The 114,645-nt window shown below is 54.9% G+C and carries 111 protein-coding genes and 7 tRNA genes (2 of these 118 only partly in view); 88 read left to right on the top strand and 30 right to left on the bottom strand.

Features of this window, described 5'->3' with window-relative positions:
• Together arsS and METLA_RS0111655 are read left to right on the top strand one after the other, a co-directional pair.
• Positions 1-47, top strand: partial view of an arsenosugar biosynthesis radical SAM (seleno)protein ArsS gene (gene arsS / locus METLA_RS0111660; protein WP_024298722.1) — the end only. It extends 919 nt beyond the left edge of the window; the window shows 47 of its 966 coding nt (coding positions 920-966); the start codon falls outside the window, past its left edge; it ends in the stop codon at positions 45-47.
• Between the two features lie 22 nt (positions 48-69).
• A complete protein-coding gene (locus METLA_RS0111655) occupies positions 70-1,194 on the top strand; it encodes a methyltransferase domain-containing protein (RefSeq protein ID WP_024298721.1) in 1,125 nt (374 codons plus the stop codon).
• Between the two features lie 75 nt (positions 1,195-1,269).
• Here METLA_RS0111655 and mscL read toward each other — a convergent pair whose 3' ends face one another.
• Complete coding sequence (gene mscL / locus METLA_RS0111650; RefSeq protein ID WP_024298720.1) at positions 1,270-1,677, bottom strand: large-conductance mechanosensitive channel protein MscL; 408 nt, start codon at positions 1,675-1,677, stop codon at positions 1,270-1,272.
• A 326-nt stretch (positions 1,678-2,003) separates the two neighbouring features.
• Here mscL and phoB point away from each other — a divergent pair, with 326 nt between their 5' ends.
• The 5 genes from phoB (at position 2,004) to METLA_RS0111620 (ending at position 5,549) form a co-directional block, all read left to right on the top strand.
• Positions 2,004-2,696 (top strand): phosphate regulon transcriptional regulator PhoB, encoded by a 693-nt coding sequence (phoB, locus tag METLA_RS0111640; RefSeq protein ID WP_024298719.1) that lies wholly within the window; start codon positions 2,004-2,006, stop codon positions 2,694-2,696.
• Between the two features lie 12 nt (positions 2,697-2,708).
• A complete protein-coding gene (phoR, locus tag METLA_RS0111635) occupies positions 2,709-3,986 on the top strand; it encodes a phosphate regulon sensor histidine kinase PhoR (protein WP_024298718.1) in 1,278 nt (425 codons plus the stop codon).
• A 156-nt stretch (positions 3,987-4,142) separates the two neighbouring features.
• Positions 4,143-4,736: a DUF502 domain-containing protein gene (locus METLA_RS0111630; protein WP_024298717.1), complete on the top strand. Its 594-nt coding sequence runs from the start codon at positions 4,143-4,145 to the stop codon at positions 4,734-4,736.
• Positions 4,737-4,758: 22 nt separating this feature from the next.
• Entirely contained in the window at positions 4,759-4,962 is a 204-nt protein-coding gene (locus METLA_RS22615) for a hypothetical protein (protein ID WP_152539425.1), read from the top strand.
• Positions 4,959-5,549, top strand: coding sequence for an NADPH-dependent FMN reductase (locus tag METLA_RS0111620; protein WP_245598785.1), 591 nt, complete (start codon positions 4,959-4,961; stop codon positions 5,547-5,549). Before METLA_RS22615 ends, METLA_RS0111620 begins: the two co-directional genes overlap by 4 nt.
• Before the next feature lie 13 nt (positions 5,550-5,562).
• On the opposite strand, the gene METLA_RS0111615 is transcribed toward METLA_RS0111620, so the two are convergent.
• Entirely contained in the window at positions 5,563-6,585 is a 1,023-nt protein-coding gene (locus tag METLA_RS0111615) for an SGNH/GDSL hydrolase family protein (RefSeq protein WP_024298715.1), read from the bottom strand.
• Positions 6,586-6,863: 278 nt separating this feature from the next.
• Here METLA_RS0111615 and METLA_RS0111605 point away from each other — a divergent pair, with 278 nt between their 5' ends.
• From METLA_RS0111605 to METLA_RS0111585, 5 genes are all read left to right on the top strand, one after another.
• Positions 6,864-7,802 carry an acetylxylan esterase gene (locus tag METLA_RS0111605; RefSeq protein ID WP_024298714.1) on the top strand — a complete coding sequence of 313 codons (939 nt, stop codon included), beginning with the start codon at positions 6,864-6,866 and terminating at the stop codon, positions 7,800-7,802.
• Positions 7,799-8,527, top strand: coding sequence for an esterase family protein (locus METLA_RS0111600; protein ID WP_024298713.1), 729 nt, complete (start codon positions 7,799-7,801; stop codon positions 8,525-8,527). Before METLA_RS0111605 ends, METLA_RS0111600 begins: the two co-directional genes overlap by 4 nt.
• 118 nt (positions 8,528-8,645) lie before the next feature.
• Positions 8,646-9,251, top strand: coding sequence for a nuclear transport factor 2 family protein (locus tag METLA_RS0111595; RefSeq protein WP_024298712.1), 606 nt, complete (start codon positions 8,646-8,648; stop codon positions 9,249-9,251).
• Positions 9,252-9,419: 168 nt separating this feature from the next.
• Positions 9,420-10,652, top strand: coding sequence for a hypothetical protein (locus tag METLA_RS0111590; RefSeq protein ID WP_152539424.1), 1,233 nt, complete (start codon positions 9,420-9,422; stop codon positions 10,650-10,652).
• Between the two features lie 477 nt (positions 10,653-11,129).
• Positions 11,130-12,065 carry a hypothetical protein gene (locus METLA_RS0111585; RefSeq protein ID WP_245598784.1) on the top strand — a complete coding sequence of 312 codons (936 nt, stop codon included), beginning with the start codon at positions 11,130-11,132 and terminating at the stop codon, positions 12,063-12,065.
• A gap of 21 nt (positions 12,066-12,086) precedes the next feature.
• Here METLA_RS0111585 and METLA_RS0111580 read toward each other — a convergent pair whose 3' ends face one another.
• The 9 genes from METLA_RS0111580 to METLA_RS0111540 all read right to left on the bottom strand — a co-directional run bounded on the left by METLA_RS0111580 (position 12,087) and on the right by METLA_RS0111540 (position 25,298).
• Complete coding sequence (locus METLA_RS0111580) at positions 12,087-12,725, bottom strand: hypothetical protein (protein ID WP_152539423.1); 639 nt, start codon at positions 12,723-12,725, stop codon at positions 12,087-12,089.
• A gap of 109 nt (positions 12,726-12,834) precedes the next feature.
• A complete protein-coding gene (locus METLA_RS0111575; protein WP_084480125.1) occupies positions 12,835-14,148 on the bottom strand; it encodes a TolC family protein in 1,314 nt (437 codons plus the stop codon).
• Positions 14,145-17,249 carry an efflux RND transporter permease subunit gene (locus METLA_RS0111570; protein WP_024298707.1) on the bottom strand — a complete coding sequence of 1,035 codons (3,105 nt, stop codon included), beginning with the start codon at positions 17,247-17,249 and terminating at the stop codon, positions 14,145-14,147. The genes METLA_RS0111575 and METLA_RS0111570 overlap by 4 nt, the downstream gene beginning before the upstream one ends.
• Positions 17,250-17,258: 9 nt before the next feature.
• Positions 17,259-18,443, bottom strand: coding sequence for an efflux RND transporter periplasmic adaptor subunit (locus METLA_RS0111565; RefSeq protein WP_029646617.1), 1,185 nt, complete (start codon positions 18,441-18,443; stop codon positions 17,259-17,261).
• A gap of 501 nt (positions 18,444-18,944) precedes the next feature.
• On the bottom strand, positions 18,945-19,250 hold the full coding sequence (locus tag METLA_RS0111560; protein WP_024298705.1) for a DUF3240 family protein: 306 nt from the start codon (positions 19,248-19,250) through the stop codon (positions 18,945-18,947).
• Entirely contained in the window at positions 19,247-22,306 is a 3,060-nt protein-coding gene (locus tag METLA_RS0111555; RefSeq protein ID WP_024298704.1) for an efflux RND transporter permease subunit, read from the bottom strand. The genes METLA_RS0111560 and METLA_RS0111555 overlap by 4 nt, the downstream gene beginning before the upstream one ends.
• The gene (locus METLA_RS0111550; protein WP_245598783.1) at positions 22,306-23,451 is read right to left on the bottom strand and encodes an efflux RND transporter periplasmic adaptor subunit; all 1,146 of its coding nucleotides are present in this window, start codon (positions 23,449-23,451) and stop codon (positions 22,306-22,308) included. Before METLA_RS0111550 ends, METLA_RS0111555 begins: the two co-directional genes overlap by 1 nt.
• An 8-nt stretch (positions 23,452-23,459) precedes the next feature.
• Positions 23,460-24,761 carry a TolC family protein gene (locus METLA_RS0111545; RefSeq protein ID WP_024298702.1) on the bottom strand — a complete coding sequence of 434 codons (1,302 nt, stop codon included), beginning with the start codon at positions 24,759-24,761 and terminating at the stop codon, positions 23,460-23,462.
• A gap of 135 nt (positions 24,762-24,896) precedes the next feature.
• Entirely contained in the window at positions 24,897-25,298 is a 402-nt protein-coding gene (locus METLA_RS0111540) for a hypothetical protein (protein WP_024298701.1), read from the bottom strand.
• Positions 25,299-25,401: 103 nt separating this feature from the next.
• Here METLA_RS0111540 and METLA_RS0111535 point away from each other — a divergent pair, with 103 nt between their 5' ends.
• Positions 25,402-25,596 carry a hypothetical protein gene (locus tag METLA_RS0111535; RefSeq protein ID WP_024298700.1) on the top strand — a complete coding sequence of 65 codons (195 nt, stop codon included), beginning with the start codon at positions 25,402-25,404 and terminating at the stop codon, positions 25,594-25,596.
• Here the strand turns inward: METLA_RS0111535 and METLA_RS0111530 are convergent.
• The gene (locus METLA_RS0111530; RefSeq protein WP_024298699.1) at positions 25,593-26,126 is read right to left on the bottom strand and encodes a Slp family lipoprotein; all 534 of its coding nucleotides are present in this window, start codon (positions 26,124-26,126) and stop codon (positions 25,593-25,595) included. The two genes, METLA_RS0111535 and METLA_RS0111530, sit on opposite strands and share 4 nt — an antisense overlap.
• A gap of 202 nt (positions 26,127-26,328) precedes the next feature.
• On the opposite strand from METLA_RS0111530, the gene lon reads away from it, so the two are divergent.
• The 5 genes from lon to METLA_RS0111505 all read left to right on the top strand — a co-directional run bounded on the left by lon (position 26,329) and on the right by METLA_RS0111505 (position 31,367).
• A complete protein-coding gene (gene lon / locus METLA_RS0111525) occupies positions 26,329-28,761 on the top strand; it encodes an endopeptidase La (RefSeq protein ID WP_024298698.1) in 2,433 nt (810 codons plus the stop codon).
• A 192-nt stretch (positions 28,762-28,953) separates the two neighbouring features.
• Positions 28,954-29,223 (top strand): HU family DNA-binding protein, encoded by a 270-nt coding sequence (locus METLA_RS0111520; protein ID WP_024298697.1) that lies wholly within the window; start codon positions 28,954-28,956, stop codon positions 29,221-29,223.
• A gap of 15 nt (positions 29,224-29,238) precedes the next feature.
• Positions 29,239-29,314: transfer RNA gene (locus tag METLA_RS0111515), tRNA-Val, on the top strand.
• A gap of 6 nt (positions 29,315-29,320) precedes the next feature.
• Positions 29,321-29,397, top strand: a tRNA-Asp gene (locus METLA_RS0111510).
• A gap of 89 nt (positions 29,398-29,486) precedes the next feature.
• Positions 29,487-31,367 (top strand): SurA N-terminal domain-containing protein, encoded by a 1,881-nt coding sequence (locus tag METLA_RS0111505; RefSeq protein ID WP_024298696.1) that lies wholly within the window; start codon positions 29,487-29,489, stop codon positions 31,365-31,367.
• Positions 31,368-31,466: 99 nt separating this feature from the next.
• On the opposite strand, the gene METLA_RS0111500 is transcribed toward METLA_RS0111505, so the two are convergent.
• Together METLA_RS0111500 and METLA_RS0111495 are read right to left on the bottom strand one after the other, a co-directional pair.
• The gene (locus METLA_RS0111500) at positions 31,467-31,949 is read right to left on the bottom strand and encodes a YajQ family cyclic di-GMP-binding protein (RefSeq protein ID WP_024298695.1); all 483 of its coding nucleotides are present in this window, start codon (positions 31,947-31,949) and stop codon (positions 31,467-31,469) included.
• A 106-nt stretch (positions 31,950-32,055) separates the two neighbouring features.
• Entirely contained in the window at positions 32,056-33,291 is a 1,236-nt protein-coding gene (locus tag METLA_RS0111495; RefSeq protein ID WP_024298694.1) for a multifunctional CCA addition/repair protein, read from the bottom strand.
• 93 nt (positions 33,292-33,384) lie between these two features.
• Between METLA_RS0111495 and METLA_RS0111490 the strand changes: the two genes are divergently transcribed.
• From METLA_RS0111490 to METLA_RS0111445, 7 genes are all read left to right on the top strand, one after another.
• Entirely contained in the window at positions 33,385-34,176 is a 792-nt protein-coding gene (locus METLA_RS0111490; protein WP_024298693.1) for a sulfite exporter TauE/SafE family protein, read from the top strand.
• Positions 34,167-34,331: a hypothetical protein gene (locus tag METLA_RS22955; protein ID WP_161635405.1), complete on the top strand. Its 165-nt coding sequence runs from the start codon at positions 34,167-34,169 to the stop codon at positions 34,329-34,331. Before METLA_RS0111490 ends, METLA_RS22955 begins: the two co-directional genes overlap by 10 nt.
• Positions 34,324-34,842: a disulfide bond formation protein B gene (locus tag METLA_RS0111480; RefSeq protein ID WP_029646613.1), complete on the top strand. Its 519-nt coding sequence runs from the start codon at positions 34,324-34,326 to the stop codon at positions 34,840-34,842. The genes METLA_RS22955 and METLA_RS0111480 overlap by 8 nt, the downstream gene beginning before the upstream one ends.
• A 346-nt stretch (positions 34,843-35,188) precedes the next feature.
• Positions 35,189-37,417: a primosomal protein N' gene (locus METLA_RS0111470; RefSeq protein ID WP_024298691.1), complete on the top strand. Its 2,229-nt coding sequence runs from the start codon at positions 35,189-35,191 to the stop codon at positions 37,415-37,417.
• An 864-nt stretch (positions 37,418-38,281) separates the two neighbouring features.
• On the top strand, positions 38,282-40,042 hold the full coding sequence (gene argS, locus METLA_RS0111460) for an arginine--tRNA ligase (RefSeq protein WP_024298689.1): 1,761 nt from the start codon (positions 38,282-38,284) through the stop codon (positions 40,040-40,042).
• Between the two features lies 1 nt (position 40,043).
• The gene (locus tag METLA_RS0111455; RefSeq protein ID WP_024298688.1) at positions 40,044-40,658 is read left to right on the top strand and encodes an SPOR domain-containing protein; all 615 of its coding nucleotides are present in this window, start codon (positions 40,044-40,046) and stop codon (positions 40,656-40,658) included.
• 373 nt (positions 40,659-41,031) lie between these two features.
• Positions 41,032-42,924: a PAS domain-containing protein gene (locus tag METLA_RS0111445; RefSeq protein ID WP_024298686.1), complete on the top strand. Its 1,893-nt coding sequence runs from the start codon at positions 41,032-41,034 to the stop codon at positions 42,922-42,924.
• A gap of 38 nt (positions 42,925-42,962) precedes the next feature.
• Here the strand turns inward: METLA_RS0111445 and METLA_RS0111440 are convergent, their stop codons facing one another.
• Positions 42,963-45,353, bottom strand: a complete 2,391-nt coding sequence (locus METLA_RS0111440) for a Lon protease family protein (protein ID WP_024298685.1) — start codon at positions 45,351-45,353, stop codon at positions 42,963-42,965.
• A 168-nt stretch (positions 45,354-45,521) separates the two neighbouring features.
• Here METLA_RS0111440 and nifJ point away from each other — a divergent pair, with 168 nt between their 5' ends.
• The 5 genes from nifJ to METLA_RS0111415 all read left to right on the top strand — a co-directional run bounded on the left by nifJ (position 45,522) and on the right by METLA_RS0111415 (position 53,193).
• A complete protein-coding gene (nifJ, locus tag METLA_RS0111435; RefSeq protein WP_024298684.1) occupies positions 45,522-49,145 on the top strand; it encodes a pyruvate:ferredoxin (flavodoxin) oxidoreductase in 3,624 nt (1,207 codons plus the stop codon).
• Entirely contained in the window at positions 49,142-50,161 is a 1,020-nt protein-coding gene (locus tag METLA_RS0111430; protein ID WP_029646612.1) for a dihydroorotate dehydrogenase-like protein, read from the top strand. The genes nifJ and METLA_RS0111430 overlap by 4 nt, the downstream gene beginning before the upstream one ends.
• A gap of 89 nt (positions 50,162-50,250) precedes the next feature.
• Positions 50,251-50,880, top strand: a complete 630-nt coding sequence (locus tag METLA_RS0111425) for a DUF6781 family protein (RefSeq protein ID WP_024298682.1) — start codon at positions 50,251-50,253, stop codon at positions 50,878-50,880.
• A 17-nt stretch (positions 50,881-50,897) separates the two neighbouring features.
• Positions 50,898-52,580 (top strand): ABC1 kinase family protein, encoded by a 1,683-nt coding sequence (locus METLA_RS0111420; RefSeq protein ID WP_024298681.1) that lies wholly within the window; start codon positions 50,898-50,900, stop codon positions 52,578-52,580.
• Positions 52,581-52,746: 166 nt separating this feature from the next.
• On the top strand, positions 52,747-53,193 hold the full coding sequence (locus tag METLA_RS0111415; protein WP_152539422.1) for a hypothetical protein: 447 nt from the start codon (positions 52,747-52,749) through the stop codon (positions 53,191-53,193).
• 24 nt (positions 53,194-53,217) lie between these two features.
• Here METLA_RS0111415 and METLA_RS0111410 read toward each other — a convergent pair whose 3' ends face one another.
• The 6 genes from METLA_RS0111410 to hemA all read right to left on the bottom strand — a co-directional run bounded on the left by METLA_RS0111410 (position 53,218) and on the right by hemA (position 59,200).
• Positions 53,218-53,646 (bottom strand): hypothetical protein, encoded by a 429-nt coding sequence (locus METLA_RS0111410; RefSeq protein ID WP_024298679.1) that lies wholly within the window; start codon positions 53,644-53,646, stop codon positions 53,218-53,220.
• A gap of 77 nt (positions 53,647-53,723) precedes the next feature.
• Complete coding sequence (locus tag METLA_RS23220) at positions 53,724-54,986, bottom strand: DNRLRE domain-containing protein (RefSeq protein WP_198408468.1); 1,263 nt, start codon at positions 54,984-54,986, stop codon at positions 53,724-53,726.
• A 528-nt stretch (positions 54,987-55,514) separates the two neighbouring features.
• Complete coding sequence (locus METLA_RS0111400) at positions 55,515-55,937, bottom strand: M67 family metallopeptidase (protein WP_024298677.1); 423 nt, start codon at positions 55,935-55,937, stop codon at positions 55,515-55,517.
• A gap of 55 nt (positions 55,938-55,992) precedes the next feature.
• Entirely contained in the window at positions 55,993-56,853 is an 861-nt protein-coding gene (prmC, locus tag METLA_RS0111395; RefSeq protein WP_024298676.1) for a peptide chain release factor N(5)-glutamine methyltransferase, read from the bottom strand.
• Positions 56,854-56,858: 5 nt separating this feature from the next.
• Entirely contained in the window at positions 56,859-57,944 is a 1,086-nt protein-coding gene (gene prfA / locus METLA_RS0111390; RefSeq protein ID WP_024298675.1) for a peptide chain release factor 1, read from the bottom strand.
• Positions 57,941-59,200 (bottom strand): glutamyl-tRNA reductase, encoded by a 1,260-nt coding sequence (hemA, locus tag METLA_RS0111385; RefSeq protein WP_024298674.1) that lies wholly within the window; start codon positions 59,198-59,200, stop codon positions 57,941-57,943. The genes prfA and hemA overlap by 4 nt, the downstream gene beginning before the upstream one ends.
• A 195-nt stretch (positions 59,201-59,395) precedes the next feature.
• Between hemA and METLA_RS0111380 the strand changes: the two genes are divergently transcribed.
• The 52 genes from METLA_RS0111380 (at position 59,396) to rplQ (ending at position 96,220) form a co-directional block, all read left to right on the top strand.
• Positions 59,396-61,114 (top strand): tetratricopeptide repeat protein, encoded by a 1,719-nt coding sequence (locus tag METLA_RS0111380; RefSeq protein WP_342665872.1) that lies wholly within the window; start codon positions 59,396-59,398, stop codon positions 61,112-61,114.
• A 22-nt stretch (positions 61,115-61,136) separates the two neighbouring features.
• Positions 61,137-61,760, top strand: coding sequence for a lipoprotein insertase outer membrane protein LolB (lolB, locus tag METLA_RS0111375; protein ID WP_051459829.1), 624 nt, complete (start codon positions 61,137-61,139; stop codon positions 61,758-61,760).
• Positions 61,741-62,622, top strand: a complete 882-nt coding sequence (gene ispE, locus METLA_RS0111370) for a 4-(cytidine 5'-diphospho)-2-C-methyl-D-erythritol kinase (protein WP_024298671.1) — start codon at positions 61,741-61,743, stop codon at positions 62,620-62,622. Before lolB ends, ispE begins: the two co-directional genes overlap by 20 nt.
• Positions 62,623-62,626: 4 nt before the next feature.
• A tRNA-Gln gene (locus tag METLA_RS0111365) sits at positions 62,627-62,701 on the top strand.
• Positions 62,702-62,741: 40 nt separating this feature from the next.
• Complete coding sequence (locus METLA_RS0111360) at positions 62,742-63,695, top strand: ribose-phosphate diphosphokinase (protein WP_024298670.1); 954 nt, start codon at positions 62,742-62,744, stop codon at positions 63,693-63,695.
• A 44-nt stretch (positions 63,696-63,739) separates the two neighbouring features.
• On the top strand, positions 63,740-64,342 hold the full coding sequence (locus tag METLA_RS0111355; protein ID WP_024298669.1) for a 50S ribosomal protein L25/general stress protein Ctc: 603 nt from the start codon (positions 63,740-63,742) through the stop codon (positions 64,340-64,342).
• Between the two features lie 8 nt (positions 64,343-64,350).
• Positions 64,351-64,917 (top strand): aminoacyl-tRNA hydrolase, encoded by a 567-nt coding sequence (gene pth, locus METLA_RS0111350; RefSeq protein WP_024298668.1) that lies wholly within the window; start codon positions 64,351-64,353, stop codon positions 64,915-64,917.
• Between the two features lie 86 nt (positions 64,918-65,003).
• Positions 65,004-65,088: transfer RNA gene (locus METLA_RS0111345), tRNA-Tyr, on the top strand.
• 17 nt (positions 65,089-65,105) lie between these two features.
• A tRNA-Gly gene (locus tag METLA_RS0111340) sits at positions 65,106-65,179 on the top strand.
• Between the two features lie 19 nt (positions 65,180-65,198).
• A tRNA-Thr gene (locus METLA_RS0111335) sits at positions 65,199-65,274 on the top strand.
• 31 nt (positions 65,275-65,305) lie between these two features.
• Positions 65,306-66,496, top strand: coding sequence for an elongation factor Tu (gene tuf, locus METLA_RS0111330; RefSeq protein ID WP_024298657.1), 1,191 nt, complete (start codon positions 65,306-65,308; stop codon positions 66,494-66,496).
• A 46-nt stretch (positions 66,497-66,542) separates the two neighbouring features.
• Positions 66,543-66,618 (top strand) — tRNA-Trp (locus METLA_RS0111325).
• A 42-nt stretch (positions 66,619-66,660) separates the two neighbouring features.
• Positions 66,661-67,041, top strand: a complete 381-nt coding sequence (gene secE, locus METLA_RS0111320; protein ID WP_024298667.1) for a preprotein translocase subunit SecE — start codon at positions 66,661-66,663, stop codon at positions 67,039-67,041.
• A gap of 4 nt (positions 67,042-67,045) precedes the next feature.
• Entirely contained in the window at positions 67,046-67,579 is a 534-nt protein-coding gene (gene nusG, locus METLA_RS0111315) for a transcription termination/antitermination protein NusG (protein ID WP_024298666.1), read from the top strand.
• Positions 67,580-67,679: 100 nt separating this feature from the next.
• Entirely contained in the window at positions 67,680-68,111 is a 432-nt protein-coding gene (gene rplK, locus METLA_RS0111310) for a 50S ribosomal protein L11 (protein ID WP_024298665.1), read from the top strand.
• Positions 68,111-68,806 (top strand): 50S ribosomal protein L1, encoded by a 696-nt coding sequence (rplA, locus tag METLA_RS0111305; RefSeq protein WP_024298664.1) that lies wholly within the window; start codon positions 68,111-68,113, stop codon positions 68,804-68,806. Before rplK ends, rplA begins: the two co-directional genes overlap by 1 nt.
• A gap of 192 nt (positions 68,807-68,998) precedes the next feature.
• Entirely contained in the window at positions 68,999-69,493 is a 495-nt protein-coding gene (rplJ, locus tag METLA_RS0111300; RefSeq protein ID WP_024298663.1) for a 50S ribosomal protein L10, read from the top strand.
• A 45-nt stretch (positions 69,494-69,538) separates the two neighbouring features.
• Entirely contained in the window at positions 69,539-69,907 is a 369-nt protein-coding gene (gene rplL, locus METLA_RS0111295; RefSeq protein ID WP_024298662.1) for a 50S ribosomal protein L7/L12, read from the top strand.
• A 126-nt stretch (positions 69,908-70,033) separates the two neighbouring features.
• Positions 70,034-74,110 carry a DNA-directed RNA polymerase subunit beta gene (rpoB, locus tag METLA_RS0111290; RefSeq protein WP_024298661.1) on the top strand — a complete coding sequence of 1,359 codons (4,077 nt, stop codon included), beginning with the start codon at positions 70,034-70,036 and terminating at the stop codon, positions 74,108-74,110.
• Between the two features lie 87 nt (positions 74,111-74,197).
• A complete protein-coding gene (gene rpoC, locus METLA_RS0111285) occupies positions 74,198-78,391 on the top strand; it encodes a DNA-directed RNA polymerase subunit beta' (RefSeq protein WP_024298660.1) in 4,194 nt (1,397 codons plus the stop codon).
• Between the two features lie 187 nt (positions 78,392-78,578).
• Entirely contained in the window at positions 78,579-78,956 is a 378-nt protein-coding gene (gene rpsL / locus METLA_RS0111280; RefSeq protein ID WP_005373976.1) for a 30S ribosomal protein S12, read from the top strand.
• Positions 78,957-78,970: 14 nt separating this feature from the next.
• The gene (gene rpsG / locus METLA_RS0111275) at positions 78,971-79,441 is read left to right on the top strand and encodes a 30S ribosomal protein S7 (protein WP_024298659.1); all 471 of its coding nucleotides are present in this window, start codon (positions 78,971-78,973) and stop codon (positions 79,439-79,441) included.
• A gap of 28 nt (positions 79,442-79,469) precedes the next feature.
• The gene (fusA, locus tag METLA_RS0111270) at positions 79,470-81,572 is read left to right on the top strand and encodes an elongation factor G (protein WP_024298658.1); all 2,103 of its coding nucleotides are present in this window, start codon (positions 79,470-79,472) and stop codon (positions 81,570-81,572) included.
• 26 nt (positions 81,573-81,598) lie between these two features.
• On the top strand, positions 81,599-82,789 hold the full coding sequence (tuf, locus tag METLA_RS0111265) for an elongation factor Tu (protein ID WP_024298657.1): 1,191 nt from the start codon (positions 81,599-81,601) through the stop codon (positions 82,787-82,789).
• Positions 82,790-82,795: 6 nt separating this feature from the next.
• Entirely contained in the window at positions 82,796-83,107 is a 312-nt protein-coding gene (gene rpsJ / locus METLA_RS0111260) for a 30S ribosomal protein S10 (RefSeq protein WP_006890490.1), read from the top strand.
• A 19-nt stretch (positions 83,108-83,126) separates the two neighbouring features.
• Positions 83,127-83,777, top strand: a complete 651-nt coding sequence (rplC, locus tag METLA_RS0111255) for a 50S ribosomal protein L3 (RefSeq protein WP_024298656.1) — start codon at positions 83,127-83,129, stop codon at positions 83,775-83,777.
• A gap of 3 nt (positions 83,778-83,780) precedes the next feature.
• Positions 83,781-84,401: a 50S ribosomal protein L4 gene (gene rplD / locus METLA_RS0111250; RefSeq protein WP_024298655.1), complete on the top strand. Its 621-nt coding sequence runs from the start codon at positions 83,781-83,783 to the stop codon at positions 84,399-84,401.
• A gap of 2 nt (positions 84,402-84,403) precedes the next feature.
• Positions 84,404-84,697 (top strand): 50S ribosomal protein L23, encoded by a 294-nt coding sequence (gene rplW / locus METLA_RS0111245; protein ID WP_425411760.1) that lies wholly within the window; start codon positions 84,404-84,406, stop codon positions 84,695-84,697.
• Positions 84,698-84,737: 40 nt separating this feature from the next.
• On the top strand, positions 84,738-85,565 hold the full coding sequence (rplB, locus tag METLA_RS0111240; RefSeq protein ID WP_024298653.1) for a 50S ribosomal protein L2: 828 nt from the start codon (positions 84,738-84,740) through the stop codon (positions 85,563-85,565).
• A 12-nt stretch (positions 85,566-85,577) separates the two neighbouring features.
• Entirely contained in the window at positions 85,578-85,850 is a 273-nt protein-coding gene (gene rpsS / locus METLA_RS22010) for a 30S ribosomal protein S19 (RefSeq protein WP_084480124.1), read from the top strand.
• Between the two features lie 7 nt (positions 85,851-85,857).
• Positions 85,858-86,193 carry a 50S ribosomal protein L22 gene (gene rplV, locus METLA_RS0111235; protein ID WP_024298652.1) on the top strand — a complete coding sequence of 112 codons (336 nt, stop codon included), beginning with the start codon at positions 85,858-85,860 and terminating at the stop codon, positions 86,191-86,193.
• A gap of 9 nt (positions 86,194-86,202) precedes the next feature.
• Complete coding sequence (gene rpsC, locus METLA_RS0111230; protein WP_029646609.1) at positions 86,203-86,874, top strand: 30S ribosomal protein S3; 672 nt, start codon at positions 86,203-86,205, stop codon at positions 86,872-86,874.
• Positions 86,875-86,893: 19 nt separating this feature from the next.
• Positions 86,894-87,307 carry a 50S ribosomal protein L16 gene (gene rplP / locus METLA_RS0111225; protein ID WP_024298650.1) on the top strand — a complete coding sequence of 138 codons (414 nt, stop codon included), beginning with the start codon at positions 86,894-86,896 and terminating at the stop codon, positions 87,305-87,307.
• A complete protein-coding gene (gene rpmC / locus METLA_RS0111220; RefSeq protein WP_024298649.1) occupies positions 87,307-87,498 on the top strand; it encodes a 50S ribosomal protein L29 in 192 nt (63 codons plus the stop codon). Before rplP ends, rpmC begins: the two co-directional genes overlap by 1 nt.
• Positions 87,499-87,500: 2 nt before the next feature.
• Complete coding sequence (rpsQ, locus tag METLA_RS0111215; RefSeq protein WP_024298648.1) at positions 87,501-87,764, top strand: 30S ribosomal protein S17; 264 nt, start codon at positions 87,501-87,503, stop codon at positions 87,762-87,764.
• Between the two features lie 38 nt (positions 87,765-87,802).
• Entirely contained in the window at positions 87,803-88,171 is a 369-nt protein-coding gene (gene rplN, locus METLA_RS0111210; protein ID WP_024298647.1) for a 50S ribosomal protein L14, read from the top strand.
• Positions 88,172-88,185: 14 nt separating this feature from the next.
• Positions 88,186-88,503 carry a 50S ribosomal protein L24 gene (gene rplX / locus METLA_RS0111205; RefSeq protein ID WP_024298646.1) on the top strand — a complete coding sequence of 106 codons (318 nt, stop codon included), beginning with the start codon at positions 88,186-88,188 and terminating at the stop codon, positions 88,501-88,503.
• Between the two features lie 11 nt (positions 88,504-88,514).
• Positions 88,515-89,054, top strand: a complete 540-nt coding sequence (gene rplE, locus METLA_RS0111200; protein WP_024298645.1) for a 50S ribosomal protein L5 — start codon at positions 88,515-88,517, stop codon at positions 89,052-89,054.
• 12 nt (positions 89,055-89,066) lie between these two features.
• Positions 89,067-89,372, top strand: a complete 306-nt coding sequence (rpsN, locus tag METLA_RS0111195) for a 30S ribosomal protein S14 (protein WP_024298644.1) — start codon at positions 89,067-89,069, stop codon at positions 89,370-89,372.
• 28 nt (positions 89,373-89,400) lie between these two features.
• The gene (gene rpsH / locus METLA_RS0111190; protein WP_024298643.1) at positions 89,401-89,796 is read left to right on the top strand and encodes a 30S ribosomal protein S8; all 396 of its coding nucleotides are present in this window, start codon (positions 89,401-89,403) and stop codon (positions 89,794-89,796) included.
• Between the two features lie 12 nt (positions 89,797-89,808).
• On the top strand, positions 89,809-90,342 hold the full coding sequence (rplF, locus tag METLA_RS0111185; RefSeq protein WP_024298642.1) for a 50S ribosomal protein L6: 534 nt from the start codon (positions 89,809-89,811) through the stop codon (positions 90,340-90,342).
• 9 nt (positions 90,343-90,351) lie between these two features.
• Entirely contained in the window at positions 90,352-90,708 is a 357-nt protein-coding gene (rplR, locus tag METLA_RS0111180; protein ID WP_024298641.1) for a 50S ribosomal protein L18, read from the top strand.
• Positions 90,709-90,717: 9 nt separating this feature from the next.
• Positions 90,718-91,227 carry a 30S ribosomal protein S5 gene (gene rpsE / locus METLA_RS0111175; protein WP_024298640.1) on the top strand — a complete coding sequence of 170 codons (510 nt, stop codon included), beginning with the start codon at positions 90,718-90,720 and terminating at the stop codon, positions 91,225-91,227.
• Between the two features lie 2 nt (positions 91,228-91,229).
• Positions 91,230-91,415 carry a 50S ribosomal protein L30 gene (gene rpmD / locus METLA_RS0111170; protein WP_024298639.1) on the top strand — a complete coding sequence of 62 codons (186 nt, stop codon included), beginning with the start codon at positions 91,230-91,232 and terminating at the stop codon, positions 91,413-91,415.
• Positions 91,415-91,849 carry a 50S ribosomal protein L15 gene (gene rplO, locus METLA_RS0111165; RefSeq protein ID WP_024298638.1) on the top strand — a complete coding sequence of 145 codons (435 nt, stop codon included), beginning with the start codon at positions 91,415-91,417 and terminating at the stop codon, positions 91,847-91,849. The genes rpmD and rplO overlap by 1 nt, the downstream gene beginning before the upstream one ends.
• 6 nt (positions 91,850-91,855) lie before the next feature.
• Positions 91,856-93,172: a preprotein translocase subunit SecY gene (gene secY, locus METLA_RS0111160; protein WP_024298637.1), complete on the top strand. Its 1,317-nt coding sequence runs from the start codon at positions 91,856-91,858 to the stop codon at positions 93,170-93,172.
• 33 nt (positions 93,173-93,205) lie between these two features.
• Positions 93,206-93,319 carry a 50S ribosomal protein L36 gene (gene rpmJ / locus METLA_RS22005; RefSeq protein ID WP_084480123.1) on the top strand — a complete coding sequence of 38 codons (114 nt, stop codon included), beginning with the start codon at positions 93,206-93,208 and terminating at the stop codon, positions 93,317-93,319.
• A 77-nt stretch (positions 93,320-93,396) separates the two neighbouring features.
• The gene (gene rpsM, locus METLA_RS0111155) at positions 93,397-93,753 is read left to right on the top strand and encodes a 30S ribosomal protein S13 (RefSeq protein WP_024298636.1); all 357 of its coding nucleotides are present in this window, start codon (positions 93,397-93,399) and stop codon (positions 93,751-93,753) included.
• Between the two features lie 21 nt (positions 93,754-93,774).
• Positions 93,775-94,161, top strand: coding sequence for a 30S ribosomal protein S11 (gene rpsK / locus METLA_RS0111150; protein WP_024298635.1), 387 nt, complete (start codon positions 93,775-93,777; stop codon positions 94,159-94,161).
• A gap of 18 nt (positions 94,162-94,179) precedes the next feature.
• On the top strand, positions 94,180-94,800 hold the full coding sequence (rpsD, locus tag METLA_RS0111145; RefSeq protein ID WP_024298634.1) for a 30S ribosomal protein S4: 621 nt from the start codon (positions 94,180-94,182) through the stop codon (positions 94,798-94,800).
• A gap of 21 nt (positions 94,801-94,821) precedes the next feature.
• Positions 94,822-95,832 carry a DNA-directed RNA polymerase subunit alpha gene (locus METLA_RS0111140; RefSeq protein ID WP_024298633.1) on the top strand — a complete coding sequence of 337 codons (1,011 nt, stop codon included), beginning with the start codon at positions 94,822-94,824 and terminating at the stop codon, positions 95,830-95,832.
• 25 nt (positions 95,833-95,857) lie between these two features.
• Positions 95,858-96,220 (top strand): 50S ribosomal protein L17, encoded by a 363-nt coding sequence (gene rplQ / locus METLA_RS0111135; protein WP_024298632.1) that lies wholly within the window; start codon positions 95,858-95,860, stop codon positions 96,218-96,220.
• Between the two features lie 101 nt (positions 96,221-96,321).
• On the opposite strand, the gene fdxA is transcribed toward rplQ, so the two are convergent.
• The 3 genes from fdxA to METLA_RS0111120 all read right to left on the bottom strand — a co-directional run bounded on the left by fdxA (position 96,322) and on the right by METLA_RS0111120 (position 98,134).
• On the bottom strand, positions 96,322-96,645 hold the full coding sequence (fdxA, locus tag METLA_RS0111130; protein ID WP_024298631.1) for a ferredoxin FdxA: 324 nt from the start codon (positions 96,643-96,645) through the stop codon (positions 96,322-96,324).
• Between the two features lie 143 nt (positions 96,646-96,788).
• A complete protein-coding gene (locus METLA_RS0111125) occupies positions 96,789-97,475 on the bottom strand; it encodes a tetratricopeptide repeat protein (RefSeq protein ID WP_024298630.1) in 687 nt (228 codons plus the stop codon).
• 182 nt (positions 97,476-97,657) lie between these two features.
• On the bottom strand, positions 97,658-98,134 hold the full coding sequence (locus tag METLA_RS0111120) for a CYTH domain-containing protein (protein ID WP_024298629.1): 477 nt from the start codon (positions 98,132-98,134) through the stop codon (positions 97,658-97,660).
• 247 nt (positions 98,135-98,381) lie between these two features.
• Between METLA_RS0111120 and sodB the strand changes: the two genes are divergently transcribed.
• The gene (gene sodB, locus METLA_RS0111115) at positions 98,382-98,963 is read left to right on the top strand and encodes a superoxide dismutase [Fe] (RefSeq protein WP_024298628.1); all 582 of its coding nucleotides are present in this window, start codon (positions 98,382-98,384) and stop codon (positions 98,961-98,963) included.
• Positions 98,964-99,218: 255 nt separating this feature from the next.
• Complete coding sequence (locus METLA_RS0111110) at positions 99,219-99,890, top strand: Bax inhibitor-1/YccA family protein (protein ID WP_024298627.1); 672 nt, start codon at positions 99,219-99,221, stop codon at positions 99,888-99,890.
• Positions 99,891-99,975: 85 nt separating this feature from the next.
• Here the strand turns inward: METLA_RS0111110 and METLA_RS0111105 are convergent, their stop codons facing one another.
• Together METLA_RS0111105 and METLA_RS0111100 are read right to left on the bottom strand one after the other, a co-directional pair.
• Positions 99,976-103,437 (bottom strand): translocation/assembly module TamB domain-containing protein, encoded by a 3,462-nt coding sequence (locus tag METLA_RS0111105; RefSeq protein WP_024298626.1) that lies wholly within the window; start codon positions 103,435-103,437, stop codon positions 99,976-99,978.
• Positions 103,434-105,245 (bottom strand): autotransporter assembly complex protein TamA, encoded by a 1,812-nt coding sequence (locus tag METLA_RS0111100; protein ID WP_024298625.1) that lies wholly within the window; start codon positions 105,243-105,245, stop codon positions 103,434-103,436. The genes METLA_RS0111105 and METLA_RS0111100 overlap by 4 nt, the downstream gene beginning before the upstream one ends.
• 315 nt (positions 105,246-105,560) lie before the next feature.
• Between METLA_RS0111100 and METLA_RS0111095 the strand changes: the two genes are divergently transcribed.
• The 3 genes from METLA_RS0111095 to METLA_RS0111085 all read left to right on the top strand — a co-directional run bounded on the left by METLA_RS0111095 (position 105,561) and on the right by METLA_RS0111085 (position 109,220).
• Complete coding sequence (locus METLA_RS0111095; protein ID WP_024298624.1) at positions 105,561-106,895, top strand: YihY/virulence factor BrkB family protein; 1,335 nt, start codon at positions 105,561-105,563, stop codon at positions 106,893-106,895.
• A gap of 128 nt (positions 106,896-107,023) precedes the next feature.
• Positions 107,024-108,580, top strand: coding sequence for an apolipoprotein N-acyltransferase (lnt, locus tag METLA_RS0111090; RefSeq protein WP_024298623.1), 1,557 nt, complete (start codon positions 107,024-107,026; stop codon positions 108,578-108,580).
• Between the two features lie 115 nt (positions 108,581-108,695).
• Complete coding sequence (locus METLA_RS0111085; protein ID WP_245598782.1) at positions 108,696-109,220, top strand: septal ring lytic transglycosylase RlpA family protein; 525 nt, start codon at positions 108,696-108,698, stop codon at positions 109,218-109,220.
• Positions 109,221-109,260: 40 nt separating this feature from the next.
• Here the strand turns inward: METLA_RS0111085 and lspA are convergent, their stop codons facing one another.
• The 4 genes from lspA to METLA_RS0111065 all read right to left on the bottom strand — a co-directional run bounded on the left by lspA (position 109,261) and on the right by METLA_RS0111065 (position 114,036).
• Positions 109,261-109,740 (bottom strand): signal peptidase II, encoded by a 480-nt coding sequence (gene lspA, locus METLA_RS0111080; RefSeq protein WP_024298621.1) that lies wholly within the window; start codon positions 109,738-109,740, stop codon positions 109,261-109,263.
• Between the two features lie 8 nt (positions 109,741-109,748).
• Positions 109,749-112,574 (bottom strand): isoleucine--tRNA ligase, encoded by a 2,826-nt coding sequence (ileS, locus tag METLA_RS0111075; RefSeq protein ID WP_024298620.1) that lies wholly within the window; start codon positions 112,572-112,574, stop codon positions 109,749-109,751.
• Positions 112,558-113,511, bottom strand: a complete 954-nt coding sequence (gene ribF, locus METLA_RS0111070; RefSeq protein WP_024298619.1) for a bifunctional riboflavin kinase/FAD synthetase — start codon at positions 113,509-113,511, stop codon at positions 112,558-112,560. The genes ileS and ribF overlap by 17 nt, the downstream gene beginning before the upstream one ends.
• Before the next feature lie 222 nt (positions 113,512-113,733).
• On the bottom strand, positions 113,734-114,036 hold the full coding sequence (locus METLA_RS0111065) for a hypothetical protein (RefSeq protein WP_024298618.1): 303 nt from the start codon (positions 114,034-114,036) through the stop codon (positions 113,734-113,736).
• A 366-nt stretch (positions 114,037-114,402) separates the two neighbouring features.
• On the opposite strand from METLA_RS0111065, the gene METLA_RS0111060 reads away from it, so the two are divergent.
• Positions 114,403-114,645, top strand: partial view of an SPFH domain-containing protein gene (locus METLA_RS0111060; RefSeq protein WP_024298617.1) — the start only. Its footprint extends 684 nt past the window's final position; 243 of the gene's 927 nt are visible here — the first part of the coding sequence; the start codon lies at positions 114,403-114,405; the stop codon falls past the right edge of the window.

The following is a 114,645-nucleotide window of genomic DNA, read 5'->3' as shown; positions in this document are numbered from 1 at the left end:
GCTGCACGGCCGGGCAAGGCAGCAGTTGCGGCGGCGCGTTAATCTGATAAACGATAGGAAGGAGAGAAAATGACCGTAGAAGCGAGTGTGTTGGCGCGTTATTCCGAAGGCGCGGCGGTAAGGCAGGAAGCTTTGTGCTGTCCTGTCGACTATGACCGGGAATTGCTGGCGATCCTGCCGCAGGAAATTATCGACAAGGATTACGGCTGCGGCGATCCGTCCCGCTATGTACAGCCAGGCGATACCGTGCTCGATCTGGGCTCAGGTTCAGGCAAAATCTGTTACATGGCCGCGCAACTGGTCGGCGACGAAGGCAAGGTAATCGGCGTCGATATGAACGACGACATGCTCGCGCTGGCGCGGAAATACCAGCCGGAAATGGCCGAAAAAATCGGCTCGAACCGGGTTGAATTCGTGAAGGGGCAGATTCAGGATTTGGCGCTCGATCTGGCCGCGATGGATGCGCAGCTGGCGCAGCATCCGGTCAAGAGTTCGCACGATCTGATCGCGCTGCGCGCCTGGCAGGACAGGCTGCGGCAACAGTCGCCGCTGATCGCCGACAACTCGGTCGACCTGGTCATTTCGAACTGCGTGCTGAATCTGGTGCATGACAGCGACAAGGCGCAATTGATCCGCGAGATTTTCCGCGTCGTAAAACCGGGCGGGCGGGTCGCGATTTCGGACATCGTCTCGGACGAGACGGTGCCCGAGCATCTGAAACAGGACCCCGAGCTGTGGAGCGGCTGCATCTCGGGCGCGTTGCAGGAATACGATTTCTTGCAGGCTTTCATCGATGCCGGCTTCATCGCGGTCGGCTATGACAAGTGGGAAAACAGCCCCTGGCAGGTCGTCGAAGGGTTAGAATTCCGTTCGGTCACGATCACCGCAATCAAGCCGCTGAATGAGCCCTGTCTCGACAAAGGCCATGCGGTGATTTACCGCGGCCCTTTTTCGAAGGTCTATGACGATGAAGGCCATGTATTTTACCGGGGCCAGCGCATGGCGGTCTGCGAGCGCAGCTGCAAGGTCCTGACCGGGCCGGCTTACGGCGACAATTTCATCGGCATCGCGCCGCTGCATGACAATCCTGGCGTGCCCTGGTGCGCGCCGTCCGGCACCGTGCGTCCGGTCAGCGAAACGAAAGGGGCCTTGCATCATCAGGATCAATGCGCGGGCGGCGGGGGATGCTGTTAGGCAAGCGGGGAAAGGGGAGCGATGACGATAAATTGTGGAATCGCTCCCTTGGATTCGCTCCGGCCGGAGCGGTTGCTAGGGTTTTCTTTCCTTCAGCAGGTCGCGGATTTCGGTCAGCAACAGTTCTTCCTTTGTCGGTTCGGGAGCCGGCGCTGGAGCTTCGACTTGTTTCTTCTTCAGCTGGTTGATCAATTTGATCACCAGAAAAATCGCAAAGGCTATGATCGTAAAATCGACGACGGCTTGCAGGAAGCTGCCGTATTTCAACATCACCGCCGGCGCATCGCCCGATGCCTCCTTGATTGTGATCGCGAGGTTGGTAAAGTCGACGCCGCCGACCAGGACGCCGATCGGCGGCATGACCACATCGGCGACTAGCGACGACACGATCTTGCCGAAAGCCGCGCCGATGACGATGCCGACCGACATGTCGACCGCGTTGCCTTTGATTGCAAATTCTTTGAATTCTTGTAATACACTCATGAGGACTCTCCTGTTTAGCGAAACGTGATTTACCGCGTCCTCTAAGACGCTTCGTTAGGCTAAAAATTCAACCGGGCCGGGGTAATTCTAATATAATTCGCCGTTATGAATCATGAACATTTCATGTGGCGAGCGATCAAATGAGCGGGTATCGGCGGCGTTCTCGAAGCCGAATGCACTGCCTGATTCGCGGCGGCACAAAAAGGGCGTTTTGCGGGCAGTTCCGTATAGCGAGGCCTTGATCGATGTGTGTTTAAGCGCGGTCTTGTCATCAAACTGTCATTAACTCGGGATTACAATCCGGGCTTTTATTTTTCTTTCCTATCATGACCAAACTCACTATTCTCGTGGTTGAAGATGAAGACTCGATCCGCGCGATGCTGCTCTTAGTGCTCGAGCAAGCCGGTTTTATCGCGCATGCGGCGAGCGACGCCAAGGCCGCGCAAGCGATTCTCGATCAGACGCCAGTGGATCTGATCCTGCTGGACTGGATGCTGCCCGGCATCAGCGGCGCGGAATGGGCGCGGCGTTTGCGTAAAGAAAGCGCTTATCAGGAGTTGCCGGTCATTTTATTGACCGCGAGAGGGGAAGAGGAAGACAAAGTGCGCGGTTTCGATGTCGGTGTCGACGATTACATGACCAAGCCGTTTTCTCCGAAGGAATTGATCGCCAGAATTCGCGCGGTGCTGCGCCGAAGCGGCAAGCTACAAGGCGGTGGGCAAATCGTGCTCGGCGACATGGCGCTCGATGCGGAACAGCACCGCCTAAGCATCGGCGAACGCCAGCTTGAAGTCAGTCCGACCGAATTCCGCCTGATGCAGTTTTTCATGACCCATCCGGACAAAGTCTATACGCGCACGCAATTGCTCGATCAGGTCTGGGGGCGCAGTGTGTATATCGAAGAGCGCACGGTCGATGTGCATATCCGCCGGCTCAGAAAGATTCTCTCCGAGTATGGCCGCGAGGAGCTTTTGCAAACGGTGCGCGGCTTCGGTTATCGATTCTCGTTGGTACAATAGACCTTAGAATTTATGGGAGTTTGGAAAAGGGAAATTACAATTGTATTGCTATCGCTATTCGCGATAGTCATTGTCGGCTTTCTGACAGGCGCTCTGCTGCCTTTACTGCTGGCGGCAACCTTGATCTTTCTGTTGCGGCAGCTTCAGCAAATCAGCCGCTTCGAACGCTGGATCAGCCGGGGGGGTAAAGTCGATTATCCTAATACCAAAGGGATCTGGGAAGATATTTACTACCATGTTTATCGGCTCAGAAAGGCCGAAAAACGCCGTAAAAAGAAGCTCCGGAAACTGCTCGAACAGTTTCGGGATTTCACCGGGGCCTTGCCCGATGCCGCGGTCATTTTGGGCGAGGACGATGTGATCGAGTGGGCCAACAAGGCGGCGCTGAAAGTATTGGGCTTGCAGCCGGCGGACAAGGGTCAACGCATTCCGAATCTGATCCGCTATCCCGAGTTTATCCGCTATCTCAAATTGCAGAATTATCAGGACGCGATCATTTTGCCTTCGCCGGTGAACAATCAGATTACCTTGGCGGTCAGGATCGTCAATTACGGTTCAGGCCTTAGGCTGTTGCTGGCGCAGGATGTCACGCAAGTGAAGAAGATGGAAAGGATGCGCAAGGATTTTGTCGCGAACGTTTCGCACGAACTCAGAACACCGTTGACGGTGCTGAAGGGCTATCTTGAAACCTTGCAGGATATGGACGACGGCGGTTCCGCCTTATTGACCGGTTCGCTGGAACAGATGCGCGGGCAGACCGAGCGCATGCAGCATCTGGTCGATGACTTGTTGATGCTGACCCGGCTCGAGACACAGCAAAGGCGCACGATTTGCGTCGATGTGCCGGCATTGCTGAAGCAAATTTGCAATGAGCGCGGCGTGGTCGAAAATTCGGCGAGGCGCATCGAATTGTCTCTGGCATCGGACGCCAATATTCATGGCGACGAGCAGGAACTCCGCAGCGCGTTTACCAACCTGGTCGGCAACGCGCTGAAATATTCACCGGCCGATTCGGTGGTGAAGGTGCGCTGGTTTGAGGACGGCGATACGGTCGTGCTCGAGGTCGAGGACCGCGGTTTCGGCATCGCGCCGGAGGATATTCCGCGCGTCACCGAGCGTTTTTACCGCGCAGAATCCAATCACGCCCGGAAAACTCCCGGCACCGGCCTCGGCCTTGCAATCGTGAAGCACGTGCTGATGCGCCATGACGCCCGCCTGCATATCATCAGCGAACTCGGCAGGGGGAGCTGTTTCAGCTGTCATTTCCCGTTGCATCGCCTGTGCGATTGATCGGTAAGTTGCTTAATTTCGCTTATAATGAGTTGCCGGCCCATCCTGCCTTGACCGAAAAAACCGATCGGACAATTAGGTAACGGCGTTCAATAATAACAACTTTATAAAGTAACGGCCGCGGCGAAAAGTCGCTGTTAACGAGGAGGCGCGATAATGAACCCACTGGTAAAACAAGTTTTAAATTATTTTTTGATCGGCGTGTTGGCGGTGATCCCGATCGTGATTACATTGCAGATCATGATCTTCGTGAAAGACCGCGTGTCCGATCTGATCGGCACCGTTTATGCCGTCTCGGACAATTATTTTTACACGTTGTTGGTGTTCGGCGTCAGTACCGCGATTCTGGTCTGGATCGGGCGTAAACTCGTCAAGGACGGACGCTACTGGGTCATCGCGACCTTCGACCGCGTTATCGATAAAATTCCTTTTCTGAATACCATTTACCGGGTCCTTAAAAAAGTCAGCAATATGATTTCCGGCCATGACAAGACGGTTGCGAAAGAGGTCGTTTATGTCGAGTATCCGAAGGAAGGCGTCTGGATGGCGGCCTATGTGACCAACCGCTTCGACGATAAATATGTGTTGTTCATACCGACTTCGCCGAATCCGACCTCCGGTTATACCGCGATCGTGGACAAGTCGAAAGTCATCAAATCGGCGATGAATATCGAGGAAGCGAGCAGCCTGATCATCAGCGTCGGCGTCGACTTCAACAAAATATCCGAGACTACCGGCTTGCCTAAGTAGGCGGCTCATTTACCTGGCGCCTATGAAGAATTCAATTAAAGGGTTATTGCTGTTCGGATGTGGATTGCTTTCCGCCTGTGGTCAAGAAACATCCGCTCCTGAAGCCAAACAAACGGTACTACAACCGCAAATGGATGCGCTGGCCAAGGCTAAGGCAGTGGATCAAGCGGTGCAGGATGCCGCCATGCAGCGCCAGCAAGCTTTGGAAGCGGCGGAGCAAAAATGAATACGGCATTTTCCATGCCCAAAATCCTCGCCTTTTCCGGCAGCGCCCGGAAAAACTCCTTCAACCAGCGCTTGGTCAAAATCGCGGCGCAAGGCGCTGAACAGGCCGGCGCCGAGGTGACGGTGATTAATCTGGCCGATTTTCCGATGCCGATCTTCAATCAGGACGACGAGGCAGAGCACGGCATTCCCGATGCCGCGCGCGCATTCAAAAACTTGCTGATCGAGCATGACGGCTTTTTGATCGCCTCGCCCGAATACAACAGCGCCTTCAGTCCTTTGCTGAAAAACGCGATCGATTGGGCGTCCCGGCGCGAAGGCGATGAAGCGCCGCTCTTGGCTTACCGCGGCAAGGTTGCGGCGATCATGGCCGCATCGCCGGGCGCGTTGGGAGGGCTGAGGGGCTTGGTTTTTTTAAGGTTGCTGCTCAGCAATATCGGCGTGACCGTGCTGCCCGAGCAGCAGGCGATCGTGCAAGCCGACAAAGCGCTGCATCCTGACGGCTACCTGAACGATGCGCAGTTGCAAGCTGCCGTGCTCAATTTGGGGGCGAGGCTGGCCGACGCGACGCGAAAATTGCAGGGTTAATTTTCTACGCCGCTCAAAAGCTCAGCGTTGTCGCGGCTTCTTTGGCGATCGTTTGATGAATGGCCGTGGTGGGATGGATGCCGTCCCAAAATAGATAGGTATCCGGTTTTTTGCAGGCGAACGGCGGAATTTTAGGGGTGACGCAGGCGTGTTGGGTATCGCTGATGCCGTAGGATTTCGGGTGAGCCAGGATATCGTGGAGCAGGTCAAAGATATTCAAGATACGGGCATTCATGCCGGCAGGAATCAGCGTATAGGCGACTTCATTGGCTAAAGCACCATTAAATTGCGCCGATAAGTAAGTTGCCAAGGCGGCTATGCCCTTGTATTCGGGTATGGCATCTAATGCCTTGACTGCCGGTGTTTGCCCGATGTCCGGAACATTGACCAGCAAAATGTTCTGCGCGTTATGATGCGTATGTAGATATTCCACTGTAGCCGAAATGTTATCCACGATGCGTTCAATTGCGGGTCTTATTAACTGCACATCGAATAAGGCTAGCAGCAGTGCGTCACGCACATCGTTGCCCCCGATTTCCAAGATAAACAAGGTCTGGTCGGTTGTTTGGAGTCCGTCTTTGCTGAAGGCGTCGATCTGATCCGGCAGATTGAACCGGCACGGATAGGCTTCGGTTCGCGCGCCGCCGACGGCATAATTGCTGGCGACATGGCGTCCCGGTTTCAACGCCGGATGGGTATCTTTGGACATTTTGAGTGTGCCCGCGAGGTATTCAACCCAAGTGTCGCCGTTGGTAAAATGATGTCCGCCTTTGGCGTAGGGCGCTTCCGGGATTGTCAATTCATCCAGTTGATCATAGGGGGGAACGCTTAATGATCGGGCTCCGCAGGGCTCATGGGTTTCTGGATCGACCAACGAAGTCAGCAAGAAAAAGCCGTTGCCGGGATCGGTCAAACTGGCGCCGAAAGTCACGATTCTGTCGTAAGACGTTTGCGCCGTTGCCAGGGCGGGAGTTGTCAGCGCGAGCCACAAGCCAGCCAGTGCCAGTTTATTTCCGAATAATTTGCCTGTGTTCATCGTATTGTCTCTTGTTTGAATGGAAATCCGCCCGGCCATGCCGTTTTAGCGGGAGCAGGACTGTGATTAAATCGGGCGATTTCTTAGCAGACGCAGAAAGCGCGGTCGTTCTAGCTGTCATCATGCTTATTTAAGCAAATCTAAACAATTGGTAGTTTTACTAATTGACGAACTTTTTCTGCATTATTTTGTCTCGCTGGCGCATGCAGGCCTTAAAATAAGGCAACAGTGAGTCCCTCTTTCCCTGGACTTTACGAATTTTGACATAACCGACACCCATGCCGACTTTCGACCCCGCCTACGGCTATGCCCTGGACCAATTGCGGAGTATCACGCCGCCGCTGCCGCCGGATGACTTTGTTCCCTTCTGGCAGGCGCGCTATCAGCGGGCGCTGGCATTGGACCCGCGCCAGCGCATCACGTACTGCGCGTGGTCGCATCCCGATTTCGAGTGTTACGATCTGAATTACCGCTCGACCGATGCCTTCGAGATCGGGGGCTGGGCGCTGATTCCTAAGCATGCGCCGGTGACGCGCGGGGTGATCGTCGGCCACGGTTATGGCGGACGCGAGGGCCCCGATTTTCATCTGCCGATACCGAATGCGGTTTATTTGTTTCCGTGTTTTCGCGGCCTGTCCCGCAGCCGGCGCTGGCCGATTTCGGATAACCCGGCCTATCACGTCCTGCACGACATCGACAATAAAGACCGCTACATCCTGGGCGGCTGCGTGGAAGACCTCTGGGTCGCGGTGTCTGCCTTGCTGGCCATGTTTCCCGCCGTAGCCGGCCATGTCGGCTATCTCGGCATCAGCTTTGGCGGCGGCATCGGCGCGCTGGCGCTGCCCTGGGACAGACGCATTCAGCGCGCCCATCTGAATGTGCCGAGTTTCGGCGATCACCCGCGGCGCCTGAAACTGCCGACCTGGGGCAGCGCGGCGGCGCTGCAAAACTACCAGCGCGAGCACGGTCATATTCTCGACACGTTGCGCTATTATGATGCAGCCATCGCGGCGCGGTACATCGAGGCGCCCGTGCATGTGGCGGCGGCGCTGGCCGATCCGGTGGTGACTCCGCCCGGCCAGTTCAGCATTTACAACGCACTGCCCCGGGAAAAACGATTGTTTGTCTTTGACATGGGGCATGCGGACTATCCCCGCAAGGCGGAGCAGGAAAACGCATTAATAGAGGAATTACGGGAGTTTTTCGACTGCTTATGAATCGGGAATATCATTGTTGGCACAGCCCTGATCTGGGACGCGACATGGAACTGTTGGTGTTCGGCCATGACGGGGCGAAAGTCCTGATGTTTCCGACCCGCGACGGGCGTTTTTACGAATACGAAGATATCGGCATCGTCGAGGTGCTGGCCGACAAAATCGACGCCGGCCTCCTGCAATTGTATTGCGTGGACAGCATCGTCAACGAGAGTTTTTATTGCAATTGGTGTCATCCGTCCGGGCGCATTCAGCGTCACATCCAGTACGAGAACTACATCCTGAACGATATCTTGCCGTTCATGGCGAGTCAGAATCCGAACCCCTGCACGATCGCCTACGGTTGCAGCCTGGGCGCATACAAAGCCGCTACCATCGCCTTCCGCCATCCCGATCGATTTCAAAAATTGTGCGCATTTTCAGGCCGATATGATTTGACGTTGTCGGTCGAACACTTTCACAACCTGTTCGACGGCTACTACGACGACAATATCTATTTCCATACGCCGACGCATTTTCTGCCCCAGCTCGACTGCGAAATGCGCCTGCAACACTTGCGGCAGATGGACATGGTGTTCGTGATCGGCAAGGAAGACCCGTTTCTCGACAATAACCGTCATCTCAGCCAGATATGTTGGTCCAAAGGCGTGCCGCATGCGTTGCACGAATGGAACGGGCGCGCGCATCGAGGCCGATATTGGCGGCAGATGACAAGGCTCTATGTGTGATGCCGGAGCTAAATGCAATGGCAGCGGTAACAATCGGCCTCATGTGTTGTCCCAAATGAAAAAAGGGCGGCGTTTCAATTGCGCTTGATTTGACTGACACATCGAGGAGATTCCGAACATGACAAACCCAATCGCTGCGCCGATTTTTCCCCGCTTTCCGAGCATCAAATGCGCGGTCAGAGGGTTATGGCTTTTGTTCATGCTGAGCGGCTGCCAAACCGTCTCGACGCCGGAGCAAGTCACCCAGGCATTCTGGGAGGCGATGGCGGATGGCGATCTCGAAACCGCCAGAAGCCATACGCTTAGGGATGGCCTGCATCTGGTGGCCCGGCAGCAAAATCTCGAAGATGCGTCTTTGGAGACCGGCAAGGTCTTGATCGAAGGCGGCAATGCGCGGGTCGCCACCGTGTTGACGCTGCAAAAGCCCGAAAACAACAGGGTCCTGACTTTCGATACCGTGCTGTCGAAGGAAGATAATCGCTGGAAGGTGGATTATCAGCAAACGCTGAACAACCTGTTAAACCAGCCCTTCGGCGAAATCTTTAAAAGCCTCGGTAAAATTGGCGAAGCGATCAACAAGGAACTCGAACAACAGATCCCGCTGTTTGAAAGGCAATTCAAGTCTTTCAGTGATGAATTGCTGCGGCAGATGGAAGAGTTCCGCCGGCAATTGGAAAAGTCGATCCCGCCTGAAAACCAGCCGCCGCATTCGGGTACGATTTGACGGGGGAATTGATCCGGAATCGGGATCAGGCCAGCGCAATCTGCCGAAGCGTTTACCTTTCCGCCCGCCGACATTGACATTCAAACTAATTCGCCATACGCTAACGAAAATAATCGTTCTATCGAAAGCGTCGGAATATTCCAGGCTGAATTTGGCGGAGAAAACCCAATGAGTGAAAAAGAAACCGGTGATCCTATGCAAGAACCATCCGGTCCTTCCTTATTGCCGGAAGCAACAAACGAGCCTACAGGTGGGATGGCAAGCGAGGATATAGAGAAAATCCGGCGCGCGAGGGACACTGTCGGGCGCATGCTGCGCTATGCGGTCGCCAATCCCACGATTACAGTTCCTGATGAATTGATCGCTAATGGCGTCGATATTTTGCGCATGAAGTCCGACACCTGTCAGCACAGCGATGAAGTTAAGTTGTGGCAAACTTATTCGCAACTGGCGAAACTGATTCATCCGGCCTCCGACATCAGCATTCAAATTGTCGACGGCATCAAGGACGCGGTGATGGCGCCGCAAGCGAAACACGATGGCTCGGCGGGCTCCAAGCTGCTGCACTGGTTCGGTTTGAATTCCGGCATGAACAAGCTCGTTTCCCGGTGCTATAAGGATTTAACGCAGATTACTCTGTACCTGCTGGCGTTCGTCGGCCTTTATGTGGTCGTGCAATGTTATAGCGTACTGGTGGCCGACACTTTGGCGAGCTCTTCAAGATTGGTCGTCGGCATCGAAAACCAGCAGTCCGCCGAGCGTCTGGTCAACGATAAGACTCCGGTCGAGCAGAAAGCGCAAGTGGAGAGCGCTTCCTACATGCTGGGAACGCAGTTGAACGCCTCCTCGCAAGCGCTGGTCGATTTAACCAAGCCGCTTAAAAATATCCCGTTTTTCAGACTCAGTGATTCGACCGTCGATGCATTGAACGGTTGCGCCCAAAATAAAGATTTTCACATTACCATCAAGGAAAGCCGCAATTTTCTGTTCGGCTGCCTGGCGCTGGAGCGCGAATACGCGCTCTCGGCGCATACGGTGATGTCGCGCTATGTGCTGCCGCTATTGCTCGGCTTCATCGGCGCCACCGCCTATGTGACACGCCATACGCTGTACCGCTTATCCTCGAACAGCTATGTGCCTTCCCCGCGCGGCATGTTGACCATGCGTCTGTGTTTGGGCGGTTTGCTGGGGTCTATCAGCGGTATTTTTATCACCTCCGACGTCAAAGAAGCGGAAGGCTTCAATATCAGCCTGACATTGACCGCACTGGTGATGGGCTATAGCGTCGAAGTCGCTTTTTCGCTTTTCGACAGCGCGATCGAACGCGTCAAAGCGTGGACTCGGGGACTGCGCCAAAGCGAAGCGCAGGGAGCCGAAGCCGTTGAGCAGCCAAAACAATGAGGCTTTGACTGCCCCGGAAACCCGAGTTTCAGGCCTGAATCGTCGACGGCGTTTTATTCCGTTAAGCACCATAGCGAAGCCTAGCGCACACGGCCGATTGCGCGCCGCCACGGCTGTTCCCAGGCCTCAGGCGCTTGCCGCCGGCTGCAAAAAATCAGCACAGACCCTTCAAATCACGTCTTGTCTTTCGGTGCACGGGATAGAGTTTCCTTACTTTAATTAAGGTAGTATTAAGCAACAGGGGGTATGCTTAAGAAACTATTAAAAAATAAGAGTGCAATTTTCCTTCTTTGGCCGAACACGGCAGTTCGCTACGCTTAAACACATCAAGTGTTGTGAATAAAATCACAATACACGTCAGACTCAATTACCCTTTCGCTGAACCTTTCAGCCGCCATTCCTTCGAATCGGAATTGGTCATTTTGGAGAAAAACTATGCGATCGACAAATCAAACAGCTTATGCGGCTGTCCCTTTTGTGATCTTCGGCATTATCTTACTCACCGCCTTTTTCTTAAAGTACTTCGAGCCCATGCTGCCCGAGGTCCTACGCAATTGGGCCGACCACATTTCAATTGCATTGATCGTTGCCGTGGTCATCGGGCTGACTTACGAGTACACCTCGCATCTATTTCGCGAAGAAATTCTGAAAAACCTTCTGCATGAGAGCCAGGATCAGGTTTATGAAGCGCTGAAAGCCTACAACGTGCTCACGCCGGATGAGGTTTTCCGTTTATTAAAGGAAATCGCCAGCCAGATCAATCAGACGCCTACGCTGTTTTATCCGGCGCGGCCGGAAAGCAACGAATATACGTTTACCGAAAGCATGGATTTTTTCGACACGCTGGTCAAAATGCGGCCCAAAGAAATCGTCAAAATCCTCAGTACCTGGATAGAGCCCAAGAGCCATAAGAATCTGAAGTACCTGGCCAGCGATTTTATCGGGAAATATCAGCTGACTGAAATCGCCGAGGAGCTTCGCCGCCAGGCGGAGCCGATTTTACACTTGGGCCTGCTGACCGAAGAGGATAGGGGATGGGTCTTAAACTACATCTGGGCCTATTCCCGTTGCGAGAAACCCATGTACAAATTTTTGGGGGATATGATGCGCACCACTTCAGACCCTGCCGTTGAAAAGTGGATTCTTTTCCTGCCGTTACAAATGCCGTCCCTTGAGTATGCGAATATGATCAACGACTATCTGGAACGGGACGCGCCAATTGATGAGGATAATTTGCTGCTGGTGATTCAATCGATTGCCTATTTGCATCGCGCGCAAGTGCTCGACGGGGTGGCGCTGCTGAAGAAATTTCCAAACCGCTTTGGACCTCATCACCAGGAAAACGTTGAACGTATTTGGCGAAACTACACGCTTGCGCCTGATGAGTTGAAAGGCATTTTTTTGCAGCCATGATTCTTAGCATTCCCGGCGCGGCTAGCGCCAGTTATAGGCAATGCCCACATTACCCGCAAATTCACCGCCCGTATGCGGCGCCGGCATGTTTACGCCTAAATAGGTTTGCCAGTTTGCGGCAGGGTAATAAAAAAGATTGACGATATTGCCTGAAATGTTGGATGTGCCCGAGAAATAATCGGCCTGCAAATGCAGCACTTTGGGCAGCATGCGAATTTCAAAACCGGCCATCGCCCCGTAAGGCTGGTGAATCGTCGCCAGCGCATCATTCACGTAGAAAGCGCCCAGATGAAAATTCAGCCGTTCGCCCGGAGTAAACTGATTGTCGAGAAAGCTAAAATGATGCCATCTGTGCGCAGGGGCATGGGTCAGCACCCTGCCGTTTTGTGCGCCTACTGCCAGCGACCAGGCGTCGTTGATGGTGAAAGTCTTGGACAGTATCAAGTAGCCGTCATTTTGAAAGGTTTGGGCGCCGTCGCCCGCGACCGGAACATTGAGAAGCTGCATACCGAAGACCCAGCCGTCACGCGTGGCATAATCGATCACGATATTGGCATAGGCCGCGCCACGATAGATATTGAACTCCTGAGTCAACGTCAAGCCGCCCGACTCTTCAGTGGCCGGATTGACTTTGATTCGTTTGGGGGCTTTTTCGTGCACCTTTCCCTTCGGAAAGGCTACAAGTGGACACCCAACCCACAGCAGACTCAACAGATAAATGATCAGCCTTGCGCTTTTCATTATGAGCGGCCTCATCTGCTTGAGGCGATCAATCGGGAGTGGCGTTCAGATAACTTAACAGTTGGCCGGATGCCCTCAGCGCATCCAGTTCCGCTTCCGTTTCGGCTTGTATCAGATCGACTTCGGTCAAGCGCATTTCGGTTCGGGACCGGTAGGAATCCAGCAGTTCTAAAATGGTTCCCTTGCCGAAACGGTAAGCGGACTCGCCCATCGATTTAAGGCTGTTCAGCTTGGACAGCACATCTTTTTCGAATTTGACTCGAGTTTCCTGCCTGCGCACGAGCAGATTGACCGCGCGATCAATCGCCACGCGGGTACGGGAAGTCGCAAAGTCATGTTCCAGCATGGCCGCATGTTTCGCGGCTTCGGCCTTTGCCATCCCACCTTGGTTGCGGTCGAATATCGGCACTTCGACCGAAACGCCGCCGAACGTCGTGTTACTGTAGGGACTGTCGGTATAAACCGTACCCACCTGAACAGAAACGGCCGGCCAGCGTTCGCGGCGCGCTTTTTCCAAACCGGCATCGGCGGCGGATTCGCTGCGCTGCGCCGCTACAATGTCGGGATTCGAAACTTCCGCTTCAGACAGCAGTTTTTGCGCATCGGCCGGCACACCTAAAACCGCCAATTTTCCTACCGCTGCCGGCTTCCAGTCAGGCATGCCTAAGAGCAGGCCCAAATCTCCCACGGTTTCGGCCAGATCGTTGCGCGCGGTTTCGAGCTTTGTCTCTATGCCGCTGGCTTCGACACCGATACGCAGCTCATCGAAAGAGCTGGCATTACCTGCATCCTTGCGGCCGGTAACGATCGCCGCCAAATGCTGCATGTCGCGCGCGGTTTCTTCAAAAATGGCGACGCGTTCCTGTTCTGCCAAAAGTTTTACGAATAACCGTCGCGTTTCATGAACCAACGCCGCATATTCGGCCTCGACATCCGCTTCGGCTGCGGTGACGCCCTTTTCCGCGGCTTCGATACGGGCGCCGCGTTGGCCCGCAATCAACAGCGGTACTTCCAAGGTGACCTGTTCCTGAGCATTGCCATCGAACATGTGATTCGCGCCCCCCCCAACAAAATCATATCGGCCGTAACTGATGGTCGGATTAGGCAGAACGCCGGCGGCGACCACTTCGGCCCTGGCCGTTTCGATGCGTTGCAGTATGACCGCAAAGCGAGGACTTTTTTCGCGCACGATTTTGAGCAAGTCGCCGATCGTCACCGAGACCGGCACGGTTTCGGTAGATGCCAGCGCCGGCTCGGCGAGCAAGCTTAACAGTAATAAACCCAATGCCGCCAAGGATGCTGGCGAGCGCCGACGTAGTGTGGAGGGGGCTAGCAATGTCATAATGCCTCCTGAATTTCGTCGGCTTCCTCAGGGGTAATCAGCCGCTTCGGAGTGATATAGGAATAGATGACCGGCAACACGAACATCGCCACGAAAAAGGTGGTCAACATCCCGCCGACGATCACGATCGCGAAAGGCTGTTGGGTCTCGCTGCCGATGCCGGTCGATACCGCCATCGGTAACAGGCCCAGCAGCGCCAACAATGAAGCCATCAGGACCGGACGCAAGCGATCGGTCGCGCCGTTCAATATCGCATCGCGTAAGTCTTGGCCGTTGCGCCGGTTTTGTTCGGTGGCGCTCAACACCAGCAGCCCCATCAACGACACCTGGCCCAGCAGCGCGATAAAGCCTATTGTCGCGCTGACCGACAAGGCGATGCCGGACATCAGTAATACGAAGACACCCCCGGTCATCGCAAAAGGCACGGACAGCAGAATGGCGATCGCGCTGCGGGCCGATTGCAGCGCGCTATACAGCAAACCCAGCACGATCAGCACCGCGATCGGAATGATCACCGCAAGCCGCCCCATCGCGCGTTGCTGGTTCTCGAATTCGCCGCCCCAAACCAAAAAATGGCCTTCGGGAACTTTGACTTTTGCCTCTATTAGCGCCATCGCTTCGTGAACCACGGTGCCGAGGTCACGTCCTTCAACATTGAATTTGAGCGCCAGAAAGCGGCGGTTGGCTTCGCGTTCGATTGAAGTCCGGCCGCGTTCGATATGTAAGTCGGCGACCTCTCGCACCGGAATACGCGCGCCGGCCGGTGTCGGCAGCATCAGATTGCCGATCTGTTCCATATTCGCGCGCTCGCCGGCCGGAAGAATCACGCGCACCGGCACCGGCCGTTCTCCTTGCCAGACATCGGTCACCACCTTGCCTGCGAGACTGGTCTCGAGCGCATCCTGGGCCGCATCGATGGTGATGCCCTGGCGAGCCAGCCCGGGGCGGTCGAGACGGATTTGCAGTTGCGGCACTTGGGATTCCCGGTACAGATCCAGATCGATGACGCCGGGCTCGTTCTTCAGCACCGCTTTGGCGGCTTCCAAGGTTGTACGCATCTTTTCCAGATCGTCGCCATATATTTTTAAAACGACCTTGCCGCGCACGCCGCTGACCGCCTCTTCCACGTTGTCCTTGATCGGCTGGGAAAAATTGAAGCGCACCCCCGGAATCGCGGTCAGCGATTCCCGCATTGCATCCACCAGGCGATCCTTGTGCCAGCCTTTCGGCCATTGGTCGCGGGGTTTCAGATGGACGAAGGTTTCGCTCATATTGACCCCTTCATTATCGGTGCCGTCCTCGGAACGTCCCTGCTGGCTCAGAATGCCCTTCACCTCGGGGAATGCCAGCAGCTTTTCGCGCATGTCGAGCAAAATCTCTTGCCCCTTGGCGAGCGCGATACTGGCCGGCATTTCGACAAAAACATGAACGTCGCCTTCGTCCAGTTCCGGCAGGAATTCGGTGCCCAGCTGTCCCGACGCCACTGCGCCGCTGACCAATAAAACCGCGGCGGCAGCCAATGTCATCGGGCGGCGGTCTATCGCTTTGGCTAACAATTGGCGATAGCCGTTGCGGATGCGCACCAAAAACCGCGGCTCCTCGATCATCGCATGTTTCGGATGGATCAGGGCGGCGCAAAGGGCCGGAACCAAGGTCAAGGCAAAAATCAGCCCGCCGACCAAGGCAAAGCTGTAGGTGAGCGCCAAGGGCCGGAAAATACGGCCTTCAACCCTTTCCAGAGTGAACACCGGGATCAACGCCGCGATAATAATCAGCATCGCGAAAAAAGTCGGCTTTGCGACATCAAACGCCGCCTCGACGATCAATTTGACCATGTCGCGATGGGTACGGGGCCGCTGGTGCGTCGCCTGATGGATCACATGCTCCACCAGGACCACCGCGCCATCGAGAATAATGCCGAAATCGATCGCGCCCATCGAGATCAAATTGGCGGGAAGTCCGAGCTGATAGAGTCCGGCGAAGGCCACCAACAGCGACAAGGGAATCACCACGGCGACGATCAGGGAGCCGCGCACACTGCGTAAAAACAGCCAGACGACGCCGACGACCAGCAGGAAGCCGTGCAGCAGATTGTCGTAAACGGTATGCAGGGTGTTGTGGACCAGTTCGGTTCTATCCAGGAACGGCTCGATTTTCATGCCTTGCGGCAAGATTCGTTGATTCAGTTCGTTGACTTTTTTGTGCACGGCCTCTAAGACCAGCGAAGGGTTTTCTCCGCGGCGCAGCAGCACAATGCCCTCGACCGCTTCTTTCTGATCGTTCAGTCCCACCGTGCCTTGCCGCGGCGTATAGGACTGCACGAGCCTCGCGACATCGCCGACGGTGACCGGCGTGCCGCCTGCGCTTTTCAGCACGATGTTGCGAATCTCTTCCGGCTTGCTGAGAAAGCCCACGCCGCGCACCACGATCTGCTGATCGCCGTGGCGCAGATAACCGGCCCCGACATTGCGGTTCGATTGGGTAATGGCCTGGTTGACGTCTTCCAGCGTCAAATCGAAAGATTCCAGGCGGATCGGATCGATTTCGACATAAAACTCCTTGTAAAACCCGCCGAAGGTCAGCACGTCGGCGATGCCCGGCACCTGCTTCAAGATGCGGGAGATGTTCCATTCCATTTCCGAACGCAGGTCATACAGCGAATGGCGGTCGCTGACCACCATGAATTTGTAGATTTCTCCGAGCGGCGTGTAATCGGGCGCCAGCACCGGCGTCACCCCGTCCGGCAGTTCCGCGCCGGAAATCCGCTGCGAAATTACCGTGCGCGAATGGAAACTGTCCGCGTCGTCGTCGAAAGTAATCGTGATCAACGACAAGCCGAATAAACTCTGGCTGCGCATTTGCAGCATTTGCGGGGTGCCGTTCAGCACGCGCTCCAGCGGTACGGTGACTTGCCGCTCGACCTCTTCGGGCGCGTAGCCGGGCATCAGCGAAATCACGGTCACCTGGGTATTGGTCACATCGGGATAGGCTTCGATCGGCGTTTGGATATACGCATGCACGCCAAACAAGGCGATCACCACGGTTATCGCAATGGCCGCCATTCGCCGATGCACGCAAAGTTCTATCAATAACTTCAGCATTCGGCGTCCTTACAGCAGCATCGCGGCTTCGCCGTCGATCAACAGCGCCCCGCCTACGACGACGCGCTCGCCGCCCGACAGCCCTTTCAAGACCGGTATCAAGCCTTCCCGCGCTTGGCCCACTTGGACGACGCGCGGCTCGAAAACTCCGGTCGATTTCTCGACATAGACGAGGGTCGTTTTACCATCACGAATCAAGATCGATGAAGCCGGTAAAAAAATATGGCCGGGGCCGGCGGTTTCGATCGAGGCGCGCGCATACATACCGGGCCGCAGAGCGACCTTTGTATCCTTGTCAGGCTCGATGAAGACGGCGGCACGTCTAAGATCGCTTTGGATGGCGGCGCTTTCCGCGACGACATGACCGTGGATTGGATCAGGCAATGACGCCAGTTCAATAACGGCTTTGGCGCCTTTTTCGACCAGTGCTAAATCCCGCTCGAAGACATCCGCGACAATCCAGGCGGCGGTCGGCTCGCCCAGATCAAACAATGGCGTGTCGTTGCCGACAGCGGCGCCGACCGAAACGTAAGCTTTTAAAACCATGCTGTCAAAAGGCGCCCTGACGGTCACTTCGTCGGCGGCGCCACTGCCGAGCAAATGCAGAAAATCCCGGCTGCGGTCAAGTTCGGTGCGGGCCTGCTTTAATTGCGTTTCCGCTTCGACCCTTTCGATTTCGAGTCCTACCCCCGTCCGCTGCATTTCAAGCTGGCGCCGGTAGCGGTCTTCGGCCCGGGCAAGCTCGGCTTCCGCGCGTGCATAGTCCGAGCGCATCTGCGTGGCTTGTACGCTCGATAACGTCGCCAACGGGGCGCCTGCCTTGATTCTATCGCCGACTTGGACATAAATCTTGGTGATCCGTCCTTCCACCACGGTTCCGGTCGTCGAGATCGCCTTGGCCCGAAAGTCCACGCGGGCGGGGGCTGAGATGACGCCGCCCAGGGATTCGGCTTTGACTTCCTGCACCTTGATATAAGGCAGCGACTCGGGACGAAGCGTGATTGCTTTGTTTGCTGAGGAATCTGAGGATTGTTGCTGGGGTTTGCCGGGCAAATCCTTAGCGGTTACAGGCGATTTGTCGGGTTCGGATTCGCCTCCATCTCCACCGCATGCCGTTACCAGGAGTAGTATAAAAAAACAGGGAAAACTCGCCAGCTTCTTGAAATAAGCGTCCCGAGAAAAATGAGTTTTCATATCCAAATCGAACGGGTCCATTGAGTGCTAACAAACCGATTTTTTTAAAAAATCGGATTCGGATGAGTCATGCGACAAAATTACAAAGATAACATTGGGAAGTGACAGAAGTGCTTAATCGGTGCCGAATCCTATTATTAAGGAAAGCAGGGGCGGTTGAAATCAACCGGTTAACCGGTTGATTTCATCTGTCGACTAAGTTTCTTGGCAGGACAATACCTTGATATGCTTTGATTTTTGTTCTAACTCTCGATACCTTCAAGCAATAAACGTTCCATGCCGCGATCGAGCGGCATTGCCAGTTTTAATAGACCGCGACAAGCTTGCCGTCCTTAGTTTAAGAAAAGAACGCTTTGATGAGCTATCTACAGAGTCTTATAAACTTGAAAGTTGGTATCGATTAGCTATTATATCGGCATCGAGTGAATTAACTCAACAATATCTCGGGTGTTTTATATTTTTTACAACAATACCAATTGACTACGGATTTTTTTGGACTGGCTATATCACCCCGTTATCCACCACCGGCATCACCCAGTACCTAATCCCCGCGCCGGAAAATTCCTCCCGGAGCCGCGCCAATAACGCGGTCAACACCGCTTCCTCGACATACATCTGGAAGCGCAGCCGTTTTTGCCGGCCGGAGACCTGTTCGGCGAGCGAGAGGCCTTCGTTGCGGTGGTCGTGCGCGAAGACCGGAAAGCTGCTGAAGCCGTGTTCGGATTCGAAGGTTAAAAGACAATCGACGATCACTTCTTCGAGGCTGGTCGGCACGTTCAGGGTGACGAGAAATTCTTTGCTGCTCATGCTTGCTCCGGGGCGCGGCCGAACAGTTTGAACAGGATCGGCAGCAGGAAGAGGGTTAAAAAGGTCGACGAGACCAGGCCGCCGATCACCACGATCGCGAGCGGGCGCTGGATTTCGGAGCCGGGTCCGGTCGCGAACAAGAGCGGGATCAGGCCGAACGCGGCGATGCTGGCGGTCATCAACACCGGCCGTAAACGCCTTGCCGATCCGATCACGACGACCTTGGCGAGGTCCATGCCGGTGGCCAGCAACTGGTTGAAATAGCTGACCATCACGACCCCGTTCAACACCGCGATGCCGAGCAGTGCGATGAAGCCGACCGAAGCGGGCACCGACAGGTATTCGCCGGACAGCCAAAGACCGAAGACGCCGCCGATCATCGCGAGCGGAATGTTCGACAATACCAGCACGGCTTGGCGCACCGAGCCGAAGGTCGAAAACAGGAGCAAGAAGATCAATCCCAGGGACACCGGCACTACGACCGACAGGGTTGCGGCCGCGCGTTGCTGGTTTTCGAACTGGCCGCCGAACTCGACCGTGTAGCCGGTCGGCAGTTTGACCTGTTCCTTGACCTTTTGCCGGGCTTCTTCGACGAAGCTGACCAAGTCGCGGCCCTGCACGTTGCTGCGCACGACCGTAAAGCGCTGGCCGCGTTCGCGGCCGATCGCGACCACGCCTTCGACTTTTTCGAGTTTGGCGATGCCGGTGATCGGCACATGGCCGCCGCCGGGCAGTGCGATTTGCAGGTTGTCGAAACTGGCGGTGTTGCTGTCGCCGCGCAGCAACAATGGCGTGCGCTTGATGCCTTCCTGCACGATGCCGAGCTTCAGGCCTTCGATCTGCGAGCGCAGCAGCGTTTCGACGGTGTCGCTGTCGAGGCCCAGACGGCCCGCGCGCGCCTTGTCGATGGTCACTTGCAGAAACTGCATGCCGCTGTTTTGTTTGACGAACACATCGGAGGAGCCGTCGATATGGCGCAGGATGTCGCCGATTTGTTCGGCCTTGTCGCCGAGTACTGTTAGGTCGCTGCCGAACAGTTTGACCGCGACGTCGCCGCGCGTTCCGGTCAGCATCTCGGAAACGCGCATTTCGATCGGTTGGGTAAAGCCGAAGGCGATGCCGGGCGTTTCTGCCATCACCCCGCGGATCTTTTCGAGCAGTTCGTCCTTGCTTTGCATCCGCCATTCTTCCTTCGGCTTCAGCACCAGGAAGGTGTCGGTCTCGTTCAGGCCCATCGGGTCCAGGCCGAGCTCGTCCGAGCCGACGCGCGAGACGATCGTGTCGATCTCGGGAACCTGTTTGAGCAGGTTTTTCTGCACCTGCCCGTCCAGCGCGACCGATTGTTCGAGCGAAATCGACGGCAGTTTTTCGAGCTGCACGATGATGTCGCCTTCATCCATCGTCGGCATGAAGGTGCTACCGATCTGGGTAAAGACGATCGCAGTTACCGCCATTAAAGCGCCTGCACCTGCGAACAGCTTCTTGTAATTCACGAGACACCATGCCAGCATCGGCTGATACAGTTTCAACAAGTGCCGCGGCAGCCACGGCTCTTCGTGCGAAACCTCTTTGAGCAGGAAGGACGAGACGACCGGAATCACGCTGAGCGACAATACCAACGAACCGCTCAGTGCGAAGACGATGGTCAGCGCGACCGGCGTGAACAGCTTGCCTTCGAGTCCTTGCAAGGTCAGCAGCGGCAGGAATACGATGATGATGATCAATATTCCTGAAGTCACCGGCGCTGCGACCTCGCGCGCGGCGCGGTAGATCACATGCAGGCGCGGCAAACGCTGGGCTTTTTCGGTATGGGCGAGGTGGGTGATGATGTTTTCGACCACAACGACCGCCGCATCGACCAGCATGCCGATCGCGATCGCGAGGCCACCAAGGCTCATCAGGTTCGCCGACATGCCGATTTGATTCATCAATATGAAGGTGAACAGCGCCGCCATCGGCAAGGCAAGCGCCACGGTGACCGCCGCCCTGAGGTTGCCCAAAAACGCGATCAACAGCACGACAACCAGCACGATCGCTTCGAACAGCGCATGCAGCACCGTATCGACCGCCTTGTCGACCAGATTGCCGCGATTATAAAACACCTTTACTTCGACGCCGGGCGGGAAGCCGGGGCGGATCTCGGCCAGTTTGTCCTCGAGACCTGCGATTGTCTGCCGCGCGTTAGCTCCGCGCAGACTCAATACCAATCCGGAGACCGATTCACCCTTGCCGTTTTTACTGACCGCGCCGTAGCGGGTCATTGAGCCGATTCTGACCTCGGCGACATCGCCGACCGTCACCGGAATGCCGTTAAGGTTATCGATCACGATGCCGTTCAGGTCGGAGAGCGTCTTGATGCGGCCTTCGGCGCGCACGATCAAGGCTTCTTCACCGTCTGTCATCCTCCCTGCGCCGTCGTTGCGGTTGTTCGCTTCGATCGCCTGGGTCAACCGGTCGATCGAGATGCCGCGCGCGGTCATCCGGGTATTGTCCGGAATCACTTCGAAGCTTCTGACCAGGCCGCCGAGGGAATTCACGTCCGCGACGCCGGGTACGGTGCGCAGCGCTGGTCTAATCACCCAGTCGAGCAGGTCGCGCCGTTCCATCAGGCTAAGGTCGCCGCCTTCGATCGAGAACATGTACATTTCACCGAGCGGCGTGGTCATCGGCGCGATACCGCCTTCGACGCCGGAAGGCAGAGAACCCCACATGCCGTTCAGGCGTTCGGCGATCTGCTGCCGAGCCCAGTAGATGTCGGTGCCTTCGGTAAAATCAACCGTGATGTCGGTCAGCGCGTATTTGGCGATCGAGCGCAGCATCACCTGATGCGGTATGCCGAGCAGTTCGATTTCGATCGGTGCAGTGATACGCGCCTCGACTTCCTCGGGCGTCATGCCGGGCGCCTTCACGATCACCTTAACCTGCGTCGGTGACACTTCCGGAAACGCGTCGATCGGAATATGCGTGAAGGCATGATAGCCCGCGCCTGCCAGCAGCAGCACCGACAATAGAATCAGGATGCGCTGACTCAGCGCAAATTGAATCAGCTTAGCCATTATTCGCCGCTCCCGAGGCCAAGCCAGTTCGCCTTCAGCGCGACCGCGCCTTTGACCGCGATGTCCTCGTCGCCGCTTAACTCGCCTCCGATCACCGATTCTTCATTCTGTTTGCCGATAATCGCAATCGGCGTGACCCGAAAGCCATCCGGGGTACGGATAAACAGATACGATTTGCCTTCGTTTTGCGCGATTGCCGCATTCGGTACTTTGAAGGCCGGTGTCGCGGTGGCCTGCATGATCTGAATATTAATCCGCTGTCCGGGGCGGATGGAGGGGTGTTTGCCGTCGATAATCGCTCTGGCTAGAACGGTCTGGTTTTCCAGATTCACGTTTTGACTCAGCTGGCTGATTTTGGCGCTGATTTTCTCGGCGAAAGGGTCAGTATTCTCCGGCACTACCTTGTCGCCGATTTTGATCTGGGCGGCGCGTTCCTGAGGAATATTGATTTCAAGCCAAAGCTCGCTCAGATCGGCGATCCGGTACAGCGGCGCCAGCATGTCGACCCGCGATCCGGCAACACCCATCCGCTCCAGCACGGAGCCGGAAATAGGGGAGCGTACTTGCAGTTTGCTGTTGAGCCGGTGCGTGCTTTTCAAACGGTTGATTTCCGCCGCACTCATGCCGGCGATTTCGAGCAACTGCCGGTGTTCATTGGCTTCGGAAGCGAAGGCGTTGTATTGACTATGGGTTTCCTGCCAGCGGCGCTCGGCGATCACACCTTCTTCAAACAATTTTTTATCGCGCTGATTGGACAGCGACCCCAACTGCAATTCGTTTTCGGCCTTCAAATACAGCCGCTGCATCGAGAGCAAATCGGGGCTGTTCAATTCCGCCAATACATCGCCTTTGCGGACAAGATCTCCGATCGAGGCGTTCAATTGGGTAATCAAACCCGATTGCGAGGCGCTGACCAGATATTCGTGTGCGGGCGGCACCACGACTTTGGCCGGCGCGGTCAGCATAGGAATTTGCGCGACGGGCTCGAGTTTACCCAGCGTCACGCCTAAATTATTGAAGCGGTCAGCCGATATGGTGACGCGCATTTCAGTATTGGCGGCGACCGCCAGAGAGAGGTCGGGATGCAACATGGCAAAAGGCGCAAGGCAAGCGCTTAGTAAAACCATCGTCTGACGTTTAATCATTATCTTTCTCATGGCATCACTCCGACCGCCTGATTATAAAAAGCAATATCGCGTTGTAAGATGACCGAACGCTCCTTCGCGTTCAGGATGGCCTGCAGGGTTCTGGCTTTGATTTTTAGCAAATCCATCAAATCGATTTCGCCTGTCGAAAAACTGAGCTCCATCATCTGCATATGTTCTTCGGCGACCTTTTTCATTTCTTCGGCGATTTTCAATTCCTCCTTGTTGACTTCGAGGTTGTGCTCAGCCTCGTGATGCGCCAGTTCGAGATCTCGATAGAGTTGTTGATATTCAGATTGTAATTTGGCCGCTTCCACCTGGATGGCAGCGATATGCGGCTGGATGTGGGCATTGCCTCCGAAAGGTACAGTTACGCCGATATTGAAGCTCTCGGTATTGTTACTGCGCGGATCATTTTGACTCGGACGATCGCTGTTTACGCCAACCGTCAGGTCGGTTTGTCCGGAACCAATCAGTTTCAACGATTCAATTTCGGCTCTTTTGCGTTCGAGTTGGCTGTGCAGCGAGGCCAGGGCAGGGTGATTTTTCTGGATTTCGTCGAGATCGATCAGTTTTTCTTTGAACTCGGCGGGCGCTTTGGTGGTTTGCGTGATGCTCGCATAGCGTTTCCGCGCATGCATCATCTCGGCTTCGGCCAGCGTCAGCGCCGCGCGTTTTTGCAGCAATTCGGTTTGCGCAAGCAACTCGTCGGCGCGCGGCAGGTCGCCCAATTCGACTCGGCGCTGAATTTTCGCGAAGAGCTGCTCGTAATTGCTGACCTCGGCCTGAGCCTGATCATAACGGACTTTTTGCAAAGCCATATCCCAGAGCGCGGACCTGACCAATCCGGCCACGCGCAACCGAGTCGCTTGCGATTGCGAGGTGGCGCTCGCTTGCGCTCTGTCGGCCAGGCTGTGTTCCGCATCGCGCTGGCCAAAGTTCCATAACGGCACCTGCACGGTCGCGTCGACATAATGCAGTGTGCCGCTGGTCGCTTCCTGAAAACGCAGGCCGGCTCGGGAGGCGCCGGATGTCCAGCTCTTGCTGCGTTCCAGGATCGTTGCCGCTTCCGCTTCCTGTGCGGAGAGCCAGGCGGCGTCGGGAAATTTTTCCAGCGTCAGGTCGATCACCTTGGCCAGATTCAACGAAGCATCGACTTCGATCGGATCATGATGGTCGACGATCGGTTTGGCATCCGGATGTAACGCCGGCGGCCGGTCGATGTCTTCCGCCGGCGCGGCAAAAGACAGCAGCGAAGCGCAAAGCGTCACGATGACGCGGCGGCTGCGGTGAAAATTAGGTGCAGTCATAACAATAATGCTCAATGCGGCGGCAGCGCCGCTCTGGATGACACAGGCAATTCGATGAGAGAACGCGCTAAAAAAAGCAAGATTCGCTGAAAAGCCTGACGGTTATAGCTTCCTCTTCAGGAAGACATCAGAACTTTAAATGACCGGAGGCGCGCGCGGAGATAGCGACGAAGAGCGCGGCCGCGACAGCAACAAAGGAGGATGGGGGAATTCTGCTAGAGGATGGGATTCGGCATCGGTGTCGAAAATCCAGGCCAGAAGCGGCAGGCATTCGCCGCCGGAAGGCTTTTCGACCGAGTGGGCGCGTTTTTCACGCATGCCGTCATCGATCGCAACGATGCAGTCTTTCGCTGCCGCGTAACTTGCCTCGGGTTGGCTGGCGATGCTGCCGCCGGAAGCGCTGCTGTAGGCTTCAAGACCCGGAATATGCAGGCCGAAATGCGTGTCGCGCTGTCCCGCATGCGCATGCAACAACGGCGCAAAAAATTGCAGGATGACCAGCAAAAGCGGCAAAAGTGAGCGAATCGATAACGACATGGCGGTGAAAGTGGATATCCGTCCGCTTATTATACGCTCTAAGCTTAATCCAATATGAAATTTAAATGACTTAGGCCGGGGGCTGGGAATTGAAATAGACGTTGTGAAAACGCGGCGAACCATCGGGACGAATGCGTCCAAGGGCAGCGTTTTTCGGTTCGGATCAAACGCCGGATTATCGTATTTCTCGCAAAAGGTGGACGATGTCGGTCATTGGATCGCGGCCCGCGCGATCACCGCGCTGTGCAAACGGCTGGCGCTGGACCGCGTTTTAGCGGGCACGGCGTTAGGGCGCTAATAGCGCGGATAAATTCCGTAGTAACCGCCCCAAAAATACGGATAACCGTAATAGCGGTAATAGCCGGGATAATAGCCTTCATAATAATAAGGCAGGGGCTCATACTCCGGCCACAGATGCAGCGTAGTGGCCTTGATCACCGGTAGCCTGAGCGGCTTTTTACCGACCAGCAGCTCCTGGTCGCCGTTCAGCACGCCGGCCGCGGTGATCTCTTGCTCCTTGGCATAGATCGCCGGATCGAGAAACTCGCTGCTGTCGACATAAAAGCGGCCCTGATGCGGCTTGTCGCGAATCGGACGGCCGTAACTGTTCAGCGGATAGGCCATCACCTGCAAACGGGTAAAGGCTTGCTCGTTCTGCACGTCGATGATCACGCCGCCCCAGCGCACCGGCGAGCCTTGATAACGCGTAATATCGGCGCTCGCTTGCGGGTATGAAATATCGATCGCCGGCGGGTCTTCGATCGCTGGCGGCAGGGTTGAGCAGCCGGTTAATGGCAACAACAGGATCAGCGATAATAGGATTTTCATTGCAGGCCTCCATGAGCGTTGCGGGCGCGTTTCCGCCGCTAACAAAATTTTGAGTCGGATGTTGCACCATTAATAGGGTAACGGGTCAAAATTGGACGCTTATTAAGACTCTTAATATCGCGAATAATTTTCCGGGGAGCTTGCTATTTTTCAGGACATCCCCATAATCACAATTCCAAGAACAGTGTTGAAGGTTCCTTGAATGGACACACAGAAAGATTTAGACATACCACAACCCCTATCGCTGGTGCCGGTGTTGCCGCTGCGCGATGTGGTGGTTTATCCGCACATGGTGATTCCATTATTCGTCGGCCGGGAGCGTTCGATCGATGCGCTGGACGCCGCGATGAAGGACAATAAACAAATTTTGCTGGTCGCGCAGCGCGAAGCCGAGGTCGATGAACCGGAGTTCGACGATCTCTACCGGATTGGTACGCTGGCGAATATTCTGCAATTGCTGAAACTGCCCGACGGCACGGTCAAGGTGCTGGTCGAAGGCAGCGAGCGCAGCCAGGTATTGAAATATGTCGAAACCGGCAGCTATTTTTCGGCCCAGGTCCAGACGCTTGAAGACCAGTTGACCTCATCCGTACAGGAACAGGAAGTCTTGCAGCGCACCGCGATCAGTTCGTTCGATCAATACGTCAAGCTGAATAACAAGATACCGCCCGAAGTGTTGAACGCGCTGGCCGGCATCGATGACCTGAGCCGCCTGGCCGACACGATCGCCGCGCACATGGCGTTGAAAGTGAACGAGAAACAGAACATTCTCGAAGCCATGGATGTCGGCAAGCGGCTGGAAAGTTTGATGACCTATATGGAAGGCGAGGTCGATCTGCTCGAAATGGAAAAGCGCATCCGCGTGCGCGTGAAGCAGCAAATGGAAAAGAATCAAAGGGAATATTATCTGAATGAGCAGATGAAGGCGATTCAGAAGGAGCTCGGCGAAATCGAAAATGCGCCGAATGAAACCGAGGATCTCGAAAACAAGATCGAAGATGCCGGCATGTCCAAGGAAGCCAAGACCAAGGCGCTGGCCGAATTGAACAAGCTGAAGCTGATGTCGCCGATGTCGGCCGAAGCGACCGTGGTCAGGAACTACATCGACTGGATGGTCAATGTGCCCTGGAAGCAAAAGACCAAGGTCCGCCACGATCTGAAAATCGCCGAACAGGTATTGGAAGAAGATCATTTCGGACTTGAAAGGGTCAAGGAACGGATTCTCGAATACCTGGCCGTGCAACAGCGCGTCAAACAATTGAAGGGGCCGATCCTGTGTCTGGTCGGGCCTCCGGGCGTCGGCAAGACCTCGCTCGGCGAGTCGATCGCGCGCGCGACCAACCGCAAATATGTGCGGATGGCGCTCGGCGGCGTGCGCGACGAAGCCGAAATCCGCGGTCACCGCCGCACTTATATCGGTTCGATGCCGGGCAAGATTCTGCAAAATCTGGCCAAGGTGAAGACGCGCAATCCGATGTTCCTGCTCGACGAGATCGACAAGATGGCCGCCGATTTCCGCGGCGATCCGGCCTCCGCCTTGCTGGAGGTGCTGGACCCCGAACAGAACCATACCTTCTCTGACCATTATCTGGAAGTCGATTTCGATCTGTCCGATGTGATGTTCGTCGCGACCGCGAATACGATGAACATTCCGCCGGCGCTGCTGGACCGTATGGAAGTGATTCGTCTGGCCGGATATACCGAGGACGAAAAAATCAATATCGCGATGCGCTATCTGATTCCGAAGCAGGTCAAGAACAACGGGCTGAAAGCGCAGGAGATCGAGATTACCGAGGCGGCCGTGCGCGACATGATTCGTTATTACACGCGCGAGGCGGGTGTCCGCGGCTTGGAACGCGACATTTCGAAGGTGTGCCGGAAAGTGGTCAAATTGCTGCTGCTCAAGCCGGCGGATCATAAGACAGAGGTCACGCCGGAAAATCTGGACAGCTTTTTGGGCGTGCGCCGTTTCGATTACGGTCTGGCCGAGGAACATGATCAGGTCGGTCAGGTCACAGGACTTGCCTGGACCGAAGTCGGCGGCGAATTGCTGACCATCGAAACGGCGGTGATTCCGGGCAAGGGCAAGCATTCCTCGACCGGCAAGCTCGGCGAGGTGATGAAGGAATCGATCGAGGCGGCGATGACGGTCGTCAGAAGCCGCGCGGAGATTCTGGGCATCGCCAATGAAGTATTCCAGACCAACGACATCCACATCCATGTCCCGGAAGGCGCGACCCCGAAAGACGGTCCGAGCGCGGGCATCGGCATGTGCACCGCGATCATTTCGGCGCTGACCAAGATTCCGGTGCGCGCGAACGTCGCGATGACCGGCGAGATCACGCTGCGCGGCGAAGTCTTGCCGATCGGCGGTCTGAAGGAAAAACTCTTGGCCGCGCATCGGGGCGGCATCACGACAGTATTGATTCCGGCCGACAATGCGAAGGATTTGGCGGAGATTCCGGAAAACATCAAGCAGAACCTGGACATCAAGCCGGTGCACTGGATCGATGAAGTCCTGGCTGTCGCCCTGCAATCTTTGCCGACGCCCACGGTAAAAAACGAGGCCGACGACAAGGCGAAGGCCGAACTCGATTCGGTCAAAATCAAAAATCAAGGATTGACCGCGCATTGATCGGTCTTTGTTTTGTGACGAACGCGCAGAAATGCAGGCATTCTGCGCGTTCCGAGCTTGACAGTCGGCGATGGCGCTTGATATAAAGAGCGCTTTCTTGTGTGGTTTTCATGCACCCATAAGAATTGAAGCGGGTTATTGTTGAACGAGCAACCAAGAACATACAGAATAGAACTTCCTTAAGGGGGAATAATGAATAAATCGGAATTGATTGACGCAATCGCACAAAATGCAGGATTGACCAAGGCAGACGCCGGCCGTGCGCTGGACGGCTTTATCAAAGCAGTCGAAGAGACCTTGAAAGCAGGCGATTCGGTCACTTTGGTCGGCTTCGGCACCTTTTCTGTGAAGGAAAGACCAGAGCGTAAAGGCCGTAATCCGCAGACCGGAGAAGAAATTACGATCAAGGCTGCAAAAATTCCTGCATTTAAAGTTGGCAAATCTTTAAAAGATGCTGTATAATACAATCTTTAAGTCGGGTGCTTAGCTCAGCTGGGAGAGCATCGCCCTTACAAGGCGAGGGTCGGGGGTTCGAACCCCTCAGCACCCACCAGACTTTGGAGCGGTAGTTCAGTTGGTTAGAATACCGGCCTGTCACGCCGGTGGTCGCGGGTTCGAGCCCCGTCCGCTCCGCCAAAATAAGAAAGCCCCGTACCGTTCGGTCCGGGGCTTTTTTTTTAACCGGGTTTTTCCTACTATCGTGTGGTTTCTTTAGGACAGAGCATATGCTGGCGACAATCAGAGAAAAGGCGCAAGGTGCGTTCGCATGGGTCATCTTGCTAGTGATCGGTGTTCCGTTTGCGTTATGGGGCATTAATAATTATATCGACGCCGCCAAAGTCGCGCCGGTCGCTTCGGTTGGCGATAAGGATTTTTTCCAGAACGATGTGAACCGCGCCTATGAGCAATACGCCCAGAACTTGCGCGGAATGGGCATCGACGAAGCCACGCTGAAAGCCCAGGCGCTCGATAAACTGATCAAGGACGAAGTCCTGCTGCAATATGCGCATGCGAAGGGCCTGGTTGCGACCGATCAGGAAGCGCGCGACTTTATTAAAGAACTTGATTATTTCAAGGTCGACGGCAAATTCAACGAAGATCGTTATAAATCGTTGTTGAATGCGCAGAGAATGTCCTCGAATGATTTCGTCGCCAGGATCAAGAATGCGCTGATCATGCAGCAACTGCAAGGCAGCGTGACCGATACCAGTTTTGCGACTTCCTACGATGTCGAGAGCTTTTTCAAGATTCAGAATCAGCAGCGCGATTTCGAGTATGTGACCGTGACGCCGCCGAAACTGACCGAGCAGCCTGCCAACGAAGAAGTCAACGCGTATTATCAGCAACACCAGGACCAATATAAATCGCCCGAGCAGATCTCGGTCGCTTATGTGGAACTGTCGCTCGAGGCGATCGCACAAAAAGTCGAAGTGACCGATGACAAGCTGAAAGCGTATTATGCGGAGCAAAAGGACCAGTACAGCACGCCGGAACGCCGGAAAATAAGCCATATTCTGTTTGCGGTCAACGCGCAAACCGACGACAAGGCCGCGCTCGCCAAGGCGCAAAAAGCCAAAGCCGATCTGGCTGGCAAGGATTTCGCAAAGCTGGCCGCGGAAGTGTCTGACGACAAGCTGACCGCGAAGAGCGGCGGCGATTTGGGCCTGTTCAATGCCGGCGCGATGGAAAAATCGTTCGAAGACGCGGTCGGCAAGCTGAAGCTGGGCGAAGTGTCGGAGCCGGTCAAATCCTCGTTCGGCTACCACCTGATCAAGGTGACCGAACTGGTGCCGGGCGAAACCAAGCCGTTCGAGAGCGTGAAGGCCGAGGTGACGAAGGCGTATCAAAAATCGCAGGCCGAAGCGGTTTTCTATGATTCCGGCGAAAAACTGGCCGAGATGAGTTATGAAAATCCGGATAACCTGGATACGGTCGCGAAAGCCTTGGGCCTGACGCTCAATAAAACCGATTTCTTTACCAAGGCTGCCGGCACCGGCATTGCCGCAAATCCGAAGATTCGCGAAGCGGCATTCACCGAGGAAGTGCTGCAAGGCAACAACAGCACGCCGGTCGAAATCAGCGCCGAACATGTGGTCGTGCTGCGTAAGCTCGAACACAAGCCGGCCGCGATTCAGGCGCTGGACAGCGTAAAAGCCGGCATCAGCGCCGAGCTGCTGGCCGAAAAAGCCAAGAAGCAGGCATCAGCAACGGCGCAAAAACTGAAGGATGCGTTGAGAAAGGGCGAAACCCTCGCGAATCTGGCTGCCAGCGAAAAGCTCGAAGTGAAAAAGCTGACCGGCTATACGCGCGGTAAAACCGAGATTCCGGACGCGCTCAGCGATGCGGTATTCAAGGCCGCGAAACCGGTCGGCGGCAAGCCGACGATCCTGGTGGCCGAGTTGCCTGACGGCGCGCAGGCGGTGGTCAGCCTGAACCGGGTTGCCCCGGGCGTGATGAGCGAGGACGACAAGAAGAAAATGGATCTTGCGACCAAGAATATCGCGAAGGCATTCGGGCAAGCCGATTTCAATGCGATGCTGGAAATGCTCGAAGCGGATGCGGATATCGAGATCAACAAACCGGACGGCGACGCCAAGACGCAGTAAACGAAGTAAACAAAAAAGGGAGCGCTAAGCTCCCTTTTTTTGTCCTTTTGCGGCCGTATCATCGAGGCTTTGGTTGGCCTGGCGCGATTCAGGCCGAGGTCAATCCCGGAAATTGATATACTGCAACGGCATCTCCAGGTTTTCCTGCTTCAACATCTGAATCACTTCCTGTAGGTCGTCGCGCTGCTTGCCGGTGATCCGCACTTGATCGCCCTGGATCGCGGCCTGCACCTTCAATTTTTTGTCTTTGACCAGCTTGACGATTTTTTTGGCCAGCAGGCTTTCGATGCCTTGCTTGAGGGTGATTTTCTGGCGCACGATCTTGCCGCTGGCTTTCGGTTCGGCGATGTCCATGCAGGCGATATCGACGCCGCGCTTGGTCAGCTTGGACTGTACGATGTCGAGCATCTGTTGCAGTTGAAATTCCGAGCCGGATGTCATCAAGAGTTTATTGTCGCTCAGTTCGTAGCTGGAATTCGAGCCTTTGAAGTCGAAGCGGGTGGTGACTTCCTTGTTGGCCTGGTCAACCGCGTTGCGGGCTTCCTGTTTGTCGAATTCGGAAACGATGTCAAAAGAGGGCATTGATAGGTGATCGTTTGTTAAAAATGGAATTTTTACTATAACGAGGATTGCCTCTCGATTCAACCGGAATCCGCCGCGCATCTGAGGCACAAAAATCCAAGCGGCTTTATCCTTTCGGTTGCTGCTTGCTGAAGTCGTTGATCGCCGCGATGCGCAGGCGGCGGATCGCTTCGCCGATTTCGGCGCCCTTCAAGCCGCCGTTCAGTATCGGCGCGGTATCGGCCGCGGCGCCGGCCCGCGCGGCGCCGCGCAGGAAGTCGGCCTGCGGGTAAGGCCGCTCCTCGAAGCCGGTGCGGCCCCTGGCGTCCGCTTCGCAGGCCAACAGGAAGTCTTCGAGCAGGGAATGCCGCGGCTTGAAGGCGCCGAGCGCGGCCAAGGTATCGGTCAAGGTGCCGGGGCGCAGGTCGAACACTTTATGGCAGTGGGTATGGAAGCGCGCGACCTGCATCGCCAGGGCTTTGTACGCATTCGGCACGCGTAGACGCTCACACAGCGTTTCGAGCACGGCGAGGCCTTTGTGCTCATGATCGTAATGATGCGGCCAGTTTTCTTTCGGGGTGACGCCTTTGCCGAGATCATGCGTCAGCGCGGCGAAGCGGACTATCGGATTATTCGACAAGTGCGCGGCCTGATTCAGGCAGAGCAGGGTATGCACACCGGTATCGATTTCGGGATGATGTTTTTCGGGCTGCGGCACGCCGAACAGGTGGTCGATTTCCGGGAATACCGCCGCGAGCGCGTCGCAGTCTCTGAGGGTTTCGAAAAACGCGGCGGGGCGAGGTTCTTTCAGCGCCTTGACCAACTCGGCCCAGACGCGTTCCGGGACCAGGAAATCGGCTTCGCCGGCCGCAACCATCTGCCGCATCAGCGCGAGGGTTTCCGGCGCGATCGTGAAGCCGAGGCGCTGATAACGGGCCGCGAAGCGGGCGATGCGCAGGATCCGTACCGGATCTTCCGCGAAAGCCGGCGACACATGGCGCAGGATGCGTTTTTCGAGATCGGCCCTGCCGCCGTAGGGATCGACGAGTCGGCCTTCGGCGCTCATCGCCATCGCATTGATCGTCAGATCGCGGCGCAGTAAATCCTGCTCCAGCGTTACGTCCGGCGCCGCATCGACCGCAAATCCCCTGTAGCCGCGTGCGGTCTTGCGTTCGGTCCGGGCCAGCGCGTATTCCTCATGGCTGTCCGGGTGCAGAAACACCGGAAAATCCTTGCCGACCGGCCTGAAGCCCTGGCGCAGCATCGATTCGTTCGTCTCGCCGATCACCACCCAATCGCGCTCCTCCACCGGAAGCTTCAGCAAACCATCGCGCACCGCGCCGCCGACCAGATAAATTTCCATATCACATCACTTTATTTAACGATGCGTCTTAGCATAACATAGCGGGCAAGAGAGGGCGGCATTATCTGGCCGCCACAGGATTGAGGGGAAAACGTGGTCATCTTATTTTCAGCCAGCATGGTGCTGGGCGCGGTCGCGGGCCTGTTTGCGGGGCTGTTCGGCATTGGCGGCGGCCTGATCATGGTGCCGGTGTTGGCAATGCTGTTCGTTAGGCAGGGATTCGCCGCGGAGACCGTGATGATCATGGCGGTCGCGACCTCGCTGGCGACGATCATGCTGACCGCCGTGGCGTCGGTGCTCGCGCATCACCGGCTCGGTGCGGTATTATGGGGCAAGGTCCTGCGCCTCGCGCCCGGCATCATGGCGGGCTCTGCGCTCGGCGCCGTGATTGCGGATAAAATTTCCGGCGAGACCTTGCGTTATCTCTTTATCGCCTATCTGTTGTACGCGGCGCTGCAACTGGCCATGCAGAGGAAGCCGAATGCCGGCCGGAAGCCTTCATCGCGGTTTCTGGATCATTTGGCCGGGCTGGTGATCGGCAGTCTGTCCGCGATCATCGGCATTGGCGGCGGCACGCTGACCGTGCCTTATCTGGTGCATTTTCAGATACCGATCCGCAATGCGGTCGCGGCGTCCAGCGCCTGCGGCCTGCCGATCGCGGTGGCCGGAGCGGCCAGTTATATCCTGTTGGGCTGGCGCTCGCCGCTGTTGCCGGAATGGAGTTTGGGGTATATTTATCTGCCTTCGTTTATCGGCATCGTCTTGACCAGCGTGATCACCGCGCCGATCGGTGCGAAGCTGGCCGGCATCATCCCGGCGCAAAAACTGAAGCGTTATTTCTCGTTATTGCTGCTGGCCGTGGCGGTGAAGATGCTATGGCTTTAGTCATCGCCGCCTTGATGGCGCTTTGCGGAAAGAAACAAGGGTTGCGGGTTTTGCAAACCCTCGATTCCGCTGCGCTGCATCGAGGCTACCTGTTTATTTTATTGAAGATTTTTACGGATTACTTGAATTGCAACTGGCGGGTATTGAATGAATAAAAATTGGCTCGAACGGATCAGATTGACCCCGCGTCTCTGGTTTTTGCTCGGTTTTCTGGGCTGCGCATTTCTGCTCTCGATGGGCGCCTATTTTCAGTTCGTCGGCGGACTGGAGCCCTGTCCGTTATGCATTTCCCAGCGCATCGCGATTTTGCTGACCGGCATCGTGTTTTTGCTGGCGAGCCTGCATAATCCCGGCGTCGCCGGCGTCAAGGCCTACGCGATACTCGGCGCGTTGACCGCCTTGGGCGGCGGCGCGATTTCGACGCGTCATGTCTGGCTGCAGCATCTGCCGCCCGAGGAAGTGCCGGAATGCGGGCCCGGGCTCGAATATATCTTCAACAACTTTCCGTTGACCGAAACGCTGAAACTGATGCTGAGCGGCACCGGCGACTGCGCGAAAGTCGACTGGACTTTTATGGGTCTGAGCATGCCGGGCTGGACCCTGGTCGCATTTTTGTTGCTGGCGGCGTTGAGCCTGCTGCAATTTTGGAATGCTAAGCCAAATTGATCGGCCTTCTTGGGCGGGGACAGGATTCCATCATGGCCTATTGTGTCCCCGGTCTTGACAAGTTATGCACCGATTGGATTGGGCCTTCCGGTAGCGCGTTTGATCGATGGATTAGTCAAAAAATCGGCGTTTAGCTTTTTTATTTTGACTCAAGTCATTGAAAATAAATTAAAAAAATGACAAGGTCATTTTTTGGTCAAATTAACAAAACTGTAATAAAAACCGCAATTAAGCGCAGTTAAAAAGTCTTTGTCCACAGACTTATCCACAGCTTTTGTGGGTAACTCGAAGTAATCCCCGAGATAGAGCAACTTAGCGCTCATTTTTAATCCCCACTGTAATTTCTATGCCAGAGTTGCCGCAAGACCATCCGCCCGTTCTTCGGGTGGCCATCGATGTGCCACTGTATCGTTTATTCGATTATGCAGCGCCGGAGGCGGTCGATCCTGATTCGCTCAAACCCGGCCTGCGCTTAGCGGTGCCGTTCGGCAGCACGCAGAAGACCGCGTATCTGGTCGGCGTGGAAGAGGCCAGCGAATTGAGCCGGAAGCAATTAAAACCTGTGGCGCGGATTCTCGATCACAAGCCCTTGTTGGCGCCGGACGATTTGCGCCTTCTGCATTGGGCGGCGCGTTACTATCACCATCCCTTGGGTGAGGTGTTCGCCGCGGCCTTTCCGGTCGGGCTGCGGCAGGGCAAGGCCGCGCTGCTCGATCTTCCGATACGCTATGCGCTGACCGACGCAGGCCGGGCGTTCGATCCGGCGGGGCTGCAAAGAGCGCCGAAACAAAAACAACTGCTGGAAACGTTGCAGAGCAGCCCGAACGGTGTGAACGCGGAACAATTGTCCGCGGCGGTCGAAAATTGGCGGCCCGCGTTGAAGCCATTGGCCGCGAAGGGTTTAGTCAAGATCGATGACAGCATCATCCCGCCGGATGCCGCGCTGCCGCTGATCAAGGGAACTCCGATCGAATGCAATCCCGACCAGGCGGTGGCGATTACTGAAGTCTGCGATGGACTCGGCCGCTTCGGCGTGTTCCTGCTCGAAGGCGTGACCGGCAGCGGCAAGACCGAAGTGTACATGCAGATCATCCGGCAGGTGCTGGAACGCGGCCAGCAGGTGCTGGTGCTGCTGCCCGAAATCACGCTGACGCCGCAGCTCGAAAACCGCTTTCGGCAGCGTTTTGCGGTGAACATCGCGGTGTCGCATTCGAAACTGACCGATGCCCAGCGCCAGACCGCCTGGCTGTCGATGCAGCAGGGCGCCTGCTCGATTCTGCTCGGGACCCGTTCGGCGCTGTTTACGCCGCTGCCGAGGCCTGGGCTGATCATCCTGGACGAGGAGCACGACACCTCGTTCAAACAGCAGGAAGGCTTCCGTTTTTCCGCGCGCGATGTCGCTATCGTGCGCGGAAAATTGTTGAACATTCCGGTAGTGCTCGGCTCCGCGACGCCGTCGCTGGAGAGCCTGTATAACGCGCAGTCGGGACGCTATCGCTGGCTGCAATTGCCGAACCGTGCCGGCAACGCCTCGGCGCCTCGGGTCCGCCTGCTCGACATCCGCAACAAGGCCCTGCATGAAGGCATCTCCGCCGCCTTGCTCGCGGAGATCCGCCAAACCCTGGACAAGAACGAGCAGGTGCTGCTGTTCCTGAACCGACGCGGCTTCGCGCCGACCCTGATCTGCCACGACTGCGGCTGGGTCGCGCGCTGCGTGCATTGCGATGCGAACCTGGTGATTCATTTTCGTGAACAAAAGCTGCGCTGCCATCACTGCGCCGGTGAACAGCCGGTCGTGAAATCGTGCCCTTCCTGCACCGGCGGCAATTTGAGGCCGCTCGGCCTCGGCACCGAGCGTGTCGAACAAGTCCTGCCCGAACTGTTTCCGGGTAAAACGGTCGTTCGCCTGGACCGCGATACCACGCAGCGCAAAGGTTCGCTCGAAAATTATCTGCGCCAGATCAACGAAGGCCAGGCGGACATCATCCTCGGCACGCAGATGCTCGCGAAAGGCCATCATTTCCCGAATGTGACGCTGGTCGCTATCCTCGACACCGACAGCGGCTTGTACAGCATCGATTTTCACGCCGCCGAAAAACTCGCACAGATGATCGTGCAAGTGATCGGGCGTGCCGGACGCGAGGACAAGCTCGGCACGGTGATCCTGCAAACCCGCCATCCCGAGCATCCCTTGTTGACGACCTTGATCCGTGAGGGCTACAACGGTTTCGCCCGGCAGGCGCTGGACGAGCGCAAGGCGGCAGAGCTGCCGCCGTTCAGTTATCAGGCCTTGCTGAGGGTTCAGGCGAGCGATGCTTTCAGACCTAAGGCGTTTTTGGAGGAAGTCAAAAAACTGGCCGTCATGCTGCAGGCCGGAGAGACGCTGATCTTGGGCCCGGTTGCCGCGCCGATGGCGAAACGCGCAGGTCTCTACCGTTATCAGCTATTGTTACAGGATGCGAACCGGCAGACGCTGCAGCAATTGTTGGATAGCCTGACGCCGGCAATCGATAAAATCAAAAAGGAAAAGCATCTGCGCTGGTCGCTCGATGTCGACCCGGTGGATCTGTATTGAGGGAATTTTCGATTCCGCACAAACTCCGCCGCCCTGCCCACCCTCTCCGGCGGGAGCCGCGAGGAGCGGTGGGCCGTGCAGCGTTCTTGGCACCGCATTGCGCGGTTTGACCCGCCGCCAGGGCGCGGTGGCTTTGCCTGCCTTGGCGACAGTCGAGTCGCCGCGGGTCAGGCAAAGTTGGCCTGGTTGTTGCGGGTAAGCATGTTGCCTTCATTCGGCGCGGGTCGCCGTCGAGCATAGCGTTGAGCTGGAGCCGGCCGCCCAAAATGCAGGGCGGCTGAAGACTTGGCACGCGCCGGAAAACCACGCTGGGAGAGTGTTTTTCCGGATGGGGAAACACGTCGATGCGGCGCAGAGTCGTAGCGGTCGAGGCGGAGAACGGCATCGTTGATTGCTACGACGGCAGCGCGGCGGTTTTCACCGACATGAAGCGGAACAAGTTGACAAAGAGCGGAGCCGAGAAGGCTGGAGTCACTACGGGTATTGCATTAATCATTCAGCATATTCCATGCCAGAGAGCGTTTTTAAGCAAAAAGCGAAGCCATTGCGGGATATGACAAGAAGCAGGCAGGGATCCTCTTGGGCGTTTTGCACCGAGTTGGTGAGATTCCACGTGATATTGCACTGTTTTTGGACATGGATTACTCCTGCAGCGATGTGAAGACAGCGAAATTTTGTGTAGGGCGCTGGAATTCGAGGCTAAATCCCATGGCAAAGCGTTGCATTTCCTATCTGGAATGGGTTTTGCTAGCGTTCCATATATTGACTTTTCTCAATGCCAGCTGCCGGTCGGATGGATAATCCGGTGATTTTAATGGATAATGCACGCATATTTTTTCCGATTCTTTCATCTGTTTACCCGTAATGAAAAAAAAACTAGAGGTACTGCTGCGTCTGGCCGTTGAAACACTCAAAAGCGATGGCGCATTGCCCCAGGACGTAGAACCGTCCATCAACATCGAGCACAGCAAGGATCCCCTGCATGGCGATTTTGCATCGAATCTGGCCTTGATGCTGGCGAAGCCGGCCAAATCGAATCCACGGCAACTGGCCGATAAAATTGTCGCGGCGCTGCCGCAGGACGATGCGGTCACCAAAGTCGAAATCGCAGGGCCGGGTTTCATCAATTTCTTCATCGATCCCGTCGGTCAGTACGACATCATCCGCGCGATCCATGATCAGGGCGTCGAATTCGGTACCAGCAAGGCGGGCGCCGGCAAACGGGTGCAGGTCGAATTCGTCTCGGCGAACCCGACCGGCCCCCTGCATGTCGGTCATGGACGCGGCGCGGCCTACGGTTCGGTCGTCGCCGATCTGCTCGCGGCGGTCGGTTTCGACGTACACCGCGAGTATTATGTGAACGATGCCGGCCGCCAGATGGACATCCTGGCCACCAGCATTTGGCTCCGCTACCTCGAGGATTGCGGCGAAGTCGTGCATTTCCCGAGCAACGGCTACCGCGGCGAGTATGTGCGCGACATCTCCTGGGCGATTCATAAGGACTTGGGCGAAGACTTCCGTTTTTCGGTCGAGGCGGTGTTCGAAAACATTCCGCCCGACGAACCGCAGGGCGGCGACAAGGAAATCCATATCGATGCCTTGATCGCGCGGGCCAAGGATTTGCTCGGCAGCGCGCATTACGAACATTTTTTCCAGGCCGGCCTGAACAACATCCTGGACGACATTCGGGCCGACTTGCAGGAGTTCGGCGTCGACTATCAGGAATGGTTTTCCGAACGCAGCCTGATGGCGGATGATTCGGTCGCGAAAGCGCTCGACCGGCTGCGCGCCGGCGGCCATCTTTACGAACAGGACGGCGCGATCTGGTTTGCCTCGAGCCAACTCGGCGATGAAAAGGACCGCGTGGTGCAGCGCGAAAACGGCCAGTACACCTATTTCGCGTCCGATATCGCCTATCACATGAACAAGTTGGACCGGGGGTTCGAAGAGATCATCAATATCTGGGGCGCCGATCATCACGGTTATATTCCGCGGGTGAAGGCCGCGATGACCGCGCTCGGCGCCGACGCCTCCAAATTGAAGGTGCTGTTGGTGCAGTTTGCGACACTGTACCGCGGCGAAGAAAAGGTGCAGATGTCGACCCGTTCGGGCGAATTCGTCACTTTGAGACAGCTGCGCAACGAAGTCGGCAAGGATGCGGCGCGCTTCTTCTACGTGCTGCGCCGTTCCGAGCAGCACATGGATTTCGATTTGAAGCTGGCGACCTCCAGAACCAATGAAAACCCGGTGTTTTATGTGCAATATGCGCATGCGCGGGTGTGCAGCGTGTTCCGCCAGCTCGACGAGAAAGGGCTGGACAGAAACCTCCCGCTCGGCATGGAAAACCTGGGCTTGCTGAACGAGGAGCACGAGATGGCTTTGGTGGCCAAGCTGGCGCGCTATCCCGAGACGCTAGAACGCGCCGCGCTGCAACACGAGCCGCATCAGTTGATCCTGTATCTGCGCGAATTGGCGAACGACTTCCATGCCTACTATAACGCGCATAAGGTACTGGTCGAGGACGCGCCGTTGCGTAATGCCCGCTTGAATCTGATCGCCGCGGTCAGGCAGGTGTTGGCCAACGGCTTGGGATTGCTGAATATCACTACGCCTGAAACAATGTAACATGGCCAGAGATTACAAATACAGAGCCCAGGACCCGCGCGGCGGCCGCCGGCCGAAGCAGAAAGAAGGCATGTCGATGTGGCGGTGGATGCTGATTACCGCATTGATCATCGGCTTTGTAGTCTTTCTGTTCTATCTTAGCAGCAAGGGCGTGCAACAAACCGGCCCCCAGCCGGCCGGCAATCCGCCGGTTGCGGAAAAACCGGCGGATGGTTCGGCGGCAAAGCCGGGGGATAAAACTGAGCAAAAAATCGAGGCGGTGCCCAAGCCGCAAGGCCCGCAATTTGATTTTTATCAGTATTTGCCGAAAAAAGAAATCGTCGTGCCCGATCATGAGATCAACACGCGCACGCGCGAGGAAAGGGTCGGTAAGGCCAAGGCAAGCCACTATATTCTGCAGGCGGGTTCCTACCAGGATGGCGAGGAAGCCGATAGTCTGCGCGCCAAACTGGCCATGATGGGGATCGAGTCGCGCATCGAAAGAACCAAGGTGGGCAGCGTGGTCTGGCACCGCGTGACGCTGGGGCCTTATACGCGCATGGCCAGCGTCAGCGTGATCCGCTCCCGTTTGCGGCAGAACGGTATCGATGTGATCGTGACCGAGTCGGGGCAATGACGGCTCGGTAGCCTTCAGAATTCGCATTTAACGAATAAAGCAAGCGCCCAGAGAAATTGCCGGCGCTTGCCTCTCTCCAGTCGCTCCAGGGCGCGCAGGATTTTCGTCTTCAATTTTGTGAATCGCTTCACACTATCAGCACAATATTTGCAGTAGGCAAGGCCTGTGCCGGCGTGCCGGCCGGGCCCTGATGTTTTCAGTAATACATTGAAAACATAGGCTTTCATCCTTCTCTCAAGGCGGCATTGTATCGATAAAGCGGCCCTGCGCGTATGCGTCAATCCTGATGCCGATTTCGCCGATCTGTGTCCAGCTCAAGTAAAAAAGCTATTTTGCATTATCTTTAAGTCATCAAATGACAGGAGAAAACCCGATGCAAGACATTTTTCGCCGTATTGCCGGACGGCTGCCGGAACAGCCGATGAGGGTGCTGGGCGTGTTGGGTGGAGCGGTGACCCTGGCTTATTTCTTGATGGCCGCCGGGATTCGCGATCAGCATAACAATCCGGAGCGGCTCAAAATGAGCGCCGAGCAGGCGGAAGTTGTGCAGACGATCAACCTCGGCTTGATCCGGAAAAGCATCGCGGGCGATTTTGGCCGTGACGAAAAGATTCTCGTCGGCATCAACCAACTGGAGCGGGTTCATGGCGCATTGCTCGCGGGTCAGGATAAGCCTCTGGATACGTTGTTGCAGGAGTACACGGCGTCCGTTAGCAAACTGCTGAAGATGCCGACGCACACGCTGAATAGTAACGATCCCGAATTGCGCAGGCTGCTGGATTCGTTGTCGCCGCGCTTATTGCAGGAAATGCGCCGAGTCAGTGCTGGCTATCAACAGCACAGCGAAGCGATGCTCGGCAACGCGGCGAACAAGCAGCTCTGGATGTTTGCGGTTTCGCTCGGCTCCCTGGTGATAATAGGTGCCCTGTTGTTGCAGCCGTTATTGAAGCAGTTGCGGGACAGCGCATTGCGGGCGCGTCAGGAAAAGCTCCTGGCGGACAAGGTGATCGCGACGGTGCCGGCCTCTATTTTCGGTCTGGATACCGGCGGCAACGTGGTGCTGATGAATCGCCATGCCGAACAGCATTGCGGCTGGAACGCAGACGAAATCAAGGGCGGCGGTTTTTTTGAACGTCTGATCCCGGACGATCGGCGGCATGAATTGCAGGCTCTGTTTAACGGCATGATGTCCGGCGCGAATGCGGCGTCCGCTCGGATCGAGGCGCCGATGTTGAATGCTTTGGGTAAAAAAACGCCTATGGCCTGGAATATGACGGTGATCGAAGAACCCGCCTCCGGCAAACCGGGCATGTTTTTAATCGCCGGGGCCGAGGTGTCGTTGATCAAGGGAGAAGCGATCGATGCCAACTTGCTGCAATTCAATGCCCGGCAGCCGGAGGAGGTTCTCTTATCCGGTCACGATGCCTTGAGCCTGGGCATCGCAAACAGCGAAGCCGACAACATTATCCGCATTCCGGAATCCCTGTACCGCCGCAAGGGGCGTCCTATCACCCAGGTGGCGAAGGACAGCATTGCCTTTTTTACCGAAGACGGTTATTCCGGATTTTCGAGGCATTTCGATCAGGACCGTATTTGCCGAATCCTGCCCCGGCATAACGATTTTTGTAATAAGCTGGGCTGGAACCGGCTTTTGAACCAGCATAACGAGTCGCTCGATGACGATTTGTATGCGCTGATGCCCGGCAAGTCCGAATACCGCCATTTCGAATTGAAGCATACCGATGACGAGGCGGCCATTACCGAGTCGGTCTCTGCCTGGCTAGGGGATCATCATAACCTGCCGAACGATCTGCTGGACGCCGTATTGACCGTGCTGGACGAAATGATCGAAAACAGCTTGTATTCCGCGCCGCGCGACAGCAGCGGCATGCCTTATTATGGGAAAGGCGAGGCGAGGGAACTGGCGTCTTATGAGGAAATCGGCGTCGATGTCGCGCGGGGCGGCGATATTTTGGGGCTGATGATTACCGATTACTGGGGAACCTTGACCCCCGGCATTTTTTTCAAGAGCCTGGCGCAGGCGATGGAAGGCGGTATTGAAGTCAGGGAAAGCGGCGTCGGTTTGTACATGATCTGGCGGCTGTCCGATTATTTGCAGGTTCGTGTGCATCCGCAAAAGTGCACGCAAGTGACCGTGCTGTGGGATATCAGCAGCGGCTTCATCGACCGGAGCGTAGATGCCGGGCTCCAGTTTCTGTATCACAACGATTATGAAGCGCCTTATCAAATGCGGGCCACGATCTAAACAGCGAAAAAAGGCGGCGTTGGCCGCCCTTTTGTGATCTAGGCGCCTTCGACCTTTTCCTCATCCACATTCGCCATGTCCGAAATTTCCTTCAGCCTGGAAATGGCTTTGAAGTTGATGCTGTTCTCCGGATAGTTGCCGTCAGGATCGGCTGTGCCGGCCAGCTGGCCGGTCAGTAATTCGAGCGTTTGATCGACGTTCGACACCGCATAAATCGAAAACAATCCCTTCGCAACCGCATCGATCACGTCCTGCTTCAGCATCAGGTTGCGTTGGTTGGCGGCCGGAATGATCGCCGCATGATGGCCGTCCAGACCGCGCGCCTTGCAGAGTCTGAAATAACCCTCGATTTTTTCGTTCACGCCGCCGATCGCCTGTACCTCGCCGTATTGATTAATCGAGCCGGTCAGCGCGAACGACTGTTTGATCGGTGTGCGGGTCAGCGCTGAAATCAGGCAGCACAGTTCGGCCAGCGAGGCGCTGTCGCCGTCGATTTCACCGTAGGACTGCTCGATCGCGATGCTGGCCGAAATCGCGAGCGGAAACTGCTGCGCATACGTATGGCCGAGATAGCCGGTCAGGATCATCACGCCTTTCGAGTGGATCGCCAGGCCGAGTTCCGCTTCGCCTTCGATATCGACGATGCCGCGCGAGCCCGGATAAACGGTCGTGGTGATCCGCGCCGGCGCGCCGAAACTGCTGCCGCCGATTTCGAGCACGGTCAGGCCGTTGATCTTGCCGATCGCTTCGCCTTCGGTATCGATCAGGATCGTGCCGTCGAGCATTTCTTCGAGCATGATTTCGGCAATTCGCCCGTTGCGGTATTCGCGGGCGGCCAGCGCCTGTTCGATCTGCGGCCGGTCGATGCGGGCAAGATTCGACTTCGCGCTGAACAGATTTGCCTCGCCGATGATGTCGAGCGATTCGGTGAGGCGCGCGGAAAAATGATGCTGATTCTCGGTCAGACGGCAACTGTGTTCGATCAGCGCCTCGATCGCGGTCCGGGTCAACGGTTTCGCGCCGGAATCCTTCGCATGCCGGTTCATCAACTGTGCGAACTGCCGCATCGAGCCGGCGTCGCGCGCTATGTAGCTGTCGAAATCGGCCAGGATTCTGAACATTTCATTGAATTCGCTGTCCAGTTCTCCGAGCAGATAATAAATGTCGCGCGAGCCGACCAGGATCACCTTCACATTCAGCGGGATCACTTCCGGTTTCAGCGTAATCGTATTGATGCCGATTTCCGAGTAAGGCGATTCGATCTCGATCTTGCCGGCCTGCAAGGCGCGTTTCAGCCCTTCCCAGACGAACGGATAGGTCAGCATTTTCTCCGCATCGAGAACCAGATAGCCGCCGTTCGCCCGGTGCAACGAGCCCGCGCAGATGCGCCGGTAATTGGTGACCAGGGTGCCTTGTTCGCTGACATATTCGATGCGGCCGAACAGGTTTTGATAGGTCGGATGCGGTTCGTGGATCACCGGCGCGCCGTGTTCGAGCTTGTTGTCGACCAGGATGTTCGGCGCATACAGCTCGGTCAGCACCTGCCGCCGATTCGCAAACTCGCGGGGATCGATCGTCCGCCCCGGCATCAGATACTCGGGAATCGAGCTGCGCAGATTTTTGTCGATTTCGGCGAGATAAGTGATCACATCGTCGATATTCAGATATTTGTCGTTCAGTTCGGCGAACAACGGCTCTATCGCCTGGCTGATCGTATCGTTGTCGAGCTGCTTGATCTTTTCGACCAAAGCCCTTCGCCATTGCGGCAATTCGAGCAGCACATCGCTCAAATATTCCTCAAGCTCCTCGACCTGCTTGTGAAACAGGTCGCGTTCGGCCTGCGGCAATTGCGTGAACTGATCGTCGTCGAGCGTCTTGCCGTCCCGGATCGGAGCGAACGAAATCTGCTCGCTTTCCCGGAACAGCGCAATGCTCAGCGACAGCGCCTTCTGATCGACCAAGTCGATCGCATTGTTGTAATACTGATTGAACTGGCGCTCGATCGTGGTCTTTTTTTGCTGATAGGTCGGGCTTTCGAAGGCGGCCGGGAAGGTCGCGAGCAGATTGTCGATCAATTGCTCGATGTCCGCGCTGAATACCGCGCCGTATTCGGGCGGCAATTCGATCGCGACCGGTTCGCGCGGATTCTGGAAATTGTCCGCATAGGCATAGGACGAGGATGCTTCCTGCTGTTCGGCGATCGCGGTCAGATGCTGGCTGATCATCGACAGGCGGCCAAGCCCCGGCTCGCCCATCACATAAATGTTATAGCCGGGGCGGGTCATCGCGACGCCGAATTCGAGCGCGGATTGCGCGCGGGCTTGCCCGAGTATCGGCGCATGCGGCATCGACGATTCCTCAAGACCGACGCCGGTCAGATCGATATGCAGCTTCAGGGCTTCGGCAGGCAGTTTGGAGACAGTGGTCATTAAGCGTTCGGATGGAATCTAAGGAGAGAAATCGTCGATTCTACCATTTTTCGGCACAGGTTCGAAAAACCGCCGCAGTCACGCGGGTTGGCAGCGCGGCAGGATGGTTTTAGAGTACAATCCCAGAACGAGTCTGAAAGTCACAACCTTATTATTGAGGTAACGTGTATGCAAAAGAGCAAAACCACGATCGACGGCAACGAAGCGGCCGCCACGGTCGCTTATTTGACCAGTGAAGTGATCGCGATTTATCCGATCACGCCGGCGTCGCCGATGGGCGAGCTGGCCGATAAATGGGCCTCCGAGCGGCGCAGGAATCTCTGGGGCACGACGCCGAGCATCATCGAGATGCAGAGCGAGGGGGGCGCGGCCGGCGCGGTCCACGGCGCCTTGCAGAACGGCGCGTTGGCGACGACCTTTACCGCGTCCCAAGGCCTGCTGCTGATGATTCCGAACATGTACAAGATCGCGGGCGAGTTGACTCCGGCGGTGTTCCATGTCGCGGCAAGGTCGCTGGCGAGCCAGGCGCTGTCGATCTTCGGCGATCACAGCGACGTGATGGCGGCCAGGGCTACCGGTTTTGCGTTTCTGGCGTCCAATTCGGTGCAGGAGGCGCAGGATTTTGCGCTGATCGCGCAGGCCGCCACCCTGGTCGCGCGGATTCCGATCGTGCATTTTTTCGACGGCTTCCGAACTTCGCATGAAATCGCCAGCATCGAACCGATCGATCAGGATACGGTGCGGGCGCTGATCGACGATGGGTTGATCGCCGCGCACCGGCAGCGGGCACTGTCGCCGGAGCATCCGGTGCTGCGCGGCTCGACGCAGAATCCGGATATTTATTTCCAGGCGCGCGAAACGGTCAATCCTTACTATCAGGCGATGCCCGGCATCGTGCAGGACACGATGGACCGCTTCGCGGAGTTGACCGGCCGCCATTACCGCCTGTTCGATTACGTTGGTCCTGCCGATGCCGAAAAGGCGATCATCCTGATCGGCTCCGGCGCCGAGACGGTCGAGGAAACGGTCGAGCATCTGGCCGCGCGCGGCGAAAAAGTCGGCTTGCTGAAGGTGCGGTTGTTCCGGCCTTTCTCACCCCAGGACTTGCTCACGGCGTTGCCGAAGACGCTGCGCCGCATCGCGGTCCTGGACCGCACCAAGGAAGCCGGCGCGGACGGCGAACCCTTGTATAAGGATGTGTTGGCCGCGCTCGCGCAAGACGCGATGAGCGCCGAGCCACGGTTTGCCGCGTTGCCGAAGGTGATCGGCGGAAGGTATGGGCTGTCGTCGAAAGAATTCACGCCGGGTATGGTCAAGGCCGTTTTCGACGAACTGGACAAGCCGCAACCGAAAAATCAGTTTACGATCGGCATCGATGACGATGTCGGCCATACCAGCTTGCACTGGGATGCGGGCTTTCGCACCGATGCCTCGAAACAGGCGGTCAACGCGTTGTTTTACGGCCTCGGCAGCGACGGCACGGTCAGCGCGAACAAGAATTCGATCAAGATCATCGGCGACAAGACGCAGGACTATGCGCAGGGCTATTTCGTCTACGATTCGCGGAAATCCGGCGCGGTGACCGTTTCGCATCTGCGCTTCGGCAAACAAAAAATCCGTTCGACCTACTTGATCGGCAACGGCGAGGCCGGGTTTATCGCCTGCCATCAGCCGGTGTTCCTGGAGCGTTACCGGATGCTCGACAAGGCTGCGCAGGGTTCTGTGTTTCTGCTCAATTCGTCGCTGCCGGCCGATCAGGTCTGGTCGTCGCTGCCGCGCTCGATGCAGGCCGCGATAATCGAGAAGCAAATCGCGTTTTACACGATCGACGCCTATGCGATCGCAGAGGCCTCGGGTCTTGGACGCCTGATCAATACGGTCATGCAGGCCTGTTTCTTCGCATTGGTCGAGATCATTCCGAAGGATGAGGCGATCGCCGCGATCAAGGCGGCCGTGCAGAAAACCTATCAAAAAGCGGGTCAGCGCATACTCGATGCGAACCTGAACGCGATCGATGCGGCGCTGGCGAATCTGCATCGCGTCGTGGTGCCTGCCGAGGCCTCCAGCCAAAGCGAAATCCCGTCGCCGGTGCCGGCTGATGCGCCGGAGTTCATCAAAAATGTGACCGGCGAAATCATCGCCGGCCGGGGCGATGCGGTGCCGGTCAGCTTTTTAACGGCCGACGGTACCTTTCCGACCGCGACCTCGGTTTGGGACAAACGCAATCTGGCGCTCGAAATTCCGGTCTGGGAAAGCGACCTCTGCACGCAGTGCGGTAAATGCGTGTTCGTCTGCCCGCACAGCGTGATCCGCAGCAAGGTTTTTGCACCGGAACAGGTCAAAGACGCACCTCAGACGTTCAAATGGGTGCCGGTCAAGAGCAAAGCGTTCGAGAATCTGTTGATCAGCTATCAGGTCTCGCCGGAGGATTGCACCGGTTGCAGCCTGTGCGTGGACGTCTGTCCGATCCGCGATCCTTTGAAGCCGGAGCGCAAGGCGGTCAACATGGCCCCGCAGCCGCCGCTGCGCGAACAGGAAAGCGTCAACTGGCGGTTTTTCGAGAGCATCCGGGATTTCGAGCGCGGTGCGCTGCATCACAACAAGATTCCGGAGGCGATGCATCTGCGTCCTCTGTTCGAGTTTCCGAGCGCCTGCGCCGGTTGCGGCGAAACGCCTTACATCAGGCTTGCGACGCAATTGTTCGGCGATAGGATGGTGGTCGCGAACGCGACCGGCTGTTCGTCGATTTACGGAGGGAACCTCCCGACCACGCCGTGGAGCCGGAATAGCGAGGGCAGGGGGCCGGCCTGGGCGAATTCTCTGTTCGAGGACAATGCCGAATTCGGTCTCGGCATGCGGATCGCGATCGACAAGCAGAAGGAATATGCGGAGGAGTTGCTGGTAGGTTTCCGGGGCGAGATCGGCGCGGAGCTGACCGACGCGATCTTGAACGCCGATCAGAGCGGCGAGGCGGGGATTTACGAACAGCGCGCGCGGGTCGCAGTATTGAAGGAACGCTTGAAAGCTCTAAACAACGAGGCTTCGGCGCGTCTGCTCGGCGTCGCCGATACGCTGATTAAACGCAGCGTCTGGATCATCGGTGGCGACGGTTGGGGCTACGACATCGGCTACGGCGGCCTTGATCATGTGCTGGCGTCCGGGCGCGACGTGAACATCCTGCTGCTCGATACCGAGGTGTATTCGAATACCGGCGGCCAGATGTCGAAAGCGACGCCGCGCGGCGCGATCGCGAAGTTCGCGGCCGGCGGCAAATCGACTCCGAAGAAGGACCTGGCGCGGCTGGCGATCGATTATGAACAGGTCTATGTCGCGCAGGTCGCCTATGGCGCGAAAGACACGCAAACCCTGCGCGCGTTCCTGGAGGCCGAATCCTACCCTGGCACCTCGCTGATCATCGCCTACAGTCCCTGCATCGCGCACGGCGTCGATTTGTCGAACAATCTCCGCCAGCAGGACATGGCGGTGCGCAGCGGGCATTGGCCGCTGCTCCGCTACGATCCGCGCCGGGAGCGGGAAGGCAATAATCCGTTGCAGCTCGACAGCCAGAAACCGTCGCTGCCGTTCCGCGATTATGCGCTGACCGAGGCTCGCTTCAGCCTGCTCAGTCGGACCCATCCGGAAGATTCGGAACGATTCTTGCAGCAATCGCAGCAGGACGTGAACGCGCGCTACCGCCATTACCGCGAACTCGCGGATAAGGTTTTCACGAAGACGGAAGGTGCGCCAAGTAATGCGGCCGGCAAGCCCGCAAACCCAGGAGAAAAAGCATGAGCGGCATCGATTTAAGCACCGACTATCTGGGCCTGAAACTGACCAGCCCCCTGGTCGCCTCGGCTTCGCCCCTGTCGCGCAGTCTCGATTCGGCCTTGCGGCTCGAAGACGCCGGCGCCGGCGCGGTCGTGATGTATTCGCTGTTCGAGGAAGATCTGCGGCATCAGGAAGAAACGGCGGCTAGGTTTTTGATCAATCAGGGCATCGGTCATCCCGAGGCCGACAGTTTTCTGCCTGAAGGCAGCGGCTATCGGCATGGTCTGGATCAGTATCTGGAACAACTGGCGAGTCTCAAACGGTCGCTGAAAATCCCGGTGATCGCGAGCCTGAACGGCGTGTCGCTGGACGGCTGGGTTGCACACGGCAAAGCCTTGCAGGAGGCCGGCGCCGATGCGCTCGAATTGAATGTGTATTACCTCAGTGCCGATATCGACGAATCCGGCGCCGACATCGAGGCGCGTTATCTGGAACTGCTCGGCGAACTGCGGAGTCAGGTAACTATCCCGATCGCGATGAAACTGTCGCCGTATTTCACAGGACTTGCGCATTTCGTGAAGCGGCTCGAACAGGGCGGCGCCGACGGCGTCGTGTTGTTCAACCGATTCTATCAGCCCGATATCGATCTGGACAACTTGCAGGTGACTTCCGAGTTGCAATGGTCGCGTTCGGCCGACAGCCAATTGTCGTTGCGTTGGGTCGCGCTGTTGTATGGCAAGGTCAAGCTGTCGCTCGCGACGACCAGCGGTGTGCGCTCGGCCGAAGATGCGCTGAAGTTGATCCTGGCCGGCGCAGACGTGACGCAGCTCTGTTCGGTGCTGCTCGAACGCGGGCCGGCTTATCTCGGCACGATCAAACACGGCATGCTGGACTGGCTGGAACGCAGTGAGGTTGCCTCGCTGCATGAAGTGAAAGGGCAATTGAGCAAGCAGCGCTGCGCGAATCCTGGCGTTTTCGAGCGCTCCAATTATCTGAATCTGCTCGATAGCCATAGCCGGGCGCCGGGCGTCAGAGTTTAACGCCAATCTTCGCCGCGGAACCTTGCTGATACGGCCATTTCTAACAAGAGCCATGATTTTTCATTTTTCGATTAGCAGAGAGAAACGCCATGAACGATACGAAGCAGCAGATAGAAAAAGACGTCCGCGAGACGGTCGAGTCCGGTGTCGACATTTATGAGCGGGTCAGAAGCATTACGCTGACGGCCTTGACCGAGCGGACGCTGGATATCGACAACATCAAGGAAGTGACGGACGCGGTGCTGAAGGGCATGAGCGACGGCTTGAGCCATCAGTATGACCCGGCCAAACACGCCTTCAAACAATCGACCGAGGCCTTGGACGACGCCCTGACCAAAACCGCCGAAGCTTCCAAGCTGGCGATCGAGGAGGCGGCCTCGAATGTGGATGAATTTTCGAGCCACGACTTCAAGCGCGCGGCCGAAGACTTGAAAAGCCTGGAGGGCATGTTTCTCGATACGATAGAAACGGTCGGCCGGCACGGCAATGAGACCGCTTCGAAAATAGCCAAAGATTTTCTCGCCCATGCGCGGGCGAACGGCACGGAGGTCGGCAGGCAAAGCCGGCTCATTCTGGAAGGACTCGATAACCTCAGGATTTCCGGTCAACATGCGGTGGTGACCGGCGCGGTAGTTACGACATCGGCGCTGGCGAAAATAGCCGGCGGGTTTTTGGCGGGGATAGCCGAGAGCCTCCATCCTGAAAAGTCACGCAAATAGCGAGTAAAGCACACATCATGTTATGGGAACTGATCAATGCGGCCAAGGACTTAAGCCGGGCCCAGGATGTCGCGACGGTGTTGATCCGTTACGGTTTCGGTGGCATCGTGCACGCGCTCGGCGTCGGGCGCGCGCTGGAGCGTCTCGGGAGAACGCTGCACTGGCAGAGCGTCGAGGAGTTTTCGACCCTCGATACGCCGCAGCGGGTGCGGCGCGTCCTGGAAGATCTGGGGCCGACGTTCATCAAGATGGGGCAAATCCTTGCGACCCGGATGGATTTATTTCCACCGGCCTATATTGCGGAATTTGAAAAGCTGCTCGACGAAGCCCCTTCGATGCCGTTCGAGGACCTGATTCCGCAATTGCAGGAAGACATCGGCGGCGATATTGACGAAGTCTTTCTCGAAATCGACCGCGTACCGCTGGCCGCGGCATCCTTGGCGCAGGTGCATAAAGCGGTGCTGAAGGACGGTGCCGCGGTGATCCTGAAGATTCGCCGTCCCGGTATCCGTAAGATCATCGAGGCGGACTTGCGCCTGTTAAGCCGACTGGTCGATGTGATCGAGTCCGATGTGCCGGAGTTGCGCCGCTATCATCCACGCGAAGTCTTCCGGCAATTCTCGCAATCGTTAAGGGCGGAACTCGACTTTGCCGCGGAAGGCCGCAATGCCGAACGGGTGGCGGGCAATTTGACGGCAGACGCCGACATTCATATTCCGCGCGTGTATTGGGAATTTACCGGCGAGCGCCTGAATGTGCAGGAGTATATCCAGGGCATTCCGGGGCGGGACCTGGCCGCGCTGGTCAAGGCCGATTTGAACCATAAGCTGCTGGCCGAACGCGGCGCCAAGGCGATTTTGCAGATGATCATGGAAGACGGCTTCTTTCACGCCGATCCGCATCCGGGCAATGTGTTCTATCTGCCCGACAATCGGCTTGCCTTCATCGATTTCGGCATGATGGGACGGCTGACCGAGGAGCGCCGCGAGCAGGTGATCAGCCTGTTGTACGGCATGGTCAACCGGATGCCGATCAAGGTCGTCGAAATCCTCGAGGACTGGTCCGATGTGATACAGACCGACGAACAGGCGCTGGCTGTCGAGATCGACGCCTTTGTCGATCAATACAGCGCGCAGTCGTTGAAGGATTTAAATCTGCAACTGATGCTGGGCGACCTGTTGGCGATCCTCAGGGATCATGATTTGAGTCTGCCGCCCGATCTGGCGCTATTGATCAAGGCCTATGTCACGCTGGACGGTTTCGGCCGGCACCTCGATCCGGACTTCAATACGCTGGTTTTCGCGGCGCCTTATCTGCAGAAGTTGATGGCCGACCGCTACCGTCCGGACATGATCGCCAAACGCGGCTGGCGCAATCTGGTCGGCGTCGTCGATTTGATTTCCGCTTTCCCGAAAGAATTGCATCATCTGCTCAGAGCCTCCCGCAAAGGCGCGATTCAGGTCGATATCAACGTTAAAGGCATCGGCCGTTATGTCGATAAGATCGATATCGCGATCAGCCGGCTGACGATGGGAATCGTGACCGCCGCGCTGATCATCGGCACCTCGATCATCATGACCGTCAAGGAGGAAAACCAGATCTTCGGTTTGCCGGTTTTCGGCTTCTTCGGCTATGTCTTCGCCTCTTTGGGCGGCGTCTGGCTGCTGTTTTCGATCTGGCGCAGCAATAAGGGAAGTTAACATGACCCGCGTGTTATGGCGGCCTTACTTACATTAAGTGTTACACAAGGGATTTTTGCTAGAATCTTTCATCAGGGGCTTTTTCTGCCTTACTCAACCGATGCCTTCCTGTGTAGGGCATCAGATTCTGTTTTGAAATGAAAATATGTTCTTGAGGAAAATACTGATGCGAGTAAAACTGATTGCCGTGCTGAGTCTTATGTCTATAAGCGCCTATGCGGAAGCGGTTCCGGCAAACTCATACGAATGCAGGGGGGCAGGGATAAGCGTCTCTTATGCGACGACGAGCTTTACCGGCGAGCCGATCCTGACGCTAACCACTCCGGCGGGAAGTCTTTCGCAGAGCGGGGAGCAAATCAGCATTCAGGACACCGTCCTCGGCAAGCTGGTCAGCATCGTAACCGAACTGACGCCGGATCTCTCTACCGAGACGCTGACCTTGATCGTGCCCGACGTGAACGTGGCCGACACGGCGCCGCGGGTAAGATTTAACTCCGAACTGTTTACGACCACAACTCATACCTCGATTGGCGGGCCGGTGCTAGTGACGGGTCTCGTTCAAAACTCGAAGTCAAAAAAGCTGTCCTGCAAGGCTTCCCTGTTGGCCTACTAACCGAGAGCCTCTAGCTTATTCTGATTAAGGAAAAGAAAACTCCGCATCCACTCTGACCGTGTTGCCGGGTGGGGGGATGGTTATGGCTCGAAACGCGCCCGATAAACAGGTGCCCAATCCGGGGTGTACATTGTTCCGGTCTTCGGAGAATCCGCGGGCAATTTGCCGACCTTCGGCGTTGAAGGTGAAATCGATCTGGAAATGATCGGGCGTCTTGCCGGATTCTGTCGGGCAGGCTTTCAGCAAGGCGGGTTTGGACTTTGCCAAAGCTTGCCTGACTTGTTCTAGGAGTTGATCCTGGCTGGGGGCTGGTACACTCGGCGTCGGAGTTTGCGGAGCGGAGTTTGCCGTCGGCGCGACCAAGGAGGCGGAATTTTTGAGGCCGAAAAAAGCGCCGATGCTGATCATGGCCGATCCGATCAGAATGGCTTGCGGTGTTGTGAGTGTTTGCATATCTTGTAAAAGTCTATAGTCGTATGCTTGAACATAGCCGTCCGAAGCCGGTTAACCGGTTTCGGACGGCGAACCAATCAATTGGTCACCATCACCCATCCTTGCAGGTTGTCATTGGCGTCGATAGGGATCGCGCTGATATTTTGGGTGCACAGTCCGACTTTGTAGATGCCGCCTATCCTAGGTAAGATGCTTTGCGCAAGAGAAAAGGAAATCCCCCCCGGGGAGGCGGTTAGCAGTTGAAAACCGTTGGCGAGAAATGGCGTGACTGTGCCCGAGGGTTGCATGTGATAGCAGATATTCGCGCGAAAATCCGCATAATTATTTAATACTTTGGTTTTTAAAGTCGCCGACATAGTTACCGTGATGCGTTGGGTATCGGTAATCATGACTTCGGAGGTGGGGCCATGGAAGGTAAACACGGGTTCGCTTGCGGGGATACTTTCAATGAGGCCGTTCAAATTGGATGTGGTGACCACGCCGCTTGGGCCCTGAGGGCCTTGGGCTCCGGCAGGACCGGTAAGACCGATGTCGCCCTTCGGTCCGCTATCGCCTCTAGCACCTGTCGCACCGGTATCGCCTTTAGCTCCGGCAGGCCCCGTTGCCCCGATAGCCCCTTGAGGACCGGCCGGACCGGCGTCACCTTTGAGTCCAATGTCGCCTTTATCGCCCTTATCTCCTGGGTTTCCGGTCGGTCCAACGGGACCTGAGGCGCCTGTAGGGCCCGGCGCGCCTTGCAGGCCGGCAGGTCCGGCATTATCCCAAACGATATTGAGGGTGGGTTCATGGCTATTTTTGCCGTTTTCCTTACTGTTGACCCTAAAGTTCAAGCCGCCGTCGCTTTTCAGCGCCAATCCGAAATTGCGATTGTCCGGGTGTGCATCGATCCATTCTTGCACTAATTCGGTGACATCGATTTCGATCCAGCGCAGCTTTCGGTCCATGCCAATGGGGACATTGGTCACAGCCGTGGATACGGTGGGCAAGTTGGCTCCGGAAAGCGATCCTTCCGACCAATTGCCGGTAACCTGGCTGATGGCTATATTCCCTCCGGCTTTCATGGTGCCGACGAACAGTCTGACCATCGCCTTGGCGACATTGGCGCCCGAATAGTTTTCAGGTGTATTCAAGGCAAAGTTGATATAACCCGTTTGGAATGGCGTGACGAAGATGTCGCTTCCTTTCCCGTAGACTTTGGTCGGTGCTTTTGAAGACGCATAACTATCGTCGGTCAACATTTCCGCGCTGGCCAAAGCCGTCGGTGAGTAGGCTCCGGCAAAACCCAACGCGCAGGCGATGACGCCCCGGTTGACCGCCTTTGCAAGTGTGCGCTTGATCAATGTTCTTTTCATAATTCGCTTTTTTGTTGATTTTTTAATGGACTCATGAATTTGCTGCTAGAGTGGGAAAACAGTTAGAAAATGTCGTAACTTACATGTGCAAACCCATGCAAAATAAATGATTTCGTAGTGTTATTGTCAGACTTTTTGAGTTCTTGAAGTCTAGTACATTGAAGGTTAACAAAAGCTTAAATTGCGGCTTATTAGGAATGACGTCTAAGTTCTGTGATGCCTGTCACATTATTACTAATTGACGGACTATGCAGTGAGCAAATTTTTCAATTAAGTCTTAATGATTGATTAGGTTTCCCTTCGTCCAGTATCCGGACGAACACAAGGAAATGGTAATAGGAGGAAGCGGAAGACCGGGAGTGGTAGAGGAAAGGGAAAAGCTGGAGGGGGCAGCCATTCGTTCTGCGGCGTGCTTTCATGGATGATCCGATAATCGCCTCATCACTGGAAGCAAGCGTTAACCCTTCATTATCAACAGGGTGAAGAATAAAGCTTGCGTTTACTTGGGGATATGCTTTAGTTTTCGCTTAATACCAAGGCGATTTCTGTCGCTTTGCCGGCGGTGATTTTAAAGCCGCGCATTTCGAGTATGCCTTTGGTATTCAACGAAATGATCAGATACAAGGCTTCGGGGTAAGCGGACTGTTCGAGGTCGGTCTGCGAGGGAAGCGCGGGAGCGGTCGGATGGGAATGGTAGATCGCGAACAACTGCTCGCCCTGGTCGCGCATCGCGGCCATCGCGGCGATTTGCTGCTTGGCGTCGAGCAGAAAGAGGCGGTCGGGGTGTTCGGAAACATTAGAGACCGGATAGCAGGACAACGGGATGCCGTCTTTGCCGCCGACCAGCCCGCAAACTTCGGCATCGGGGGAGATTTGCGCGTGGTGCAGTAGTTGCTGGGCGAGTCTGCGAGGGATATGGATTTCTTTTTGTTCGAACATGGCGGCTTCAGGCTAAAAGGGAAAGGCGAAATCAACAGGGCTTCAGATAAAGTCTTCAGCCTTGAGTCTTTCGATTCTCTGTATTTCTTCCATACGTTGCCCGCGGCTGTCCGGACAAATCTTTATAGGTTTGCACGCTATCATAACCCAACTCGCGGAAAATCGATTGCACGGCCTGTTCCTGGTCGTAGCCGTGCTCGATCAACAGATGGCCGCCGGTTTTCAGGTAATCACGGGCATCGCCGGCGATCGTTTGAATGTCGGCAAGCCCCTGCTGCGGCGCGGTCAGCGCGGTCCGGGGTTCGAAGCGCACATCGCCGCGGCCGAGGTGGTCGTCGTTTTCGGCGATGTAAGGCGGGTTGCTGATCACCAGGTCGAATTTTTCCTTCGGCGCCGAGGCAAACCAGTTGCTGTGCAGGAAGCGAATATGCTCGGCGGCGTGCGCGGCGGCATTGTGTTTGGCGATCTCCAGCGCGGCCAGGCTCAAATCGGCCGCGGTCACTTCGGCTTGCGGCAATTCCTTGGCCAGGGTGATCGCGATGATGCCGGAGCCGGTGCCGAGATCGATGATTTTCGCCGGTTGGTCTTGCGGCAGCAGGGTCAGGCTGATTTCGATCAACAGTTCGGTTTCGGGGCGCGGAATCAGCACGTCGGGCGTGACCCGGAAATCGCGCGACCAGAATTCGCGGCGGCCGGTCAGATAGGCGACCGGCGCGCCTTGCCGGCGCTGTTGCAGCAGAGTCTGAAAATGTTTGATCCGGTCCGCCTCGGGTTTCCGCTCCGGCCAGGCGCGCAGATGCGAGCGCGGCTTGTCGAGCGCCAGACAGAGCAGGATTTCGGCATCGAGCGCGGCCGAGTCGGAGCTGTCGGAAAGCATCGAGACGGCCTCCCTGAGCAGCGTCGCTATCGTGGTCATCAGGCTTAGTCTTCGCCGAGCTGGGTCAAGAGTTCCGCCTGATGCTCGTTGATCAACGGCCCGACGACTTGTTCCAGGCCGCCTTCCATGATGTCTTCGAGTTTATACAGGGTCAGGTTGATCCGGTGGTCGGTCAGGCGGCCTTGCGGATAGTTGTAGGTGCGGATGCGCTCGGAACGGTCGCCGGAGCCGACCTGCAATTTGCGGGCTTTGGCCTGTTCGGAACTTTGCTTTTCCTGTTCCGCGGCGAGCAGCCTTGATTGCAGGAGCGACATCGCGCGGGCGCGGTTCTTGTGCTGCGAGCGTTCGTCCTGGCACTCGACCACGACGCCGGTCGGGATATGGGTAATCCGGATTGCCGATTCGGTCTTGTTCACGTGCTGGCCGCCGGCGCCCGAGGAGCGGTAGGTATCGACCCTAAGGTCGGCCGGATTGATGTCGATCGCATCGACTTCATCGATTTCGGGCATGATCGCGACCGTGCAGGCCGAGGTATGGATGCGGCCTTGCGATTCGGTTTCGGGAACGCGCTGCACCCGATGCGTGCCGGATTCGAACTTCAATTGCGAATACACATCGCGGCCGGATACGCGCAGGATGATTTCCTTGTAACCGCCGTGCTCGCCGGCGTTTTCGCTGATCACTTCGGTTTGCCAGCCTCTGCGCTCGGCGTAGCGCTGATACATCCGGGACAGGTCGCCGGAAAAGATCGCCGCTTCATCGCCGCCGGTGCCGGCGCGAATTTCTAAAAAGATATTGCGGTTGTCGTTCGGGTCCTTCGGCAGCAACAGGAGTTGCAGTTCGTGATCCAGGGAGTCGATCAGCGTATCGGCGTCACGGTATTCTTCACGGGCCAGTTCGCGTAATTCGGGGTCGCTGTCATTGGCCATTTCCTGGGCGGCCTGGCGCTGCGCCTGAGCCTGTTCATAGCGGTGGAAGCAATCGACCAACGGGCCGATTTGCGCGTATTCCTGGCTCAACGAGCGCTGCTGCTTCTGATTGTTTTGAACGTCGGGTTGGGAGAGTAAGGCGGCGATTTCTTCGTAACGTTCGCTTAGATTTTCCAGCTTAAGTTTGATGGAGTCTTTCATTGAGTATGTTGTAATTTCAGAATTTCGCGGGCCGCGGCGACCAGGTCGTGTCTTTCGTTTTCGGCGGCGGCTCTGATTTGTGCGCTCGGAGTATGAATCAGCTTGTTAGTCAAGCTATGGGCCAGCCGGTTCAATGCATCCTCCGGCGGCGTGCCATTTTTTAACATGGCGAGCGCCTTTTGCAAAGCTTCATTTCTGATTTGTTCGGCTTGCAGGCGATAATCCTGGATCGTCGTTTGTGCGCCTTGCGCGCGCAGCCAGGCCAGAAAATGGCCGACCTGGGTGTCGATGATTTCTTCGGCCTGCTCGGCTGCCTGGCGGCGCGAGTTCATGTTTTGGTCGATCGTGTTTTTCAGGTCGTCGACGGTATAAAGGTAAACGTCCCGCAGATGTTCGACTTCCGCTTCGATGTCGCGCGGTACGGCCAGGTCGACCATGAACATCGGTTTGTGTTTGCGCTTTTTCAGTGCGCTCTCGACGCGGCCTTTGCCGAGAATCGGCAGCTGGCTCGCGGTCGAGGAGATCACGATATCGGCTTCTTCCAGATGGTTCGGCAGTTCCGAGAGTGCGATCGCATAACCGTTGAATTGCATCGCCAACGCATGCGCCTTATCATAGGTGCGGTTTGCGATGATGATGCGCCCGATACCTTGCTGCGTCAGATGGCGGGCGGTCAGTTCGATGGTTTCGCCGGCGCCGATCAGCAGCGCGGTTTGATCGCTGAGTTTGTCGAAAATCTGCTGCGCCATCTGCACCGCGGCAAAGGCGACCGAAACCGGACTCGAACCGATGGCGGTGTCGGTGCGGACTTTTTTCGCGGCGGTAAAAGTCGATTGAAACAGTTTGCCGAGTTGTTTGCCAATCGTGCCGGCTTCCAGCGCGGCCTGATAAGCCGTTTTCATTTGCCCGAGAATTTGCGGTTCGCCAAGGATCATCGAGTCCAGGCCGCTGGCGACGCGGAACATGTGCCGGATCAGCTCGGTGTCGGTATGGCAGTATAAATACGGCGCGAAGTCGGCGGGCTGAAGATTTCGGCTGCTGGCGACCCAATCGATCAAAATCTGCTGATTGGCCGAATCGGTCGTGCAATAAAACTCGGTACGGTTACAGGTAGACAGGATCGCCGCTTCGCTGATCTCCTTGAGGCGCCCCAGTTCCTGCAAGGCTGACTCCAGCATGTCGGCAGGGAAAGCCAGGCGTTCGCGGACCGCGAGCGGTGCGGTATTGTAATTGAGTCCTACGGCAAGAAGTGTCATGGTGTTATCGATAATTTCAAACGGCGGCTGCCGGATTGATCTTTACGGTCATTCGAGTGTCTATGTCGGCGGGTGTGCGCATTTAACTTGAACCGAGAGGAATAAATTTAGATGCGTGAATCATCCGATTTTCCTTATAATCTTAGGTCAGACGAATTATAGGATGTTTTTGTGTTAATTTTTAGATTGTTTGCGGTGTTAGCCCCTATTGTACTCAATGGTTGCGCCAGCTCGCCAGAAAAACAGCAAGAGTCTGTGACGCCGGCCGCTTCCGCGCCATCAATCAAAAAAGAGCTCCCCAAACGCACAGAAGCTAAAACAGAAATCGACCAGGATGTGCTGTTCATGCTGATGTCGGCGGAGATTGCCGGCCAGCGCGGTCAGTACGAGCTGGCCTATGAGGGTTATATCGAAGCGGCCAAGCGGGTCAAGGACCCGAAGCCCGCCGAAAGGGCGGCGATGATTGCGATGTATCTAAAGGACGCGAAAAAATTAAAAAAGTCGCTGGCGATATGGCTGAAGAAGGAGCCGCAGAATCTTACCGCGAGAAAGCTCGCGGTTTTGGCTAGCTTGAAGGATGGCGATAAGCAAAAAACACAGGAACATCTTTCCGCAATGCTGGACAGCGATCCGGCCGGCTTCGAAAGTGCGGTGCTGGAGCTTGCGAATGCGCTGCAAGACGAAGGCAAGCTGCCGATCGTTTACGATGCGCTGGAGGCCTTGTCGGCCCAAAAGCCGAATCAGGCGATCATTCATTATCTTCAGGCCATCATCGCGATGCAGATGAAAGATCAGGGGCTCGCCGAAAGGAAGGTCGAGCAGGCGTTGAAGCTTCAGCCGGAGTGGGATAAGGCGTTGGCCTTTCAGGCGCAAATCGCGGTCATGTCCGGCGATTTTCCGAAAGCGGTCGGGTTTTTGCGTAATGTCTACCTGAAATATCCGGACAATCAAAAGATCGGCAAAATGCTGGCGCAGCTTTTGATCAAAACCGGCGACTACGATGAGGCGGGCAAGGTCTATCAAAAACTGGTTGAAAAAGATCCGAAAGATTTTGAAAGTTCGCTCGCCTTGGCTCTGGTGCACATGCAACTGGACCGGGAGAAGGAAGCCGAGGAGATTTTGAAGAAGCTGCTGGATCAGGATGAATGGCGCGAGCAGGCCCGGTTTTATCTCGGCAAGCTGGAAGAAAAGCGAGATAACCTTAAAAAGGCGCTGAATTGGTATGACCAGGTCAGAGAGGAGCCTTTCAGTTTCGAGGCGGACATCGCGGCGGTCAATCTGCTCGCGCGCGACAAGCAGTATGACGAGGCGGGTTCGCGCTTGCAGACGATGCGGGACAGTTTCCCGAAGGAAAAGACTCGCATTATCCTGATGCAGGCGGAATTGTTGAATCAGCAGAAGCATTATCAAGAGGCTTATGATGTGCTGACTTCGGCGCTCGCCGAACAGCCGGACAGCAGGGAATTGCTCTATACCCGCGCCTTGATCGCCGAGCGGATCGGTAAGCTGGATGTGCTGGAGTCCGATCTGAAAAAAATCCTCGCGCAATATCCGGATAATGCGGAAGCGCTGAATGCGCTGGGCTATACCTTGCTGGGTTTTCCCACCCGCTTGACCGAGGCTGAGACCTATTTGCAGCAGGCTTTGAAATTGCAGCCTGATGAGCCGGTCATTCTGGATAGCTACGGTTGGCTGTTGTTCAAGCAGGGCAAGGCCGAGAAAGCGCTGGAATATCTTGAACAGGCCTATGCCAAGCAGAAGGAAAACGAGATCGCGGCGCATCTTGCCGAGGTGCTCTGGTCATTGGGCAGGAAAGACGAGGCGAGAAAATTGTTCGACAAGGCTTTCAAGGCGGCGCCGGAGGACGAATATTTGCTCGATTTCAAGCAAAGAATATTGAACGGTGCCGAATAAGCCGCCTGAGCACCTAATGATGATGAACGAAATCGACAGCCGGTCCTGCTTCGTGCAGAAACAGGCGAAATGGCTGCTTGGCGCCGTATTGGCGGCTTCACTGCCGGCCTGTACGTTATTTAAGCCCGCCCCGCCCGAAATCACCTATACAAAAACGGCAAATCAGGCTTTATATCGACTGGAGCCGTGGTCGTTGGAAGGTCGTGTCGCGCTGACCGGAGAGCGCGACTCCTGGACCGCCGACCTGGCTTGGGCGCATCAGCAGGGTGACGAACAAATCAAGTTGTCGGGGCCGCTCGGGCAGGGGGCGGTGATGATTCGTTTGGCCGGCAATTCAGTTACGGTGGCGCAGGGCGACGGCAAAGTGGAGTCGTCTGACGACCCCGAAGCCTTCATCAATCAGCAATTAGGCATGTTTGTGCCGGTCACTTCGCTGCGCTACTGGGTGCTCGGTTTGCCCGAGCCCGAGCAGGATTTCGAGGATGTCGGCAGCGGCTTCAGGCAGGCGGGCTGGACGGTCGCCTACCAGGCCATGCAGCCGGTTGGACAATTGGTGCTGCCGCGCAAAATGTCGGTCGCGAATGACCGCGTCAAATTAAAACTGATCATCGATCAATGGACACTCAATGGCGGAAATGCAAAATAATCTGTCGGCATGGGCTGAGAAATGGCCCGCGCCGGCCAAGCTGAATTTAATGCTGCGGATTACCGGGCGCCGCGACGATGGCTATCATCTGCTGCAGACGGTCTTCCAGTTCATCGATTTATGCGACTGGATCACTTTTCATCCGGTCGAGGAAGACAGGGTGAGTCTCTTTAACACGCTGCCGGGGGTGGCGGAGGCGGATGATTTGACGATCAGGGCGGCGCAATTGTTGAAAGCGGAGACCGGTTATGCACATGGCGTCCGCATCGAGGTCGAAAAAAATCTGCCGATGGGCGGTGGACTCGGCGGCGGTAGTTCCGACGCGGCAACGACGTTGGTGGCGTTGAATCATTTGTGGGGGCTGGGGCTTTCGACCGCGCGCTTAATGCAGCTGGGATTGAGTTTGGGTGCCGATGTGCCGGTTTTTGTTTTCGGTCGGGCGGCCTGGGGGGAGGGTGTCGGTGAGCAATTGGAGCCGATTAAAGTGCCGGAATGCTGGACTGTCGTGATACGCCCGGATTGTCATGTGAATACCGGAGAAATTTTTTCTGATAAGGGCTTGACACGTGACAGCAAATCGATCAGAATAGACGACTTTACAGCCGGTCAGTATCAAAACGATTGTCTTGAGGTGGTGACTAGGCGGTACCAGGCAGTAAAAGATGCTCTGGTTGCTTTATCCGAATTTGCCGAAGGCAGGCTGACAGGGACGGGGGCTTGCGTGTTTGCGCAGTTTGATTCGGAGCAGTTCGCGAGAAGCGCTTATCAGGCGCTGGCAGGCAAATGGCAATGCTATTTGGTTAAAGGGGTTAATGAATCTCCTTTGTATGCGAAGCTCGGGGGTTGCAAGCATAATTCTTAATTATTGGGCCGTCGCCAAGCGGTAAGGCACGGGGTTTTGATCTCCGCATACCAAGGTTCGAATCCTTGCGGCCCAGCCATTTTTCTGCATCAAGTCGAGTTCATTTTAGGAGTAAAAAAATGAATGAAGCCGCAATGATGGTGTTTTCTGGAAATGCCAATCTGGCTTTGTCAGAGGGTATCGTAAGAAAGCTCAATATGCGGCTCGGTTTGGCGAGCGTGGGTCGATTCAGCGATGGCGAGGTGGCTGTCGAAATTGGAGAAAACGTACGCGGCAAGGATGTTTTTGTTATCCAGCCAACCTGTTCGCCGAATAATGAAAACTTGATGGAACTGTTAGTGATGATCGACGCGCTGAAGCGGGCGTCGGCGTCGCGGATCACGGCAGTGATCCCTTATTACGGTTATGCTAGGCAGGATAGGCGGACGCGCTCGGCGCGGGTGCCGATTACGGCCAAGCTGGTCGCGAAAATGATCGAGCAGGCCGGTGCGCATCGGTTGTTGACCGTCGACTTGCATGCCGATCAGATACAGGGATTCTTCGATATTCCTGTGGATAATGTTTATGCTTCGCCTATTTTGTTGGGTGATGTCTGGCGGCAAAAATATCACAAGCTCATGGTGGTGTCGCCCGATGTTGGCGGTGTCGTAAGAGCGCGCGCGTTAGCTAAGAGGCTTGACGATGCGGATCTGGCGATCATCGACAAGCGTCGTCCGAAGGCGAATGTTTCGGAAGTGATGCACATCATCGGTGATGTCGAAGGGCGCAGTTGCGTGTTGGTCGATGATCTTGTCGACACGGCGGGGACTTTGTGTCACGCGGCGAAAGCGTTGAAAGATCATGGCGCAATCAAAGTGGTTGCTTATTGTACGCATGCGGTGCTGTCCGGTGCGGCCATTTCGAATATAGAGCGCTCCGTGCTGGACGAATTGGTGGTCACTGACACGATTCCTTTGCGTCCGGAAGCCGAGGCGCTGGGAAGGATCAGACAGCTCAGCGTCGCCGAGATGCTGGCCGAAACGATCAGGCGGATTGCTGCCGGTGAATCGGTCAGTTCTCTGTATGTCGATTGATAGAATAAAGTATTGCGCGTTGAAGCGCGGGGTTAAGAGATAAAATGTCTAACGTATTTGAATTTGTTGCTCAGGCTCGTGGGCAGTCAGGAAAAAACGCGGCAAGAAATGTGCGCCGTCAGGGCAGTGTGCCGGCGGTGATATACGGTGGTCATCAAGATCCGCAAATGCTGGTTTTGAATCATAATGAAGTGATCAAGCATCTTGAGCATGAAGCGGTTTATTCTCATATTCTCGATGTGACGATCGATGGCAAAACCGAAAAAGCGGTTTTGAAAGGCGTTCAGCGCAACCCTGCAAGGTTTCAGATTCTGCATCTCGATTTCATGAGAGTGAGTATGTCCGAGGCGATCAAGGTGCATGTGCCTTTGCATTTCATTAATGAAAGCACTTCAGTCGGTGGCAAAAAAGGCGGTGTTGCGGCGCATGCTTTGGCAGACGTAGAAGTTTCGTGCTTGCCGGGTGTATTGCCGGAGTTTATTGCGGTTGATTTGGCTAATCTGGATGTCGGCGGCTCGATCCATCTTTCGGATCTGGTATTGCCTGCGGGCATTGAAATTGTTGCCTTGTCGCAAGGTGCGGATCATGATTTGCCGGTGGTGTCCATGATGCCGGGTAAAGCGAGTCAAGAAGAGTCTGCCTCTTAATAGAGAAAGTGATAAAGCTTATTGTTGGTTTGGGAAATCCAGGGCGACAATACGAAAAAACCCGGCACAACGCCGGGTTTTTATTTGTGGATGCGCTTGCGCAGGATTGCGGGTCGACGTTTACGCAGTCGCCCAGGTTCTTCGGTGATCTTGCGGAATGTAAGGTCGGGTCTGCAAAGCTGTTGTTGCTGAAGCCGGCGACCTTCATGAACCGTAGTGGTCAATCGGTCGGTGCGCTGTTAAAATATTACAAATTGCAACCGGATCAGTTGTTGGTTGTGCATGATGAGCTCGATTTCAATCCGGGTGTCGTCAAGTTGAAAAAGGATGGCGGGCATGCCGGGCACAATGGCTTGCGCGACATCATTGCCCATGTGGGCACGAAAGATTTTTATCGCTTAAGATTGGGGATAGGTCGGCCTCCGGCAGGAAAGGTGGTTGCCGATTTTGTGTTATCTTCGCCGTCCAGGCAGGAAGCGGATTTACTGGATGCGGCGATCAAGACTGGATTGGGTTTCGTGCCGCAATTAGTTGCAGGCGAGATCGATACGGTCATGAATAAGATAAATACATAAGGCTCCAAATTTTTTACATCATCGGCTTGAATATTTTATTGACAAGCGGTGATTAATAAAAGATAATAAGCGACTAACTCGTTATCGGAGAGGTTCCCGAGCGGCCAAAGGGATCAGACTGTAAATCTGCCGGCTCTGCCTTCGGAGGTTCGAATCCTCCCCTCTCCACCAATTTTTTTTTGAGATCTGCGGGTGTAGTTCAATGGTAGAACTCCAGCCTTCCAAGCTGATCACGTGGGTTCGATTCCCATCACCCGCTCCAAAAAGAATTCTGTGATACCGCCCATATAGCTCAGTAGGTAGAGCACTTCCTTGGTAAGGAAGAGGTCACCGGTTCAAATCCGGTTATGGGCTCCAGAGATTTGAATGTTTTTAAAGGTTTATTCAGATGGCCAAAGAGAAATTTTCCCGTAGCAAGCCACACGTTAACGTCGGCACGATCGGACACGTTGACCACGGCAAGACCACATTGACTGCCGCCTTGACCAAGGTCATGGCGGAAATCCAAGGTGGCGAAGTCAAGGCGTTCGACCAAATCGACAATGCACCTGAAGAGCGTGCGCGTGGTATTACGATTGCGACTTCGCACGTGGAATATCAGTCAGCGACTCGCCATTATGCGCACGTTGACTGCCCAGGCCACGCTGACTATGTTAAGAACATGATTACCGGTGCGGCGCAGATGGACGGCGCGATCCTGGTTTGTTCAGCGGCTGACGGCCCGATGCCGCAAACCCGCGAACACATTCTGTTGTCAAGACAGGTTGGCGTACCCTATATTGTGGTATTCTTGAACAAGGCCGACATGGTTGACGACGCCGAGTTGATCGACCTGGTCGAAATGGAAATTCGCGAGCTGTTGGATTTGTACGAATTCCCGGGCGACGACACCCCGATCATCGTCGGTTCTGCGCTGAAAGCGCTGGAAGGCGATCAAAGCCCAGTAGGCGTTCCTTCGATCATTAAGTTGGTTGAAGCGCTGGACTCTTATATTCCGCTGCCAGAAAGAGCCGTTGACGGCGCGTTCCTGATGCCAATCGAAGACGTGTTCTCGATCTCCGGTCGGGGTACTGTGGTAACCGGTCGTATCGAACGCGGCATCATCAAGGTTGGCCAGGAAGTTGAAATCGTCGGTATTCGTCCGACCGTTACCACGACCTGCACCGGCGTCGAAATGTTCCGTAAGCTGCTGGATCAAGGTCAAGCTGGTGACAACGTCGGTATCCTGCTGCGCGGCACCAAGCGTGACGAAGTCGAGCGTGGCCAGGTTTTGGCGCAAAAAGGCACCATCAAGCCACACAAGGCATTCAAGGCAGAAATCTACGTATTGTCCAAGGAAGAAGGTGGTCGTCATACTCCTTTCTTCGATGGCTACCGTCCGCAGTTCTATTTCAGAACGACCGACGTAACCGGTGCTGTTAAATTGCCGGAAGGTGTTGAAATGGTGATGCCGGGCGACAACATCGCTGTCGATATCACTCTGATCTCGCCAATCGCGATGGAAGAAGGTTTGCGTTTTGCAATTCGCGAGGGCGGTCGTACGGTCGGTGCGGGTGTCGTGGCGTCAATCATTGAATAATGATTGAAATTTAGTTACAATAAGAAGTTCTGTAGGTTTTCGTAATAGGTCAGTAGCTCAATTGGTAGAGCAGCGGTCTCCAAAACCGCAGGTTGGGGGTTCGAGACCCTCCTGGCCTGCCATTTACGAATGACAGCACAAGCATTTTGCTGACTTTACAAGATATGAATACACAAGCTGAAGCGCAAACATCGATACTGGATATAGTCAAGCAAGTTTTTTCCGTGGTATTGGTGGTTGGCGGCATCGCTGCATTCTACTATTTCTCGGAACAAGTGCAGTTGCTTTACCGCGTGCTCGGTTTGATTGTAATCGTGGCGGCGGTTCTGGGTACGATGGTGACGACCGAATTGGGTCGCTCCGTATGGGCTTTCGTGCAAGAATCGAAAGTCGAAGTCAGAAAAGTTGTCTGGCCAACGAAAGATGAAACCACGCGCACGACGCTGATGGTATTTGCGATGGTGACGGTCGTTTCATTGATCCTTTGGTTGCTGGATATGTTTCTTTTTTGGGGTGTGCGCCTGTTAACGGGCCAAGGCGGGTAATCAAATGGCATTACGTTGGTATGTGGTGCATGCTTACTCCAACTACGAGAGTAAGGTCAAACAAGCGCTCGAAGAAAGAATTAAAAGAGAAGGTTTAGATCAATATTTCGGCAAGATTCTGGTTCCGACCGAAGAAATCGTCGAGATGCGCCTAGGGCAGCAGCGGAAAAGCGAGAGAAAGTTTTTTCCGGGCTATGTTCTGGTGCAGATGGAGTTGACCGATGAAACCTGGCATCTGGTGCGCGATGTGCCGAGAGTCTTAGGGTTTATTGGCGGCACCTCTGACCGCCCGGCGCCGATCTCCGAGAAGGAGGCCATGGCCATCCTGAATCGAGTCGAAGAAGGCATTAACAAGCCAAGACCGAAAATATTGTTCGAAGTCGGCGAAGTGATTCGCATCATCGACGGGCCGTTCAAGGATTTCAACGGTGTGGTCGAAGAAGTCAATTATGAAAAAAGTAAATTGAAATTATCGGTTTTGATTTTCGGACGGTCAACGTCGGTTGAGCTGGGCTTCAATCAAGTCGAAAAAAGCTGAACGATTACAATTTACCCTAATCTGAATCCCTGTCTGCATAAGACGGGGATTTTTATGTCTGGGGGAGCAGAAATGCGTTTGCACCCAATTTGGAGTAACGATGGCTAAAAAAATTACAGCATACATAAAACTGCAAGTCAAAGCAGGTGAAGCGAACCCAAGTCCACCGGTCGGTCCGGCTCTGGGTCAGCGTGGCGTCAACATCATGGAATTTTGCAAGGCTTTTAATGCAAAGACCCAAGATGTCGAAAAAGGCCTGCCTTTGCCTGTCGTAATCACTGTTTACAGTGATCGCAGTTTTACCTTCATCACCAAGACCCCGCCAGCGACGATCTTGCTGAAGAAAGCCAGCGGCATCAAGAGCGGCAGCAGCAATCCAAACACCAAAAAGGTCGGCACCGTAACACGTGCGCAATTGGAAGAAATTGCGAAGGCCAAGATGGAAGATTTGAATGCGGCGGATCTGGAAGCCGCTGTCAAAACGATTGCCGGCAGCGCGCGCAGCATGGGCTTGAACGTGGAGGGCTTATAATGGCCAAATTATCTAAAAAAGCAAAACTGATTAAAAGCAAGGTCGAAAGAACCAAGCAATATGCTATCGCGGACGCGGTTGCATTGCTGAAGGAACTGGGCACCGCAAAATTTAGCGAATCGATCGATGTCAGCGTAAATCTGGGGGTCGACCCGCGCAAATCGGACCAAAACGTCAGAGGCGCGACCGTGCTGCCGAACGGCACCGGTAAAAGCGTGCGCGTTGCGGTATTTGCACAAGGCCCGAATGCGGATGCAGCCAGAGCGGCCGGTGCCGATATCGTCGGTATGGAAGATCTGGGCGATCAAGTCAAAAGAGGCGAATTGAATTTCGACGTGGTGATCGCATCTCCCGATGCCATGCGCGTGGTCGGTCAGTTGGGTCAAATCCTGGGTCCGCGCGGCTTGATGCCGAACCCGAAAGTCGGTACCGTGACGCCAGACGTCGCCACCGCGGTTAAAAATGCAAAATCCGGCCAAGTGCGTTACCGTACCGACAAAGCCGGTATCATTCATTGCACGCTCGGCAAGATCAGCTTCGATGCGACCTCGATTCAGGGCAACCTGGAAGCGTTGCTGGCGGATTTGAGAAAAGCCAAGCCTGCAACGTCAAAAGGTATTTACATCAAAAAGATTACCTTGTCGTCAACGATGGGTCCTGGCCTGTGGTTGGATCAAAACAGTCTTTCAAGCTAAAGACTGTAAAGACTTTGGGTTGCCGGTAACGTCGGCAACCGTCAAAGACCGCAGGTGTTGCAAAAACTTAATTTCCTGCGCAGACGGAAGCTGGAACCTAACAAACTGGGGAAAGGGACCGTAAGGTGTGTCCTGTAGGATGCGTTTTATCACGCTGGACGAAAATATCCAGCAACTTACCGGAGGTAGGCTGTGGCACTAAATTTAGACGGCAAAAAAGTTGTTGTCGAAGAAGTCGCTGTATATGCCGCTAAAGCGTTTTCTGCCGTCGCTGCAGAATATCGTGGCTTGACCGTAACGGAACTGACCGAGTTACGTAAAACAGCGAGAGAGACGGGCGTATATCTGCGAGTGGTTAAAAATACCCTGGCAAGACGCGCAGTCGCCGGAACCGAATTCGAATGCATGCAATCCGGACTGGTGGGTCCGTTGCTGCTGGCATTCTCGATGGAAGATCCAGGTTCGGCAGGGCGATTGATTCACAATTTTGCCAAAACGCATGACAAGTTGGTTACCAAAGTTGTTGCGATCGGCGGACAGGCCTATGGCCCTGCCGAATTGGCACGCTTGGCGAGCTTGCCGACGCGCGATCAAGGCATCGCTATGCTGATGTCCGTGATGAAGGCGCCGGTCGGCAAATTGGCCCGCACCCTGGCAGCAGTCAGAGACCAAAAAGAAGCGGCATAAGCTTGATTTAACCAGTTTAAAACAAATTTTTAGAGGTATATTAAGATGGCAGTATCAAAAGAAGACATCCTGGAAGCGGTTGCGAATATGACCGTGATGGAAATCGTTGATTTGATTTCAGCGATGGAAGAAAAATTCGGCGTCACCGCGGCTGTTGCGGTAGCGGCACCTGCAGCAGGTCCTGCAGCGGTTGTTGAAGAACAAACCGAATTCGATGTCATCTTGACCGGCTTCGGCGAAAATAAAGTTGGCGTCATTAAAGCGGTTCGCAGCATCACCGGTCTGGGCTTGAAAGAAGCGAAAGACGCGGTAGAAGGCGTGCCGACCACTTTGAAAGAAGGCGTATCAAAAGGCGAAGCGGAAGAGTTCAAAAAGCAATTGCTGGAAGCTGGCGCAACCGTCGATATCAAATAATTGTATTTGATCAAGTCCGGCGCAAGCCAAATGAGTACGGCTGGTGATAGAATTATCACCGGCCTTTTACTGTTTCCAGTCGAAAAACAGTAAAAACAGTCCATGACGAAAAGGTTTGGAATCGATATGTCCTACTCTTTTACCGAAAAAAAGCGTATCCGTAACAACTTTGGCAAAAGTACTGAAGTACTTGATGTGCCATATCTCTTAGCCACCCAGATTAATTCTTACGCCAGTTTTCTGCAATCCGGCGTTTCTTCGCACAAACGCGCCAATAACGGCCTGCACGCGGCCTTTTCCAGCGTATTTCCGATTGAAAGCCACTCCGGTTATGCCGTGCTGGAGTATGTCAGCTACCGCTTGGGCGAGCCCGTATTCGACGTGCGCGAGTGTCAGCAACGCGGCGCAACTTTTGCGGCACCGTTAAGAGTTCTGGTCCGGCTGGTCATCTATGACAAGGATGCGCCTGCGACTGCAAAAGTGGTGAAGGACATCCGTGAACAGGAAGTTTACATGGGCGAACTTCCCTTGATGACCGAAAACGGAACGTTTGTGATCAACGGTACCGAGCGGGTCATTGTTTCGCAATTGCACCGGTCTCCCGGCGTGTTCTTCGATCACGACAAGGGCAAGACGCATTCGTCAGGAAAACTGCTGTTTAATGCGCGTATCATTCCTTACCGCGGCTCCTGGTTGGATTTCGAGTTCGATCACAAGGACTGCGTTTTTGTGCGGATAGACCGCCGCCGTAAAATCCCTGCGACAATTTTGCTCCGTGCGTTGGGCATGGACAACGAAGAAATCATCAAGATTTTCTTCGAAACCAACAAATTTACGATCAGTGCCGAGCAGGTGCTGTTCCACATCGTGCCGGAAAGAATGCGCGGCGAAATTGCCGCCTTCGACATCAAGCACGAAGACAAGGTGATCGTCGAGGAAGGCCGCCGGATCACCAGCAAACATATCCGCCAAATGCTCGCGGCCGGTTTGGCCCAGGTCGCGGTGCCGAAAGACTATCTGGTCGGCAAGATACTGGCGACCAATATCATCGATCAGTCGACCGGCGAATTGCTGGCCGGCGTCAATGACGAGATCACGGTCCCCGCGATCGATCGCTTCATCGAAAACGGCATCCGCGAAATCGATACGCTGTTCGTGAACGACCTGGACAGAGGTCCTTACATCTCGAACGCGATGCGTCTGGATGTGACCACCAACCAGATGGAAGCGTTGGTCGAAATTTACCGGATGATGCGTCCGGGCGAGCCGCCGACCAAGGAATCGGCCGAAAACCTGTTTCAGAATTTGTTTTTCACCGACGAGCGTTACGATCTGTCGACCGTCGGCCGGATGAAGTTCAACCGCCGCCTGGGCCGCACCGAAATCATCGGTACTGGTACGCTGAGCCGCGAAGACATCATCGATGTGCTGAAGGAACTGATCGACATTCGCAACGGCAACGGCAACGTCGATGACATCGACCACCTGGGCAATCGCCGGGTGCGTTCGGTCGGCGAAATGATCGAGAACCAGTTCCGCGTCGGTCTGGTGCGCGTCGAGCGCGCGGTCAAGGAACGTTTGACCTTGGCCGATTCCGAAGGCTTGATGCCGCAGGAAATCATTAATGCGAAACCGGTCTCGGCCGCAGTCAAGGAATTCTTCGGTTCGAGCCAGTTGTCGCAGTTCATGGACCAAAACAATCCGCTGTCGCAGGTGACCCACAAACGTCGGGTTTCGGCCTTGGGACCGGGTGGTTTGGCGCGCGAACGCGCAGGTTTCGAGGTGCGCGACGTTCATACGACGCACTACGGCCGCGTCTGTCCGATCGAAACGCCGGAAGGTCCGAACATCGGTCTGATCAACTCGTTGTCGGTCTATGCTCGCACCAATGAATACGGTTTCCTCGAAACGCCTTATCGTAAGGTTGTCGACGGCAAGGTGACCGATCAGGTCGACTACCTGTCCGCGATCGAAGAAGGCGAGTTCGTGATCGCGCAGGCCAGTGTGCCGGTCGATGACAGCGGCAAGCTGATCGAAGGTCTGGTGTCCTGCCGTCATAAGGATGAGTTTACCCTGGCGATGTCCGATACCGTGCAATACATGGACGTGTCGTCGAAACAGATCGTCTCGGTCGCGGCCTCGATCATTCCCTTCCTCGAACATGACGACGCGAACCGCGCGTTGATGGGATCGAACATGCAGCGTCAGGCCGTTCCGACCTTGCGCGCCGAGAAGCCGCTGGTCGGCACCGGCATGGAGCGTACCGTCGCGAAAGACTCCGGCGTTGCGGTCGTCGCGACGCGCGGCGGCCGCATCGAAGCGGTCGACGCGGCCAGAATCGTGGTGCGGGTTAACGATACCGAAACCGAAACCGGCTCGTCGGGCGTCGATATTTACAATCTGACCAAATACACGCGTTCGAACCAGAACACCTGTATCAACCAGAAGCCTCTGGTCAAGCCGGGCGACATCGTGAGAGCCGGAGACATCCTGGCTGACGGCCCGTCGACCGATTTGGGCGAACTGGCGCTGGGGCAGAATATGCTGGTTGCGTTCATGCCGTGGAACGGTTACAACTTCGAAGACTCGATCCTGGTTTCCGAGCGCGTCGTGAAGGAAGACCGCTTTACCACGATCCATATCGAAGAGAAGACCTGCGTCGCGCGCGACACCAAGCACAGCCCTGAAGAAATTACCGCGGATATTCCGAACGTCAGCGAAGAAGCGTTGTCGAAGCTTGATGAGTCCGGCATCGTCTATGTCGGTGCGGAGGTAAAGCCGGGCGACATCCTGGTCGGCAAGGTCACGCCGAAGGGTGAAACCCAATTGACGCCGGAAGAAAAATTGCTGCGTGCGATCTTCGGCGAAAAGGCGGCGGATGTAAAGGATACTTCGCTCCGCGTACCGAGCAGCATCGAAGGCACGGTCATCGATGTGCAGGTCTTTACCCGCGACGGCGTAAAGAAAGACAAGCGTGCGCTCGAGATCGAAGATGCGGAAATCAAACGCTACCGCAAGGATCTGGACGACCAGTTGAAGATCCTCGAAGGCGATATTTACGCGCGGATCGCGAAACTGATCATCGGCAAGGTGGCGCAGGCAGGCCCTGGACATCTGAAAACCGGCACTGAAGTGAGCGAAGAGTATCTGGCCGGCTTGAAGCATTCGGAGTGGCTGAAAATCCGGATGAAGGATGAAGATCTGAACGTGCACATCGAGGCAGCGGCCGAACAGGTCGAGCAGCAACGTAAAGCGTTCGATGAAAAGTTCGAAACCAAGCACAAGAAAATCACGATGGGCGACGATTTGCCGCCGGGCGTGTTGAAAATGGTCAAGGTTTACCTGGCGGTCAAGCGGCGTATCCAGCCGGGCGACAAGATGGCGGGACGGCACGGCAACAAAGGGGTTATCTCGATGATCCGGCCGATCGAGGATATGCCTTATACCGCCGACGGCAACCCGGTCGACATCGTCTTGAATCCGCTCGGCGTACCGTCGCGGATGAACGTCGGTCAGGTGCTGGAAACGCACTTGGGCTGGGCGGCGAAAGGTCTCGGCATCAAGATCGGCAAGATGCTCGAAGCGAAAGCCAAAATCAACGAGATTCGCGAATACCTGGACAAGATTTACAACTCCAGCGGACGGAAAGAGGATCTGGACTCCTTCTCGGATAAGGAAATTCTGGAATTGGCGCAAAATCTGATTGGCGGCGTGCCGATGGCGACGCCGGTATTCGACGGCGCGACCGAAGACGAGATCCGTACGATGTTGAGACTGGCCGATTTGCCGGAACACGGACAAACGGTGTTGTACGATGGCTTGACCGGCGAGCGTTTCGAGCGCGAAGTCACGGTCGGTTACATGTACATGCTGAAGTTGAACCACTTGGTCGACGACAAGATGCATGCGAGATCGACGGGTCCATACAGTCTGGTCACGCAACAGCCGCTTGGCGGCAAGGCGCAGTTCGGCGGCCAGCGTTTCGGGGAAATGGAAGTCTGGGCTCTCGAAGCTTATGGCGCGGCTTATACGTTGCAGGAGATGCTGACGGTCAAGTCGGACGATGTTACCGGAAGAACCCGGATGTACAAAAACATCGTCGACGGCGATCACAAGATGGATGCCGGCATGCCGGAATCATTCAACGTGTTGATCAAGGAAATCCGTTCGCTGGCAGTCAATATCGAACTCGAACGCGACTAACAGCCAGCCTGCAAGTAAACGCTAGCCTGTCCCGGCGTATGCCGGGACGTATTTAAATTTAAAGAGGATAAACTCTTGAAAGATTTAATGAATTTTTTGAAGCGCCAAGGCCGGGCCGAAGATTTCGACGGCATCCGCATTGGCTTGGCATCGCCCGACATGATTCGTGCCTGGTCGTATGGAGAAGTCAAAAAACCTGAAACGATCAATTACCGCACGTTCAAGCCGGAGCGCGACGGTCTGTTCTGCGCGAAGATCTTCGGGCCGGTCAGTGACTATGAATGCTTGTGCGGCAAATATAAAAGACTCAAACACCGCGGCGTGATCTGCGAGAAATGCGGCGTCGAGGTCACTCTGTCGAAAGTGCGCCGCGAACGGATGGGGCACATCGAACTGGCCAGCCCGGTCGCGCACATCTGGTTTTTGAAATCGTTGCCTTCACGGATTGCGTTATTGCTCGATATGACGCTGCGTGAAATTGAGCGCGTGTTATATTTCGAATCATTCGTGGTGCTCGATCCCGGTTTGACGCCGTTGAACAAGGGGCAATTGCTGACCGACGACGAATATCTCGATGCGGTCGAGATGCACGGCGATGATTTTGTCGCGAAGATGGGCGCCGAGGCGATCTACGACCTGTTGAAGGCGATCGACCTGAAAGAAGAAGTCAATCTGCTGCGCGAAGAAATCAATTCGACCAATTCCGAAACCAAGATCAAAAAATATTCGAAACGCCTGAAGGTGATCGATTCCTTGCTGAGTTCCAGAAACCGGCCGGAATGGATGATCCTGAAGGTGTTGCCGGTACTGCCGCCGGAGCTGCGCCCATTGGTGCCGCTGGACGGCGGCCGCTTCGCGACCTCCGATTTGAACGATCTGTACCGCCGCGTGATCAACCGGAACAACCGTTTGAACCGCTTGTTGGATCTGAATGCGCCGGACATCATCGTGCGCAACGAAAAGCGGATGCTGCAGGAATCGGTTGACGCCTTGCTCGATAACGGCCGCCGCGGCCGTGCGATCACCGGCACCAACCGGCGTCCTTTGAAGTCGCTGGCCGACATGATCAAAGGCAAGCAGGGTCGTTTCCGGCAAAACCTGCTCGGCAAGCGTGTCGACTATTCCGGCCGTTCGGTGATCGTGGTCGGTCCGACCTTGCGTCTGCACCAATGCGGCCTGCCGAAAAAAATGGCGCTGGAATTGTTCAAGCCGTTCATCTTCAGCAAGCTGCAGTTCCGCGGTCATGCGACCACGATCAAGGCGGCCAAGAAGATGGTCGAGCGCGAAGGCGCAGAAGTTTGGGATATTCTCGAGGAAGTGATCCGCGAGCATCCGATTCTGCTGAACCGAGCGCCGACCTTGCATCGTCTGGGTATTCAGGCGTTCGAACCGATTCTGATCGAAGGCAAGGCGATTCAGCTGCACCCGTTGGTCTGTAGCGCGTTCAACGCGGACTTCGACGGCGACCAGATGGCGGTGCATATTCCGCTGTCGCTCGAAGCGCAGCTCGAAGCCAGAACGCTGATGATGGCGACCAACAACATCCTGTCGCCCGCGAACGGCGAGCCGGTGATCAACCCGTCGCAGGACGTGGTTTTGGGCTTGTATTACATCAGTCGGCAAAAGGTCAACGCGAAAGGCGCGGGCAGCATCTTCGTCAGCGTCGGCGAAGTTCAGAAAGCCTTGATGGAAAAAACGGTCGAGCTGCAATCGAAGATTCAATTGCGTATTACCGAAAGAACCAAGGCCGAAAACGGCGACATCATCGAAAATACACACCGTGTCGAAACGACGGTCGGGCGTGCGCTGATCTGGGACGTCGTGCCCGTGTTGATGCCGTTTGAGATGGTCAACTGCGATATGACCAAGAAGAACATCTCGCGCCTGATCAATTATTGTTACCGCTATTTGGGCAACAAAGATACGGTCGTGTTGGCTGACCAGCTGATGTATCTCGGTTTCCGTTATGCAACGATTTCCGGCGTGTCGTTCGGTGTCGAGGACATGGCGATTCCGGCGAAGAAGGTTGACATCATCCGATCCGCAGAAGCCGAAGTCAGCGAGATTCAAAGCCAGTATTCTTCCGGTTTGGTTACCGACGGCGAACGTTACAACAAGGTTGTCGACATTTGGTCACATGCGAACGATCAGGTCGCGAAGGTGATGATGGACGGCCTCGGCGAAGAAGCGGTCGAGAATGCCGAAGGTCAGCTGGTCAAGCAAAAATCGTTTAACTCGATCTTCATGATGGCCGAATCCGGCGCGCGGGGCTCCGCGGCGCAGATTCGTCAGTTGGCCGGGATGCGGGGCTTGATGGCGAAGCCGGACGGCTCGATCATTGAGACGCCGATTACCGCGAACTTCCGTGAAGGTCTTGACGTATTGCAATACTTCATTTCGACCCACGGCGCCCGTAAAGGTTTGGCCGATACCGCCTTGAAGACCGCAAACTCCGGATATTTGACTCGCCGTCTGGTCGATGTCGCGCAGGATCTGGTGATTACCAGCGAAGACTGCGGCACCGAAAACGGCCTGATCATGACGCCGATCATCGAAGGCGGCGACGTCGTCGAGCCGTTGTCCGAACGCGTCTTGGGTCGGGTTGCGGCAGTCGACGTGCTGGATGCGGCCGGAGAAAATGTGGTCGTACCGGCTGACACCTTGCTGGATGAGTATTGGGTCGGCGTGCTCGAAGAGCAAAGTATCGATCAGGTCTTGGTGCGTTCGATTATCACCTGCGAAAGCCGCTTCGGCGTTTGCGCGTCCTGCTATGGTCGCGACCTGGGTCGCGGCCATCGGGTCAATATCGGCGAGGCGGTCGGTGTGATCGCGGCGCAATCGATCGGTGAGCCGGGTACCCAGTTGACGATGCGGACCTTCCACATCGGCGGCGCGGCATCACGGTCGGCAGCGATCAGCAACGTACAGGTCAAATCGTCCGGTACGGTGCGCCTGAGCAACCTGAAGTCGGTCGCAAACCGCGAAGGCAATCTGGTTGCGGTATCGCGTTCCGGTGAAGTCGGCGTGGTCGATGATTACGGTCGTGAAAGAGAGCGTTACAAGATTCCTTACGGTGCGGTGCTGTCGGTACAAGAAGGCAGCCGGGTTAATACCGGCGACATCATTGTGACCTGGGACCCGCATACGCATCCGGTTATTACCGAGGTGGACGGGGTTGTCACGCTGGAGCACTTCCTCGAAGGCGTCACCGTGCAAAAAATCTCGGACGAAGTGACCGGTTTGAGTTCATTGGTGGTGACTGATCCGAAGCAGCGCGGCAGCGCGGGCAAGGAGTTGCGTCCGATGGTAAAACTGATGGGCCTAAACGGCGAAGCGATCTTCCTGCCGGGTACCGAAATTCCGGCGCAATACTTCCTGCCGTCCGGCGCGATCGTCGGCATCAAGGATGGCGGCGAAGTGAAAGTCGGCGACGTACTCGCGCGGATTCCGCAGGAGTCTTCGAAAACTCGTGACATCACCGGCGGTTTGCCGCGTGTCGCGGACTTGTTCGAAGCGCGCAAGACCAAGGATCCGGCGATTTTGGCTGAAACCAGCGGTACCGTGTCGTTCGGCAAGGAAACCAAAGGTAAGCAGCGCGTGATCATTACCGATCCTGCGGGTGAGCAGATCGAAACCCTGATTCCGAAGTGGCGTCATATCACCGTATTCGAAGGCGAATATGTCGAAAAGGGTGAGACTATCGCCGAAGGTGAGTTGACTCCGCACGATATTCTGCGTTTGCGCGGCGTCGAGGAATTGGCGAATTATCTGGTCAAGGAGATTCAGGACGTTTACCGTCTGCAAGGCGTAAAAATCAACGACAAGCATATCGAGGCGATCATCCGTCAAATGCTGAGAAAGGTCGAGATTACCGCGTCCGGCGATACCACGATGTTGAAAGGCGATCAGGTTGAACGCGCCGCGTTGCGGGAAGAAAACGACAAAATGGAAGCCGAAGGCAAGATTCCGGCCAGTTTCGAGCCGGTCTTGTTGGGTATCACCAAGGCGTCGCTCGCGACCGAATCTTTCATTTCGGCGGCCTCCTTCCAGGAAACGACGCGCGTCTTGACCGATGCGGCGGTGCGCGGACTCAGCGACGGCTTGCAAGGCTTGAAAGAAAACGTGATCGTCGGCCGCTTGATTCCTGCGGGAACCGGTTTGGCTTATCACGAGAACCGGAAAAACCGGGCCGCTCAGTATCAGTCCGTCGAGTCCGAAGCGGCAACGACGGTCGATGCCGGCGATGTCGAGGAAGCGCTTAAACAGGCATTAAATCTGTAAGTGTCGAGTTAAATACAATTTTAAGAAAAATCGTCTTGACCTGTCCGATGTTTGTCGGTATGATAAGCGGCTAACATAAACTAACGTGATTGGTCAGGTCGAAAAAATCATTAACCGCCGCCGCGAAAAGGCAGGCGGTTATTTTTTTATAATCTGGCAGTTATTTGTAAATCGGAGTAAATAGAAAATGGCCACGATCAACCAATTGGTCCGTAAGCCACGTGCTAAAAAAATCGAAAAAACCAATGTTCCTGCATTGGAAGCCTGCCCTCAGCGCAGGGGGGTTTGCACGCGCGTTTATACCACTACACCCAAGAAGCCAAACTCGGCCCTGCGTAAAGTGGCGCGGGTTAGGTTGACTAACGGCGCCGAAGTCAGCAGCTATATCGGCGGCGAAGGTCATAACCTGCAAGAGCACTCTGTGGTGTTGATCAGGGGTGGCCGGGTCAAGGACTTGCCAGGTGTGCGTTATCACGTCGTGCGCGGCAGTCTGGATACCTCTGGTGTCAATAACAGAAAATGCGGTCGTTCCAAGTATGGTACGAAACGGCCAAAAGGCAAATAATAGGTTGATGAGCTATGTCTAGAAGAAGAGTTGCTACCAAAAGAGAAATCATTCCTGATCCGCGATATGGCAGCGTAATGCTGACCAAATTCATGAACATGATCATGGAAAGTGGCAAAAAATCAATCGCCGAAGGCATCGTCTACGGTGCATTGGATGTGATTGGCAACAAAGGTCATGGCGAGCCTCTGGATGTTTTGTCAAAAGCGCTGGAAAACGTACAGCCGCGGGTCGAAGTGAAGTCCCGTCGTGTCGGCGGCGCGACCTACCAGGTGCCGGTTGAAGTGCGTCCGTCACGTCGTGTCGCCTTGGCGATGCGCTGGCTGATCGATGCTTCGCGCAAAAGAAATGAAAAGAACATGGCCGGCAAATTGGCCGGTGAGTTGCTGGATGCCTATGAAAACAGAGGTTCCGCGGCGAAGAAGCGTGAAGATACCCATCGTATGGCGGAAGCGAACAAAGCGTTCTCGCATTACCGTTGGTAATTCATTCATTCAGGTTATATTTTAGTCCGTGGCGCGCAAAACTCCGATAGAGCGATACCGTAATATCGGTATCATGGCCCATATCGACGCTGGTAAGACAACGACGACGGAGCGGATCCTGTATTACACCGGCGTATCGCACAAGATAGGCGAGGTGCATGACGGGGCTGCCACGATGGACTGGATGGAGCAAGAGCAGGAGCGCGGGATTACAATCACGTCCGCGGCGACCACCTGCTTTTGGTCCGGCATGGAAAAGCAGTATCCGCAGCACCGTATCAACATCATTGATACGCCGGGGCACGTCGACTTCACGATTGAGGTCGAACGCTCGCTTCGCGTCTTGGACGGCGCCTGTGCGGTTTTTTGCGCGGTGGGCGGCGTCGAGCCGCAATCCGAGACGGTCTGGCGACAGGCGAACAAATATCACGTGCCGCGTTTGGTGTTTGTCAACAAGATGGATCGCTCAGGAGCCAATTTCCTGCGAGTGATCGAGCAGATCAAGGCGAGACTCGGAAGTCTTGCGGTTCCCATGCAGTTACCGATCGGCGCAGAGGATCACTTCGAAGGCGTGGTCGATCTGATCAAGATGAAGGCGATCTATTGGGACGAAACCAATATGGGGATGACCTTTCAGGAAAAGGACATTCCGGCCGACATGCAGGCGCTATGCGAGACCTGGCATGCGCATCTGGTCGAGGCGGCTGCCGAGTCCAGCGAAGAGCTGATGGAAAAGTATCTTCTGGAAGAGAATCTGTCGGACGAAGAAATCAAGCAAGGCATTCGTCAGCAGACGATAGCGAATAAGCTGATGCCGGCTTTCTGCGGCTCCGCCTTTAAAAATAAAGGCGTGCAGGCGATGCTGGATGCGGTGATCGACTATCTTCCGGCGCCGACCGATGTGATAGCGATCAAAGGTCATCTGGAAGACGAAGAAACCGAGGCAGAGCGTCCATCTACCGATGATGCGCCGTTCGCGGCACTGGCTTTCAAGATTGCGACCGACCCTTTCGTCGGGACCTTGACTTTTTTTAGAGTGTATTCCGGCGTGCTGAGCTCCGGCGACAGCGTCTATAACTCGGTCAAGAAGCGCAGGGAACGCATCGGACGGCTCGTGCAAATGCATGCGAACAGCCGCGAAGAAATCAAGGAAGTCTGTGCCGGCGATATTGCGGCCGCGATCGGCTTGAAAGAGGTAACGACCGGCGATACCTTGTGCGATCAGAATCAAAAGATCGTGCTGGAGCGCATGGATTTTCCGGATCCTGTCATTTCGGTGGCGGTGGAGCCGAAAACCAAGGCCGACCAGGAAAAAATGGGCATCGCGCTCGGCAAGCTCGCTCAGGAAGATCCTTCATTCCGCGTCAAAACGGACGAAGAGACAGGGCAGATCATTATTTCCGGCATGGGCGAACTGCATCTGGAAATCATTGTCGACCGGATGCGTCGGGAGTTCAATGTCGAAGCGAATGTCGGCGCGCCGCAAGTGGCTTACCGTGAAACGATACGGAAAGCGGTCGAACAGGAAGGCAAGTTTGTCAGGCAGTCGGGCGGGCGCGGTCAATACGGTCACGTCTGGCTCAAGATCGAGCCTCAAGAAGCCGGGGCGGGTTATCTGTTCGTGAACGGAATCGTTGGCGGTACGGTGCCGAAAGAATACATTCCTGCCGTCGATAAAGGCGTGCAGGAGCAATTGAAGAGTGGTGTGTTGGCCGGTTATCCGGTTCTCGATGTCAAGGTAACCCTGTTTGATGGTTCCTACCACGATGTCGATTCGAGCGAAATGGCGTTCAAAATCGCCGGTTCGATGGGTTTCCGTGAAGGCGCGAGAAAGGCGGATCCGATCTTGCTTGAGCCGATCATGAAAGTGGAAGTGATCACGCCCGAGGATTATATGGGCGACGTCGTCGGCGATTTGAACCGGCGGCGCGGTGTGATCCATGGCATGGACGATACGCCGTCAGGCAAGGCAATCAGCTGTGAAGTGCCGCTTGCCGAAATGTTTGGTTATGCGACCGATTTACGGTCGGCGACTCAGGGACGAGCGACATATACGATGCAATTTGAAAAGTACAATGAGGCGCCGGCTAGTATTGCGGATGCGATTATAAAGAAATCTTCATTATTTTGAATATTAAAAAGATAGGGTATTGACACATGGCCAAAGAGAAATTTTCCCGTAGCAAGCCACACGTTAACGTCGGCACGATCGGACACGTTGACCACGGCAAGACCACATTGACTGCCGCCTTGACCAAGGTCATGGCGGAAATCCAAGGTGGCGAAGTCAAGGCGTTCGACCAAATCGACAATGCACCTGAAGAGCGTGCGCGTGGTATTACGATTGCGACTTCGCACGTGGAATATCAGTCAGCGACTCGCCATTATGCGCACGTTGACTGCCCAGGCCACGCTGACTATGTTAAGAACATGATTACCGGTGCGGCGCAGATGGACGGCGCGATCCTGGTTTGTTCAGCGGCTGACGGCCCGATGCCGCAAACCCGCGAACACATTCTGTTGTCAAGACAGGTTGGCGTACCCTATATTGTGGTATTCTTGAACAAGGCCGACATGGTTGACGACGCCGAGTTGATCGACCTGGTCGAAATGGAAATTCGCGAGCTGTTGGATTTGTACGAATTCCCGGGCGACGACACCCCGATCATCGTCGGTTCTGCGCTGAAAGCGCTGGAAGGCGATCAAAGCCCAGTAGGCGTTCCTTCGATCATTAAGTTGGTTGAAGCGCTGGACTCTTATATTCCGCTGCCAGAAAGAGCCGTTGACGGCGCGTTCCTGATGCCAATCGAAGACGTGTTCTCGATCTCCGGTCGGGGTACTGTGGTAACCGGTCGTATCGAACGCGGCATCATCAAGGTTGGCCAGGAAGTTGAAATCGTCGGTATTCGTCCGACCGTTACCACGACCTGCACCGGCGTCGAAATGTTCCGTAAGCTGCTGGATCAAGGTCAAGCTGGTGACAACGTCGGTATCCTGCTGCGCGGCACCAAGCGTGACGAAGTCGAGCGTGGCCAGGTTTTGGCGCAAAAAGGCACCATCAAGCCACACAAGGCATTCAAGGCAGAAATCTACGTATTGTCCAAGGAAGAAGGCGGTCGTCATACTCCTTTCTTCGATGGCTACCGTCCGCAGTTCTATTTCAGAACGACCGACGTAACCGGTGCTGTTAAATTGCCGGAAGGTGTTGAAATGGTGATGCCAGGCGACAACATCGCTGTCGATATCACCCTGATCTCGCCAATCGCGATGGAAGAAGGTTTACGTTTTGCAATTCGCGAAGGCGGTCGTACGGTCGGTGCGGGCGTTGTTGCTTCTATTATCGAGTAATAAACAATGTCAAATCAAACTATCAGAATCCGTTTGAAATCATTCGATCACAAATTGATCGATCAATCGGCTGGTGAAATAGTAGAAACCGCAAGAAGAACCGGCGCGCAAGTCAAAGGCCCGATTCCATTGCCTACTAAAAAAGAACGGTTCACGATCCTGATCTCTCCGCATGTCAACAAGGATGCCAGAGATCAGTATGAATTGAGAACCTACAAAAGATTGCTGGACATTGTAGAACCCACTGAAAAAACCGTCGACGCATTGATGAAGTTGGATCTTGCGGCGGGCGTGGATGTCCAGATTAAGTTGAATTAAAAGATAGAGGAATTGGCAGATGTCAATAGGTCTTATAGGTCGAAAGTGCGGTATGACCAGGGTTTTTTGTGAAGATGGCTCGTCTGTGCCGGTAACCGTACTGCAGATCGACTCCAATCGGGTCACTCAGGTTAAAGGCATTGAAAACGATGGTTATCGCGCCATTCAGGTCACTGCGGGCGACGTGAAATCATCACGGGTCAATAAAGCAATGGCCGGTCATTATGCGGCGGCCAATGTGACGGCAGGTCGCGGTCTTTGGGAGTTCAGACTCGAAGATGGCGAAGGCGACGGTCTGTCTGTCGGTTCCGAACTGTCTTTGGATATTTTCTCCGCGGGTCAAGTCGTGGATGTTCAGGGAACCAGCAAGGGTAAAGGCTTCGCCGGCGCGATTAAACGCCACAACTTCCACATGCAGGACGCGACTCACGGTAACTCCGTATCGCACCGCGTGCTGGGGTCTGTCGGTATGAACCAAACACCGGGCCGCGTCTTTAAAGGCAAGAAAATGGCTGGTCACATGGGGGCGGAAACCACCACCGTGGAAAATTTGACCATCCATGCAGTCGATGCCGAAAAGGGTTTGATTCTGGTTAAAGGCGCTGTGCCAGGCGCGAAAGGCGGCGATGTCGTGATCAAGCCTGCCTCGAAAATGAAAAATAAAGGTTAAGTTATGGGTTTGCAAGTACCTGCATTGAATGATCAAGACACGGCCGGCAAGGTCGAGGTCGACGAGGCGGTTTTTGGTCGGGATTATAACGAAACGTTGATCCACCAGATCGTGACACGCTTTTTGGCGGCCAGAAGAGCCGGCACCAAGGCGCAAAAGACCCGCTCAGAAGTCAGCGGCGGCGGCATGAAGCCATGGCGGCAGAAAGGTACCGGTCGTGCGCGTTCCGGTTCAACCCGCAGCCCCATCTGGCGGACTGGCGGTGTCGCGTTCGCGGCAAAACCGCGTAACTACGAGCAAAAGCTGAACAAGAAAATGTTCCGTGCCGGCGTCCGTTCGATTCTGTCTGAATTGCTCAGACAAGATCGTCTGGTCGTCTCCAACGACATTTTTCCAGCTTCGCCAAAAACGAAGGATCTGATCGAGAAGTTGAAAGGTGTGAATGCTCGCCGCATTCTGATCGTAGTCGATGTGATCGATCAAAATCTGGCGCTGGCTTCACGCAATATTCCTTATGTTGAAGTTGTTGAAGCCAACAATCTGAACCCAGTGCTGCTGGTGTCGGCTGAAAAGGTGATTGCGACTTCAGGTGCGCTGAAAAAAATTGAGGAGCACTTAGCATGAGCATAAATCAAAATTATTTATCGACAGTTCTGCGCGCGCCGGTCATTTCCGAAAAGAGCACGCTGCAGGCCGAAGCGAATAAAATCATCGTGTTCAAAGTCCTGAAGCAAGCAACCAAGAAGGAAATCAAGGCTGCTGTGGAGTTGATGTTCAATGTCGAAGTCGACAACGTCAATGTCCTGAATGCACAAGGCAAGCAAAAACGTTTTGGCCGCACCTTGGGTAAAAAATCGGATTGGAAAAAGGCGTATGTCAAGCTGAAACCAGGCCACGACATCGATTTTTCCGCGGCTTAATTTAATAGATACAAAGATCAATTAGGAAACGGTAGTTAACATGGCGATTGTAAAGTCAAAACCGACATCACCAGGTTCACGGTTTGTAGTACGGATCAAATCAGAAGATCTGCACAAAGGCAAGCCGTATGCACCATTGCTGGCTAAAAACAGCAAAACGGGAGGTCGTAACAACCAAGGGCGTATCACAACACGTCATGTCGGCGGTGGTCACAAGCAGCACTACCGTATTATTGATTTTAAAAGAAATAAAACCGACATTCCGGGCGTTGTCGAACGTCTCGAATACGATCCAAACCGGACCGCGAATATCGCTCTGGTTTTGTTCAAAGACGGCGAGCGCCGCTACATCATTGCACCGAAAGGTCTGACTGCGGGTCAGGAAGTACTGTCTTCCGATACTGTGCCGGTCAAGCCAGGCAACTGCATGCCGCTGCGCAACATTCCGATGGGTACGACCGTACATTGCGTCGAACTGAAGCCCGGCAAGGGCGCGCAGCTGGCCAGAAGTGCGGGCGCATCGGCGCAATTGGTTGCGCGAGATGGCGCTCATGCAACCTTGAGACTGCGTTCCGGCGAAATGCGCAAAGTACTGGCGGATTGCCGCGCAGTGATCGGCGAAGTGTCCAACTCGGAGCACAACCTGGCTTCCTTGGGTAAAGCTGGCGCAACCCGCTGGCGCGGTGTCAGACCGACCGTTCGCGGTGTGGTTATGAACCCGGTAGATCACCCACACGGCGGCGGTGAAGGTCGTACTTCCGGAGGTAGACATCCGGTTTCGCCATGGGGTATGCCGACCAAGGGCTACAAGACTAGAAAAAACAAGCGGACTGACAATATGATCGTCAGACGCCGTAAGCAAAAATAGTGAGGAATTAGCGTGCCACGTTCAATTAAGAAAGGTCCTTTTGTTGATCACCACCTGGTTAAGAAGGTGGAAGATGCGGTAAGCAGCAATAATCGGAAACCAATTAAAACCTGGTCCAGAAGATCGATGATAGTGCCCGATATGTTGGGTTTAACCATTGCGGTCCATAATGGGCGCCTTCATGTTCCGGTTCTCGTTTCTGAGAATATGATCGGTCACAAGCTTGGCGAATTTGCCCCAACTCGAACATACAAAGGCCATGTGGCCGACAAGAAATCCAAATAGGTGAGAGATGGAAACCAGTGCAAAATTGAGTAATGCGCCACTGTCGGCGCAAAAAGCCCGGCTCGTTGGCGATCAAATCCGCGGGTTGCCGGTTGATCAGGCCTTGAACGTATTGAAATTCAGCTCCAAGAAGGGCGCGGCGATCATCAAAAAAGTGCTCGAATCCGCGATCGCGAATGCTGAAAACAATGACAGCGCCGATATCGATGACTTGAAAGTGTCTACCGTTTATGTTGATGAAGGGGCGACCTTGAAAAGATTTAAGGCAAGAGCTAAAGGACGTGCAAACCATATCCTGAAAAGAACCTGCCATATCACAGTTAAAGTCGCAGAGAACGAGTAGGGGTAGATAATGGGTCAAAAAGTACATCCAATAGGCATTCGCCTGGGCATCGTTAAGGATTGGAATTCCAGATGGTTTGCAAATAACCAGGATTATTCGGTCTTTTTGCATCAGGATTTGCAAGTCAGAGACTATATCAAAAAGAAATTGGCGCATGCGTCGGTCAGCCGGATTCAAATCAACCGTCCTGCCAACAATGCGCACATCACGATTCATACCGCACGTCCGGGTATCGTGATCGGCAAGAAAGGCGAAGACATCGAAATCTTGAAACAGGAAGTTTCCAAGATGATGGGTATTCCTGTCCAAGTGAACGTCGAAGAAATCAGAAAGCCTGAACTCGACGCGCAGCTGGTCGCAGAAGGTGTTGCTCAGCAGCTCGAAAAACGGATCATGTATCGTCGCGCCATGAAGCGTGCGGTGACCAACACGATGCGTCTGGGCGCCGAAGGCATCAAGATCAATGTCGGCGGTCGTCTGAATGGCGCCGAAATCGCGCGCAGCGAGTGGTACCGCGAAGGCCGTGTGCCGCTGCATACCTTGCGTGCGGACATCGATTACGCGACTGCGGAAGCGAAAACGACTTACGGTGTGATCGGTATCAAGGTCTGGATCTTCAAAGGTGAAGTATTCGACATGGATGCGCATCTTGCCGCGATCAATTCTGAAACCAAGAAATAATAGTTGAAGGGATAGAGACATGCTTCAACCGAAAAGAACCAAATTTCGTAAACAGCACAAAGGCAGAAATAACGGCGTTGCTGTTCGTGGGTCATCCGTCAGCTTCGGCGACTTCGGCTTAAAATCGATAACCCGTGGTCGTTTGACCGCGCGTCAGATCGAAGCCGGCCGTCGGGCGATCACCCGTCACGTCAAACGGGGCGGTAAAATCTGGATCCGAATCTTCCCGGATAAGCCAATTACGAAAAAACCTTTAGAAGTTCGTATGGGAAAAGGTAAAGGTAGTGTAGAATACTGGGTTGCTCAAGTCAGACCTGGTACGATGCTCTATGAAATTCAAGGAGTGAGCGAAGAGCTGGCACGGGAGGCATTTACCCTGGCGGCGGCAAAACTACCATTGAAAACACTGTTTACCGCGCGGACGATAATGTAATGAAAGCAACAGAATTACGCCAAAAAACCAAAGACGAACTGAATTCGTTATTGCTCGATTTGGCGCGCGAGCGTTTTAATTTGAGAATGCAAACAAGCACCGGTCAATTGTCCAAGCCGTCTGAGGTGAAAAGAGTTCGCCGCGAAATGGCGCGGATTCAGACCGTCATGAACGAAAAAGCAGGCGCATAAGTATGAGCGAAAATCAAACCAAAGTTCGGACGATCACCGGACGCGTCGTTAGCAACAAGATGGATAAAACCATTACCGTTCTGGTTGAGCGGGTTGTGAAGCATCCGGTTTACGGCAAATACATCAAAAGATCAACCAAAATGATGGCGCATGATGAAAGCAATGTGTGCCAGGAAGGCGATGTGGTATCGATTGCTTCATGCCGTCCATTGTCAAGACATAAAACCTTCAAACTGGTTGAAGTTTTAGAAAGTGCTAATAAGTAAATAGCACGCAGCTTATTTGAAAAAACTGGGAATTTATCATGATTCAGATGCAAACTAACCTTGACGTCGCCGACAACAGCGGCGCAAAAAAGGTCATGTGTATCAAAGTACTCGGCGGTTCGCACCGACGCTATGCGAATATTGGCGATATTATCAAAGTCAGTATTAAAGATGCGATTCCACGCGGAAGAGTAAAAAAAGGCGAGGTTTACAACGCTCTGGTCGTCAGAACCTGCAAAGGCGTGCGTAGACCCGATGGTTCGGTCATTCGCTTCGACGACAATGCCGCTGTCATCCTGAACAATAACTTGCAACCACTGGGCACCCGTATCTTCGGACCGGTTACCCGTGAATTGAGAGGTGAGAAATTCATGAAGATTATCTCACTGGCTCCTGAAGTGTTATAAGGTAGGGTTTGACGATGCAAAAAATTAGAAAAGGCGACGACGTAGTCGTTCGCACCGGTAAAGATAAAGGCAAGAGCGGGCGAGTAACCAAGGTTCTGAAAGATGATAAAGTCCTGGTTGAAGGAATCAACCAAGTCAAAAAGAGTCAAAAGCCAAATCCGAATGCGGGCGTAACGGGAGGTATTGTCACGAAAGACATGCCGATCCATATTTCCAATATCGGACTTTATAACCCTGCGACCAAAAAGGCGGATCGCGTCGGCATCAGGATTTTGGATAATGGCAAAAAAGTCAGATATTTCAAATCCACGAACGAAGTTGTTGACGCGTAAGGTGATATATCATGGCTAGACTACAAACAGAATACAAAGAAAGAATTTTGCCTGCGCTGATGCAGCAATTCGGCTACAAGTCGATCATGCAGGCTCCTCGTATTACCAAAATCACCTTGAACATGGGTGTCGGCGAAGCGATTGCGGACAAGAAAATCCTGCAAGCGGCGGTTGCTGATATGGAAAAGATTTCCGGTCAAAAACCGGTGATTACGTTGGCTAGAAAATCGATCGCGGGTTTCAAGATTCGTGACGATATGCCGATCGGCTGCAAGGTCACTTTGCGCAGCGACAGAATGTATGAATTCTTGGATCGTTTAATCAATATCGCCATTCCGCGTATCCGTGACTTCAGAGGCTTGAACGCGAAAAGCTTCGACGGCCGCGGTAACTATTCAATGGGTGTGAAAGAACAAATCATCTTCCCTGAGATAGATTACGACAAGATCGACATGCTGCGTGGTATGGACATTACCATTACGACCACAGCTCAGACCAATGAAGAAGGCCTGGCGCTGCTCAAGCAGTTCAATTTTCCATTTAAGAGTTAAGGCGATATTGGTATGGCTAAGAAGTCAATGATAGCGCGTGAAGACAAGCGTAAAAAACTGTCGCAAAAATACAGCGCAAAAAGAAATTCTTTGAAAGAAGCGATCAGAAATCCAAATTCTACGTTTGAAGAAAAAGAAGCAGCACAACTGCAACTGCAAAAACTGCCGAGAGACTCCAGTATCTCTAGGGTGCGTAACCGTTGTAATTTGACGGGCCGCCCGCATGGTTACTACCGTAAGTTCGGTCTCAGCCGCAACAAGCTGAGAGAGGCAACGATGCGCGGCGATGTGCCAGGCCTGGTCAAGGCCAGCTGGTAAATCGCTGGATCATGTTTGGAGATTATAAATGAGTATGACAGACCCTATTGCAGATATGCTGACCCGGATCAGAAACGGGCAATCTGCTGGTAAAAAATTAGTTAAACAACCCTCTTCAAAGCTGAAAGTCGCGATTGCGAAAGTCTTGAAGGATGAAGGTTACATTACCGATTACAGCACCGAAACAGTCGGCAGCCACACTGAGATGACGATTGTATTGAAATACTACAGGGGTGCGCCTGTAATCGAAAATATCAAAAGAATTAGCAGACCCGGTTTGCGCATCTATAAGTCTAAAGATGAGCTGCCGAAAGTTCTTGGCGGATTGGGTATTGCTATTGTATCAACATCCAATGGTGTAATGACCGATCGAGCTGCTCGTGCAATTGGACATGGCGGTGAAGTTATTTGTACCGTTTGCTAATGTAGGCCTGATATGTCAAGAATTGCAAAAGCCCCAGTGACGATTCCACAAGGCGTGGACGTCAAACTCGATGGAAACAACCTGACCGTGAAAGGAAGCAAAGGTCAGTTGTCCTATAACTTTAACTCCGCGATCGGCGTGAACGTTGTCGACCAAACCATTCAAATGGAATGGAATAGAGACGACAAGATAGCGACTGCGCAAGCCGGAACCGCTCGTGCATTGATCAACAACATGGTCGTCGGTGTGTCCGCCGGTTATGAAAAGAAATTAGCGTTGGTCGGCGTCGGTTACAGAGCGCAAGCCAAAGGTAATATTTTGAACCTGGCGTTGGGTTATTCGCATCCGATCGACTTTGAAGTGCCAAACGGCATTACCGTTGAAACACCCACCCAAACCGAAATTCTGGTTAAGGGTAACGACAAGCAGTTGGTCGGTGAAGTTTCGGCAAAGATCAGAGCCTATCGTCCGCCAGAGCCTTATAAAGGCAAGGGTGTTCGTTATGCTGACGAAAATGTCGCCAGAAAAGAAGCTAAGAAGAAGTAAGGTAGCGTGATGGAAAAGAAGAATAGTCGTATGAAGCGCGCATTAAAACTGCGCAGCAAAATCAAGAGACTGGGCACCACTCGCCTGTCGATTCACAAAACATCACAGCATATCTACGCTCAGATTATCAGCGGTGACGGCAATCAAACCTTGGCCAGCGCCTCGACCAATCAGGCGGTGATCAAGGCGGCAGTCGACGGCGGCACCAGTAATGTGCAAGCCGCTGCCGAAGTCGGCAAGGCGATCGCTGAGCGTGCGCTTGCGGCGGGCATTACCGAAGTCGCATTCGATCGTTCTGGTTTTAAGTATCATGGCCGTGTGAAGGCGCTTGCTGATGCAGCGCGTGAAGCTGGTTTGAAATTTTAGGGGAAAACAATGGCAGCAGCACCTCAACAAGGCAGCGCCGACGGCCTGCAGGAAAAACTGGTTTCGGTCAGACGCGTTGCAAAAGTCGTTAAAGGTGGACGGGTTTTTGGCTTTACTGCATTGACCGTAGTCGGCGATGGCGAAGGCCGCGTCGGTTATGGCGTCAGCAAGGCGCGTGAAGTTCCGATCGCAATCCAAAAATCATTGGAACAAGCACGCAAAAACATGCGTAAAGTTCCATTGAAAGGCGATACCTTGCAGTATGCGATCACGAACACGACCGGCGCCGCGAAGGTTTATATGCAACCGGCCTCCGAAGGTACCGGTATCATCGCCGGTGGCGCGATGCGTGCGGTATTCGAAGTCGTCGGCGTTCATAACGTATTGGCTAAATGCATCGGCACCAACAATCCGATCAACGTGGTTAGAGCAACCATCAATGGTCTGACTTCGATGCATAATCCGAATCACATCGCCGCAAAGCGTGGTTTGTCGATTGAAAAGATTTTAGGACAATAACGATGGCCAGTAACAAACTTAGCGTCACGATGATCAAGAGCAAGCATGGACGCTTGCCGAACCATCAGGCATGTCTGAAAGGATTGGGGCTCAGCAAGATCAACCAAACGGTTGAAGTGTTGAATACTCCTGAAAACAAAGGCATGATCAATAAAATCGCTTACATGTTGAAAGTTGAGGAGCGGTAATGTTTTTGAATACAATTCAGGCGAGCATAGGCGCGCGCAAGAAAGCCAAACGCGTAGGTCGCGGTATCGGCTGCACCTTGGGCAAGACCTGCGGACGCGGACATAAAGGACAAAAAGCCAGAAGCGGCGGTTTTCATAAAGTCGGTTTCGAAGGCGGTCAGATGCCTTTGCAACGCCGGTTGCCGAAAATCGGCTTCACCTCACGTAAAGCGATGTATACCGCCGAAGTTCGCCTCAACGAACTGAACGGCCTCACCGCTGATGTGATTGATGTGCAAACCTTGATCGATAGCAACATCGTTCCGGCGTTTACCAAAACCGTTAAAGTGATCAAGTCTGGCGAAATCGCCAGAGCGGTTACTGTTAAAGGTTTGAAGGTGACAGGCGGGGCGTTGGCTTCGATTCAAGCGGCCGGCGGCAAAGTAGAGGAATAAGCTCGTATGTCAAGAGACGAATCAGCCAATAAACCCGCCGGCTTGTCGGAGCTAAAATCCCGACTTCTGTTCGTTTTGGGTGCTTTTTTCGTGTATCGGATCGGTTCTCACATCCCGGTGCCGGGTATCGATCCTAAAGCACTGCAAATCATGTTCGAACAGCAAAGCGGATCGATCCTGGACATGTTTAACATGTTCTCGGGTGGTGCGTTGATGCGGTTAAGCTTGTTTGCTCTTGGCATCATGCCTTACATTTCTGCCTCGATCATCATGCAGATGATGAGCATCATCATTCCTGCAGTCGAGCAGATGAAGAAGGAAGGCGAGACTGGCAGGCGGAAAATTTCGCAATATACACGTTATGGGACGGTGGCATTGGCTTCGTTCCAGGCGATCGGTATTTCGATTGCGTTACAGAATCAGACTGCCGGCGGTCTTTCGGTGGTGATCAATCCGGGTGTCGCTTTTATCGCGATTACCACGATCACGCTGGTGACCGGCACGATTTTCTTGATGTGGCTCGGTGAACAGGTTACCGAACGCGGTATTGGCAATGGCATTTCGATGATCATTTTTGCCGGTATCGTTTCCGGTCTGCCCAAGGCGGTCGGTGGTACCCTCGAATTGGCCAGAACCGGTGAAATGAATGGTGCGTTCATCATCCTGCTGTTCCTGATCACGATTGCGGTGACCGCTATCGTTGTCTTTGTCGAAAGAGGGCAGCGCAGGATCATCATCAACTATCCGAAAAGACAGCAAGGACGCAAGATGTATGCGGGGCAAAATAGCTTTTTGCCTTTGAAGCTGAACATGGCGGGTGTCATTCCTCCCATTTTCGCATCGAGCATCATTCTGTTTCCGGCCACGGTTGCAAACTGGTTCGGTAACAGTGAAGGATTGACCTGGCTGCGCGACGTCGCGACGATGTTGTCGCCCGGACAGCCGGTGTATGTCATGTTTTATGCGGCCGCGATTATTTTCTTTTGCTTCTTTTATACCGCCTTGGTATTCAATTCAAAAGAAACTGCCGAAAATCTGAAGAAATCAGGCGCCTTTTTACCCGGCATTCGTCCAGGTATTCAAACGAGCGCCTATATAGACAAGGTGATGACGCGACTGACGCTGATCGGCGCATTCTATATTACCTTGGTGTGTTTGCTGCCTGAGTTTTTGATTCTTTACTGGAACGTACCATTTTATTTTGGCGGTACATCACTCCTGATTATCGTGGTCGTCGTTATGGATTTCATCTCACAAATGCAAACCCATATCATGTCTCATCAGTACGAAGGCCTGATGAAAAAAGCTAATTTGAAAAAATAATTCCAAAATTAAGTTTCCAGTAGGAGCAACCTAATGAAAGTCCGAGCTTCGGTAAAAGCAATTTGCAGAAAGTGCAAAATCGTAAAAAGAAATGGCGTGGTTAGAGTGATTTGTTCAGACGGCACTCACAAACAACGGCAAGGTTAATTATTATTTGTGCCGTCACTAAACGAGTGTTATAATTCGGCGCTTAACTCAAGAACAGAACTCAGGGGAATATCTACATGGCACGTATTGCCGGGATAAATATACCAGATCATAAGCATGCGGAAATTTCATTGACCGCAATCTATGGAATTGGCCGTAAGACAGCGCAAAATATTTGTGTTGAAGCGGGAATTTTGCCATCCGTCAAAATCAAGGAATTATCCGAAGAGCAACTCGATACGCTTCGGAACATCATTTCCAAGATGACCGTCGAAGGTGACTTGCGTCGCGAAGTTTCGATGAATATCAAACGCTTGATGGATCTCGGTTGCTATCGAGGAATACGGCATCGCCGTGGTTTGCCGCTCAGAGGCCAAAGAACGAGAACGAATGCGCGTACTCGTAAAGGTCCACGCAAACCGATTAAGAAATAATTCCCCGTCAGAGGTTTAACAATGGCAAGTCCCGCTCGTACCAGAAAACGTATTAAGAAAGAAGTCGCTGACGGCATCGCGCACGTTCACGCTTCTTTTAACAACACCATCATTACGATTACAGACAGAAAAGGCAATACGCTGTCCTGGGCCACTTCCGGTGGATCAGGCTTCCGCGGTTCGCGTAAGAGCACCCCGTTCGCGGCGCAGGTTGCTGCCGAGAAGGCGGGTGTGGTTGCACAGGAATACGGCATGAAAAACCTGGATGTACTGATCAAAGGCCCTGGTCCTGGTCGTGAATCCGCAGTTCGTTCCTTGAACAACCTGGGTTTCAAAATCACCAATATTATCGACGTCACTCCGATTCCGCATAACGGTTGCCGTCCACCCAAAAAACGCCGCGTATAGTTTCTGGAGTTGTAAATCATGGCAAGATATCTCGGACCTACCTGCAAATTAAGCCGCAGAGAAGGCACTGACCTGTTTTTAAAAAGCCGGGGCAAATCCCTGGAAGGTAAATGCAAACTGGATCAAAGACCCGGTCAGCATGGTACCAAACGTACAAGAACTTCCGATTACGCAATGCAGTTGCGTGCGAAGCAAAGACTTCGCAGAATCTACGGCGTTCTGGAAAAACAATTCAGCAATTACTATAAGATCGCTGACCTGAAGAAAGGCGCTACCGGTGAAAACCTGTTGAATCTGCTGGAATCGCGCTTAGATAACGTCGTTTACCGGATGGGTTTTGCATCTACCCGGGCCGAAGCGCGTCAATTGGTTTCTCATAAAGCCTTCCTGGTCAATGGCGCAACCATCAACGTGCCTTCGTACCAGATTGCTCCCGGCGATGTCCTTTCTGTCAAAGAGAAAGCCAAAACGCAACAACGTATCATTGATGCTTTGGCGGTTACCGAACAATATGGCTTTCCTTCATGGGTTGAAGTTAACTCTAAAGCAATGACCGGTACTTTTACCTCATTGCCGGATCGCGCCGATTTGGGTAGCGATATCAACGAACAGTTGGTTGTAGAGTTGTACTCAAAGTAATTACCATTCTGAGGGAATTAAATGCAGAATTCAATTTCTGGTTTGTTGAGGCCTCGAATCGTTGAGGTTATTAGTAAATCGAAGAATCATTCAAAGATCGTCATTGAGCCGCTCGAACGCGGCTTTGGTCATTCGATTGGCAATGCCTTGCGTCGTGTTTTGCTTTCTACGATTCCAGGATGCGCAGTAACTGATGTCGAGATCGACGGTGTGCTGCACGAGTACACCACGATTGAGGGTGTCCAGGAAGATGTCATTGACATACTGCTGAATTTAAAGCAATTGGCCGTGCTCCTGCATTCGCGGGATGAGGCTGTTTTAACCTTGTCGAAAACCGGTGCGGGCGCTGTCACGGCGGCCGATATTGCATTGCCGCATGACGCTGAAATCGTCAATCCTGAGCTGGTGATTGCCAACCTGACCCAGTCAGGTGTGTTGAACATGAAGATTCGCGTGCGCCGTGGACGGGGCTATGAGCCTGTCAGCGTGCGCAGAGCACGCAGCGACAGCAGTTCTGCCGTCGGTGCCTTGCATGTGGATGCTTCTTACAGTCCGGTTGTCCGCGTTGCCTATGCTGTCGAAAGTACTCGTGTAGAGCAGCGCACCGATCTGGATAAGCTGATTATCGAGCTCGAAACTAACGGCACTGTCGATCCTGAGCAAACGATCAAATTGGCGGCAACGATTTTGCATGACCAATTGTCAGTCTTTGTTGATTTCGAGAAAGTCACCGAGCCTGAGAAGGCTGAAGTGCAAGTGACGGAAGAAATTTTTGATCCGATTCTGCTGCGGCCGGTTGATGATCTCGAATTGACCGTGCGTTCAGCCAATTGCTTAAAAGCTGAAAACATATTTTATATCGGTGATTTGATTCAGCGTACTGAAGTTGAATTATTGAAAACACCGAATTTAGGAAAAAAATCTCTGACCGAGATCAAGGACATTTTGGCGCTAAAAGGGCTGTCGCTTGGTATGCGCCTGGAAAATTGGCCGCCGGATAGTCTGGCAGAGCACATTCATTCAAGCAATTAACAACACATAGCTAGGTCACACAGTAATGCGACACAGAAAATCCGGAAAAAAATTCAGCATCACCAGTAGCCATCGCAAGGCTCTGTTCAGCAGCATGACATGCGCTTTGATCAACCATGAACTGATCAAGACCACCTTGCCAAAAGCCAAGGAATTGAGAAGATATGCGGAGCCTTTGATCACCCTGTCTAAAGAAGACAGCGTGTCCAAACGCCGCGTGGCTTTCGCAAAACTGCGCGATCGCGATGTCGTGACCAAGTTGTTCAATGAACTGGGCCCACGCTATCAAGGCAGACCGGGCGGCTACTTACGCATCATGAAATGCGGATTCAGAGCCGGTGACGATGCGCCAATGGCTTACGTCGAGCTGGTTGATAGACCGCAATAAGGTTCATCGAAATCCAAATAAAAAAGCCGGGTAAACCCCGGCTTTTTTTTGCGCTTGTGAAACTCGAACCGTTGCCGATTCGAATTTCAAGCGTGGAAAAATTATTTTTCCAGATATTGGGCCTTGTGTTCTTTGCCGTTCCAGTCGTCGGCTTCCGGCAGTGCGTCTTTGACGTCGGTAATGCTTGGCCATTTCTTGGACAGTTCGGCGTTCAGCGCGATAAACTGGTGTTGATCATCGGGAACTTCGTCTTCAGCAAAAATCGCATTCGCCGGGCATTCAGGCTCGCATAAGGTGCAGTCAATGCATTCATCGGGGTCGATTACCAAAAAATTGGGACCCTCGTGAAAACAATCGACCGGGCAAACATCTACGCAGTCGGTAAATTTACATTTGATACAGTTCTCTGTGACTACAAAAGCCATAATAATTTCCGGGAAAGTTGTCGAGTTATGGTCGTGAAAGGTGGGCTATGATACCAGAAACTGCGGGCCGATAGAATACCCCATAGGTTCTGTGCGGTTATGAATCAAACAGATGCGTTCGCTGAGCGGACTTGCGGCTTTGTTTAACGAACATTGGCGTCATGGGTGAATGACGCGAAGACATTGTTATCCGCATCGGATGCGGTCTGCTTAATTTTATTCAGCGCTCTTTGCGCTTCCGCCTTCAATTGATTGTCGGCAAAAGCTTGTTCGGGGCGGGCCGGCGCATTCGCGGCGTTTTCGAGATATTTTTTCGCTTCTTCCGTGCGGTCCTGCGATAACAGAAAATTACCGTAGTAGTAGTTGCTGTCGATGCCCTTCGGATTGATTTTGAGTGCGGTTTCGAGCAAGGTCTTGGCCTTGTCTTCATCGCCGAAGGCGACCGGCCATTTCGGCACCATGTAGTAAAGCGTGCCCAGCGTCACATAGGCCGAACCCTCCATGGCCTGCGGATTGATGTCGATCGCTTTTTGCAGCAGTTCCTTGGCTTCATTGACCAGCGACAACGCCGTCATCGCACTTTGGTGGTCGGCGTAGGTCGCCTTGATGACGGCTTCCCAGACAATCGGTTCGGCGGCATTCGGATGTTGTTGCTCGAGTGCCGCCGTTTTTTTCAATAGCTGCCGATAGGCATTGCCTTGTTGTGTCTTGGGCGTTTTGTAATAAATTGCCGCCCATTCGCTTTCAATCGACTGCAAGGTATTGCCGAGTGTGTCCGCAACACCTTGGTTGGAAAGTAGTAACAATGCAACAAAAGTAGTTTTTTTCATACAGCGAACTATAGAGCAAACTTTAGCGCAATTCAATCATTTTCTGAAAATTTTTCGAGCGCGCTCGGCGAGGCCGGGAAAGCAGGCCGTCAATGGTTGTTACTGCATAACAAAACAATGGCTTAGCGTTTTGTTCGGGGCTCGGAAAACCGCCTCTTCGCGGTGATTCGGCGTAAAATGGGCTAAAGATCGCACCATTCGGAATAAGGATGCAATGCCAGATTATTGTTGTAATAACGCAAATCTTCGGTGACTTCGGCGCCAAGCCAGGCAGGCTTGGCAAAAGACTGGCCGATGGCGTCGAGTTCAATTTCGGCGACGATCAGTCCTTGATTGGCGCCTTCGAATTCGTCTATCTCCCACAGATCAGGGCCGTGTTGCACATAATGGCGCGTCTTTTCGATCAACGGCTTGTTGCATAAATTGGACAGAATTTCCTGGGCATCGGCGAGCGGAATTTCATATTCATATTCAAGCCGGTGCGTGCCTATTGTCGCGCTTTTGATGTTCAGCCAGGCGCGGTGTTCGCAAATCCGGACCCGGATCGAGCTGGTCGGCTGTGAACTCAAATAACCTTGCCTGAATATTTCGGAATGCTGAATCTCGTTCCGCCAATCCTCATTCGCGAGTAAAAATTTATGTTCGACTTCTAATGCCATGCGTGCTCCTTTGCTAAAATCGGGTGGGTTTAAAGCAGCGTATTGTAAAACAACCGCAACGATAATCTGTCATCCTCCTCCTTTGCGCGGCTGGGTACATAAAAATAGACGCAAAGCGCATGCTTTACTGATTTATCACTTCGCGCTTTGTTTCGGCCTCAAGCAATGCTAAAGTATAACTGACTAAATGAATGGGGATTCCGCTTCATGGGTCGCAACATGTTCAACTGATTAAGGATTTAATTACATGGCTTTCGAACTTCCTGCTTTGCCTTATGCTAAAAATAGTTTGGCTCCGCATATTTCCGAAGAAACGCTCGAGTATCATTACGGAAAGCACCACCAGACTTATGTGACGAATTTGAACAATTTGGTTCCCGGCACCGAATTTGAAGGTTTATCCTTGGAAGAGATTGTTTTGAAATCTTCAGGCGGGATCTTCAATAACGCGGCGCAAGTCTGGAATCACACTTTTTATTGGAACAGCCTGTCTCCCAATGGCGGCGGCGAGCCGACCGGTGCGTTGGCCGATGCGATCAATGCGACTTTCGGTTCTTTCGCGAAATTCAAGGAAGAATTCACCAAAACCGCGGTCACGACTTTCGGTTCCGGTTGGGCATGGCTGGTCAAGAATGCGGACGGCAGTCTGGCTTTGGTCAGCACCAGCAACGCCGGTTGCCCATTGACCGCGGGCCAAAAACCGCTGGTGACTTGCGATGTTTGGGAACACGCCTATTACATCGACTACCGCAATGCCCGTCCAGCCTATCTGGAAGCCTTCTGGTCGTTGGTGAACTGGGAATTTGCGGAAGCAAACTTCGCGGCTTAATTTTCTCCGCTTCCGAAACCTTCTGCGCGAATGCGCGGAAGGTTTTCCCTCTCAGATCCCTCCCTCTTGCCTTTGCTCGCCGCGCATGCCGGATAAGGCGTCGCCTGGTGCAACTTCCGTGAGGCCGGCTTCAGGCGCTACGGGAGCCGAATCCATAGCGGATGAAAATTTTTCGCTTTATTCGCGCACTGAAACTCTTGTAAGATTAACCGGTCTATCATTTCGACTTTCACTTTTTCATGAGGAAAACATTCGATGAATATCAATAAAGCCGTGTTCGCACGCCCCGAATCCGAGGTGTTGACGACTAACAAAATGTTACGCAATACCTATATGCTACTGTCGATGACGCTGCTGTTCAGCGCGCTGACCGCAGGGCTTTCGATGCTGCTGAATCTGCCGCATCCGGGCATGGTGATCACGCTGGTCGGCTATTTCGGCTTGCTGTTTTTGACGACTAAACTGCGCAACAGCGCGTGGGGCTTGGTGTCGATTTTTGCGTTGACCGGTTTCATGGGGCTGACCTTGGGCCCGATCATCAATATGTATCTGCATGCCTTCACCAACGGCGACCAATTGGTGATGACCGCGTTAGGCGGCACCGGCGTCATTTTCCTCGGCCTGTCGGCTTACGCCTTGACCACCCGCAAGGATTTCAGCTTCATGGGCGGATTCCTGATGGTCGGCGTGCTGGTTGCCTTTCTGGCCGGTTTGGGCGCGATCTTCTTCACGATTCCGGCGCTGTCGCTCGCGGTTTCCGCGATGTTTATCCTGTTGATGGCCGGCATGATTTTGTTTCAGACCAGCGCGATCGTGCATGGCGGCGAAACCAACTATATTATGGCGACCGTTTCGCTGTATGTTTCGATCTATAATCTGTTCTTGAGCTTGCTGCAGTTGCTCGGCGTCATCGGCGGCGACGAATAAATAGGTTATTCCGCGGCTTTTTGCCGACAATCCCCATGCAGAGCCCCGAAATGCAAACCCGCATTTCGGGGATTTTTTTTCAGATTCAATCCTTGTCCAGCCGGTATTTCAAATCGAGTCGTTGCGATTCGCCGGTCCGGGTCTCAAGGCTGAAATCCTTGCTCAACTGCTGTTTGAGAGTGACTCCATAGCTAGTCGAAAACAGGCCGAGCGTCAGACCCAGGTAGAGGTTCGGGTTGATGTATTTGCCCAGCCGTAAGGCGGACTCCTTCAAGGTCTTGCTGTCTTCGATCTCGAACTGGTCGAAACCCAGCTTGCTGCTCAGCCAGGAAAGTTCTCCGGCGCCATAGCTCAAGGCGGCCTTGGCCAAGGCCTCGGACTCCGAACCGCTGGCGCTTTGCAGCGAGTGGCCGGTCAGCAGGTAGGCCAGGGCTTCGGATTCGGGCAGCGGAGGCCGCGACGAAACTTTCGTTTGCGGCGCTTGCAACGGGCCGGTAACGGTCAAAACGGCGGTGATGTCTTCGCCGGAGACTTTACGCGTGGCTTCGAAGTTCAGCCACGGATTATCCGGCGGCCCATTGAACAGAAATTCGCCTTTGTCTATCGTCAAATTCTGGCCGTAAGCCTTGTATTTGGCCTCCTTCATCGCCACCCGGCCCTGCATGCGTTGGGTGCCGGACGCGGCGGTATAGCGCAGTTTGCCGGTCAGTTTCGTATCGATTCCGAAACCCGAGAAACGGACATTATCTTTCAGGACGATGCCAAGGTCAGCCTGGACGTTCGCGGGCGTTTTTTGCCCGCTTTCGGCAACCTGGCCGACGATCACTTCATCGCCGCTCGGTACGACCGCATTTTCGGGCGGTTCGATCAGTTTCAAGACGGCTCTATCGATAGGGATTTCGCCGCCTGCCTGTACGGCGTTATCGGCTTGTTTGACCGTCAGGCGCGGAGAGATGCTGATTTCGGCTCCCGGCAGTTTGGCGATTTCAAAGGCGTTTCCGCTCACTTCGACTTCGGCCGGAAATCCTGCGGCTGGGTCCAGGTTGATGTGGCCGCTAAGTTGCAGTGATCCCTTGCCGGAGCCGATGCGACCGTTCAGCTCGATGCGGCCGGTTTGTCCGGCGCGGCTTAGCAGTTTGACTTCGATAGGCGAAAGGCGAATGCCGGTCGCGGGCAGGTCCAGGCTGGCATTGCCGAGTTGCAGCTGGCCGCTGACATCAGGCCGCACGGTGTCGCCGGCAAGATGCAGCTCGGCCGTCAGCCGGCCTTTCAGGTTTTGAATCTCCGGCACCAGCGCATCGACCGGCGTCAGATCGGCGATCGAGGCCTGAAGCGTGCCCGACAACCGCGATGTGTCGGTCGCCGGCGCGGGCGAGGCCGTCACTTGGGCGCTGATAAAATCGCTGCCGCTCAGACCGATACGTAAATCGGCGGCGAGGCCGTCATTCCGGTAGCGTGCACTCAGTCGCGTTGCGGACAGAGGCAGGTTCAGTTCGGCGCTCCTCTCTTGTTTGAATTGCAAGGAAGCCTTCGGTATGAAGGCCTCGGCATCGGCCGTCCAGCGTTCGCCCTCCTTGAGCGCGGACGTTTTCGCATCGAATTGACCGGTCAGGCCGATGTTTTCGGGCAGCCAGGGACCGGCCATGGCGAGGTCGATGTGGTTGGCCTCAGCCTCGGCCTGCAAGCGGCGTTTGAGACCTCCGTTTAGGGCAAGACAGAATCTTGAAGCGGCATGGGTCAGACAGTTTCTCGGCAGATTCACGGTGATGTCATCCTGACTGAAATCCGCGCGCAGGTCCCAGGGATGCTCGAGCCGCCATGTTTTCAGCCGATCATGTTCGATCGTCAATTTTGCCAGTGTGCCGTTCCAGATGGGTTTTCGGAGGCTGCCGCTCAGCGCCGTGTCGATTTTTGCGGTATCGGTGGTCAAGGCCGCCTGAAAATGATGATTGGCGAGGGAGCCGGCGCCTTGCAAGTTGAACTTTTCGACCGCTTGCCCCGCGATCTGCAAGCCTTTGATATCGAGCTCGACGGCCGAGCGTGCGGCCAATGTCTCGGCATAATCCAGGTGCATGTCGAGCCGGTCGAGCCGCAAGTCCCGGTAACGCAGCCCGGAAGCTTGCAACTTGGCGTTGATCGCGGGGCTCTGATAATCGCCGCGCACCTTGATATCTCCATTGATCGAGCCGTTAAGACCTGGCCAGACCGCGGGCAGGTTCGGCGCGTCGAGCGCAACATCGAGGTTGGATCGTTGCGCGGCCAGGATGCCGGTGGCCGACAAGCGATTATTGGCTGATTGCAGCAGCAAGCGCTCGATCTGGAGACGCTGATCGGCGAAGGCCAGTTTGCCGGCGCCTTGGATCGTGCTCTCAAACAGTTTGCCGTCGAGGGTTTCAATCTCCAGTCTGCCGGCGAGTTTATTCTCGGCGAAATTTCCGGATGCGGACGCTTGTAGGTTCAGCATGCCAGGCACGCCGGCAACAAAATCGCCGGTATTCAGGTTTGTTGCGTTGAGCCGCAGCGAAAAAGCCGATGCACCTCGCCAAGACAGCGTGCCGCTGGCGATCAGCTTGCCTTGTCGGGGACTCAATGCAAGCTGATCGAGGTTGAACGAATCGGTGTTGCCGGAACCCTTGAGACTGGCACCGAACGGCGCGGCATTTTCGATCGCCATTTCCGAAATCACTTCGATCCGGTAAGCGTCCGGCGTACCGGTCAAAGTCAGCCGGCCGTCCTTGGCCTCGGCTTGCGCCGGGCCGGTCAACGGCCATTGCAATTTTTGCCAGCGTCCCGATACGGTAAACGCGGGCGTCTCGCCACTCAGATCGAGACGGGACTGATGGGTCATTCGAAGCGCGCCATCGATGCTGCCGGACAGAGACAGTTCGTTCAGCGTGCCTTGCACCAAGATATCGCCATCGATAGACGGCATTTCCGGCCGCTTGAGCGTCCAGTTCAGCCGGCCGGACATCGGCAGTTTGTCGCTGAGTTCGGCGTCGCCCTTGACAGTCAATTCGGGCATTGCGAGCGACACATCGCGCAGCGTAAGCACTTGGTCTTGCAGGGAGGCGCTCAAGCGGAAGCGGTCGATCGTAATGTTCTGGCCGCGATTTTGATAGCGGACGCTGCGCAAATCGACCTGTTGGATGTGAATCGCGAGAGGGAAGCGCGGCAGCGAAAACGGCTCCTGCTGATCCGAAGGCGGAGAATCGGCGACTCTCTCGATCGCAAGATCGGCGCTTTCGATCGCGTCGACCGCCACTTCGCCCGCGAACAGGCGCGACGGATGCCAGGCGAAAACGAATTTTCCGAGCGTGACCCGTTCGGTATCGCTGGTGTAGCTGAGCTGGGTCAGCGTCAATCGATCGAGCAGCGTGCCGTCGATCCGCTGCACCGAAATGCCGCCGCCCGCCGCCAGTAACAGTGTGTTGATCAGCCAGCGGCTGCCCGCTTCGCTGGCGAGTAAAATCAGCAGCAACACCGGAGTGCACAAGCCTGCGGCGAGCAGTCCGGCGATGAAGCGCACGCCGGGAAGTCTGCACTTCATAATAATTGCGCTCCGGCCGCAAAATGGATCTGAAAGGAGGAGCCGGATTCATTCAACGGTACGGCGAAATCGATCCTGAGCGGCCCGACCGGCGATATCCAGCGGATGCCGAGCCCCGCGCCGACCTTCGCATCGAACGTGCCGAAGCTGTGATAGGCATCGCCGGCATCGATGAAAGCGGCTACCCCCCATTTTTCGCCGAGGAATTGTTCATATTCCAGACTCAATATGCTCAGCATCTTGCCGCCGGTGACCTCGCCTTTCGCGTTTTTGGGGCCGAGTTCCTTGTATTCGTAGCCGCGGATCGATTGGGCGCCACCGGTATAATAGCGGTAGCTTGCCGGCAGCTTGTCGAAATCGCTGACCAGGGTAGCGCCGAACTCGCCGCGGGTGATGAAGCGGCCCGACCAGGGCACGCCGGCAACCCACTTGCCGCCGGCACCGGCCTGCAGAAAGCTGACATCGGATATCACGGAATCATGCGCGCCGGCGAGAGAGACATTCAATTGATAGCCCCGGGTTTCCCTGACCTGCGAATTGCTCTGCGTGTATTGCAGACGAAGGCCCGGGACCAGCAGCCGCGAGCTGTTGTCGACATCGGCGGAACGGTAGGCTTCATAAATATAATCCAGAGAGTTGTTTAGCTTCCAGCCGCTGCTTGAGATGTGTTGCCTTTGCAGGGACAGTTTGAACTGGTCTGAGGTAAACGTGTCGGGTTCTTCATGTTTAAAGCCCGCGCCGAAGCTGAAAAAATCGGTCGTCGGATTTTGCAGCGGGATGTTGTAGCGGCTTTCCAGCGTGGATAAAACCGGCGAAACGGCCAGTTCAGCGTTCAGCGTATGGCCGCGGCGGTTCACTCTTCGATTCGTATAGGCCAGACTGAACAAGGGGCCGTAATTGGTATCGTAGCCGATGCCGACTTCATAGCGGTGCTTTTTCTGCGGCTGCAGCGCTATAGCGATCGGCACTTTCAAGCCGAGAGCATCTTCAATGGCAGGCTTGATTTCCAGGCTGCTGAAATAACCGCCGAGGCTCAAATTATTGTAAGTGTCGGCCAGTTTGCGGCTCGAATAGGGTTCGCCCTCCGTGAACGGGATGAAGCGCTGGACAAACTCCGGTTTCAGAATGTCCTGTTCGATAGTCAATTCGCCAAACGCATACCGGCGACCGGAGGCATAGGCCAGTACGATCACCGCGCTGTTGCGTTCGGTATCGACTTGAATCGCGCTTTTTTCGAATTTGGCATCGAAATAGCCGCGTTCCTGCGCCAGTGATTGCAGGCTTTTTTTGAAGGCTTCGTAGCGTCCGTGATCCAGAACCTGGCCGATCTTCAGGGGAATTTTTTTTAGCAACCGGGCAAACGCCGGGTCCGATTCCGCTTCTCCCGAAACGCGGATGTCGAGTGCCGCTACGGTCACCGGCGTCCCCGGATGAATCTCAAAATCCGCACGCCAGCAGGCGGCGTCGAAGGCAAGATGTTTTTTGACGGCCGGATGATAATGGCCGAGTGCGCGCAGCGCCTTGCCGATTTCCTTATCGGCCTGCTCGAATAAGCGTTCGACCCGCCAGCGGGGAGCGCCGCAAGGCTCCTTGATCAGGCTCAGAAAGGCGCGGACATTGTCATGCAAGGGGCCTGTGATGCCGGAAATCTTGATGGCCGGTTTGGCCGATCCGGTCACGCCAAACGGAAGGGCGCGGCGTAACAGGCCGGAAATGCCGGAGTCCGACGCCTGTGCAGGAAACAGTCCGCCGAGGATCAGCAACGTGGCCAGGATCGGGTATTTAGTCGGGCATCTGGTGATACTCATAAGCGCGAAGCACCCGAAAGTTTGCTGACAGACGTTTCGGTAGCGAATCGGAGGCGGGTGACGGAAAATAAGGCAGGCCGGGAAAAACGGCTCGAGCGTCCCCGATTGACCGGACGGGTAATAGTTCTTCGACTTCCAAAAATAATATCCGGTTTCATCCTATCACGTTTCAAATGCCTTGTGCTTCGGCATGCTATCCCGGATACAACGAAAACGGCTAAAAATCCGAACTTTTGCTTTTAAAAAGGCCTGCCGGCCATTACTATCGAGTCTGGTACGGTATTTTTTCAGCTTGCCGATAAGGAGCCCCTGGCGATGCCGAACTTCGATGCGATCAAACATTACCTGACGACTGAAATTTGGCGGGAAAATGGCGAACCTCGTTCCGATTTTTCCCAAACGATCGCCGCATTACTGCGCGGCGTGCTGATATTGATGCGGGAAGCGACCGATGGCGACTTGCGCTACCGGGCGATGGGATTGGTCTATACGACGTTGTTGTCGCTGGCGCCGCTGCTGGCGGTCAGTTTTTCGATGCTGAAGGCGTTCGGCGTGCATAACCAGCTGATGCCGTTGCTGCTGGGCCTACTTGAGCCGCTCGGCAGCAAAGGCGTGGAGATGGCCGGACAGATCATCGGTTATGTTGAAAACATCCATATCGGCGTGCTGGGCGCGGCCGGTTTGGTGGTATTGCTGTATTCGGTGGTTGCGCTGTTGAAAATCATCGAGGAATGCTTCAACCGGATTTGGCGCGTCGAGATGCCGAGAAACTGGATTCGCCGCAGCAGCGACTACCTGAGCATGTTGCTGGTCGGGCCGGTCCTGGTCGTTTCCGCGTTCGGCGTGATGGCATCGATGGCCAATACCGCCTTCGTGCAAAAGCTGATCGCGCAAGAGCCTTTCGGCAGCGCCTATTATCTGGCCGGGCTGATTCTGCCTTATCTGTTGATCATCGCGGCGTTGACCTTTCTCTATATCTTCATGCCGAATACCCGAGTCAACTTCCGTTCCGCGCTGGCCGGCGGTATCGCGGCCGGACTGACCTGGAAAATGGTCGGCTGGCTGTTCGGCATCTTCGTCGCGAAGTCGGTCAGTTATAACGCGATCTATTCGAGTTTCGCGATCATTCTCTTGTCGATGATCTGGCTCTATGTCAGTTGGCTGATCGTGCTGCTGGGAGGCGTGATTTCATTTCTGCACCAGCACCCGCGCTATCTGCTGCACAAAAACAAAAAACCGGATCTGACTCATCGTCAGCAGGAGTATCTCGGTTTCCTGATCATGTATCTGATCGGCAAGGCGTATTATGAGGGCAAGGCGCCGTGGACCTTGCATGCCTTGGCGGAGGCGGTCGAGTTGCCTTGGGAAGCGGTCCAGCACATGGTGCAGGGTCTCGAAAAATCGGGATTCGTGATCGCGATCCAGTCCGAGCCGAATGCCTATCTTCCTGCCAGGGCGATCGAAACGATCGCCCTGAAGGAGATTTACGTTTGTCTGCGTGAGTTTGACGGACAAGCGATGACCATGATGAGTCCCGGAATCGCCGAAAGCGTGCTGGATTTGGCGATTCATATCGAGAACGCGGCGCTGGCTGTTCTGGATGGGCAGAGCTTGGATGACCTGATTCATTCGACGCTGCGGAAGCCGTAAAATCAACCGGAGTGAGGAACGCTTTAGGGATAAGCGCCTTGATGTTTCTCTGAATTTTAATCCGGCTTCCGCTAAAATACGCGCTCAATTCGGCTGATTGCCTGATCTTATTGCGTTCACTCCCTGCCTTGAGACTTATTCGAGAAAACTGCAATGCTTCCCGCAACCTGTTTGGGGACGTTACCTCGCTCGTTGCCGGGGCCGTCTATACCCTGGCGTTTGCGCCTTTCAACTTCTCCTATGCCGCCTTCCCCGCGCTGGCCTACCTGTTTTTTACGGCCATAGTCTTAAGCCCGAAGCGCGCCGCCCTCAGCGGCTATTTATTCGGCCTGGGCCAGTTCGGTTTCGGCGTTTCCTGGGTCTATGTCAGTGTGCATGACTATGGCGGCGGCGGTTTGCTGGGTTCACTGTTGATTGCCGGCCTATTCGTCGGCTTTTGGGCGCTGTTTCCCGCGCTTGCGGTGTATCTCGCGACCCAGTTGCCATATAAACGATCCAGCCGTCTGCTTTTATTTCCGCTGCTGTGGGTCTTGGTCGAGTACCTGCGCGGCCGCATCGTACTGCAAGGCTTTCCCTGGCTGCAAATCGCCTATTCGCAACTGGATACGCCGCTGGCCGGCTATATTCCTGTCATCGGCGGCTACGGCACCGGCTTGCTCGCGGTGCTTTCGGCCGCAATGCTGATCGGCATTGCAAGCCGGCCCAAATCCTCGCTATGGCTTTGGGCCTGTATGGCTGGCGTATGGATCGCCGGCGGCTGGTTAAGAACGGCGGCATGGACGCAGCCGATCGGCGAGCCGATCAAAGCCGCCCTGATTCAGGGCAATGTTGCGCAGGACAAAAAATGGCTGCCCGAAACCCGGGTCGGCACGATCCTGCAATATATCCAGATGACCGAGGCGCATTGGGATTCCCAGGTGATCGTCTGGCCGGAATCGGCGGTGCCGGCGTATCTGTCCGATGTGTACGAGGCTTTCCTGATGCCGTTGGGTCAGGCCGCGAAAGCGCACCAGAGCGATTTGATCGTCAGCGTGCCGTCCTACGGCAACGCCGAAGGGGAAAAATACAATTCGGTCATTACGCTGGGCAGGGAAGCCGGGATGTACCGCAAGGTGCATCTGCTGCCTTTCGGTGAATACATGCCGTGGCAGCCGGTATCGGGCTGGATTCTGGCGCATTTCAACATGCGCCTGAGCCACTTTACGCCGGGCAGGCCGGACCAGCCTTTGCTCAGCGCGGGCGGCTACCGTTTCAGCACCTCCATCTGTTATGAGGATGCGTTTGCGGAGAATGCGCTGCGCGGATTGCCGGAGGCGGCGTACCTAGTCAATGCGACCAATGACGCCTGGTTCGGCGACTCGATCGAACCGCATCAGCATTTGCAGATCGCCAGGATGCGCGCCTTGGAAGCGGGGCGTTATCTGTTGCGCTCGACCAACACCGGCGCGACCGCGATCATTTCGCCCGAGGGGAGGGTGATCGGTCAGGCGCCGTTGTTCACCGCGGCCACGTTGACCGGCGTAATACAGCCGATGGCCGGCCTGACGCCGTTTGCGCGGCTAGGCGGGGATGCGCCGATCGCACTGTTTATGCTGGCGCTGTTGCTGGGGGTGTTGATCGAAGGCAATACGCAGGCCATCGGCGCATGTCTTGGCAAAGCGAGACGTTGCGAAGGAAAACCTTAATTCAAGAGCAAATTTAAGCCGTTAGGCGGCGTTTGTTTGTATAATCGGAAAAATATTAAGACCTCTTTTTTATTGCGGTTTTATCGTTTTGCTGCGGGGTTGCCGAGCTATGCCGATGGTCACTGATTTGCATGGGTATCAAAAGAAGGCGGTACTCTTCGGCGCCGTGTTGAGTGCGGCGCTGTTCAGCGGCTGCGCGACCAAGCCGGCCGTATCACCGGGACTGTATCAACCAAGCAGAGTCCAGCACGCCGAAAATTACCGGCACAAGGCGGCCTATAATCGGCCCTATCAGGTTCGGGGCCACACCTATTATCCGATGGCTTCGGCGGCGGGTTACAGGGAGTTCGGCATTGCGTCCTGGTATGGCTCTGAGTCGGGGAACACCACTTCGATGGGAACGCGGTTCAGGCCGCAAAATCTGACCGCTGCGCATAAAACACTGCCGTTACCCTGCAAGGTCAGGGTGACCAATCTGCATAACGGCCGTTCGGTTGATGTGGTGGTCAATGACCGAGGCCCTTTCAAGAAGGGGCGGCTGATCGATTTATCGAAAGCCGCCGCCAGACAGATAGGCATTCGCGGGATGGCCAAGGTCAAAGTCGAGTATATCGGCAATCCCACCAGCGATATTGACTGATGATTGTATCCCGGCGACGTGCCTGATTTTAAGGCAAGTTTTAGCCTTGTTCTTTTTTGGTAGAGCCAAACCAGCCGAACGATTCGGCCAGCATCAGAAACACGCCCAGATTGATCGCCGCGTCGGCGATATTGAACGCCGGGAAATGCGAGCTGCCGTAATACACGTCGATAAAGTCGATCACATAACCGTAGGCCACCCGGTCGATCAGATTGCCGACCGCGCCGCCGAGGACCAGCGCCAATGAGGCCCCGAGCAAATGCTCATGCTTTTGCAGTTTGGCGAGCCAGATCGTGATCGCCACGCTGATCGTCAGCGCCAGTCCTGAAAAAAACCAGCGCTGCCAGCCGCCGGCTTCGCTCAGAAAGCTGAACGCCGCGCCGGGGTTATGCACATAGGTCAGATTGAAATACGGCATGACCGGGACCGATTCGTACAAAAGCATCGTCGCATCGACCGCCAACTTGCTGCCCTGATCGAGCAGCACCGCGAGCAGGGTTAACCAAAGCCATTTCAACATCGGCATGGTCATGCGAATTGACGGTTTTCGCCGTCGCCGGCAATGTTTTCGACGCAGCGTCCGCATAGTTCGGGATGATCCGCATGTTCGCCGACATCATAACGCTGATGCCAGCAGCGCACGCATTTGGGCTGTTCCGACACGATCACCTTGACGCGGACGCCCGCAACGTCGGTCAGGGCCGCATCGTCCGGGCAGAACTGTTCGGCGATCACCGATGCGCCGGAGGTGATCAGCACAAACTGCAGTTCGCCGGCCAAGAGGTTCAATACGCCGAAATAGTCTTCGTTGCAATACAGTTCGACTTCCGCATTCAAGGAGGCGCCGATGTCGCCTTTCGCGCGGCTTTTTTCGAGTTCCTTGCTGACCGCGGTGCGCACCGCCATCACCTTTTGCCAGGTATCGCGGCTGATCGCGGCATCGGCGTCGAGTTGGGCCAATCCGGTATACCAGGTTTCGAGGAAAACCGATTCGCTGCGGGTGCCCGGCATGAAATGCCAGATTTCATCGGCGGTATAGCTGACGATCGGCGCAAGCCAGCGCACCAGGGCTTCGAGCACATGATACATCGCGGTTTGCGCGGAACGCCGGGCCAGGCCGTCGGTTTTCGCGGTATACTGGCGGTCCTTGACCACATCCAGATAAAAGCCGCCGAGGTCGATCACGCAAAAGTGATGCACTTTTTGATAAATCGACTGGAATTGATAAGACTCATAGGCGGCCTTGACCTCTTCCTGCAACTGCCAGGCGCGGTCCATGATCCAGCGGTCCAGCGGGAGCAGTTTGCCGGTTTCGATCAGATGCTGCGCCGGGTCGAAGTCGTTCAGATTCGACAGCAAAAACCGTGCGGTATTCCGGAGGCGGCGGTAGCCGTCGGCGGTCCGGTTCAGAATTTCATCCGATACGGTCATTTCGCCGCGGTAATCGGCCGAGGCGACCCAGAGGCGCAAGATGTCCGCGCCGAGATCCTTCATCACCGATTGCGGCGCGACCACGTTGCCTTTCGATTTGGACATTTTCTTGCCGTCCGCATCGACCGTGAAGCCGTGCGTCAACACCGCCTTGTAGGGCGCGACATCGTTCATCGCGGTCGAGGCCAGGAGCGACGACTGGAACCAGCCGCGATGTTGGTCCGAGCCTTCCAGATACAGGTCGGCCGGGAAGGTCAACTCGTCGCGGCGGTCGAGCACGCCGGCATGGGTTACGCCGGAATCGAACCAGACATCCAGCGTGTCGTTGCTCTTGTCGTAGTAAGCCGCGTCCTCGCCCAGCAATTCGGCAGGGTCCAGATCGAACCAGGCATCGATGCCTTGCGCCTCGATCTTTTTCGCGATCGGCTCGATCAATTCGACCGTGCGCGGATGCAGTTCGCCGCTTTCTTTGTGAACAAAAAAAGTAATTGGCACCCCCCAGGTGCGCTGCCGGGAAATACACCAGTCCGGGCGCCCGTTCAGCATGCTTTCGATACGCGCCTGTCCCCAGTCCGGAATCCAGTCGACCCGTTTGACTTCGGCCAGAGCGGTCTCGCGAAGATGATTCTTCTCCATCGAGATGAACCATTGCGGCGTCGCGCGGAAAATGATCGGTGTCTTGTGCCGCCAGCAATGCGGGTAGCTGTGCTGAATCGCATGGTGATGCAGGAGCTTGCCGTTCGCTTCCAGCACTTCCAGCACATGCGCGTTCGCCTTGAACACATGCTCGCCGGCGAACAGTTCGGTGTTCGGCAAAAACACGCCGTCGCCGCCCACCGGATTATCGACCGGCAGCCCGTATTTGAGGCCGGCGACATAGTCTTCCTGGCCGTGGCCGGGTGCGGTATGCACAGCGCCGGTGCCCGCATCGGTGGTCACATGATCGCCGAGGATGATCGGCACCTGGCGTTTGTAGAAAGGGTGGTGCAATAACTGGTGTTCGAGCGCCGAACCTTTGCAGTAGGCGATCACCTGCGGATTGTCGATGTCGTAGCGCGACATCGCATCCTTCAGCAGCGCTTCGGCGACGACCAGGCGTTCCTTGACGCCGTCCTTTTCGCATTGCACGACCGCGTAATCGAGTTCGGCATTCAGTGCGACGCCTTGGTTTGCGGGCAGGGTCCACGGCGTGGTGGTCCAGATCACGACCGACAGCGGGCCTTCGCCTTCGCCGACATGATGGCAATTGGCCAGGAAAGCGGCCGGATCGACCACCTCAAAACGCACGTCGATCGCCGGCGAATGTTTGTCTTCGTATTCGACTTCGGCTTCGGCCAGCGCGGAGCCGCAATCGGTGCACCAGTGCACCGGCTTCGCGCCGTGCGCGATATGGCCTTTCGCGACGATCTTGCCGAGCGAGCGCACGATGTCCGCTTCAAACGCAAAGTCCATCGTCAAATAAGGATTGTCCCAGTCGCCGAGAATGCCGAGGCGGACGAAAGCCTCCTTTTGCAGCGCGACCTGCTTGCCGGCATACTCCCGGCAGGCTTTGCGGAACGCGGCGGGGGACACCTTGATGCCGGCCTTGCCGACTTTCTTTTCGACCATCAGCTCGATCGGCAGGCCGTGACAATCCCAGCCGGGCACATAAGGCGCATCGAAGCCGGCCAGCGTTTTCGACTTGACGATGATGTCCTTCAGCACCTTGTTGACCGCGTGGCCGATATGGATTTCGCCGTTCGCATACGGAGGGCCGTCATGCAAAACGAATTTCGGACGTCCGGCCATCGCTTGACGGATCTTGTGGTACAGTTTGGATTCGTTCCAGAGCTTCAACCGTTCCGGTTCGCGCTGCGCCAGGTTCGCTTTCATCGGGAAAGCGGTCGTCGGTAAATTAAGCGTTTTTTTATAATCCATAGTCATAAGCTTTCGAATCGGCAAAAATCTTTTGGGTGATGGCCACATCTTTCTCGATTTGGGCCTTCAGTTTTTCGAGAGAATGAAAACGCATTTCATCGCGGATTTTGTGCTTGAAATGCACTTCCACATAGCGTCCGTAAATTTCCCGGTTAAAATTGAATAAATGGGTTTCGAGGATCACTTTCGAGCCGCCGTCGACAGTCGGCCGGGTACCGACGTTGGCGATGCCCTGAATGGCGTCCTCGCCGAGTCCGGTCATGGTGACCGCGAAAACGCCTTGCAGCGGCGTGTTCTTGCGATGCAATTTGATGTTGGCGGTCGGAAATCCCAGCGCTCTGCCGCGTTTTTCGCCATGCACGATGCGGCCGCAGACCGAGTAGCTGCGCCCGAGCAATTGTTCGGCCTGGGCGAGATTGCCGGCCGTCAACGCATCCCGGATCAACGTGCTGCTGACGCGGAGCCCGTCGACATAAAACGAACCGGTGTCTTCGACCGTAAATCCCCATTGCAGGCCTTTTTCCTGCAGCATCGCAAAATTGCCGCGCCGGGCCTTGCCGAAATGAAAATCGTCGCCGATCACCAGATGTTTGACGTTCAATTTCTTGATCAGAATGTCATCGATGAATTTTTCGGCGTCCAGATTCGCAAACTGCCGATTGAAGCGCATGACCAGCAAATAGTCGACCGGGAGTCCCGCAAAATCGATCACTTTTTCCCTAAGGCGCATCAGCCTGGACGGCGCGTTGTCGCCGAGAAAATATTCCAGCGGCTGCGGCTCAAAAATCATCACCACGACCGGAAGTCCTGTCGCCCGGCCTTGGGCGGCCAATTTCTCGATCACCGCGCGATGGCCCAAATGCAGGCCGTCAAAATTTCCGATCGTGAGCACGCAGCCCGGATCGAGCGGCTCCAGATGGGATAAGCCTCTGATTACACGCATGTTATACGCTTCAAACTCGCGGATGGAGTCGGCATCGGTCCTGCCGTTAAGCAGTAAGGCATGGTTTGACCTGTAACGGCGGACTCAGAAAAGGCATAAATCAGCGCTGCGTTCAATTAAAACTGCTGATTCTATCATGATTAGCGTGGCAGGGTAGGTGCCGGATACGATTTCGGGCCTTCCGCCGAGGGGCGAAATGCGTCGCCCCTCGGCGTGGTTTGACTATTTGGCTGCCGGAGCGCTCGGTGCCGCATCCGGGGCGGGCGTTGGAACCGGGGCCGGGGCGGGCGCTACGATTTGTGCCGGAGTTTCCTTCAACTCCTTTGCTTCTTTTTCGCGCTTCAGCCCTTCGCCGTAGAGGGTGACGGTAATCATGATCAAGACCGGGGTGATCATCGCGATCATAAAACGCGTGGGCTCTTTCAGGAAAAAAAGCGGCCATTTCGGTTTGATCATGCCTACGACGAAGAAAATAAGCGTAAACGCCGCCAACTGAAAAGAAAAATTTACTAAATCATTTACCATAGTGAGTTGCCTGTAAAAACGAGTAAAAGCCGAGAGTTACGGGGTGCATGATTCCCGCGGGTTTGCAACCCGCTACTATACCATTCCAAGGCGCCGAAATTAATCCTTCGCCTGATCAAAAGGATAATATTCAGGTATTTTTGTACACGCAGGCTTGATCTCCAGGAAGCGGAATGAACGCAGTTAAGGTCGCGGCATTCGGCGTCTTAGATGCTTTTTATGGTGAAAAATCGGGCGATTGTGATATAAATCCCGCTAAGTCTTCACGCATCCTAAAATAGTTGTAGCCGGCGGCAGGCGGAGAATTTTCTGTGCCATACTGTTGGCTGTCATTCACCTTTTCAACCTGAGAAATGAGGAGGCCCCATGGGCTTTGGCGCGTTCGTTTTAGTCTTGTTGGTTCTGGCGATATTGCTGGTGTTTTTGTCGGTAAAACCCGTTCCTCAGGGTATGGAATATACGGTCGAGCGCTTCGGTCGTTATACCAATACCTTGACCCCCGGATTGAATATCATCATGCCGGTCATCGATAAGATCGGCCGCAAAATGATCATGATGGAGCAGGTGCTGGATGTGCCGTCGCAGGAAGTGATTACCAAGGACAATGCG

It is taken from the genome of Methylomicrobium lacus LW14, assembly GCF_000527095.1.
Taxonomy (GTDB): Bacteria; Pseudomonadota; Gammaproteobacteria; order Methylococcales; family Methylomonadaceae; genus Methylomicrobium; species Methylomicrobium lacus.
The sequence above is the reverse complement of the archived record's forward strand: the minus strand, read 5'-3'. Positions and strand labels throughout refer to the sequence as shown.

Excerpts from the sequence above, each read along its gene's own strand:
- METLA_RS0111655 (WP_024298721.1), top strand. The coding sequence starts at position 70 with ATGACCGTAGAAGCGAGTGTGTTGGCGCGTTATTCCGAAGGCGCGGCG.
- mscL (WP_024298720.1), bottom strand. The coding sequence starts at position 1,677 with ATGAGTGTATTACAAGAATTCAAAGAATTTGCAATCAAAGGCAACGCG.
- phoB (WP_024298719.1), top strand. The coding sequence starts at position 2,004 with ATGACCAAACTCACTATTCTCGTGGTTGAAGATGAAGACTCGATCCGC.
- phoR (WP_024298718.1), top strand. The coding sequence starts at position 2,709 with ATGGGAGTTTGGAAAAGGGAAATTACAATTGTATTGCTATCGCTATTC.
- METLA_RS0111630 (WP_024298717.1), top strand. The coding sequence starts at position 4,143 with ATGAACCCACTGGTAAAACAAGTTTTAAATTATTTTTTGATCGGCGTG.
- METLA_RS22615 (WP_152539425.1), top strand. The coding sequence starts at position 4,759 with ATGAAGAATTCAATTAAAGGGTTATTGCTGTTCGGATGTGGATTGCTT.
- METLA_RS0111620 (WP_245598785.1), top strand. The coding sequence starts at position 4,959 with ATGAATACGGCATTTTCCATGCCCAAAATCCTCGCCTTTTCCGGCAGC.
- METLA_RS0111615 (WP_024298715.1), bottom strand. The coding sequence starts at position 6,585 with ATGAACACAGGCAAATTATTCGGAAATAAACTGGCACTGGCTGGCTTG.
- METLA_RS0111605 (WP_024298714.1), top strand. The coding sequence starts at position 6,864 with ATGCCGACTTTCGACCCCGCCTACGGCTATGCCCTGGACCAATTGCGG.
- METLA_RS0111600 (WP_024298713.1), top strand. The coding sequence starts at position 7,799 with ATGAATCGGGAATATCATTGTTGGCACAGCCCTGATCTGGGACGCGAC.
- METLA_RS0111595 (WP_024298712.1), top strand. The coding sequence starts at position 8,646 with ATGACAAACCCAATCGCTGCGCCGATTTTTCCCCGCTTTCCGAGCATC.
- METLA_RS0111590 (WP_152539424.1), top strand. The coding sequence starts at position 9,420 with ATGAGTGAAAAAGAAACCGGTGATCCTATGCAAGAACCATCCGGTCCT.
- METLA_RS0111575 (WP_084480125.1), bottom strand. The coding sequence starts at position 14,148 with ATGACATTGCTAGCCCCCTCCACACTACGTCGGCGCTCGCCAGCATCC.
- METLA_RS0111570 (WP_024298707.1), bottom strand. The coding sequence starts at position 17,249 with ATGCTGAAGTTATTGATAGAACTTTGCGTGCATCGGCGAATGGCGGCC.
- METLA_RS0111565 (WP_029646617.1), bottom strand. The coding sequence starts at position 18,443 with ATGAAAACTCATTTTTCTCGGGACGCTTATTTCAAGAAGCTGGCGAGT.
- METLA_RS0111560 (WP_024298705.1), bottom strand. The coding sequence starts at position 19,250 with ATGAGCAGCAAAGAATTTCTCGTCACCCTGAACGTGCCGACCAGCCTC.
- METLA_RS0111555 (WP_024298704.1), bottom strand. The coding sequence starts at position 22,306 with ATGGCTAAGCTGATTCAATTTGCGCTGAGTCAGCGCATCCTGATTCTA.
- METLA_RS0111550 (WP_245598783.1), bottom strand. The coding sequence starts at position 23,451 with ATGATTAAACGTCAGACGATGGTTTTACTAAGCGCTTGCCTTGCGCCT.
- METLA_RS0111545 (WP_024298702.1), bottom strand. The coding sequence starts at position 24,761 with ATGACTGCACCTAATTTTCACCGCAGCCGCCGCGTCATCGTGACGCTT.
- METLA_RS0111540 (WP_024298701.1), bottom strand. The coding sequence starts at position 25,298 with ATGTCGTTATCGATTCGCTCACTTTTGCCGCTTTTGCTGGTCATCCTG.
- METLA_RS0111530 (WP_024298699.1), bottom strand. The coding sequence starts at position 26,126 with ATGAAAATCCTATTATCGCTGATCCTGTTGTTGCCATTAACCGGCTGC.
- lon (WP_024298698.1), top strand. The coding sequence starts at position 26,329 with ATGGACACACAGAAAGATTTAGACATACCACAACCCCTATCGCTGGTG.
- METLA_RS0111520 (WP_024298697.1), top strand. The coding sequence starts at position 28,954 with ATGAATAAATCGGAATTGATTGACGCAATCGCACAAAATGCAGGATTG.
- METLA_RS0111505 (WP_024298696.1), top strand. The coding sequence starts at position 29,487 with ATGCTGGCGACAATCAGAGAAAAGGCGCAAGGTGCGTTCGCATGGGTC.
- METLA_RS0111500 (WP_024298695.1), bottom strand. The coding sequence starts at position 31,949 with ATGCCCTCTTTTGACATCGTTTCCGAATTCGACAAACAGGAAGCCCGC.
- METLA_RS0111495 (WP_024298694.1), bottom strand. The coding sequence starts at position 33,291 with ATGGAAATTTATCTGGTCGGCGGCGCGGTGCGCGATGGTTTGCTGAAG.
- METLA_RS22955 (WP_161635405.1), top strand. The coding sequence starts at position 34,167 with ATGGCTTTAGTCATCGCCGCCTTGATGGCGCTTTGCGGAAAGAAACAA.
- METLA_RS0111480 (WP_029646613.1), top strand. The coding sequence starts at position 34,324 with ATGAATAAAAATTGGCTCGAACGGATCAGATTGACCCCGCGTCTCTGG.
- METLA_RS0111470 (WP_024298691.1), top strand. The coding sequence starts at position 35,189 with ATGCCAGAGTTGCCGCAAGACCATCCGCCCGTTCTTCGGGTGGCCATC.
- argS (WP_024298689.1), top strand. The coding sequence starts at position 38,282 with ATGAAAAAAAAACTAGAGGTACTGCTGCGTCTGGCCGTTGAAACACTC.
- METLA_RS0111455 (WP_024298688.1), top strand. The coding sequence starts at position 40,044 with ATGGCCAGAGATTACAAATACAGAGCCCAGGACCCGCGCGGCGGCCGC.
- METLA_RS0111445 (WP_024298686.1), top strand. The coding sequence starts at position 41,032 with ATGCAAGACATTTTTCGCCGTATTGCCGGACGGCTGCCGGAACAGCCG.
- METLA_RS0111440 (WP_024298685.1), bottom strand. The coding sequence starts at position 45,353 with ATGACCACTGTCTCCAAACTGCCTGCCGAAGCCCTGAAGCTGCATATC.
- nifJ (WP_024298684.1), top strand. The coding sequence starts at position 45,522 with ATGCAAAAGAGCAAAACCACGATCGACGGCAACGAAGCGGCCGCCACG.
- METLA_RS0111430 (WP_029646612.1), top strand. The coding sequence starts at position 49,142 with ATGAGCGGCATCGATTTAAGCACCGACTATCTGGGCCTGAAACTGACC.
- METLA_RS0111425 (WP_024298682.1), top strand. The coding sequence starts at position 50,251 with ATGAACGATACGAAGCAGCAGATAGAAAAAGACGTCCGCGAGACGGTC.
- METLA_RS0111420 (WP_024298681.1), top strand. The coding sequence starts at position 50,898 with ATGTTATGGGAACTGATCAATGCGGCCAAGGACTTAAGCCGGGCCCAG.
- METLA_RS0111415 (WP_152539422.1), top strand. The coding sequence starts at position 52,747 with ATGCGAGTAAAACTGATTGCCGTGCTGAGTCTTATGTCTATAAGCGCC.
- METLA_RS0111410 (WP_024298679.1), bottom strand. The coding sequence starts at position 53,646 with ATGCAAACACTCACAACACCGCAAGCCATTCTGATCGGATCGGCCATG.
- METLA_RS0111400 (WP_024298677.1), bottom strand. The coding sequence starts at position 55,937 with ATGTTCGAACAAAAAGAAATCCATATCCCTCGCAGACTCGCCCAGCAA.
- prmC (WP_024298676.1), bottom strand. The coding sequence starts at position 56,853 with ATGACCACGATAGCGACGCTGCTCAGGGAGGCCGTCTCGATGCTTTCC.
- prfA (WP_024298675.1), bottom strand. The coding sequence starts at position 57,944 with ATGAAAGACTCCATCAAACTTAAGCTGGAAAATCTAAGCGAACGTTAC.
- hemA (WP_024298674.1), bottom strand. The coding sequence starts at position 59,200 with ATGACACTTCTTGCCGTAGGACTCAATTACAATACCGCACCGCTCGCG.
- lolB (WP_051459829.1), top strand. The coding sequence starts at position 61,137 with ATGAACGAAATCGACAGCCGGTCCTGCTTCGTGCAGAAACAGGCGAAA.
- ispE (WP_024298671.1), top strand. The coding sequence starts at position 61,741 with ATGGCGGAAATGCAAAATAATCTGTCGGCATGGGCTGAGAAATGGCCC.
- METLA_RS0111360 (WP_024298670.1), top strand. The coding sequence starts at position 62,742 with ATGAATGAAGCCGCAATGATGGTGTTTTCTGGAAATGCCAATCTGGCT.
- METLA_RS0111355 (WP_024298669.1), top strand. The coding sequence starts at position 63,740 with ATGTCTAACGTATTTGAATTTGTTGCTCAGGCTCGTGGGCAGTCAGGA.
- tuf (WP_024298657.1), top strand. The coding sequence starts at position 65,306 with ATGGCCAAAGAGAAATTTTCCCGTAGCAAGCCACACGTTAACGTCGGC.
- secE (WP_024298667.1), top strand. The coding sequence starts at position 66,661 with ATGAATACACAAGCTGAAGCGCAAACATCGATACTGGATATAGTCAAG.
- nusG (WP_024298666.1), top strand. The coding sequence starts at position 67,046 with ATGGCATTACGTTGGTATGTGGTGCATGCTTACTCCAACTACGAGAGT.
- rplK (WP_024298665.1), top strand. The coding sequence starts at position 67,680 with ATGGCTAAAAAAATTACAGCATACATAAAACTGCAAGTCAAAGCAGGT.
- rplA (WP_024298664.1), top strand. The coding sequence starts at position 68,111 with ATGGCCAAATTATCTAAAAAAGCAAAACTGATTAAAAGCAAGGTCGAA.
- rplL (WP_024298662.1), top strand. The coding sequence starts at position 69,539 with ATGGCAGTATCAAAAGAAGACATCCTGGAAGCGGTTGCGAATATGACC.
- rpoB (WP_024298661.1), top strand. The coding sequence starts at position 70,034 with ATGTCCTACTCTTTTACCGAAAAAAAGCGTATCCGTAACAACTTTGGC.
- rpoC (WP_024298660.1), top strand. The coding sequence starts at position 74,198 with ATGAATTTTTTGAAGCGCCAAGGCCGGGCCGAAGATTTCGACGGCATC.
- rpsL (WP_005373976.1), top strand. The coding sequence starts at position 78,579 with ATGGCCACGATCAACCAATTGGTCCGTAAGCCACGTGCTAAAAAAATC.
- rpsG (WP_024298659.1), top strand. The coding sequence starts at position 78,971 with ATGTCTAGAAGAAGAGTTGCTACCAAAAGAGAAATCATTCCTGATCCG.
- tuf (WP_024298657.1), top strand. The coding sequence starts at position 81,599 with ATGGCCAAAGAGAAATTTTCCCGTAGCAAGCCACACGTTAACGTCGGC.
- rpsJ (WP_006890490.1), top strand. The coding sequence starts at position 82,796 with ATGTCAAATCAAACTATCAGAATCCGTTTGAAATCATTCGATCACAAA.
- rplC (WP_024298656.1), top strand. The coding sequence starts at position 83,127 with ATGTCAATAGGTCTTATAGGTCGAAAGTGCGGTATGACCAGGGTTTTT.
- rplD (WP_024298655.1), top strand. The coding sequence starts at position 83,781 with ATGGGTTTGCAAGTACCTGCATTGAATGATCAAGACACGGCCGGCAAG.
- rplB (WP_024298653.1), top strand. The coding sequence starts at position 84,738 with ATGGCGATTGTAAAGTCAAAACCGACATCACCAGGTTCACGGTTTGTA.
- rplV (WP_024298652.1), top strand. The coding sequence starts at position 85,858 with ATGGAAACCAGTGCAAAATTGAGTAATGCGCCACTGTCGGCGCAAAAA.
- rpsC (WP_029646609.1), top strand. The coding sequence starts at position 86,203 with ATGGGTCAAAAAGTACATCCAATAGGCATTCGCCTGGGCATCGTTAAG.
- rplP (WP_024298650.1), top strand. The coding sequence starts at position 86,894 with ATGCTTCAACCGAAAAGAACCAAATTTCGTAAACAGCACAAAGGCAGA.
- rpmC (WP_024298649.1), top strand. The coding sequence starts at position 87,307 with ATGAAAGCAACAGAATTACGCCAAAAAACCAAAGACGAACTGAATTCG.
- rpsQ (WP_024298648.1), top strand. The coding sequence starts at position 87,501 with ATGAGCGAAAATCAAACCAAAGTTCGGACGATCACCGGACGCGTCGTT.
- rplN (WP_024298647.1), top strand. The coding sequence starts at position 87,803 with ATGATTCAGATGCAAACTAACCTTGACGTCGCCGACAACAGCGGCGCA.
- rplX (WP_024298646.1), top strand. The coding sequence starts at position 88,186 with ATGCAAAAAATTAGAAAAGGCGACGACGTAGTCGTTCGCACCGGTAAA.
- rplE (WP_024298645.1), top strand. The coding sequence starts at position 88,515 with ATGGCTAGACTACAAACAGAATACAAAGAAAGAATTTTGCCTGCGCTG.
- rpsN (WP_024298644.1), top strand. The coding sequence starts at position 89,067 with ATGGCTAAGAAGTCAATGATAGCGCGTGAAGACAAGCGTAAAAAACTG.
- rpsH (WP_024298643.1), top strand. The coding sequence starts at position 89,401 with ATGAGTATGACAGACCCTATTGCAGATATGCTGACCCGGATCAGAAAC.
- rplF (WP_024298642.1), top strand. The coding sequence starts at position 89,809 with ATGTCAAGAATTGCAAAAGCCCCAGTGACGATTCCACAAGGCGTGGAC.
- rplR (WP_024298641.1), top strand. The coding sequence starts at position 90,352 with ATGGAAAAGAAGAATAGTCGTATGAAGCGCGCATTAAAACTGCGCAGC.
- rpsE (WP_024298640.1), top strand. The coding sequence starts at position 90,718 with ATGGCAGCAGCACCTCAACAAGGCAGCGCCGACGGCCTGCAGGAAAAA.
- rpmD (WP_024298639.1), top strand. The coding sequence starts at position 91,230 with ATGGCCAGTAACAAACTTAGCGTCACGATGATCAAGAGCAAGCATGGA.
- rplO (WP_024298638.1), top strand. The coding sequence starts at position 91,415 with ATGTTTTTGAATACAATTCAGGCGAGCATAGGCGCGCGCAAGAAAGCC.
- secY (WP_024298637.1), top strand. The coding sequence starts at position 91,856 with ATGTCAAGAGACGAATCAGCCAATAAACCCGCCGGCTTGTCGGAGCTA.
- rpmJ (WP_084480123.1), top strand. The coding sequence starts at position 93,206 with ATGAAAGTCCGAGCTTCGGTAAAAGCAATTTGCAGAAAGTGCAAAATC.
- rpsM (WP_024298636.1), top strand. The coding sequence starts at position 93,397 with ATGGCACGTATTGCCGGGATAAATATACCAGATCATAAGCATGCGGAA.
- rpsK (WP_024298635.1), top strand. The coding sequence starts at position 93,775 with ATGGCAAGTCCCGCTCGTACCAGAAAACGTATTAAGAAAGAAGTCGCT.
- rpsD (WP_024298634.1), top strand. The coding sequence starts at position 94,180 with ATGGCAAGATATCTCGGACCTACCTGCAAATTAAGCCGCAGAGAAGGC.
- METLA_RS0111140 (WP_024298633.1), top strand. The coding sequence starts at position 94,822 with ATGCAGAATTCAATTTCTGGTTTGTTGAGGCCTCGAATCGTTGAGGTT.
- rplQ (WP_024298632.1), top strand. The coding sequence starts at position 95,858 with ATGCGACACAGAAAATCCGGAAAAAAATTCAGCATCACCAGTAGCCAT.
- fdxA (WP_024298631.1), bottom strand. The coding sequence starts at position 96,645 with ATGGCTTTTGTAGTCACAGAGAACTGTATCAAATGTAAATTTACCGAC.
- METLA_RS0111125 (WP_024298630.1), bottom strand. The coding sequence starts at position 97,475 with ATGAAAAAAACTACTTTTGTTGCATTGTTACTACTTTCCAACCAAGGT.
- METLA_RS0111120 (WP_024298629.1), bottom strand. The coding sequence starts at position 98,134 with ATGGCATTAGAAGTCGAACATAAATTTTTACTCGCGAATGAGGATTGG.
- sodB (WP_024298628.1), top strand. The coding sequence starts at position 98,382 with ATGGCTTTCGAACTTCCTGCTTTGCCTTATGCTAAAAATAGTTTGGCT.
- METLA_RS0111110 (WP_024298627.1), top strand. The coding sequence starts at position 99,219 with ATGAATATCAATAAAGCCGTGTTCGCACGCCCCGAATCCGAGGTGTTG.
- METLA_RS0111105 (WP_024298626.1), bottom strand. The coding sequence starts at position 103,437 with ATGAAGTGCAGACTTCCCGGCGTGCGCTTCATCGCCGGACTGCTCGCC.
- METLA_RS0111100 (WP_024298625.1), bottom strand. The coding sequence starts at position 105,245 with ATGAGTATCACCAGATGCCCGACTAAATACCCGATCCTGGCCACGTTG.
- METLA_RS0111095 (WP_024298624.1), top strand. The coding sequence starts at position 105,561 with ATGCCGAACTTCGATGCGATCAAACATTACCTGACGACTGAAATTTGG.
- METLA_RS0111085 (WP_245598782.1), top strand. The coding sequence starts at position 108,696 with ATGGTCACTGATTTGCATGGGTATCAAAAGAAGGCGGTACTCTTCGGC.
- lspA (WP_024298621.1), bottom strand. The coding sequence starts at position 109,740 with ATGTTGAAATGGCTTTGGTTAACCCTGCTCGCGGTGCTGCTCGATCAG.
- ileS (WP_024298620.1), bottom strand. The coding sequence starts at position 112,574 with ATGACTATGGATTATAAAAAAACGCTTAATTTACCGACGACCGCTTTC.
- ribF (WP_024298619.1), bottom strand. The coding sequence starts at position 113,511 with ATGCGTGTAATCAGAGGCTTATCCCATCTGGAGCCGCTCGATCCGGGC.
- METLA_RS0111065 (WP_024298618.1), bottom strand. The coding sequence starts at position 114,036 with ATGGTAAATGATTTAGTAAATTTTTCTTTTCAGTTGGCGGCGTTTACG.